106 protein-coding genes, 2 tRNA genes, 1 pseudogene and 1 riboswitch (2 of these 110 only partly in view) are annotated in these 111,189 nt (G+C 71.0%); of the genes and pseudogenes, 61 read left to right on the forward strand and 48 right to left on the reverse strand.

The features are described from left to right. Window positions 1–1,324: the 5' portion of an AarF/ABC1/UbiB kinase family protein gene (locus AB0I06_RS04070; protein ID WP_363117167.1), read on the reverse strand. It extends 47 nt beyond the left edge of the window; only the first 1,324 of its 1,371 coding nucleotides appear in the window; the start codon lies at window positions 1,322–1,324; its stop codon lies off the left edge, out of view. After that, entirely contained in the window at window positions 1,317–2,531 is a 1,215-nt protein-coding gene (locus AB0I06_RS04075; protein WP_363117168.1) for a ThiF family adenylyltransferase, read from the reverse strand. The genes AB0I06_RS04070 and AB0I06_RS04075 overlap by 8 nt, the downstream gene beginning before the upstream one ends. Before the next feature lie 315 nt (window positions 2,532–2,846). Here AB0I06_RS04075 and AB0I06_RS04080 point away from each other — a divergent pair, with 315 nt between their 5' ends. The 4 genes from AB0I06_RS04080 to AB0I06_RS04095 all read left to right on the forward strand — a co-directional run bounded on the left by AB0I06_RS04080 (window position 2,847) and on the right by AB0I06_RS04095 (window position 6,757). Then, entirely contained in the window at window positions 2,847–3,455 is a 609-nt protein-coding gene (locus tag AB0I06_RS04080) for a M48 family metallopeptidase (RefSeq protein ID WP_363117169.1), read from the forward strand. Between the two features lie 142 nt (window positions 3,456–3,597). Further along, window positions 3,598–5,292, forward strand: coding sequence for a TerD family protein (locus tag AB0I06_RS04085; RefSeq protein WP_363117170.1), 1,695 nt, complete (start codon window positions 3,598–3,600; stop codon window positions 5,290–5,292). An 11-nt stretch (window positions 5,293–5,303) separates the two neighbouring features. Next, complete coding sequence (locus tag AB0I06_RS04090) at window positions 5,304–5,984, forward strand: AIM24 family protein (RefSeq protein ID WP_363117171.1); 681 nt, start codon at window positions 5,304–5,306, stop codon at window positions 5,982–5,984. A gap of 17 nt (window positions 5,985–6,001) precedes the next feature. Then, the gene (locus AB0I06_RS04095) at window positions 6,002–6,757 is read left to right on the forward strand and encodes an AIM24 family protein (protein WP_363117172.1); all 756 of its coding nucleotides are present in this window, start codon (window positions 6,002–6,004) and stop codon (window positions 6,755–6,757) included. 166 nt (window positions 6,758–6,923) lie between these two features. Here the strand turns inward: AB0I06_RS04095 and AB0I06_RS04100 are convergent, their stop codons facing one another. Next, complete coding sequence (locus tag AB0I06_RS04100; protein WP_363117173.1) at window positions 6,924–7,451, reverse strand: NUDIX hydrolase; 528 nt, start codon at window positions 7,449–7,451, stop codon at window positions 6,924–6,926. Then, window positions 7,448–8,908, reverse strand: a complete 1,461-nt coding sequence (locus AB0I06_RS04105) for a zinc-dependent metalloprotease (protein ID WP_363117174.1) — start codon at window positions 8,906–8,908, stop codon at window positions 7,448–7,450. The genes AB0I06_RS04100 and AB0I06_RS04105 overlap by 4 nt, the downstream gene beginning before the upstream one ends. Before the next feature lie 192 nt (window positions 8,909–9,100). On the opposite strand from AB0I06_RS04105, the gene AB0I06_RS04110 reads away from it, so the two are divergent. The 4 genes from AB0I06_RS04110 to AB0I06_RS04125 all read left to right on the forward strand — a co-directional run bounded on the left by AB0I06_RS04110 (window position 9,101) and on the right by AB0I06_RS04125 (window position 12,331). Continuing rightward, a complete protein-coding gene (locus AB0I06_RS04110) occupies window positions 9,101–10,225 on the forward strand; it encodes an SDR family oxidoreductase (RefSeq protein WP_363117175.1) in 1,125 nt (374 codons plus the stop codon). A gap of 172 nt (window positions 10,226–10,397) precedes the next feature. After that, window positions 10,398–10,859, forward strand: coding sequence for a molybdenum cofactor biosynthesis protein MoaE (locus tag AB0I06_RS04115; protein ID WP_363117176.1), 462 nt, complete (start codon window positions 10,398–10,400; stop codon window positions 10,857–10,859). 115 nt (window positions 10,860–10,974) lie between these two features. Beyond that, window positions 10,975–11,139, forward strand: coding sequence for a hypothetical protein (locus AB0I06_RS04120; RefSeq protein WP_363117177.1), 165 nt, complete (start codon window positions 10,975–10,977; stop codon window positions 11,137–11,139). A 100-nt stretch (window positions 11,140–11,239) separates the two neighbouring features. Next, complete coding sequence (locus AB0I06_RS04125) at window positions 11,240–12,331, forward strand: PDZ domain-containing protein (RefSeq protein ID WP_363117178.1); 1,092 nt, start codon at window positions 11,240–11,242, stop codon at window positions 12,329–12,331. A 48-nt stretch (window positions 12,332–12,379) separates the two neighbouring features. Here the strand turns inward: AB0I06_RS04125 and AB0I06_RS04130 are convergent, their stop codons facing one another. Further along, window positions 12,380–12,922 carry a PPA1309 family protein gene (locus tag AB0I06_RS04130; protein WP_363117179.1) on the reverse strand — a complete coding sequence of 181 codons (543 nt, stop codon included), beginning with the start codon at window positions 12,920–12,922 and terminating at the stop codon, window positions 12,380–12,382. A 163-nt stretch (window positions 12,923–13,085) separates the two neighbouring features. Between AB0I06_RS04130 and AB0I06_RS04135 the strand changes: the two genes are divergently transcribed. The 4 genes from AB0I06_RS04135 (at window position 13,086) to AB0I06_RS04150 (ending at window position 18,540) form a co-directional block, all read left to right on the forward strand. Then, complete coding sequence (locus AB0I06_RS04135; RefSeq protein WP_363117677.1) at window positions 13,086–16,031, forward strand: UPF0182 family protein; 2,946 nt, start codon at window positions 13,086–13,088, stop codon at window positions 16,029–16,031. Window positions 16,032–16,088: 57 nt separating this feature from the next. Beyond that, a tRNA-Met gene (locus tag AB0I06_RS04140) sits at window positions 16,089–16,162 on the forward strand. Between the two features lie 235 nt (window positions 16,163–16,397). Next, window positions 16,398–18,221 carry a tetratricopeptide repeat protein gene (locus tag AB0I06_RS04145; RefSeq protein WP_363117180.1) on the forward strand — a complete coding sequence of 608 codons (1,824 nt, stop codon included), beginning with the start codon at window positions 16,398–16,400 and terminating at the stop codon, window positions 18,219–18,221. Window positions 18,222–18,466: 245 nt separating this feature from the next. After that, window positions 18,467–18,540 (forward strand) — tRNA-Met (locus AB0I06_RS04150). Between the two features lie 135 nt (window positions 18,541–18,675). On the opposite strand, the gene AB0I06_RS04155 is transcribed toward AB0I06_RS04150, so the two are convergent. After that, the gene (locus AB0I06_RS04155; RefSeq protein WP_031110441.1) at window positions 18,676–19,092 is read right to left on the reverse strand and encodes a Fur family transcriptional regulator; all 417 of its coding nucleotides are present in this window, start codon (window positions 19,090–19,092) and stop codon (window positions 18,676–18,678) included. 145 nt (window positions 19,093–19,237) lie between these two features. Between AB0I06_RS04155 and AB0I06_RS04160 the strand changes: the two genes are divergently transcribed. Then, window positions 19,238–20,689 (forward strand): catalase, encoded by a 1,452-nt coding sequence (locus tag AB0I06_RS04160; protein ID WP_363117181.1) that lies wholly within the window; start codon window positions 19,238–19,240, stop codon window positions 20,687–20,689. Between the two features lie 69 nt (window positions 20,690–20,758). On the opposite strand, the gene AB0I06_RS04165 is transcribed toward AB0I06_RS04160, so the two are convergent. The 3 genes from AB0I06_RS04165 to AB0I06_RS04175 all read right to left on the reverse strand — a co-directional run bounded on the left by AB0I06_RS04165 (window position 20,759) and on the right by AB0I06_RS04175 (window position 22,856). Next, window positions 20,759–21,148 carry a CBS domain-containing protein gene (locus AB0I06_RS04165; RefSeq protein ID WP_363117182.1) on the reverse strand — a complete coding sequence of 130 codons (390 nt, stop codon included), beginning with the start codon at window positions 21,146–21,148 and terminating at the stop codon, window positions 20,759–20,761. A gap of 130 nt (window positions 21,149–21,278) precedes the next feature. Then, window positions 21,279–22,079, reverse strand: coding sequence for a histidinol-phosphatase (hisN, locus tag AB0I06_RS04170; RefSeq protein ID WP_363117183.1), 801 nt, complete (start codon window positions 22,077–22,079; stop codon window positions 21,279–21,281). Between the two features lie 33 nt (window positions 22,080–22,112). Continuing rightward, window positions 22,113–22,856, reverse strand: a complete 744-nt coding sequence (locus tag AB0I06_RS04175) for a helix-turn-helix domain-containing protein (RefSeq protein WP_363117184.1) — start codon at window positions 22,854–22,856, stop codon at window positions 22,113–22,115. A 228-nt stretch (window positions 22,857–23,084) separates the two neighbouring features. Between AB0I06_RS04175 and AB0I06_RS04180 the strand changes: the two genes are divergently transcribed. Then, window positions 23,085–23,756 (forward strand): DUF4097 family beta strand repeat-containing protein, encoded by a 672-nt coding sequence (locus AB0I06_RS04180; protein ID WP_363117185.1) that lies wholly within the window; start codon window positions 23,085–23,087, stop codon window positions 23,754–23,756. Between the two features lie 234 nt (window positions 23,757–23,990). Further along, window positions 23,991–24,599 (forward strand): TetR/AcrR family transcriptional regulator, encoded by a 609-nt coding sequence (locus AB0I06_RS04185; protein WP_363117186.1) that lies wholly within the window; start codon window positions 23,991–23,993, stop codon window positions 24,597–24,599. Window positions 24,600–24,606: 7 nt separating this feature from the next. Here AB0I06_RS04185 and AB0I06_RS04190 read toward each other — a convergent pair whose 3' ends face one another. The 4 genes from AB0I06_RS04190 to AB0I06_RS04205 all read right to left on the reverse strand — a co-directional run bounded on the left by AB0I06_RS04190 (window position 24,607) and on the right by AB0I06_RS04205 (window position 28,252). Continuing rightward, window positions 24,607–24,930, reverse strand: a complete 324-nt coding sequence (locus AB0I06_RS04190; RefSeq protein ID WP_363117187.1) for a multidrug efflux SMR transporter — start codon at window positions 24,928–24,930, stop codon at window positions 24,607–24,609. A 146-nt stretch (window positions 24,931–25,076) separates the two neighbouring features. Further along, window positions 25,077–26,087 carry a ribosome small subunit-dependent GTPase A gene (rsgA, locus tag AB0I06_RS04195; protein WP_363117188.1) on the reverse strand — a complete coding sequence of 337 codons (1,011 nt, stop codon included), beginning with the start codon at window positions 26,085–26,087 and terminating at the stop codon, window positions 25,077–25,079. A 17-nt stretch (window positions 26,088–26,104) separates the two neighbouring features. After that, entirely contained in the window at window positions 26,105–27,421 is a 1,317-nt protein-coding gene (aroA, locus tag AB0I06_RS04200; RefSeq protein WP_363117189.1) for a 3-phosphoshikimate 1-carboxyvinyltransferase, read from the reverse strand. A gap of 108 nt (window positions 27,422–27,529) precedes the next feature. Beyond that, window positions 27,530–28,252, reverse strand: a complete 723-nt coding sequence (locus AB0I06_RS04205; RefSeq protein ID WP_363117190.1) for a M50 family metallopeptidase — start codon at window positions 28,250–28,252, stop codon at window positions 27,530–27,532. Window positions 28,253–28,302: 50 nt separating this feature from the next. Between AB0I06_RS04205 and AB0I06_RS04210 the strand changes: the two genes are divergently transcribed. The 10 genes from AB0I06_RS04210 (at window position 28,303) to AB0I06_RS04255 (ending at window position 38,388) form a co-directional block, all read left to right on the forward strand. Then, a complete protein-coding gene (locus tag AB0I06_RS04210) occupies window positions 28,303–29,118 on the forward strand; it encodes an SOS response-associated peptidase (protein ID WP_363117191.1) in 816 nt (271 codons plus the stop codon). A gap of 1 nt (window position 29,119) precedes the next feature. Next, window positions 29,120–29,773 (forward strand): alpha/beta family hydrolase, encoded by a 654-nt coding sequence (locus tag AB0I06_RS04215; protein ID WP_363117192.1) that lies wholly within the window; start codon window positions 29,120–29,122, stop codon window positions 29,771–29,773. A 256-nt stretch (window positions 29,774–30,029) separates the two neighbouring features. After that, the gene (gene sigR / locus AB0I06_RS04220) at window positions 30,030–30,716 is read left to right on the forward strand and encodes an RNA polymerase sigma factor SigR (RefSeq protein WP_363117193.1); all 687 of its coding nucleotides are present in this window, start codon (window positions 30,030–30,032) and stop codon (window positions 30,714–30,716) included. Beyond that, on the forward strand, window positions 30,713–31,024 hold the full coding sequence (rsrA, locus tag AB0I06_RS04225) for a mycothiol system anti-sigma-R factor (RefSeq protein ID WP_363117194.1): 312 nt from the start codon (window positions 30,713–30,715) through the stop codon (window positions 31,022–31,024). The genes sigR and rsrA overlap by 4 nt, the downstream gene beginning before the upstream one ends. 153 nt (window positions 31,025–31,177) lie before the next feature. Beyond that, window positions 31,178–32,515, forward strand: coding sequence for an HD-GYP domain-containing protein (locus AB0I06_RS04230; RefSeq protein ID WP_363117195.1), 1,338 nt, complete (start codon window positions 31,178–31,180; stop codon window positions 32,513–32,515). Next, window positions 32,512–33,759 (forward strand): HD domain-containing protein, encoded by a 1,248-nt coding sequence (locus AB0I06_RS04235; protein ID WP_363117196.1) that lies wholly within the window; start codon window positions 32,512–32,514, stop codon window positions 33,757–33,759. Before AB0I06_RS04230 ends, AB0I06_RS04235 begins: the two co-directional genes overlap by 4 nt. A gap of 117 nt (window positions 33,760–33,876) precedes the next feature. Then, window positions 33,877–34,857 carry a hypothetical protein gene (locus AB0I06_RS04240; RefSeq protein ID WP_363117678.1) on the forward strand — a complete coding sequence of 327 codons (981 nt, stop codon included), beginning with the start codon at window positions 33,877–33,879 and terminating at the stop codon, window positions 34,855–34,857. Window positions 34,858–34,989: 132 nt separating this feature from the next. Next, the gene (def, locus tag AB0I06_RS04245) at window positions 34,990–35,640 is read left to right on the forward strand and encodes a peptide deformylase (RefSeq protein WP_363117197.1); all 651 of its coding nucleotides are present in this window, start codon (window positions 34,990–34,992) and stop codon (window positions 35,638–35,640) included. Window positions 35,641–35,935: 295 nt separating this feature from the next. Beyond that, window positions 35,936–37,021, forward strand: coding sequence for an epi-isozizaene synthase (gene cyc1, locus AB0I06_RS04250; RefSeq protein WP_363117198.1), 1,086 nt, complete (start codon window positions 35,936–35,938; stop codon window positions 37,019–37,021). Continuing rightward, window positions 37,018–38,388, forward strand: coding sequence for a cytochrome P450 (locus AB0I06_RS04255; protein ID WP_363117199.1), 1,371 nt, complete (start codon window positions 37,018–37,020; stop codon window positions 38,386–38,388). Before cyc1 ends, AB0I06_RS04255 begins: the two co-directional genes overlap by 4 nt. A gap of 13 nt (window positions 38,389–38,401) precedes the next feature. Here the strand turns inward: AB0I06_RS04255 and AB0I06_RS04260 are convergent, their stop codons facing one another. Beyond that, window positions 38,402–39,364, reverse strand: coding sequence for a helix-turn-helix domain-containing protein (locus AB0I06_RS04260; protein WP_363117200.1), 963 nt, complete (start codon window positions 39,362–39,364; stop codon window positions 38,402–38,404). Window positions 39,365–39,457: 93 nt separating this feature from the next. On the opposite strand from AB0I06_RS04260, the gene AB0I06_RS04265 reads away from it, so the two are divergent. Next, window positions 39,458–39,700: a hypothetical protein gene (locus tag AB0I06_RS04265; protein WP_363117201.1), complete on the forward strand. Its 243-nt coding sequence runs from the start codon at window positions 39,458–39,460 to the stop codon at window positions 39,698–39,700. Here AB0I06_RS04265 and AB0I06_RS04270 read toward each other — a convergent pair. The 6 genes from AB0I06_RS04270 to AB0I06_RS04295 form a co-directional block, all read right to left on the reverse strand. Continuing rightward, window positions 39,613–40,620: a ribonucleotide-diphosphate reductase subunit beta gene (locus AB0I06_RS04270; RefSeq protein WP_363117202.1), complete on the reverse strand. Its 1,008-nt coding sequence runs from the start codon at window positions 40,618–40,620 to the stop codon at window positions 39,613–39,615. The genes AB0I06_RS04265 and AB0I06_RS04270 overlap by 88 nt on opposite strands. Then, the gene (locus AB0I06_RS04275) at window positions 40,620–42,983 is read right to left on the reverse strand and encodes a ribonucleoside-diphosphate reductase subunit alpha (protein WP_363117203.1); all 2,364 of its coding nucleotides are present in this window, start codon (window positions 42,981–42,983) and stop codon (window positions 40,620–40,622) included. The genes AB0I06_RS04270 and AB0I06_RS04275 overlap by 1 nt, the downstream gene beginning before the upstream one ends. A 121-nt stretch (window positions 42,984–43,104) precedes the next feature. Next, window positions 43,105–43,251, reverse strand: a riboswitch (cobalamin riboswitch). Window positions 43,252–43,287: 36 nt separating this feature from the next. Then, entirely contained in the window at window positions 43,288–43,791 is a 504-nt protein-coding gene (locus tag AB0I06_RS04280) for a GNAT family N-acetyltransferase (protein WP_363117204.1), read from the reverse strand. Between the two features lie 75 nt (window positions 43,792–43,866). Continuing rightward, window positions 43,867–45,495: a monocarboxylate uptake permease MctP gene (gene mctP, locus AB0I06_RS04285; protein ID WP_363117205.1), complete on the reverse strand. Its 1,629-nt coding sequence runs from the start codon at window positions 45,493–45,495 to the stop codon at window positions 43,867–43,869. After that, entirely contained in the window at window positions 45,492–45,758 is a 267-nt protein-coding gene (locus AB0I06_RS04290; protein ID WP_363117206.1) for a DUF3311 domain-containing protein, read from the reverse strand. The genes mctP and AB0I06_RS04290 overlap by 4 nt, the downstream gene beginning before the upstream one ends. A gap of 145 nt (window positions 45,759–45,903) precedes the next feature. Beyond that, window positions 45,904–46,668: a GntR family transcriptional regulator gene (locus tag AB0I06_RS04295; protein WP_363117207.1), complete on the reverse strand. Its 765-nt coding sequence runs from the start codon at window positions 46,666–46,668 to the stop codon at window positions 45,904–45,906. 316 nt (window positions 46,669–46,984) lie between these two features. Here AB0I06_RS04295 and AB0I06_RS04300 point away from each other — a divergent pair, with 316 nt between their 5' ends. The 7 genes from AB0I06_RS04300 (at window position 46,985) to AB0I06_RS04330 (ending at window position 53,712) form a co-directional block, all read left to right on the forward strand. After that, window positions 46,985–48,265, forward strand: a complete 1,281-nt coding sequence (locus AB0I06_RS04300) for an extracellular solute-binding protein (protein WP_363117208.1) — start codon at window positions 46,985–46,987, stop codon at window positions 48,263–48,265. Window positions 48,266–48,337: 72 nt separating this feature from the next. Next, window positions 48,338–49,327, forward strand: coding sequence for a sugar ABC transporter permease (locus tag AB0I06_RS04305; RefSeq protein WP_363117209.1), 990 nt, complete (start codon window positions 48,338–48,340; stop codon window positions 49,325–49,327). Next, entirely contained in the window at window positions 49,324–50,166 is an 843-nt protein-coding gene (locus AB0I06_RS04310) for a carbohydrate ABC transporter permease (RefSeq protein WP_363117210.1), read from the forward strand. The genes AB0I06_RS04305 and AB0I06_RS04310 overlap by 4 nt, the downstream gene beginning before the upstream one ends. 10 nt (window positions 50,167–50,176) lie before the next feature. Then, window positions 50,177–51,724 carry a glycoside hydrolase family 3 protein gene (locus AB0I06_RS04315; RefSeq protein ID WP_363117211.1) on the forward strand — a complete coding sequence of 516 codons (1,548 nt, stop codon included), beginning with the start codon at window positions 50,177–50,179 and terminating at the stop codon, window positions 51,722–51,724. A 341-nt stretch (window positions 51,725–52,065) separates the two neighbouring features. Next, on the forward strand, window positions 52,066–52,848 hold the full coding sequence (locus AB0I06_RS04320; protein WP_363117212.1) for a DUF899 family protein: 783 nt from the start codon (window positions 52,066–52,068) through the stop codon (window positions 52,846–52,848). A gap of 76 nt (window positions 52,849–52,924) precedes the next feature. Then, window positions 52,925–53,173: a helix-turn-helix transcriptional regulator gene (locus AB0I06_RS04325; RefSeq protein ID WP_030851643.1), complete on the forward strand. Its 249-nt coding sequence runs from the start codon at window positions 52,925–52,927 to the stop codon at window positions 53,171–53,173. Then, window positions 53,170–53,712 carry a hypothetical protein gene (locus AB0I06_RS04330; RefSeq protein WP_363117213.1) on the forward strand — a complete coding sequence of 181 codons (543 nt, stop codon included), beginning with the start codon at window positions 53,170–53,172 and terminating at the stop codon, window positions 53,710–53,712. Before AB0I06_RS04325 ends, AB0I06_RS04330 begins: the two co-directional genes overlap by 4 nt. A 247-nt stretch (window positions 53,713–53,959) precedes the next feature. Here the strand turns inward: AB0I06_RS04330 and nagB are convergent, their stop codons facing one another. Continuing rightward, window positions 53,960–54,745, reverse strand: coding sequence for a glucosamine-6-phosphate deaminase (gene nagB / locus AB0I06_RS04335; RefSeq protein ID WP_363117214.1), 786 nt, complete (start codon window positions 54,743–54,745; stop codon window positions 53,960–53,962). A gap of 277 nt (window positions 54,746–55,022) precedes the next feature. On the opposite strand from nagB, the gene AB0I06_RS04340 reads away from it, so the two are divergent. Continuing rightward, window positions 55,023–56,093: an SIS domain-containing protein gene (locus tag AB0I06_RS04340; RefSeq protein WP_363117215.1), complete on the forward strand. Its 1,071-nt coding sequence runs from the start codon at window positions 55,023–55,025 to the stop codon at window positions 56,091–56,093. Window positions 56,094–56,217: 124 nt separating this feature from the next. Here AB0I06_RS04340 and AB0I06_RS04345 read toward each other — a convergent pair whose 3' ends face one another. Continuing rightward, on the reverse strand, window positions 56,218–56,970 hold the full coding sequence (locus tag AB0I06_RS04345; protein WP_363117216.1) for an SDR family oxidoreductase: 753 nt from the start codon (window positions 56,968–56,970) through the stop codon (window positions 56,218–56,220). 95 nt (window positions 56,971–57,065) lie between these two features. On the opposite strand from AB0I06_RS04345, the gene AB0I06_RS04350 reads away from it, so the two are divergent. Both AB0I06_RS04350 and AB0I06_RS04355 read left to right on the forward strand, forming a co-directional pair. Continuing rightward, window positions 57,066–57,833 (forward strand): TetR/AcrR family transcriptional regulator, encoded by a 768-nt coding sequence (locus AB0I06_RS04350; protein WP_363117217.1) that lies wholly within the window; start codon window positions 57,066–57,068, stop codon window positions 57,831–57,833. Between the two features lie 352 nt (window positions 57,834–58,185). Then, a complete protein-coding gene (locus AB0I06_RS04355; RefSeq protein WP_363117679.1) occupies window positions 58,186–59,652 on the forward strand; it encodes a PAS domain-containing sensor histidine kinase in 1,467 nt (488 codons plus the stop codon). A 187-nt stretch (window positions 59,653–59,839) separates the two neighbouring features. On the opposite strand, the gene AB0I06_RS04360 is transcribed toward AB0I06_RS04355, so the two are convergent. Continuing rightward, window positions 59,840–60,097: a WhiB family transcriptional regulator gene (locus AB0I06_RS04360; RefSeq protein WP_003992873.1), complete on the reverse strand. Its 258-nt coding sequence runs from the start codon at window positions 60,095–60,097 to the stop codon at window positions 59,840–59,842. A 322-nt stretch (window positions 60,098–60,419) separates the two neighbouring features. Then, window positions 60,420–61,388: a diacylglycerol kinase family protein gene (locus AB0I06_RS04365; protein ID WP_363117218.1), complete on the reverse strand. Its 969-nt coding sequence runs from the start codon at window positions 61,386–61,388 to the stop codon at window positions 60,420–60,422. Between the two features lie 116 nt (window positions 61,389–61,504). On the opposite strand from AB0I06_RS04365, the gene AB0I06_RS04370 reads away from it, so the two are divergent. Further along, window positions 61,505–61,954 carry a hypothetical protein gene (locus AB0I06_RS04370; protein WP_363117219.1) on the forward strand — a complete coding sequence of 150 codons (450 nt, stop codon included), beginning with the start codon at window positions 61,505–61,507 and terminating at the stop codon, window positions 61,952–61,954. A gap of 3 nt (window positions 61,955–61,957) precedes the next feature. Here the strand turns inward: AB0I06_RS04370 and AB0I06_RS04375 are convergent, their stop codons facing one another. The 3 genes from AB0I06_RS04375 to AB0I06_RS04385 form a co-directional block, all read right to left on the reverse strand. Further along, window positions 61,958–63,091 (reverse strand): RNA polymerase sigma factor SigF, encoded by a 1,134-nt coding sequence (locus tag AB0I06_RS04375; protein ID WP_363117220.1) that lies wholly within the window; start codon window positions 63,089–63,091, stop codon window positions 61,958–61,960. A 17-nt stretch (window positions 63,092–63,108) separates the two neighbouring features. Then, window positions 63,109–63,522, reverse strand: coding sequence for a hypothetical protein (locus tag AB0I06_RS04380; RefSeq protein ID WP_003992877.1), 414 nt, complete (start codon window positions 63,520–63,522; stop codon window positions 63,109–63,111). A 260-nt stretch (window positions 63,523–63,782) separates the two neighbouring features. After that, window positions 63,783–64,043, reverse strand: coding sequence for a UBP-type zinc finger domain-containing protein (locus AB0I06_RS04385; protein ID WP_363117221.1), 261 nt, complete (start codon window positions 64,041–64,043; stop codon window positions 63,783–63,785). A gap of 61 nt (window positions 64,044–64,104) precedes the next feature. On the opposite strand from AB0I06_RS04385, the gene AB0I06_RS04390 reads away from it, so the two are divergent. Then, window positions 64,105–65,703 carry a Na+/H+ antiporter gene (locus AB0I06_RS04390; RefSeq protein ID WP_363117222.1) on the forward strand — a complete coding sequence of 533 codons (1,599 nt, stop codon included), beginning with the start codon at window positions 64,105–64,107 and terminating at the stop codon, window positions 65,701–65,703. A gap of 54 nt (window positions 65,704–65,757) precedes the next feature. Here the strand turns inward: AB0I06_RS04390 and AB0I06_RS04395 are convergent, their stop codons facing one another. Both AB0I06_RS04395 and AB0I06_RS04400 read right to left on the reverse strand, forming a co-directional pair. Beyond that, window positions 65,758–66,666 (reverse strand): pyridoxal-phosphate dependent enzyme, encoded by a 909-nt coding sequence (locus tag AB0I06_RS04395; protein ID WP_363117223.1) that lies wholly within the window; start codon window positions 66,664–66,666, stop codon window positions 65,758–65,760. A gap of 10 nt (window positions 66,667–66,676) precedes the next feature. Further along, on the reverse strand, window positions 66,677–67,168 hold the full coding sequence (locus tag AB0I06_RS04400) for a DUF6010 family protein (RefSeq protein WP_363117224.1): 492 nt from the start codon (window positions 67,166–67,168) through the stop codon (window positions 66,677–66,679). Window positions 67,169–67,459: 291 nt separating this feature from the next. Between AB0I06_RS04400 and AB0I06_RS04405 the strand changes: the two genes are divergently transcribed. The 6 genes from AB0I06_RS04405 (at window position 67,460) to AB0I06_RS04430 (ending at window position 73,141) form a co-directional block, all read left to right on the forward strand. Beyond that, window positions 67,460–68,866 carry a family 2B encapsulin nanocompartment shell protein gene (locus AB0I06_RS04405; protein ID WP_363117225.1) on the forward strand — a complete coding sequence of 469 codons (1,407 nt, stop codon included), beginning with the start codon at window positions 67,460–67,462 and terminating at the stop codon, window positions 68,864–68,866. A gap of 276 nt (window positions 68,867–69,142) precedes the next feature. Next, entirely contained in the window at window positions 69,143–70,147 is a 1,005-nt protein-coding gene (locus AB0I06_RS04410; RefSeq protein ID WP_363117680.1) for a family 2 encapsulin nanocompartment cargo protein polyprenyl transferase, read from the forward strand. A 312-nt stretch (window positions 70,148–70,459) separates the two neighbouring features. Next, complete coding sequence (locus AB0I06_RS04415) at window positions 70,460–71,074, forward strand: GNAT family N-acetyltransferase (protein ID WP_363117226.1); 615 nt, start codon at window positions 70,460–70,462, stop codon at window positions 71,072–71,074. A 66-nt stretch (window positions 71,075–71,140) separates the two neighbouring features. Then, window positions 71,141–71,392, forward strand: a complete 252-nt coding sequence (locus AB0I06_RS04420) for a hypothetical protein (RefSeq protein ID WP_363117227.1) — start codon at window positions 71,141–71,143, stop codon at window positions 71,390–71,392. An 85-nt stretch (window positions 71,393–71,477) separates the two neighbouring features. Then, on the forward strand, window positions 71,478–71,891 hold the full coding sequence (locus AB0I06_RS04425; RefSeq protein WP_363117228.1) for a YciI family protein: 414 nt from the start codon (window positions 71,478–71,480) through the stop codon (window positions 71,889–71,891). Window positions 71,892–71,923: 32 nt separating this feature from the next. Beyond that, the gene (locus tag AB0I06_RS04430) at window positions 71,924–73,141 is read left to right on the forward strand and encodes a sigma-70 family RNA polymerase sigma factor (protein WP_363117229.1); all 1,218 of its coding nucleotides are present in this window, start codon (window positions 71,924–71,926) and stop codon (window positions 73,139–73,141) included. Between the two features lie 162 nt (window positions 73,142–73,303). Here AB0I06_RS04430 and AB0I06_RS04435 read toward each other — a convergent pair whose 3' ends face one another. Continuing rightward, complete coding sequence (locus AB0I06_RS04435; RefSeq protein WP_363117230.1) at window positions 73,304–74,038, reverse strand: VOC family protein; 735 nt, start codon at window positions 74,036–74,038, stop codon at window positions 73,304–73,306. 104 nt (window positions 74,039–74,142) lie between these two features. On the opposite strand from AB0I06_RS04435, the gene AB0I06_RS04440 reads away from it, so the two are divergent. Next, window positions 74,143–75,294, forward strand: coding sequence for an inorganic phosphate transporter (locus AB0I06_RS04440; RefSeq protein WP_363117231.1), 1,152 nt, complete (start codon window positions 74,143–74,145; stop codon window positions 75,292–75,294). A gap of 70 nt (window positions 75,295–75,364) precedes the next feature. Here the strand turns inward: AB0I06_RS04440 and sodN are convergent, their stop codons facing one another. Continuing rightward, complete coding sequence (gene sodN / locus AB0I06_RS04445; protein WP_020136639.1) at window positions 75,365–75,760, reverse strand: superoxide dismutase, Ni; 396 nt, start codon at window positions 75,758–75,760, stop codon at window positions 75,365–75,367. A 145-nt stretch (window positions 75,761–75,905) separates the two neighbouring features. Here sodN and sodX point away from each other — a divergent pair. Beyond that, window positions 75,906–76,205: pseudogene (sodX, locus tag AB0I06_RS04450) on the forward strand (nickel-type superoxide dismutase maturation protease); the annotation flags it as partial. A gap of 17 nt (window positions 76,206–76,222) precedes the next feature. Here sodX and AB0I06_RS04455 read toward each other — a convergent pair. After that, window positions 76,223–76,882, reverse strand: coding sequence for a CGNR zinc finger domain-containing protein (locus AB0I06_RS04455; protein ID WP_363117232.1), 660 nt, complete (start codon window positions 76,880–76,882; stop codon window positions 76,223–76,225). A gap of 89 nt (window positions 76,883–76,971) precedes the next feature. On the opposite strand from AB0I06_RS04455, the gene AB0I06_RS04460 reads away from it, so the two are divergent. Then, window positions 76,972–77,742 carry a class I SAM-dependent methyltransferase gene (locus AB0I06_RS04460; RefSeq protein WP_363117233.1) on the forward strand — a complete coding sequence of 257 codons (771 nt, stop codon included), beginning with the start codon at window positions 76,972–76,974 and terminating at the stop codon, window positions 77,740–77,742. A gap of 56 nt (window positions 77,743–77,798) precedes the next feature. Here the strand turns inward: AB0I06_RS04460 and AB0I06_RS04465 are convergent, their stop codons facing one another. From AB0I06_RS04465 to AB0I06_RS04475, 3 genes are read right to left on the reverse strand one after another with little or no spacing between them, the layout of a single operon-like run. Further along, on the reverse strand, window positions 77,799–78,560 hold the full coding sequence (locus AB0I06_RS04465) for an amino acid ABC transporter ATP-binding protein (protein ID WP_363117234.1): 762 nt from the start codon (window positions 78,558–78,560) through the stop codon (window positions 77,799–77,801). Then, window positions 78,557–79,498, reverse strand: a complete 942-nt coding sequence (locus AB0I06_RS04470) for an amino acid ABC transporter permease (RefSeq protein ID WP_363117235.1) — start codon at window positions 79,496–79,498, stop codon at window positions 78,557–78,559. Before AB0I06_RS04470 ends, AB0I06_RS04465 begins: the two co-directional genes overlap by 4 nt. 32 nt (window positions 79,499–79,530) lie before the next feature. Further along, the gene (locus AB0I06_RS04475; protein WP_363117237.1) at window positions 79,531–80,484 is read right to left on the reverse strand and encodes an ABC transporter substrate-binding protein; all 954 of its coding nucleotides are present in this window, start codon (window positions 80,482–80,484) and stop codon (window positions 79,531–79,533) included. A gap of 625 nt (window positions 80,485–81,109) precedes the next feature. On the opposite strand from AB0I06_RS04475, the gene AB0I06_RS04480 reads away from it, so the two are divergent. The 4 genes from AB0I06_RS04480 (at window position 81,110) to AB0I06_RS04495 (ending at window position 84,589) form a co-directional block, all read left to right on the forward strand. Continuing rightward, window positions 81,110–82,342, forward strand: coding sequence for an NADP-dependent malic enzyme (locus tag AB0I06_RS04480; protein WP_363117238.1), 1,233 nt, complete (start codon window positions 81,110–81,112; stop codon window positions 82,340–82,342). A gap of 398 nt (window positions 82,343–82,740) precedes the next feature. Next, window positions 82,741–83,706 (forward strand): zinc-binding dehydrogenase, encoded by a 966-nt coding sequence (locus AB0I06_RS04485; protein WP_363117239.1) that lies wholly within the window; start codon window positions 82,741–82,743, stop codon window positions 83,704–83,706. 101 nt (window positions 83,707–83,807) lie between these two features. Beyond that, window positions 83,808–84,017 (forward strand): HTH domain-containing protein, encoded by a 210-nt coding sequence (locus AB0I06_RS04490; protein ID WP_030860301.1) that lies wholly within the window; start codon window positions 83,808–83,810, stop codon window positions 84,015–84,017. Then, window positions 84,017–84,589, forward strand: a complete 573-nt coding sequence (locus tag AB0I06_RS04495; RefSeq protein WP_363117240.1) for a Clp protease N-terminal domain-containing protein — start codon at window positions 84,017–84,019, stop codon at window positions 84,587–84,589. The genes AB0I06_RS04490 and AB0I06_RS04495 overlap by 1 nt, the downstream gene beginning before the upstream one ends. Before the next feature lie 18 nt (window positions 84,590–84,607). On the opposite strand, the gene AB0I06_RS04500 is transcribed toward AB0I06_RS04495, so the two are convergent. Continuing rightward, window positions 84,608–85,663: a PadR family transcriptional regulator gene (locus tag AB0I06_RS04500; protein ID WP_363117241.1), complete on the reverse strand. Its 1,056-nt coding sequence runs from the start codon at window positions 85,661–85,663 to the stop codon at window positions 84,608–84,610. A 1-nt stretch (window position 85,664) separates the two neighbouring features. After that, on the reverse strand, window positions 85,665–86,636 hold the full coding sequence (locus AB0I06_RS04505) for a hypothetical protein (RefSeq protein WP_363117242.1): 972 nt from the start codon (window positions 86,634–86,636) through the stop codon (window positions 85,665–85,667). A gap of 148 nt (window positions 86,637–86,784) precedes the next feature. On the opposite strand from AB0I06_RS04505, the gene AB0I06_RS04510 reads away from it, so the two are divergent. Continuing rightward, complete coding sequence (locus AB0I06_RS04510; RefSeq protein WP_363117244.1) at window positions 86,785–87,624, forward strand: hypothetical protein; 840 nt, start codon at window positions 86,785–86,787, stop codon at window positions 87,622–87,624. A 240-nt stretch (window positions 87,625–87,864) separates the two neighbouring features. Here the strand turns inward: AB0I06_RS04510 and AB0I06_RS04515 are convergent, their stop codons facing one another. The 5 genes from AB0I06_RS04515 to AB0I06_RS04535 form a co-directional block, all read right to left on the reverse strand. Then, complete coding sequence (locus AB0I06_RS04515; RefSeq protein ID WP_363117245.1) at window positions 87,865–88,044, reverse strand: DUF6104 family protein; 180 nt, start codon at window positions 88,042–88,044, stop codon at window positions 87,865–87,867. Between the two features lie 86 nt (window positions 88,045–88,130). Beyond that, window positions 88,131–92,015 carry a multifunctional oxoglutarate decarboxylase/oxoglutarate dehydrogenase thiamine pyrophosphate-binding subunit/dihydrolipoyllysine-residue succinyltransferase subunit gene (locus AB0I06_RS04520; protein WP_363117246.1) on the reverse strand — a complete coding sequence of 1,295 codons (3,885 nt, stop codon included), beginning with the start codon at window positions 92,013–92,015 and terminating at the stop codon, window positions 88,131–88,133. A 281-nt stretch (window positions 92,016–92,296) separates the two neighbouring features. Further along, window positions 92,297–93,409, reverse strand: a complete 1,113-nt coding sequence (locus tag AB0I06_RS04525; protein ID WP_363117247.1) for a HAMP domain-containing sensor histidine kinase — start codon at window positions 93,407–93,409, stop codon at window positions 92,297–92,299. Beyond that, window positions 93,406–94,146: a response regulator transcription factor gene (locus AB0I06_RS04530; protein ID WP_030851757.1), complete on the reverse strand. Its 741-nt coding sequence runs from the start codon at window positions 94,144–94,146 to the stop codon at window positions 93,406–93,408. The genes AB0I06_RS04525 and AB0I06_RS04530 overlap by 4 nt, the downstream gene beginning before the upstream one ends. A 135-nt stretch (window positions 94,147–94,281) precedes the next feature. After that, a complete protein-coding gene (locus AB0I06_RS04535) occupies window positions 94,282–94,959 on the reverse strand; it encodes a spermidine synthase (protein ID WP_363117248.1) in 678 nt (225 codons plus the stop codon). A gap of 289 nt (window positions 94,960–95,248) precedes the next feature. Here AB0I06_RS04535 and AB0I06_RS04540 point away from each other — a divergent pair, with 289 nt between their 5' ends. Further along, complete coding sequence (locus tag AB0I06_RS04540; protein ID WP_363117681.1) at window positions 95,249–95,932, forward strand: rhomboid-like protein; 684 nt, start codon at window positions 95,249–95,251, stop codon at window positions 95,930–95,932. Window positions 95,933–95,945: 13 nt separating this feature from the next. On the opposite strand, the gene AB0I06_RS04545 is transcribed toward AB0I06_RS04540, so the two are convergent. Then, the gene (locus tag AB0I06_RS04545) at window positions 95,946–96,605 is read right to left on the reverse strand and encodes a GNAT family N-acetyltransferase (protein WP_363117250.1); all 660 of its coding nucleotides are present in this window, start codon (window positions 96,603–96,605) and stop codon (window positions 95,946–95,948) included. Window positions 96,606–96,779: 174 nt separating this feature from the next. Here AB0I06_RS04545 and lon point away from each other — a divergent pair, with 174 nt between their 5' ends. Together lon and AB0I06_RS04555 are read left to right on the forward strand one after the other, a co-directional pair. Beyond that, window positions 96,780–99,203 carry an endopeptidase La gene (gene lon / locus AB0I06_RS04550; RefSeq protein ID WP_363117251.1) on the forward strand — a complete coding sequence of 808 codons (2,424 nt, stop codon included), beginning with the start codon at window positions 96,780–96,782 and terminating at the stop codon, window positions 99,201–99,203. 192 nt (window positions 99,204–99,395) lie between these two features. Continuing rightward, window positions 99,396–99,887, forward strand: coding sequence for a MarR family transcriptional regulator (locus tag AB0I06_RS04555; RefSeq protein ID WP_363117252.1), 492 nt, complete (start codon window positions 99,396–99,398; stop codon window positions 99,885–99,887). Window positions 99,888–99,919: 32 nt separating this feature from the next. On the opposite strand, the gene AB0I06_RS04560 is transcribed toward AB0I06_RS04555, so the two are convergent. Continuing rightward, window positions 99,920–100,705, reverse strand: coding sequence for a protein phosphatase 2C domain-containing protein (locus AB0I06_RS04560; protein ID WP_363117253.1), 786 nt, complete (start codon window positions 100,703–100,705; stop codon window positions 99,920–99,922). Window positions 100,706–101,073: 368 nt separating this feature from the next. Between AB0I06_RS04560 and AB0I06_RS04565 the strand changes: the two genes are divergently transcribed. From AB0I06_RS04565 to AB0I06_RS04585, 5 genes are read left to right on the forward strand one after another with little or no spacing between them, the layout of a single operon-like run. Then, on the forward strand, window positions 101,074–104,070 hold the full coding sequence (locus tag AB0I06_RS04565; protein WP_363117254.1) for a nitrate- and nitrite sensing domain-containing protein: 2,997 nt from the start codon (window positions 101,074–101,076) through the stop codon (window positions 104,068–104,070). After that, complete coding sequence (locus AB0I06_RS04570; RefSeq protein ID WP_363117255.1) at window positions 104,067–104,591, forward strand: roadblock/LC7 domain-containing protein; 525 nt, start codon at window positions 104,067–104,069, stop codon at window positions 104,589–104,591. The genes AB0I06_RS04565 and AB0I06_RS04570 overlap by 4 nt, the downstream gene beginning before the upstream one ends. Further along, window positions 104,588–105,010 (forward strand): DUF742 domain-containing protein, encoded by a 423-nt coding sequence (locus AB0I06_RS04575; RefSeq protein WP_363117256.1) that lies wholly within the window; start codon window positions 104,588–104,590, stop codon window positions 105,008–105,010. Before AB0I06_RS04570 ends, AB0I06_RS04575 begins: the two co-directional genes overlap by 4 nt. Beyond that, window positions 104,991–105,638: an ATP/GTP-binding protein gene (locus AB0I06_RS04580; RefSeq protein ID WP_363117257.1), complete on the forward strand. Its 648-nt coding sequence runs from the start codon at window positions 104,991–104,993 to the stop codon at window positions 105,636–105,638. The genes AB0I06_RS04575 and AB0I06_RS04580 overlap by 20 nt, the downstream gene beginning before the upstream one ends. Window positions 105,639–105,650: 12 nt before the next feature. Beyond that, window positions 105,651–106,913, forward strand: a complete 1,263-nt coding sequence (locus AB0I06_RS04585; protein ID WP_363117258.1) for a styrene monooxygenase/indole monooxygenase family protein — start codon at window positions 105,651–105,653, stop codon at window positions 106,911–106,913. Here AB0I06_RS04585 and AB0I06_RS04590 read toward each other — a convergent pair. The 4 genes from AB0I06_RS04590 to AB0I06_RS04605 all read right to left on the reverse strand — a co-directional run bounded on the left by AB0I06_RS04590 (window position 106,877) and on the right by AB0I06_RS04605 (window position 110,341). Next, window positions 106,877–108,205, reverse strand: coding sequence for an NlpC/P60 family protein (locus tag AB0I06_RS04590; RefSeq protein WP_363117259.1), 1,329 nt, complete (start codon window positions 108,203–108,205; stop codon window positions 106,877–106,879). The two genes, AB0I06_RS04585 and AB0I06_RS04590, sit on opposite strands and share 37 nt — an antisense overlap. A gap of 108 nt (window positions 108,206–108,313) precedes the next feature. Further along, window positions 108,314–108,646: a hypothetical protein gene (locus AB0I06_RS04595; RefSeq protein ID WP_363117260.1), complete on the reverse strand. Its 333-nt coding sequence runs from the start codon at window positions 108,644–108,646 to the stop codon at window positions 108,314–108,316. 10 nt (window positions 108,647–108,656) lie between these two features. Further along, window positions 108,657–109,310 carry a TetR/AcrR family transcriptional regulator gene (locus AB0I06_RS04600; RefSeq protein WP_363117261.1) on the reverse strand — a complete coding sequence of 218 codons (654 nt, stop codon included), beginning with the start codon at window positions 109,308–109,310 and terminating at the stop codon, window positions 108,657–108,659. A gap of 92 nt (window positions 109,311–109,402) precedes the next feature. Next, window positions 109,403–110,341 (reverse strand): diiron oxygenase, encoded by a 939-nt coding sequence (locus AB0I06_RS04605; RefSeq protein WP_363117262.1) that lies wholly within the window; start codon window positions 110,339–110,341, stop codon window positions 109,403–109,405. Window positions 110,342–110,461: 120 nt separating this feature from the next. On the opposite strand from AB0I06_RS04605, the gene AB0I06_RS04610 reads away from it, so the two are divergent. Continuing rightward, a protein-coding gene (locus AB0I06_RS04610; RefSeq protein WP_363117263.1) for a ferritin-like domain-containing protein crosses the window boundary here: on the forward strand, window positions 110,462–111,189 show its 5' portion. 385 nt of this gene lie beyond the right edge of the window; only the first 728 of its 1,113 coding nucleotides appear in the window; it begins with the start codon at window positions 110,462–110,464; the stop codon falls past the right edge of the window.

Here is a 111,189-nt window from a genome sequence, read left to right on the forward strand (position 1 = left end):
CGAACCCCGGCAGCCACTCCTCCAGCTCTTCGCGCAGCCGCACCGTGGCTCCCAGCTGACACAGCACACCGATGGTGCTCAACGTCACCCGGTGGATCAGCAGGTAGGACGGGGGCAGGTTGAGCTGCTTTCCGAGCTGGTAAGCGGGGGAGCGTGGGTCGGCGACCCGGGCCGCCTGGCTGCGCATCCAGCCCCGGGTGAAGGTGAACTCATCGACCTGGGCCGGCTCGATGATGGGCAGCAGGTAGTCCATGACGGCGTCCGGGTCCAGCTCTATGGTCTCCTTGACGAATCCCTCGGCGCACAGCAGCTCGTAGACCGCCTCGGCCTCCCCGTCGAGGGTCATCCGCAGGGACTCGCCGATGGTGGCGGGCAGGCCGCCCGGAAGCCGGTCGACCGTGCCGAAGTCCAGGACGCCGAGCCGCCAGTCGTCCTCACCCTCGGGTCCGCCGGGCAGAAGCCGGAAGTTGCCCGGGTGGGGGTCGGCGTGCAGCAGGCCCGTGCGGGCGGGGCCGGAGAACAGGAAGCGGGCCAGGAGCTGGCCGGCACGGTCGCGCTGCTCCTGGGTGCCGTCCGAGATGACCTCCGACAGCGGGATGCCGTCCATCCACTCGGTGACCAGGACCTGGTCGGACTGGTGCACCACCTGCGGCACGACCACGTCCGGGTCGTCCGTGAACTCCTCCGCGTGGGCCCGCTGGGCCTGAGCCTCCAGGCCGTAGTCCAGTTCCTCCGAGACACGGTCCTTCAGCTCCGTGATCAGCGGCTTGATGTCCATGCCGGGAATCAGCGGACCGAGCAGGCGTGAGAAACGGCTCAGCTGGTTCAGATCCGACAGCAGGGCCTCGCCGGCGCCCGGGTACTGCACCTTGACCGCCACCTCGCGGCCGTCGTGCCACACCCCTCGGTGGACCTGGCCGATCGAGGCCGCCGCGGCGGGCTTGTCCTCGAACTCCAGGAACAGCTCGTGCCAGCCCTCGCCCAGCCGCTCAGTGAGCACCGCGTGCACGGTGCGGGTCGGCATCGGCGGCGCCGCCTCCTGGAGCTTGGTCAGCGCGGCCCGGTAGGGGCCGGCCACCTCCTCGGGCAGCGCGGACTCGAAGACGGACAGGGCCTGCCCGAACTTCATCGCGCCGCCCTTGAGCTCGCCGAGCACCTTGAACAGCTGGTCGGCTGTGCGCTGTTGGAGTTCGCGGCCGACGAGCTCGGCGGATTCACCGACGATTCGCTTGCCGAATCCCCAGGTCGCCCGCCCGGCGATGCCGAGCGGGAGCGCGGCGAGCTTGGCGGTCCGGGTAACCGCCTTCCGGGGAAGATCAGACATGCGCCCTCCAAGTCCCAGCCGGCCGTTCCGCCCCTGCCTCACGGCACTGCTCCGACGGCCGTCGCACCGCCATTGTCTCGTGTGACCCCCCATCCTCCGAGAGGTGCTCCCCATTTCCCTTCTTCGCCGCCGCGCACGGGCATGCCGGATGGGCCCAGATCGGCCGCGCATGCCAGTGCAGACCAGGGACGGAGACCTCCCAGCGCGCCCCGGCGCTGGAGGGGACCCGGCCGTCGAGGAAGGCGAGCGCGTGGGCCGCCGCCAGCCCGGCCACGGTCGTGGCCAGCGTGAGGTCGCAGGGTCGTACCTGGCGCTGCCTGCCGGAGCGCCACTGGGCGACCAGCCGCGGCCAGACCGGGTCCCGCTGGACACGGCCTTCGTGCAGACATCCCGCGCAGCTCGTCTCCCCGGGAAGGACGAGCGGGCCGACCATGCCGGTGCCTTCCACCACACCGGCGTACAAGTGGGGTGTTCCGGAGGCCATCAGCGGCTCGGCCGTGGCCGGGTCGGGCGCGTGCACGGCGACATCGTCGCGCGGTGCGAGGACGACCAGCGAGAACCCCGGCTCGCCCGGCTCGGGGGACGTCTGGACCGCCGTGCGGCGTGGTGGCCGGTCCGGGGCCGCCCGGCGCGCGGCTCGGCGGGCCGATTCGTCCCTGCGGTCGCCGACGGCTTCCGCCGGGTGCCCGCCCGGTGCCACGTCCCACGGCTCCACTCGGCCACCGTCGAGCACGTCCACCTCGCCCACGCCGGCTCCCGCCAGGAGCGAGGCCAGCACGGCCCCCACCCGGCCGGCGCCGCGTACCTGCACACGCTGTGATCGCCGGGCGGCCAGCCGACCGATCGCGTCGCCCGGGGCCGAGGTGGTCAGGGAGAGGGAGGCCAGGTCCGGGCGCAGCCGGTCGAGGACCTCCTTCTTCTTGCGCAGGGCGTCGGCGCCCGGGCCGCCGCCCCGGGCGTCGTCCAGAAGTCCGGCTCGCTCGAGCCCGCTCACCAGCCCGTCGACATGACCGTCGGGCAGGTCCATGCGGCGTCCCTCCTCGCGCAGCAGCTCCAGCCCCCGCGTGCCGTTCAGCAGGTCGAGGAAGCTGCCCGTCGCCTGGTCCATCGGGCCGAGCGTCATCGCGTGCGCCGGTGTCATCCCGAACTGCACGGTCTTGAGGTCGCGCCAGCCGCGCCTGAGCGCCGGCTTCACCATCGGATGCATGACCGCCCCCGTTTTTCTCGGATCGTCCCCGTTTGCCGGCCAGGCGAGTCGCGGCCCGGGCAGATCATGCCGAGGCCGGTCGTGGGCACGGCCCCTGGACAGGCCGAACCCGAGCGCAGACAGCCCCCTGGTCCCGGGGCCGACTGAGCCGTCGCTTCGCCGACGGGATCCAGCATGCCCAACCCCGCCGTCGGCTGCCGAAAGTTGTCCACAGGCGCGGGGATTCGTCGTACAAATCCGGCGGCCGGTGGGAGCGGCGGGACCCAACCGTCCCGGAGCCGGGACTTCCCCGGGTGCAGCGGGTAACGTCGGGGCGTGCCCGCCGACCCACTGCACCGCGCCGGAAAGCCACCGCGCAGCACGACGAGCCAGCCGCCGAGCGGCTCGGGGGCGAGCGCGATCGAGGTCCGCAGGAGTACCCGCCGACGCCGGACGGTCTCCGCGTACCGCGAAGGCGATCGCACCGTGGTGCTCATCCCCGCCCGGATGTCCGAGGCGGAGGAGCAGCGCTGGGTGACTGTCATGCTCGACAAGCTGGCCGCCCAGGAGAGCAAGCGGGCCCTCGGCGACGCCGAGCTGGCCGAGCGGGCCCGGCGCCTGTCGGAGCAGTACTTCGGTGGACGGGCCCGGCCCGTGTCGGTGCGCTGGGTGACCAACCAGAACACCCGCTGGGGCTCCTGCACTCCCGCCGAAGGCAGCATCCGCCTGTCGCACCGGCTCCAGGGCATGCCGGAGTACGTCGTCGACTACGTCCTCGTCCACGAACTCGCCCATCTGCTCGTACCCGGTCACGGACCACGCTTCTGGGAACTCCTGGAGGCCTATCCGCGCACGGAACGGGCCCGCGGTTACCTCGAAGGGGTCGTCGCCGCCGAGAGGTTGCCCCATGTGCCCGGCGCGCGGGGAGACAGTCCCACCGGGTGACCGACCGCTTTCCGCGAGCGAACAGCCGATACGGCTGAGCGAGCGTTCTGTACCGGCTCTGTACCGACCTCGTCCGGTGTCCGAGTTTGCCGTTAGCCTGGCGCGACGCACTCACGTTCTGGATGGGGGACGGTCGTTACGCATGGCCAGGGAATTCCAACGCGGCCACAAGGCCAGGATCAGTGACCTCACAGCGGGCACGGATCTGTACGTAGGTGTACAGATCACCGGCCCCGGGCTGAGCTTCGACATCAGCTGCTTCGGCCTCGACGCCGACGAACGGCTCTCCGACGACCGGTACTTCATCTTCTTCAACCAGCCGAAGTCCCCCGAGGAGTCCATCCAGCTCCTGGGCGCCCAGGCGGGCGACACGGAGTCCTTCCGGGTGACGCTCGACCGGATCCCGCCGCAGATCCAGAAGCTCTCCTTCACGGCGACGATCGACGGCGCCGGACAGATGTCGCAGATCGCCTCCGGCTACATCCGCATCGTCGCGGGCGGCGAGGAAGTGGCGCGCTACTCCTTCAACGGCTCGGAGTTCTCCACCGAGCGGGCCGTGATGCTGGGCGACTTCTACCTCAAGGACGTCTGGCGGTTCGCCGCCGTGGGACAGGGCTTCGACGGAGGCCTGGACGCGCTGCTGAAGAACTTCGGCGGCGAGGTGGCCGAGGAGGAGACTCCCGCGCCCGCCCCGCAGCAGCCGCAGGCCGGCGCCGCTCCGGGGTTCGCGCCGCCCGCGTTCGGCGCCCCCGCCACCCCGGAACCGGCCCCCGCGCCGGCAGCTCCTCCGGCCCCCGTCCCGCAGCCCGCGCAGGGCTTCGCGCCCTCGCCCGGCTCCACCCCGCCTCCCGCGCCCCCGGTGCACGCCGCCCCGACCATCGTCGCGCCGTTGCACACCCCGCCCGGCGGCTCCCCGGTGCCGCCCCCGGTCCCGGCGCCTGCGCCGTACGGCCAGCCGGGCCAGCAGCCGCCGCCTTACGGCCAGGTCCCCGGGCAGACGGCCCCGCCGCCCCCCGGCTACGGCCAGCCCCATGCGCCGCAGGCACCCCAGGCCCCCGCCCCGCCGCCCGGTTACGGCCAGCACACCCCGCCCCCGGGCTACGGCCAGCAGCCGCCCTACGGCCAGGCCCCCTACGGCGCTCCGCAGGGCGCTCCCCAGGGCGGCGCCGCCCAGGGCCCCGGTGTGTCCGCCGCGCTCCAGCAGTTCAAGGAGACGCCCACCGGGCAGCGCTGGACACAGCAGAACAAGAAGCTCGTCCGCGTCGACCTCGGCGTCGGCGGGCAGCCCGTGCTGGCCCGGCAGGGCAGCATGGTGCTCTACCAGGGCAAGGTCGACTTCAGCTACAAGGGCGCCGGGTTCGCCGGCCGGATCGTGGGCAACGCGACCGGCCAGGAGATGCAGCTGATGCGGTGCACGGGCCAGGGACAGGTGTTCCTCGCCGAGAACTCGACCATGCTGCACCCGCTGGAGCTCCAGGGCGACGCCGTCTGCGTCTCCGCCGAGAACGTCCTCGCCTTCGACGAGAGCCTCACCTACGAGGTCCGCCGCATCGAGGGCCACGGCATCCCCGGCGGCGCGCTGTTCACCATGCAGTTCCAGGGCACCGGCACCATCGTCGTGAAGACGCACGGCACCCCCGTGGTGCTGCCCGTCACGCCGACCACGTTCGCCGACTGCAACGCCGTCGTCGCCTGGTCGGCCGCCGCCCAGGTCGTCGTCTCCAGCCAGGTGCGCATGCGCCGTAACTCCTACCCCGGCGACACGGGGGAGAGCGTCAACCTCCAGTTCCGGGGAGCGCCCGGGAACTTCATCGTCGTCCAGCCGTACGAGGTCTGAGGGAGCCCGTCATGACACAGCAACTCGCGGGCCACGCCCCCGCACCCGTCACCGCCCGCATGGAGAACCACGGCAACCACATGCTGAAGGTCGCCATGCAGACCGGCAACGACCTCCTCGCGCGCGTGGGATCGATGGTCGCCTACGAAGGGTTCGTGCAGTACGAGCCCAACCCGCCGGCCGTGCGCCAGATCGCCAAGGACTGGCTCACCGGCGAGGGCGCGCCCCTGATGAAGTGCTCCGGCGACGGTCTGCTCTACCTGGCCGACTACGGGGCGAACGTCGTCGTCATCAACCTCAACGGCGACGGCATCTCCGTCAACGCCACCAACCTGCTGGCCTTCGACGCCCACCTGACGTGGGGCGTGGAACGGGTCAAGGGCCTGGCGAAGTTCGCCGGGCAGGGCCTGTGGAACACCAAGATCTCCGGCCAGGGCTGGGTCGCGCTGACGTCCCGGGGCAAGCCCATCGTCGTGGACTGCGGGGGCGGCGAGGACGAGACCTACGTCGACCCCGACGCGCTCGTCGCCTGGTCCCCGAACCTCAAGGTGAAGGGCAAGCGCAGCTTCCGGGCGCAGTCGCTGATCGGCCGCGGCAGCGGTGAGGCCTACCAGATGGCCTTCTCCGGTCAGGGCATCGTCGTCGTCCAGCCCAGCGAGGACAACACCGACCGCCTCCGATTCCGGGGCTGAGGGGGAGCCAGAACGTCATGCAGAGCCCGATTTTCGGCTACAACGAGCAGCAGACCCAGGAACGCTGGAGCCTGCAGAACAAGCAGATGCTGCGCGTCGCCCTGGACGGCCACGACGACATCCTGGCCCGCAAGGGCACCATGGTCGCCTACCAGGGCCTCGTCGAGTTCGACGCCGAGTTCCAGAGCAACCAGCAGTCACGCGCGCGTGCGCAGACCGGCGAGGGCCTCGACCTGATGCGCTGCCACGGGCAGGGCACGGTCTACCTGGCCAACCTCAAGCAGCACGTCCACGTCCTGGAGGTGGACCAGGACGGCCTCACCGTCGACAGCAGCTATGTGCTGGCGATGGACTCCTCCCTGCACCACGAGGGCATCGCCGTGGACAGCCTCTACGGCATCTCCGGCTCCGGGAAGTACCAGCTCAACATCTCCGGCCGGGGCAAGGTCGCCCTGATGACCTCCGGCATGCCGCTGCTGATGCAGGTGACCCCCGACAAGTACGTCAACTGCGACGCGGACGCGATCGTGGCCTGGTCGACCGGCCTGCGGGTGCAGATGCAGGCGCAGACGCACTCCTCCGGGGTGTGGCGGCGGCGCGGCAGCACCGGTGAGGGCTGGGAGCTGAGCTTCATGGGCACCGGGTTCGCGCTCGTCCAGCCGAGTGAACTGCTGCCGCCGCAGAACGCCCAGATCGGCTCGGGCCTCGCCGCGCAGTACGGCATGGGCCAGCAGGGAGCGCGGGGGCAGAACCAGGGCAACGTCTGGAGCTGAGCGCTCCGCGGGTTCGGCTGTGAGGTGCGGGGGGTGTGCGGTCTCATCCGGGCCGCGCGCCGTGCGCGGCCGGTCGCGCAGTTCCCCGCGCCCCTGGAGGGGCGCCCGCCGTCAGGTCCCCAGCAGTAAGGGGCGGCCGCTGGAGCGGGCGCCCCTTACTCGTACCTCAGGCCGCGAGCCTCGCCCGCGTCGCCTCCAGCAGGCGGACGACCGAGGTGTCCGCCACCTTCGGCACCTCGTCGTAGCCGAACCAGCGCACGTCGAGCGACTCGTCGCTGATCGCGTGCGCGGCGTCCGGCGGTGCCACGACCGCGTACTGGACGTCGAAGTGCCAGTGGCACGGCGCGGGGATCGGGTGCCGGTCCAGGCGCACCGGGCCGCCGGGCAGCAAGGAGAGCCCCGAGACGCCGGACTCCTCCGTCGCCTCACGCAGGGCCGCGTCCGCCAGGGACACGTCGCCGGGCTCGCAGTGGCCGCCCATCTGGAGCCACATGCGGAGCTTCTTGTGCAGGGTGAGCAGCACCCGGCCGCCCTCGGGGTCGATCACCAGGGCGCTCGCCGTGATGTGCCCCGCGTGGCAGGACTTCCACAGGCCGTCCGGGTGCTCGTCCAGGTGGTCCAGGTAGGCCTGGCGCAGCTCTGCCTGGTCCTCGTACCCCTTCAGCACGAGGACCGTGTCGTCGTAGAGGCTCACCCGGCGTCGTCGTCCTTGCCGTCGTCCCCGCCCTCGTCCTTCTTCTTGAGGTCGGGCTTGTCCGCCGCCTCGCCGAGCATCTTGTCCAGCTCGGAGAAGTCGATCTGCTCGCGGTGCACGAAGCCGTCCGGGTCGTCCAAATCGGTCGCCGTCGGCAGCATGTCCGGGTGGTGCCACAGGGCGTCCCGGCCGTCGACCCCACGCGCGTCCGTGAGCGAGGCCCACAGACGGGAGGCATCCCGCAGCCGGCGCGGACGCAGCTCCAGACCGATCAGCGTGGCGAACGTCTGCTCGGCCGGGCCACCCGAGGCGCGGCGGCGGCGCAGCGTCTCACGCAGGGCGTCGGCGGCCCCGAGACGGGGCTTGGCGGCGGCGTGGACCACCGCGTCCACCCAGCCCTCGACAAGCGCCAGAGCCGTCTCCAGACGGGCCAGGGCCGCCTTCTGCTCGGGCGTGTCCTCCGGCTGGAACATGCCCTGCTGGAGGGCTTCCTGCAGCTGCTCCGGGTTCTGCGGGTCGAACTGGCCGACCACGTCCTCGAGCTTGGCCGTGTCGACCTTGATCCCGCGGGCGTAGCCGTCGACCGCGCCGAACAGGTGCGATCGCAGCCACGGCACGTGTGTGAAGAGGCGCTGGTGGGCGGCCTCGCGCAGGGCGAGGTACAGCCGCACCTCCTCCTGGGGGACGCTGAGGTCCTTGCCGAACGTCTCGATGTTCACCGGCAGCAGGGCGGCCTTGCCGGCCGGGCCCAGCGGAAGGCCGATGTCGGACGAGCCGACGACCTCACCGGCGAGCACGCCGACGGCCTGGCCGATCTGGGTGCCGAACATGGCGCCGCCCATCGAGCGCATCATGCCGATCAGCGGGCCGGCCATGGCCTGCATCTCCTCCGGCAGGACGTCGCCCATGGCGGTGCCGACGCGCTCGGCGACCGGGTCGACGAGCTCCTTCCAGGCGGGCAGTGTGGCCTCGACCCACTCCGCGCGGCTCCAGGCCACCGCCGAGGCGGCGCCCGACGGCAGCGAGGTGGCGTCGTCGAGCCACAGGTCGGCCAGGCGGACGGCTTCCTCGACGGCCCTGCGGTCGGCGGGCCCGACGCTGGCGTCCTTGGTGCCGTCAGGGCTGCCCTGGGAGACCGTCTGGCGGGCGATCTGCTTGGCCATGTCCCAGTTCACCGGGCCGCCCTCGTAGGAGAGCATCTGGCCCAGCTGCTGGAACGCGGCGCCCAGGTCGGTGGGGTTCAGCGACCCGAACATGGCTGCGAACGGATTGTCCGCACCGGGGCCGCCGGGGCCGCCAGGGCCTCCGCCGAAGCCTCCGGCTCCGGGCAGGCCGCCGAAACCGAACGGGTTGGCCGGTCCCTGACCACCACCGCTCTGCTGGTCCTTCTTCTTGCCCTCGTCGCCGTCGTCCGGCTCCTCCGGCGGAAGGCCGAATCCGAATGGGGTGTCACTCACGGGATTCCTCGGCTGGTAGGGCCGCCGGTTCTTTCCGGCGGCACGGCTGCCCGACAACACCACCCAGCGTAGACACCTGGGGCGGATCGGGCCTCGGTGCTTCGCCGACTGACGGCCTGCGGCAGGATGGATGCCACCTGGTACGCACGCGTCGGACGCGCTCGTACTGAAGACAACCGCTGGAGACGCCCGGTGAGTTCCCCAGATCCGCAGGTTCGCGCAGCGCGAAACCAGTCAACCAGTTCCGCGAGCCCGTCGGCGCGCGGACCCGTCGTCGCGGTCACCGGCGCCGCGTACGGCGTCGGCGCGCTGCTCACGGAGCAGCTTGCCGCATCCGACGAGATCAAGCAGGTCGTGGCCATCGACGAGCGGCGCGGCGAGTGCGCGGCGGCGCAGTGGCACATCCTGGACGTCCGGGACCCGGCCATCGCCGACAAGCTGCGCGGGGCCGACGTCGTGGTGCACCTGGCGCTGGATCTCGATCTGGAGACCGACGCCGCCGCCCGAACGGCCTACAACGTACGGGGGACGCAGACCGTCCTGACGGCGGCCGCGGCCGCCGGAGTGCACCGGGTCGTGCTGTGCACCTCGGCGATGGTCTACGGGGCGCTGCCCGACAACGAGCTGCCGCTGTCCGAGGACGCCGAGCTGCGGGCCACGGCCGAGGCGACGGGTGTCGGCGACCTGCTGGAGATCGAACGGCTGGCACGGCGCGCACCCCGGGCGCACCCGGGACTGAACGTCACCGTGGTCCGGCCGGCCGTCCTGGTGGGCGGTGGCACGGACACCGCGCTGACCAGGTACTTCGAGTCTCCGCGGCTCCTCGTCGTCGCCGGGTCGCGGCCCGCGTGGCAGTTCTGCCACGTCGAGGACCTGTGCAGCGCGCTGGAGTACGCCGTCCTGGAGAAGGTCGACGGGGAGCTGACCGTCGGGTGTGACGGCTGGCTGGAGCAGGAAGAGGTCGAGGAGCTCAGCGGCATCCGCCGGATGGAGCTGCCGTCGGCGGTCGCGCTCGGTGCGGCGGCGCGACTGCACCGGATCGGGCTCACGCCCTCCCCGGCCGGGGACCTGGCGTACACGATGTACCCCTGGGTGGTGAGCGGCAGCCGGTTGCACGACGCCGGGTGGCGGCCGCGGTACACCAATGAGGAGGTGCTGGCGGAACTCCTGGAGGAGGTCTCCGGCCGGCACACGGTCGCCGGGCGGCGGTTGGGCCGCAAGGACGCCACGGCCGCGGGCGCCGCGGGTGCGACGGTGGCGCTGCTGGGCGCGGCGGCGGTCGTACGACGGGCGCGCAAGGCCCGGCGGCGCATCTGAGGGTCGTCCCTGCGGGAACACCGGACCGGGGCACCCTTGCGGGAACCCGAACAGGGGCACCCTTGTGGAACACCGGACAGGGCGCCCCTGTAGGAGGCTCCAAACGCGCACGCGCGCGTGCCGGGCGATAGCTCTATTCCGCGCTGTCGGCCGTGTGCGGCACGATGGAGGCATGGCAACCACGAGCGATCATCCCGGTGAGCAGGCGGCGCAGGACCCGATCAAGCTGATCGCGATCCGGGACACGGCCCTCTCGCTGGACGAGGTGTTCCGGGCGGTCGGGGACGACTCGGCGGGGGGCACCGCGCTCTTCGTGGGAACCGTGCGCAACCACGACGGGGGCGCCGATGTCGACGAGCTGGGGTACTCCTGCCACCCCAGTGCCGAGGCGGAGATGCGGCGGATCGCCGAGAAGGTGACCGCCGAGTTCCCGGTGCGGGCCCTGGCGGCCGTGCACCGCGTGGGGGACCTGGGCATCGGGGATCTCGCCGTGGTCGTCGCCGTCTCCTGCCCGCATCGCGGAGAGGCCTTCGAAGCCTGCCGGAAGCTGATCGACGACCTCAAGCACGAAGTGCCCATCTGGAAGCACCAGAAATTCTCCGACGGCACCGAGGAGTGGGTCGGCGCCTGCTGATCCCGTAAGCCGTCTTCCGGTTGCGTAACCGCACCCCTGGCGTGAGCGTTGTCACTGCGGATGGTTAATCTGCTGATCAGTCAGTTGCGGACGCTCAAAGGGGTTGGAGGTCGGCATGGCGGCGCTCGCCTGGTTGCTGATTCCGCTTGTGGCTGCCATCGGCGCGGGGCTCTGGGGGAGTTGGGCGAACCGGACCCGCAAGGCCCGTAACGACGGGCCGGAGCTCATCGGCTACGCCCGCTTCCGAGAGGCCATGGAGAAGCCCCGCACGGGTGGCTGACGACCGAAGAACAGCAGGTCACAGTGGCTGGAAGCGCAGGGCCGCCCCGGACGGGCGGCCCTGACGGTGCGCTGACAGGACCGTCCCGTAATGTCGAGTCATGCCACGCCGCACCGCGACGATGCTCGCCTCCACCCTGATGCTGATCGCGCTCCTGTGCGCGGGAGTGTTCATCCCCGTGCCCTACGCGGAGATGTCCCCGGGGCCGACGGTGAACACGCTGGGCGATCACGACGGTGAGCCGGTGCTGCAGATCGCGGGGAAGAAGACCTACGCCACCAGTGGCCATCTGAACATGACCACGGTCCGGGTCACGAGCGCCGACTACCGGATGAACCTGGTGGAGGCCGTCTACGGCTGGCTCGCGCACGACAACAAGGTCGTGCCGCACGAGACGCTCTACCCGGACGGCAAGACCGAGGAGCAGTCCACCCAGGAGAACGCCGAGGAGTTCAGCCAGTCCCAGGAGAGCGCCAAGGTCGCCGCCCTGAAGGAGCTGGACGTCCCGGTGAAGTCCTGGGTGATCGTCTCCACGGTCGTCAAGGGCTCCCCGGCCGAGGGCAAACTCCATGCGGGGGACGTGATCAAGGCCGTCGACGGCACGACGGTGAAGGAACCGGCCGACGTCGCCAAGCTCGTCACCCGGCACAAGCCGGGCCAGGAGGTCCGCTTCACGATCGTGCCGGCCAAGGAGCAGGCCGCCGCGGAGAAGGAGAAGCGGACGCCGACGAAGACGCAGGACATCACCATGACCACGACGGCGTCCGCCGACGACGGCGAGAAACGCGCCATCGTGGGGATCCAGGCGGGGACCGACCACACGTTCCCGTTCACCATCGATATCAAGCTGGCCGACGTCGGCGGGCCGAGCGCCGGTCTGATGTTCGCGCTCGGCATCTACGACAAACTCACCCCGGGCAGCCTGACCGGCGGAAAGTTCGTGGCCGGCACCGGCACGATCGACGACGCGGGCAAGGTCGGCCCGATCGGCGGCATCGAGATGAAGACCGTCGGCGCGCGGGCCAAGGGAGCGCAGTACTTCCTGACCCCCGCCGACAACTGCGCGGCCGCCGCCAAGGACACCCCCGACGGCCTCACCCTCGTCAAGGTGGGCACCATCCGGGACGCCCTCGGGGCGCTCAAGGACATCCGCAGCGGCGACACCGCGGACCTGCCGAAATGCGGTAGGTAGCCCGGGGCGGTGGGGCCCGGCGAGCCGGACCCCACGGGCTCGCGAGGGTTACTCCTCGAACGTCGCCGCCAGTGCCTCCGCCAGCCCCGGGACCAGGTCCGAGCCGGTCAGGACCTCGGTGGGGGAGTCCTTCTCGCGCAGGCGCAGGGCCGACTCGCGGCTGCCGTCGCGCAGCACCGCGACCGTCATACGGACCTCCTGGCGGTCCGGGTGGTCCGCCACCCACTTCGTGAGCGCGGCCTCGCTCAGTCCGCTCGGCACCTGCGCCTCCGCCGACGGCGGCAGCATCAGGCGCTCCACGGCGAGGGCGCAGCCGACCACCGCGTCGGGCCAGGCGATGGTGGCGAGGAACTCGTCGAGCGGCTTGCCCGTGGGGACCTCGTCCTGCTCGATCGGGGTGAGGCCGGAGTTCTCCGCCTCTTCCCCCAGACCGAGCCGGTCCGCGAGCGAGGGCTGTTCGGCCCGTAGCCGGGCGGTGTCGACAAGGGCGAAAAGGCGGGCCGGCTGGTCCCAGCCGAGGCCGGAGACGTACTCGTCGATCTCGAGAACGGCCCGGGTGAGCGGGTTCGCAGCCATGGGAGTGTTGGACATGGTCACAATCCTGCCTCGTTCCCGGCCGGAATCGGGAACCGAGTAAACGGTGAGTAAGTTGCATAGGTGGGGGCCCACGATCACGGGGGCCACGCACGGTCCGTGAAGACGCGGGCGTGACGAATCAACAGCGAACTTCGAGGTGCGCACCTTGGCTTTCCAGATGCCGGACCGCGGCGGAGGCCCGACAGGGCCGCGGATGAGAGTGGGCCGCCCGTCCCGGCGTGTCCGGACCCTGCTCATGACACTGGGCGTCCTGGCCGTTCTCGGCATGGCGTTCACCATGTTCGCGGGCTTTTGGACGGACTGGCTCTGGTACCGGTCGGTGAACTACTCCTCGGTCTTCACCACCACCCTGTGGACCAAGATCGGGCTCTTCTTCGTCTTCGGCCTGCTCATGGCCCTCGCCGTCGGCTTCAACATCTGGCTGGCGCACCGGCTGCGGCCGCCGCTGAGCGCCATGTCGATGGAGCAGCAGAACCTCGACCGGTACCGGATGGGCATCGCGCCCTACAAGAAGTGGCTGCTGGCCGGGATCACCGCCCTGGTGGGCCTGATCGCCGGAGCCTCCGCCTCCGGCCAGTGGCGCACCTGGCTCATGTGGGTCAACGGCGTGCCCTTCGGCCAGAAGGACCCGCAGTTCAAGCTGGACGTCTCCTTCTACGCCTTCGACCTGCCCTGGTACCGGTTCCTGCTCGGCTTCGGCTTCGCCGCCGCGATCCTGTCCGTGATCGCCGCCGCGCTCACCCACTACCTGTACGGCGGTCTGCGCGTCACCAGCCCCGGCGCCCGCGCCACGGCCGCGGCCACCGGGCACCTGTCGGTGCTCATCGGTGTCTTCGTGGCCCTGAAGGCCGTCGCGTACTGGCTCGACCGGTACGGACTCGCGGTGAAGTCCAGCGACTTCAGGGCGACCGACAACTGGACGGGCCTGCGGTACGTCGACGCCAACGCCTACCTGCCGGCCAAGACGATCCTGTTCTGCATCGCCGTCATCTGCGCGCTGCTGTTCTTCGCCACCATCTGGCGGCGCACCTGGCAGCTGCCCGTCATCGGCTTCGGCCTGATGGTGCTCTCCGCGATCCTCATCGGCGGCCTGTACCCGGCGATCGTGCAGAAGTTCCAGGTCCAGCCGAACGAGCAGGCCAAGGAAGCGCCGTACGTCGAGAAGAACCTCGAGGCCACGCGCCAGGCGTACGGCATCGACGGCACCAAGGTCACGGACTACTCGGGGTCGAGCAAGACCGAGGACAAGACCACGCTGCGGGACGACGTCCCCTCCACGGCGAGCATCCGGATCATGGACCCGAACATCGTCTCGCCGACGTTCCAGCAGCTCCAGCAGATCAGGAACTACTACGCGTTCCCGAACAACCTGGACGTCGACCGCTACGCCAAGGACGGCAAGGATCAGGACACGGTGATCGGCCTGCGTGAGCTGAACCTCGCGGGCATCCCGAAGAAGAACTGGATCAACAACCACTTCCGTTACACCCACGGGTACGGAGTGGTCGCCGCCGAGGGCACCAGCGCCGACGCCCAGGGCCGGCCGAACTTCACGGAGTCCGACCTGCCCTCCGAGGGCGACCTCGGCACGTACGAGCAGCGGGTCTACTACGGCGAGAAGACCACCACGTACTCGATCGTCGGCGGCCCCCAGAAGGAGATCGACTACTCCGACGACAACGGCGAGAAGACCACCAGCTACAAGGGCGACAGCGGGGTCAACCTCTCCAACCCGGTCAACCGGGCCGCGTACGCGGTGGCGTTCGGCGAGCCGCAGATCCTCTACTCCGGCGCCATCGGCGAGGGCTCGCGGATCCTGTACAACCGCACGCCCAAGGAGCGCGTCGAGGCGGTAGCCCCCTGGCTGACCATCGACGGAGACGCCTACCCGGCGGTCGTGGACGGCCGGATCCAGTGGATCGTCGACGCCTACACGACGACGAACGGCTACCCGTACTCCTCGCGGACGACCCTCGGTGACACCACGGCCGACTCGCTGACCGCCACCAACGACAACCGCGCGGTGGTGGCCCAGCAGAACCAGGTCAACTACATCCGCAACTCGGTGAAGGCGACCGTCGACGCGTACACCGGCGAGGTCAAGCTCTTCCAGTGGGACACCAAGGACCCCGTCCTGAAGACCTGGATGAAGGCCTTCCCGGGCACGGTGGAGCCCAAGAGCGACATCTCCAAGTCGCTGATGGACCATCTGCGCTACCCCCAGGACCTGTTCAAGGTCCAGCGGGAGCTGCTCACGCGCTACCACGTGAAGGACGCCACGACGTTCCTCAGCGGCAGCGAGGTGTGGCAGGTGCCGGACGACCCGACGAACCGGTCGGGCAGCGCGGTGCCGCCGTACTACCTGAGCATGAAGATGCCCGACCAGAAGGCGCAGGCGTTCTCGCTGACGACGACCTTCACGCCCAACGGCCGGGACAACCTCAGCGCGTTCATGGCGGTCGACGCCGAGGCGGGCACGTCCGACTACGGCAAGATCAGAATTCTGAAGCTGCCGACCAACACCACGGTCAACGGACCCAAGCAGGTCCAGAGCCAGTTCAACTCGCAAGAGGACATCGCCGAGTCCATCAGGCTCCTGAGAGGCGGCGACTCCGAGGTCGAGTACGGCAACCTGCTGACGGTCCCGCTCGACGGCGGACTGCTGTACGTGGAGCCGGTCTACGTACGCGGTGGCGGACTGAAGTATCCGCTGCTGCGCAAGGTGCTGGTCACCTACGGAGGCCAGACCGCCTTCGAGAACACTCTCGACGAGGCCCTCAACAAGGTCTTCGGTGCGGACGGTCCGTCCACCGAGCCACCGGACGAGGGCGAGGGCGACACGACCAAGCCACCGCCGACGTCCGACAACCCGACGGTCCAACAGGCCCTGGAGGACGCCCAGAAGGCGTTCGACGCGGGCCAGGAGGCCCTGAAGAAGAACGACTGGGAGGCGTACGGCAAGGCGCAGAAGGACCTCGAGGACGCCCTGCGGCGGGCCGAGGACGCGCAGGACGAGGCGAGCCGGAAGGGCGGCGCCGGGGGCGGCGAGAGCAAGCCCAGCGGCAAGCCGAGCGGCAGCCCGAGCCCGAAGCCGAGCAGCTAGGGCCCTGGCCTGGTGAAATGCCCATCCCGCGCCGTGGTACGGTTGTGAACACAACGGCGCGGGGTGGAGCAGCTCGGTAGCTCGCTGGGCTCATAACCCAGAGGTCGCAGGTTCAAATCCTGTCCCCGCTACTGAAGTCGCGATGTCCGAGCGGCAGCGTGACACCGAAGGCCCGGATTCCACACAGGAATCCGGGCCTTCGTGATGTGCGTGAACGCATGTGCTGACGTGGGTTTGGTCGCGCCGCCGGGGCGAGTTGGTCCATGTGTGTTTGACTTGTCTCTCTGTGGGCATGTCGACAAAACGCTGAAGTGACCTCACTGGCTGCGGTATACGAGGTGTACCCAGGTTGCAGGTGGTGCGACGATGGACGTTATGGGGGACAAGGCAACTCTGTTCGAGACAGGGCGTTTTGTGCAGCCTTCCAGCCGGGAGGACACCGAGACCCCGGACGAGACCGGGGAGATCGCCGACGAGGCGGCCGAGGAGCTGCGGCAGAGACTCGCCGCGGAGGCCGGCGACGTCGAGGCGATGAGTGTCCTCGGGGCCATGCTGCTGCGCCGTGGTGATCTCGACGGTGCCGAGCCTCATCTGCGTGCCGCCACAGCCGCGGGCGACCGGGCGGCCGCGAACAATCTGGGAGTCCTCCTGCACCAGCGGGGGTACGCCGACGAGGCCGCCGGGTGGTGGCGGATCGCCGCGGTCGCCGGATCCACGGCCGCCGCGCACGCCCTCGGCCGGCACCACCGCGAGCGGGGTGACGAACCCGCCGCCGAGTACTGGCTGCGCCAGTCCGCCGAACAGGGCCACACCCTGGCCGCGTACGCGCTCGCCGATCTGCTGGAGCACCGCGGGGACGCCGGGGCCGAGCAGTGGATGCGGGTCGCGGCCGAACGCGGGCACCGGGAGGCCGCGTACCGGCTGGCCCGGGCGCTGGACCGGAGGGCCGCACGGGAGGCCGACGGTGACAACGGTGTCCAGGGCGCCGAGGAGGCCGAGCAGTGGTACCGCCAGGCTGCCGCGCGCGGCCATCGGCGGGCCGCGCTGCACCTCGGGACGATCCTGGAGCGGCGCGGCGAGCTCAAGGAGGCCGGGCGCTGGTACCTGACCTCCGCCAAGGACGGCGAGGCGCGGGCCGCATGTGCCCTCGGTTTCCTGCTGCGCGACGCCGGCGACACCGAGAACGCCGCCGTGTGGTGGCTGCGGGCCGCGCAGGACGGCGACGGCAACGCGGCGAACGCGCTGGGCGCGCTGCACGCCGAGCGGGGCGAGACCCAGACCGCCGAGCGGTGGTACCGGGCCGCGATGGACGCCGGTGACGTCAACGGCGCGTACAACCTCGGCCTGCTCTGCGCCGAGCAGGGGCGGACCCCGCAGGCCGAGCAGTGGTACCGGCGCGCGGCCTACGCGGGGCACCGGGAGGCCGCGAACGCGTTGGCGATCCTGCTGCTGCGGGCCGGCGACGAGACGGGTGCGGAGCCGTGGTTCTCCAAGGCCGCGGAGGCCGGGAGTGTGGACGCGGCCTTCAACCTCGGCATCCTGCATGCCGGGCGGGGTGAGGAGCAGGCCGCTCTGGGGTGGTACGAGCGGGCGGCCGCGGCCGGGCACACGGAGGCGGCGCTCCAGGTCGGCATGGCGAGGCTGCGCGAGGGCGACGAGCAGGAGGCCGAGCGGCACCTGCGGTGCGCGGCCGGGGGCGGTAGCGCCGAGGCGGCGTACCGGCTGGCGACGGTGCTCGACGCGCGCCGGCCGCCCGAGCCCGCGCACGAGCTCGGGGAGCCCGTGCACCGGCGCAGCGAGTGCGAGGAGTGGTACGAGCGGGCGGCGTCCCAGGGGCACCGGCGGGCGCAGGTGCGGGTCGGCATGCTGGCGGCGGCCCGGGGCGATGTCGTCGAGGCGGCTCGCTGGTACCGCGAGGCGGCCGAGGCCGGATCCCGCAACGGGGCGTTCAACCTCGGGCTGTTGCTGGCCCGGGAGGGGAGCGAGCCCGAGGCGGCGGTCTGGTGGACCCGGGCCGCTGACGCCGGGCACGGGCGGGCGGCGCTGCGGCTCGCCCTGGTCTACGCGCGTCGGGGTGAGCTGGCCGAGGGGCAGCGGTGGGCCGACCGGGCCGTGTCCCTGGGCCCGGCGTCGGTCACCGAGCGGGCGGAGCGGCTGCGGGACGCGCTGCGGCAGGAGCTGTCTGCGTGAGGCCGGCCCGGGGGCGCGGTTCGGTGCCCCGGGCCGGGTGGGGCCGTCGGGTGGTCGGCGTGGTGACTGGGCCGTGTGGATGTGCGGCTCGGCGGCCTGAGTCCGGTCCGGGCGGCGCCGCCTCGCTCATGCCGTCCGCGGTGGGCGTAGCCGCTGGGGCAGCCGTTGCGAGTCGCTCGGTGAACCGCTCCCCGTTAAGCGATTTGCATCTGCCCTCGTCATTGACGTAACGTTGCATTCAACGACGCGGGGTGGAGCAGCTCGGTAGCTCGCTGGGCTCATAACCCAGAGGTCGCAGGTTCAAATCCTGTCCCCGCTACTGAAGGCCTAGGGCCGGAATCCGAAAGGGTTCCGGCCCTAGGTGTTTTTCGGCCGGGCGGCTCGGCGCCCGCTCATGCGCACAGGCAGCACAAAACCCCGGCACTCATCGGTGCCGGGGCTCGCGCGGAAAGGGCTAGGCGGCCGCGCAGTTCGGGCAGACGCCGCGGTACGTCACCTCGACGTCCGAGACCGTGAACCCGAAGCGCTCGGTGTCGGGGAGGTCCGCCAGCGGGTTGCCGACCGGGTGGACGTCCCGGATCGCACCGCACTGGGCGCAGACCAGGTGGTGGTGCGGCTGGTGGGCGTTCGGGTCGTACCGCTTGGCGCGCTGATCTGTGGAGACCTCCAGCACCTCGCCGAGGGTCACGAGCTCACCCAGCGTGTTGTAGACGGTCGCCCGGGAGATCTCGGGGAGCTTGGCGACGGCCCGGGCATGGACCTCGTCGGCCGTCAGATGGACGTGTTCGCCGTCGAGGACCTCGGCCACGACGCGCCGCTGCGCGGTCATCCGCCATCCGCGTCCGCGCAGGCGTTCCAGAAGGTCACTCATGGCTACCAGCCTAACAGCTAAGGGGACCAGGTCACGAACAGGTGTGAGATTAGAGTCCTGCTTGCTTTAGACAATGTCTATTGTAGGATCAGGAATGACTTTGACCAAGGGACAGGTTTGGTCAGGAACGGTGCAGGAGGCGCGCGTGACGCAGGGACCGCTTACGACGGAGGCCGGAGCTCCGGTCGCCGACAACCAGAACAGCGAGACCGCGGGCGTCGGCGGCCCCGTGCTCGTCCAGGACCAGCTCCTGCTGGAGAAGCTGGCCCACTTCAACCGGGAGCGCATCCCGGAGCGGGTCGTGCACGCCCGGGGTGCGGGCGCCTACGGCACCTTCACGGTGACCGCGGATGTCACGCCGTACACCCGCGCGGCCTTCCTCTCCGAGGTCGGCAAGCGGACCGAGGTCTTCCTGCGTTTCTCGACCGTGGCCGGCAACCTGGGCGCGGCGGACGCGGTGCGCGACCCGCGCGGCTTCGCGCTGAAGTTCTACACCGAGGAGGGCAACTACGACCTCGTCGGCAACAACACCCCGGTGTTCTTCATCAAGGACGCCATCAAGTTCCCGGACTTCATCCACACCCAGAAGCGCGACCCGTACACCGGCTCGACCGAGGCGGACAACGTCTGGGACTTCTGGAGCCTGTCACCGGAGTCCACGCACCAGGTGACCTGGCTGTTCGGCGACCGGGGCATCCCCGCCTCGTACCGCCACATGGACGGCTTCGGCTCGCACACCTTCCAGTGGAGCAACGCGGCCGGTGAGGCGTTCTGGGTGAAGTACCACTTCAAGACGGACCAGGGCATCAAGAACCTGACCACCGAGGCGGCCGCCCGGCTCGCCGGTGAGGACCCCGACTCCCACCAGCGTGACCTGCGCCGGGCCATCGAGCGGGGCGAGTACCCGACCTGGACGGTCGGCGTGCAGATCATGCCGGTGGCCGAGGCGGCGACGTACCGCTTCAACCCGTTCGACCTGACCAAGGTCTGGCCGCACGCGGACTACCCGGTCGTCGAGATCGGCAAGCTGGAGCTCAACCGGAACCCGGAGAACATCTTCGCCGAGGTCGAGCAGTCGGTCTTCAGCCCCGCCCACTTCGTGCCGGGCATCGGCCCCTCCCCGGACAAGATGCTCCAGGGCCGCCTCTTCGCCTACGGCGACGCGCACCGCTACCGCGTCGGCATCAACGCCGACCACCTGCCGGTGAACCGCCCGCACGCCACCGTGGCGCGCACCCACTCCCGGGACGGCCACCTCTACGACGGCCGCCACGGGGGCGCGAAGAACTACGAGCCGAACAGCTTCGGTGGGCCGTTCCAGACGGACCGCCCGCTGTGGTCGGCCGTCGCCGTGGGCGGCACCACCGGCAACCACGAGGCGCCCGTGCACGCCGAGGACGACGACTTCGTGCAGGCGGGCAATCTCTACCGGCTGATGAGCGAGGAGGAGAAGGAGCGCCTGATCGCCAACCTGGCGGGCTTCATCGCCAAGGTCTCGCGCGACGACATCGTCGAGCGGGCGATCGACAACTTCCGTCGGGCCGACGGAGACTACGGCAAGCGGCTGGAGGTCGCGGTCCAGGCCCTGCGCGGCTGAACTCCAGCGCTGGACCGCTTGCGGTAGCGGACGGGCCGGGTCCCCTCGGGGGCCCGGCCCGTCCGTGTGTCACGCCGGAACGCGCTGACGGGCCGGTGCCCAGCAGCGGATGATGTCGCGGACCGAGACGATGCCGGTGGGCTCGCCGTCCTCCAGCACGATGAGGTGCCGGAAGCCTCCGTGCGCCATGGCGGCCGCCGCCTCCTCCAGCGTCCAGGCGGGAGCGGCGAACACGACGTTGTTGGTGGTGTGGGCGTGGGCGCGTTCGGTGTCCGGGTCCTGGCCGAGGCCCACGGAGTTGAGGATGTCGCGTTCGGTGAGAATGCCGATGCCGGCGTCGGGGTCGTGGACCACGGCCGCCCCGACCTTGCGCGCGGACATCAACGCGGCGGCCTGGCGCAGGGTGTGGGTCGGGCCGATGGTGAGGACGACAGTGCTCATGGCGTCACGGACGAGCATGGATGGAGCCACCTCCTGGGAGTCTCCCCCGCCGTTCGTTCGGAATTTCACAAATTCACAAGTGGGGGGACTCTCAGAGTGGCAGGCAAAGGGAGGGTCAACAAGGGGGCGCTCGGTAACAACGGGGGGCTCAGTAGCGCTGGTTGAGATACCCGAGCAACTCGTCGTGCAACAGCCCGTTCGACGCGGCCGCGTTGCCGCTGTGGGGGCCCGGGCGGGCGTCGAGGCCGGTGAAGGTGCCGCCGGCCTCGGTGACGACGATGGCCGTGGCGGCCATGTCCCACAGGGACAGCTCCGGCTCGGCGCACATGTCGACGGCGCCTTCCGCGACCATCATGTAGGGCCAGAAGTCGCCGTACGCGCGCGTGCGCCACACCTCGCGGGTCAGGTCGAGGAAGCCGTCCAGCCGGCCCTGCTCCTCCCAGCCGCTGAGCGAGGAGTACGCGAAGGAGGCGTCGGAGAGCTTGGAGACGCGGGAGACCTGGAGCCGCGAGGCCTTGCTGAGGCTGCGGCCGGAGAACGCGCCGTGGCCCTTCGCGGCCCACCAGCGGCGGCCGAGGGCGGGGGCGGAGACGACGCCGACGACGGGCTGGAAGCCACCCTCGCCGGCCTCCATGAGCGAGATGAGCGTGGCCCAGACGGGAACGCCCCGGACGTAGTTCTTGGTGCCGTCGATCGGGTCGATCACCCAGCGCCGGGGGCCGGTGCCCTCCACCCCGTACTCCTCGCCGAGGATCGCGTCCCGGGGGCGGGCGCGCTGGAGCTGGCCGCGGATGAGCTCCTCCGCGGCCTTGTCCGCCTCGCTCACCGGGGTCATGTCCGGTTTGGTCTCGACCTTGAGGTCGAGGGCCTTGAACCGGTCCGTCGTCGCGGCGTCGGCGGCGTCGGCGAGGACGTGGGCGAGACGCAGGTCGTCGAGGTAGTCGGGCATGCAACGAACCTATCTGCCGAGGTGGGGGTGGGGCTACACGGGGTTTGTGGGGGAGTCGGAAGTGGTTTCGGGCCGCGTGTGGAGGATCGCGCGTGCCTGTTCCGCCGCGCGGGCGGTGCTCTCGGAGACGAAGTCGAGGAAACGGGCGACGTTCTCCATGCGGGCGGACGCGAGCGTGCCCGGGCCGAGGACGCCCACGCCCTGCCGTGCGATGTCGACGACCTGGGCGATGGACCGGGCGCTGGCCATCATCGACCGGTACCAGACGTCGTCGTCGACCACGTAGCGCTCGCGGCGGCCTTCGTCCGCCTCCCGGCGGACGAAGCCCTGGCTGTCGAGGAACGCGATCGCCTTGGAGACGGAGGCGGGGCTGACCTGGAGGCGCTGGGCGAGTTCGGAGGCGGTGAGGCTGCCGGAGTCGGTCATGCAGAGACACGCCATCACCCTGGACATCATCTTGGGCATGCCCGAGCCCATGAGGACGGTGGTGAACGTCTCCTCGAACTCGCGTACGGCCTCGGCGTCCCGCCCGTCGGCCGACGAGGGGGCCTTCGGGTCCCGGGGTGCGGCCTGCCTGCGGCGGTGGGCGCGGCGTTCGGTGGCGCGGTGGGCCAGGTCGGCGCGGTAGGAGGTGGGGCCCCCGTTGCGCATGACCTCGCGGGTGACCGTCGAGGTGGGGCGGTCGAGGCGCCGGGCGATCTCCGCGTAGGCGAGGCCGTCGGCCAGACCCAGTGCGATCTGCTGGCGTTCCTGCTGGGTGAGTCTGCCTCCCGGCATCGCGGTCTCCTTCGGGTGCGGCGGTGATCGCACCATAGCGTTCATGCACATTCATTGCAACGAGCGGGAGGGGGGCTGTTGCATTACTCGGCAGGCTCATTGCACTGATTTCACCGCTGTTACCAGCGACGATGCCCGTCGTGCGCAACGAATGTGTTGCTGAGATCGTGAATGCAACGTAGCTTTTCAGGAGTCGGAAACAAAGAATCCGCGAACGAGGAGCTCACGATGCAGACCTTCGACACCGCCGCCCCCCTCACCGCCGTCGTCGACATCCCCGCCGGGCACCTGCGGTTCATCGCCGCCGACCGCACCGACACCACCGTCGAGGTCCTTCCCGCCGACCCCGCCAAGGGCCGCGACACCAAGGCCGCCGAGCAGATCGAGGTCACCTGCACCGACGGCGTCCTGCGCATCCAGGCCCCGGCGGCCGGGAACCGCCTCCTCGGCCACTCCGGCTCCGTCGAGGTCACCGTCCAGCTGCCGGCCGGCTCCCGCGTCGAGGCCAAGGCGGCCACCGCCGAACTGCGCGGCGTCGGACGCCTCGGCGACGTCACCTTCGAAGCCGCACAGGGCACGGTCAAGCTCGACGAGACCGACAGCGCCCACCTGAGCCTGCTCGACGGCGACATCACCGTCGGCCGCCTGGGCGGACCGGCCCGCGTCAGCACCCAGAAGGGCCAGCTCCGCATCGCCCAGGCCGTCCGCGGAGCCGTCACACTGCGCACCGAGCACGGCGACATCGAAGTCGGTGCCGCCCACGGCGTCTCCGCCTCACTGGACGCCGGCACCGGCCACGGCCGCATCCACAACTCCCTCAAGAACACCGACGGCGCCACCGCCGCCCTCACCCTCCACGCCACCACCACCTACGGCGACATCACCGCCCGCAGTCTCTGAACGGGCGCGGCCATCCCGAAAGAGCACCCCGAACACCCGGTGCCCGGGGCTCGCGGCGCTCGGCTCCTTGTGGTCGGTCTCGACGTTCGGCCAGGACCCGAGGTGAGGGGTCGCGCGGGCCAACACCCCGCGCGACAAGGCCGAAACGCGCCCCCGCGCGCGTTCGCGAACCCTTGACAGTGGGTCCACGCGCGTCAAACCTGGGCCCAGAGCCGCTCGCCCCAAGGGGAGGCGATGATGCCTGCAGCGCGGGAATCTCTTCTGGACGCCGCCTACACGGCGCTGGCGCGCCGGCCGTGGTCCGCCGTACGGATGGTGGACGTGGCCGCGGCGGCCGGAGTGTCCCGGCAGACGCTGTACAACGAGTTCGGCAGCAAGGACGGTCTCGCCCGGGCGCTCGTCAGACGCGAGGCCGACGAATATCTCGCCGGGGTGGACCGCGCTCTCGCCGGCTACAGCGACCCCCGCGACCGGCTCACGGCCACCGCCGAGTGGACCGCCTCCGCGGCCCGGGAGAACATCCTCGTGCGCGCCATGCTCACCGGCTGCTGGAGCGAGCGGCTGCCCGCCCCGGCCCTGGCGTCCGCGCCGTCGACCTCGGCCGTACCGTCCCAGCGTCGCGCCGACGGGCCGCTGCCCTCACCCGGCGACTTCGTCGCCCTCGTGCGCGACCGGGCCGTCACCGTCCTGGCGGGTGCGGGCGCGCCCAGGCCGGACACCGCCGACCTGGCCCGCTCCTGTGAACTCGCCGTCCGGCTGGCCCTGTCCTGCGTGGCCGCGCCACCCGGCGAGGGCGGCGTCGCCGACCTGGTCCGCAGCGCCCTGCAACGGCAGGTGGGTTGACAGGGCGTCAGTGCGCCGACCCCGACAACTGAAGCCCGATCACGCCGATGATGACGAGGGTGATCGACACGAGCTTCAGCGTCGACACCAGGTCACCCAGGAACACCATGCCGTAGATCGCCGTCCCCGCCGCCCCGATGCCGGTCCACACCGCGTACGCGGGACCCACGTCGAGTTTGCGCAGCGCGAGGGTCAGCAGGCCGAAGCTGCCGAGCGCGAAGATGCAGAAGGCGACCGTCGGCCAGAGCCGGGTGAAGCCGTGCGAGAGCTTCAGACACACCGCGAAGCCGGTCTCGAGCAACCCGGCCACGATGACCAGCAGCCACGCCATGAGTCGTCCTCCCGTATCCCACGTTCAGTGACCGCTTCGTCGACGCGTCGCGTCCATCGCGCCCGCCGGGCTCGGGCCTGACCCGCATCCGGCTTGGGTGCGATTATGCACTTACCGCCCGCGCCCCAGGACAAACAACGCGGAGGTCAGTCGCCTTCCGTCCGCTCCCGCGTGGCCAGCAGCCGCCGCAGCGAGTACAGCCGCGCGGGATCCGCGTGTCCCTCGGCCACCCAGGCGTCCAGCGCGCAGTCCTGCTCGTCGTGACTGCAGGCGCGCGGGCAGCCCTCGGTGCCCGGCTCCAGGTCGGGGAAGGCGTGAATCACCTGGGACGGATCCACGTGGTGGAGTCCGAAGGACCGCAGGCCCGGGGTGTCGATCACCCAGCCGTCACCGCCCGACAGCGGCAGCGCCAGTGCCGAGGTGGTGGTGTGCCGGCCCCGGCCCGTCACCGCGTTCACGTGTCCCGTCGTACGGCGCCGCTCCTCCGGGACGAGTGCGTTGACCAGAGTCGTCTTGCCGACACCGGAGTGACCGACGAACGCCGTGATCTTGCCGTCGAGCTGTTCGCGCACACGGGCCACGGCGCTGCCGTTCTGCAGTTCCTCGCGGCTGGTGACGACGTGCGGGAGGTCGAGGTGACCGTACAGCTCCAGGATTTTGTCGGGCGGGGCGAGGTCCGACTTCGTCAGGACCAGCAGCGGTTCCAGGCCGCCGGCGAAGGCAGCGACCAGGCAGCGGTCGATCAGCCGGGGGCGGGGCTCCGGGTCGGCCAGGGCGGTGACGATCGCCAGCTGGTCGGCGTTGGCGACGATCACGCGCTCGTACGGGTCGTCGTCGTCCGCGGTGCGGCGTAGGACCGAGGTCCGCTTCTCGATGCGCACGATCCTCGCGAGCGTGTCCTTCTTGCCCGACATGTCGCCCACCAGGGCCACCCGGTCGCCGACCACGGCCGCCTTGCGGCCCAGCTCGCGGGCCTTCATCGCCATGACCACGCGGTCCTCTACGAGGCAGGTCAGACGGCCCCGGTCGACGGTGAGGACGAGACCTTCGGCGGCGTCCTCGTGTTTGGGGCGGAGGTTCGTCCGGGGCCGGGTGTTGCGGCGGCCGGGACGGGTGCGGATGTCGTCCTCGTCGGTGTGCTTGCCGTAGCGGCGCATGACGTGATCCCTGCGTCCTACGCCCCGAGCATCCCGGTCCACAGATCGGGGAAATCGGGCAGGGTCTTGGCCGTCGTCGCCACGTTCTCGATCTGCACGCCCTCCACCGCCAGCCCGATGATCGCGCCGGCCGTGGCCATGCGGTGGTCGTCGTAGGTGTGGAAGATCCCGCCGTGCAGGCGGCGCGGGCGGATGTGCAGGCCGTCGGCGGTCTCCGTGACGTCGCCGCCGAGTTCGTTGATCTCCTTCGTGAGCGCGGCCAGCCGGTCCGTCTCGTGCAGCCGGAGGTGGGCCACTCCGCGCAGGGTCGAGGGGGAGTCCGCCAGGGCCGCGACCGCGGCGATGCCCGGCGTCAGCTCGCCGACCTCGCCCAGGTCGACGTCGATGCCGTGGATCGAGCCGGAACCGGTGAAGGCCAGCCCGTACTCGGTCAGTTCGCAGGAGCCGCCCATCTCGGTGAAGATCTCGCGCAGCCGGTCACCGGGCTGCGTGGTGCGCGAGGGCCAGTCCGGGACGACGACCTTGCCGCCGGTCACCAGCGCCGCCGCCAGGAACGGCTGGGCGTTCGACAGGTCCGGCTCGACGACCAGGTCCCGGCCGAGCAGGGCGCCCGGCGAGACCCGCCAGACGTTCGGCTCACCGCCCGACTCGGGCGTGTCCACCTGGGCGCCGACCGCGCGCAGCATGTCGACGGTCATGCGGATGTGCGGCATCGAGGGCAGCGTGGCGCCGGTGTGGCGGACCTCGACGCCCTGGTTGAAGCGCGGGCCGGACAGCAGCAGCGCGCTCACGAACTGCGACGACGAGGAGGCGTCGATGGCGACCGTGCCGCCGTCCAGGGCGCCGCTGCCGTGCACGGTCATCGGCAGCGCTCCGCGGCCGTCGTCGTCGATCCGGGCGCCGAGCTGACGCAGCGCGTCGATGACGCCGTTCAGCGGGCGCTCGTAGGAGCGGGGGTCACCGTCGAAGCGGACGGGGCCGTCCGCGAGGGCGGCGACCGGGGGCAGGAACCGCATCACCGTGCCGGCGTTGCCGACGTCGACCCGGGCCGGGCCGCGCAGGCCGGTGGGGAGCACCCGCCAGGCCTCGCCGGTCCCGTCGGGGCCAACGCCCTCCTCGATCTCGATGCCCATCGCGCGCAGCGCGCCGGCCATCAGCAGGGTGTCGCGCGAGCGCAGCGGGCGGCGCAGCCAGCCGGGCTCGGAAGCGAGGGCGGCGAGGACCAGGGCGCGGTTGGTGACGGACTTGGACCCGGGCACGTGGACCGTCGCGTCGACGGCTCCGCTCGCGTGCGGGGCGGGCCAGAGGGCGGTGTCTGCGGTGTTCGGGGCCATGCCTTTACTTTATAAGCAGCCCGAGCCCCGAGTACGGCGCCGTGGGACCGGTGGCGCCCTGGGGACGAGCCGTGGTCCGGAGCGGTCCCAAGCACTCCCGGCCGTGTGTCACAGGCCCAGGAGCCAGCGTCCTCCGCCGAGCAGCGAGCACAGCGAGACGGCGTGGAAGAGGAAGAACCACAGCGCCGCCGGTACGTGCGTCAGCCGCGACAACTGGTCCGCGTCCGAGTCGCCCGCCCCGCCCCGCGCCCGCTTCGCCTGGAGTTCGAAGGCCGGACGGACCCCGCCGAGCAGCAGGAACCACACCACCGCGTACGCGAACGCCGCCTGCACCTGAGGCCCGGCAAGCCAGGACACCGTCACGAACAGGCCGCCGGTGACGAGCATGGTCAGGGCCCCGTAGGCGTTGCGGATCATCACCAGCATGGCGAGCAGCAGGGCCGTCGCCAGCCACAGCAGGAGCGTGATGCGGCCGGCGCCGAGCAGGGCCGCACCGCCCAGGCCCAGCAGCGGCGGGGCGGTGTAGCCGGCGGCCGCGGTGAGGATCATGCCGATGCCGTGCGGTTTGCCGCGGCTGACGGTCAGGCCGCTGGTGTCCGAGTGCAGACGTATGCCGGTCAGGGTGCGGCCGGTCAGCAGGGCCACGAGCCCGTGGCCGCCCTCGTGGGCGATGGTGATGGCGTTGCGGGAGATGCGCCACAGGCCGTGCGGGACCACCACGGCGAGCGCGGCGCCCAGGGTCGCGATCACCACCCACAGATCCGGATCGGGCTGCGTGCCGGACACCTCGTCCCAGAGCGAGGCGAGCGAGGCGGTTGCGGTGCTGTCCATGTAAGGCGTCGGCTCCCTGTGGGCGGATGGAATCTGGCAGTGTGGCACGTATGTGCGGACGGTATGCAGCGAGTCGTAGGCCAGAGGATCTCGCGGGAATCTTCGAGGTCGAGAAGTGGGAGCCCGAGGAGACCCTCGCGCCGGACTACAACGTGGCGCCCACCAAAGAGGTCCACGCCGTCCTGGACCGCCCCCTGAAAGACGCGGACGACCCGCGGCCGGTTCGCCAGCTGCGCACCCTGAAGTGGGGGCTCGTCCCGTCCTGGTCCAAGACCCCGGAGGGCGGCGCCCGGATGATCAACGCCCGCGCGGAGACCGTCCACGAGAAGCCCTCCTACCGCCGGGCCTTCACCTCCCGGCGCTGCATCCTGCCCGCCGACGGCTACTACGAGTGGGTCACCGGCACCCAGGAGCGCGAGCTGGAGGTCGAGGGCAGGAAGAAGCGCCCCCGCAAGCAGCCGTACTTCGTGACCCCGGCGGACGGGTCGGTCTTCGCCATGGCCGGGCTGTACGAGTTCTGGCGCGACAAGACGCTGCCGGACGACCACCCGCAGGCCTGGTGGGTGACGTGCTCGGTCATCACCACCGAGGCCGAGACCAGCCCGCTCGGGGTGGCGCCGGCCGAGGGACCCCGGGCGCTTGCGGACATCCACCCCCGCATGCCGCTGATGCTGACGCCCGACCGCTGGGACGCCTGGCTGGACCCGTCCCGCACGGACGCCGGCGAACTGCGTGAGCTGCTCGCCCCACCGCCCGCCGGCCTGATGCGCGCCTACCCGGTCACCACGGCCGTCAGCAACGTCCGCAACAACGGGCCGGAGCTGCTGAAGGAGCTGGAAGGACCCGAAGAGGGCACACTCTTCTGACGTGACGAACGCGAACGCAGCCGGTGAGGCCACCGAGACCGTCGAGACCGAGGCCGGAACCGCCCGCATCACCTGGCACCCCGCCGACCGGGCCCGCCTGGTCCTCGCCGTCGGCCACGGCGCCGGCGGCGGTATCGAGGCCCGTGACCTGAAAGCCCTGGCCGAGGTCCTGCCCGCGCACGGGGTGACCGTGGCCCGGGTGGAGCAGCCCTGGCGCGTGGCCGGGAAGAAGCTGGCGCCCGCGCCCCGGACCCTGGACACCGGCTGGCGGGGCATCTGGTCCGCGCTGGCCGCTCCGGGACTGCCGGTGATCTCCGGCGGGCGCAGCGCGGGAGCCCGGGTCGCCTGTCGTACCGCCACCGAGCTGGGCGCCCGCGCGGTGCTCGCGCTCAGCTTCCCGCTCCACCCGCCGGGCAAGCCGGAGAAATCCCGCGCCGAGGAGCTGCTGGGCTCCGGGGTGCCCACGCTCGTGGTGCAGGGCGGCAACGACCCGTTCGGGAGGCCGGAGGAGTTTCCCGACGGACCGTACGAGTTCGTGGAGATCCCGTACGGGGATCACGGCTTCGCCGTGCCGAAGCGGGCGGGGATCTCGCAGGAGGAGGCCGTGGCGGTCATCACGGACGCCGTCGTCGCGTGGACCGGGTCACTCGGGTAAAGCTTCGGGAATGCCGGGGCGGCGGTCACTGTTGTGCGGGACGTACGTGCTGGAGACCAGCACCGACGTCGTAGGAAAGGGAGTCCGCCGCATGGGTTCGACCATCTGCCCGACCCGCAGCAGCCGCGCCGACCTGGACTGGACGGTGCTGCACGCGGCCAGGACCGCCCCTATTCGGGCGGCGGGCGGACCGGATCGTCGTCTATCCTCCGATTCGGGTGAGACCGGTCTCGGTCTCACGAGAGCATTCGAGGAGGTGGGTCCGGTCACTGGGACCGACGCAGGGACCGAAAACGGCCAGGCGGAGCAGCCCGAGGGCCAGGGCGGCACGGGCGCGGAGACGGCCACGGAGCGCAGTGCGCGCTTCGAGCGGGACGCGCTCGAGTTCCTCGACCAGATGTACTCGGCCGCGCTGCGCATGACGCGCAACCCGGCCGACGCCGAGGACCTGGTGCAGGAGACGTACGCCAAGGCGTACGCGTCCTTCCACCAGTTCCGCGAGGGCACCAACCTCAAGGCGTGGCTGTACCGGATCCTCACCAACACCTTCATCAACTCGTACCGCAAGAAGCAGCGCGAACCCCAGCGCTCCGCGGCCGAGGAGATCGAGGACTGGCAGCTCGCCCGCGCCGAGTCGCACATGTCGACCGGTCTGCGCTCCGCGGAGTCGCAGGCGCTCGACCACCTGCCCGACTCGGACGTGAAGGAAGCACTCCAGGCGATCCCCGAGGAGTTCCGCATCGCCGTGTATCTGGCGGATGTCGAGGGCTTTGCCTACAAGGAGATCGCCGACATCATGGGGACACCCATCGGTACGGTCATGTCCCGGCTGCACCGGGGCCGCCGTCAGCTGCGCGGCATGCTGGAGGACTACGCCCGTGACCGCGGGATGGTCCCGGCCGGCGCCGGAGAGTCGAACGAAGCGAAAGGCTCGGGGTCATGAGCTGCGGAGAGCCGCACGAGACGGATTGCAGCGAAATCCTCGATCATCTCTACGAGTTCCTCGACCGTGAGATGCCGGACTCGGACTGCGTGAAGTTCGAGCACCACTTCGAGGAGTGCTCGCCCTGCCTCGAGAAGTACGGGCTCGAGCAGGCCGTCAAGAAGCTGGTCAAGCGTTGCTGCGGGCATGACGACGTGCCGGGCGACCTGCGGGACAAGGTCATGGGGCGGATCGAGCTGATCCGCTCCGGCCAGGCCGTCCCCGAGCAGGACGTCACGGCCTCGCCCGCCGCGTCCCCGGAGTCCTGACACTCCTGCGCTTTTCAACTACCCCGTTCTGAGTGGGTAGTCGCCCTCGAACGTGTCACTCGACCGTGCTAATCCGCGCGTGATACGCCCGTGCACCCCCCTGCCGCCGCCCTAGGCTCCGAGCCTGACGGACATGGCCGGGGGAGGGGGCTCATGGAAGCGGTACCGGCACGGGCACGTGTCTACATCGCCTGTGTCACCACGGCCGCGCTGCTCTGCCTGCTGCCGCTGCCGGGCGTGCGCACCTCCTGGTGGGCGGTCGCGCTGCTCGCCGCGCTGTACGCCGGATGCGAGCGCGTCGCCCGGTCCCGGTTCGTGGGCATCTCCCATCCGGCCGGGACCTTCTATCCCGTGCTGCTCGCCGGGGCCTTCCTGCTGCCCGCGCCCGCCGCGGCGCTGGTGGTCGTACCCGGTGCGCTGCTCTCGCAGGTCGGGCGGCGGCCCGTGGCACCCCGGCGCGTGTGGCGGGCCGCCCAGCTCGTCCTCGGGGTGGGAGCCGCCGCCGAGACGCACCGGCTGCTCGGCGGGCGGGACGCGGTCGCGGCGGGCGACGTCCCGTACGCCCTCGGGCCCGCCGGGGCGGCCGTGCTGGTGTTCTGCCTGGTGCTGGCGCTGCTGGACGGCGGGATCCTGGCCACGGCGGAGCGGGTGCCGGTACGGCGGGCCTGGCGTGGCCTGGTGACGCGCTCCCTCGCGCCGATCGCCGTGCACGGCCTCGCCGGGCTGATGATGGCCGTCCTGTGGCGCAGCCCCTACGGTCCCGTCGCCGCGCTGCTCGTGCTGCTGCCCATGTGCCTCTCGTGGTGGGCGTTCGCGCAGTACCACCGGGAGCGCGCCGCACACCAGGCGACCATCCGGGCGCTGGTCCAGGCCGTCGACATCAAGGACGGGTACACCCGCGGGCACAGCGAGCGCGTCGGCCAGGCCTCCATGATGATCGCGCGCGAGCTGGGCATGGCCGACGAGCGCGTCGAGGTGCTCCGCTTCGCCGGCATCCTGCACGACGTGGGCAAGCTGGGCGTGCCCACCCGGCTGCTCAGGAAGGACGGGCCGCTGACGCCCGAGGAGCGGCGGGTCATCGAGCTGCACCCCGAGTACGGGCACGAGATGGTGCGCGGCATCGGCTTCCTCGGCGAGGCCCGCGCCGCCGTGCTGCACCACCACGAGCGGCTGGACGGCAGCGGCTACCCGTACGGCCTGGTGGGCCGTCAGATCCCCGAGTCGGCACGGGTCGTCGCGGTCGCCGACGCCTTCGACGCCATGACCTCCACCCGCAGCTACAGCAGGGCCCGGCCCGTTCCCGTGGCCCTGGCGGAGCTGGAGCGGTGCGCGGGCAGCCAGTTCGACCCGGTGATGGTGACGGCCCTCGTCGAAGCCGTCGGGCGCACGGGCTGGCACCCCGCGGTGACCGCCGACGACGAGGAACAGCGCCCGCCCCGGGTGCCCCCGCCCGGCGCGCCCCTGTCCAGCCGGCCGGGAGCGCACCGATGAGGGCGTACCGGCCGCCACCGCTCCTCACCCTCGTCCACGCCTGTGCCGCCCTGCTCGCCGCCGGCTCCCTCGCCGTCACCCTCCACGACGGGCTGGAGGAGCGCGGGGTCGCCCTCGCCTTCGGCGTCCTCGTCACCGTCGGCGAGCTCAGCCGCCACAACGGCGCACAGGTCCGGGAACCGGCACCGCTCGGCGCCGCCGGGGCCCTGTCGTACGGGCTGCTGGGGGAGGCCGGCGGGCAGGCCACGCACCACGGCCCGGCCCAGGTCGTCGCCGTCGTGCTGGCCGCCTCGCTGCTCGGCAGCGTGCCGCACATCGCGCGCGGGCAGGGGCCCACCCTCGACCACCTGGCACGCCGGGTGCTCACCGTCGGGTTCGTCGCCGTGTGCTTCCAGCCCCCCTACAACCGGGGGATGTTCGACGACTGGGGCGGACCCGCCTACGCGCTGCTGCTGCTCGCGCTGCTGTCGCTGACCGCGCTGTGCGACGCGGTGCTCGCCGCAGCCCTGGCCCACACCCGCACCGGCTGGCCCTTCGGGCCGGTGCTGCGGGACGAGCTGCGGGCGGTGTGCGGCATCGGGTCCGCCGTCATCGCCACGGGCGCGGTCATGGCGCTGGCGGTCGCCGTCGTGGGGCTGTGGGCGCTGCCCGTCTTCTCGGTGCCGCTGCTGCTCGCCCAGCTGTCGTTCCGCAGGTACGCCGCCGTCCGCGCCACCTACCGGCAGACCATCGCCTCCCTGGCCCGGGCCACCGAGGTCGCCGGCTACACCCCGGCCGGGCACGCCCGGCGCGTCGCCGCGCTCAGCCAGGCGGTGGGGCGCGACCTGGGGCTGACCGAGCCCGAGCTGGCCGTGCTGGAGTACGCCGCGCTCATGCACGACATCGGGCAGCTGAGCCTTGTCGACCCGGTGCCCGCGGGCGCCACCGCCGCGCTGCCCGCCGCCGAGCAGCGGCGGATCGCGCTGCTCGGCGGAGCCGTGGTCCGGCAGACGGGAGTCGACGAGGCGGTGGCCGTGGTCGTGGAGCGGCAGGCCGACCCCCACCCCGAGCAGCCCCTCGCCGCGCGAATCGTCCGGGCCGTGAACGCGTACGAGGAGAAGTCCAGGGAAGGAGGGCCCGGCGGGCCGCTGACGGCGCTGGAGGAACTCCGGCTCGCCACCGCCGGGACGTACGCCCCGGAGGTGGTGGAATCACTGGCCCGGGTACTGGCAAGGAGCAGTCTGACGCTGCCCGTGGCTGGGTAACCCATGGGTAATGAGCGCCCTCGAGGCCGTACGTGGTTGGATGCGAAGGAGAAGGTGTCCGGGGGCTCGAAACACAGCTACGGCCAGCCCACCGCACGGAACTGGCAGGCGGGAATCGTGAGGATCTTCGGCAAGGGACGGCACCGGCCCTCCGCCTCCTGGCGGCAGGCCACAGACCGGGCATTCACCCTCATCGGCGACGGCCGGTACGAGGACGCGGGCGCGCTGCTGACACGTGCCGCCGATCTGGAGCCCTGGCTTTCCGAGTCCTGGTTCAACCTCGCGCTGCTGCACAAGTTCCGGCACGACTGGGAGCAGGCGCGGGCGGCCGGGCTGAGGGCCGTGGCCCTGCTGGACCGGGACGCGGGCGCGCCCGACTGGTGGAACGTCGGCATCGCCGCCACCGCGCTCCAGGACTGGCCGCTGGCCCGGCGCGCCTGGCAGGCCTACGGGCTGCGGGTGCCGGGAGCGGCCAACGACTCCGGTGAGCCCCTCGGCATGGACCTCGGCAGTGCGGCCGTGCGGCTGTCCCCGGAGGGCGAGGCCGAGGTCGTGTGGGGACGACGGCTGGATCCCGCGCGGATCGAGGTGCTGTCCATCCCGCTGCCCTCCTCGGGGCGGCGCTGGGGCGAGGTCGTGCTGCACGACGGTGTGCCGCACGGCGAGCGGACCACGGCCGTCGGGCACACCTACCCGGTGTTCGACGAGATCGAGCTGTGGGCGCCCTCGCCGGTGCCGACGTGGGTGGTGCTGCTGGAGGCGGCGACCGAGGAGGACCGGGACGCGCTGGAGCAGCTCGCCGGGGACGCGGGGTTCGCCGCGGAGGACTGGTCTTCCTCGGTGCGGTTGCTGTGCCGGATGTGCTCGGAGTCCCGGATGCCGTCCGACGAGGGCGACGGGGAGCATCTCGATCCGCACGACCACAGTGAGCCGGGGCATCCCGGGCCGCTGGGGCATCGGACGGACGGGCAGTTGTGGGTGCCGGAGCGGGAGTGCGGGCTGGCCGCGCCGGCTTCGCTGGTTCGGGGGTTGCTGGACGGGTGGGTGGCCGACAGTCCGGATTCCCGGGATTGGCGGGATTTGGAAGAGGTGTGCTAGGTCCCATGCCGGGTGCGGCGCCGTCGTGGTTTCTCGCGCAGTTCCCCGCGCCCCTGAAAGCGGCGTCCAACACCCGCGTAACCTGTATCAGCATCTCAGCCCGGTCAGTTTCAGGAAGGCGTACACGACGTCATGGCTCAGCAGGACACCGATCAGCAGCACGCGGGCGTGCTCCCCGTCGATGACGAGGGGTACGTGATCGACACGGAGGACTGCGAGGAGCGCGAGGCGGCCTGGCGTGAGCGGGGGACCTCGCGGCCCATCACGGTGGTCGGGAACCCGGTGCTGCACAAGGAGTGCAAGGACGTCACCGACTTCGGCGACGAGTTCCAGCAGCTCGTCGCGGACATGTTCGCCAGCCAGCGCACCGCCGAGGGCGTGGGCCTGGCCGCCAACCAGATCGGCGTCGACGCGAAGGTCTTCGTCTACGACTGCCCCGACGACGAGGGCGTCCGGCACACCGGTGTCGTCTGCAACCCCAAGCTCGTCGAGCTGCCCGCCGAGAAGCGCCGCCTGGACGACAGCAACGAGGGCTGTCTGTCGGTGCCCACCGCGTACGCGCCGCTCGCCCGGCCCGACTACGCCGAGGTGACCGGGCAGGACGAGAAGGGCAACCCGATCAAGGTGCGCGGCACCGGATACTTCGCTCGGTGTTTGCAGCACGAGACGGATCACCTCTACGGCTATCTGTACATCGACCGGCTCTCCAAGCGTGAGCGCAAGGACGCGCTGCGGCAGATGGCCGAGAACGAGCCCCGCTACCCCGTGGTGGCCAACGACTGAGACCTCAGGCTCACCTGGCGCACGGCGTCTGTTCGGGTTCCCCACCCTGAACAGGCGCCGTTCGTCTGTGCCGTTCGCCTGTCCGTCGCACGTTCGATCGCTTCTGCTCTCCTGGTGATCCGCCGCCAGTCACACAACGGGAGATACCCGGCACTGTGGGGTAGTGAATGAAGCAAATACGTTCCCAGAACGGTCAGTTGTAGTGCTGAATGGGTTGAGCGGGGTATGCAACGGCGCACGCCCGGCACGAAGGGAGGGGCGCCCGCGCCAACTGGCGGCTGAGAGGGGTTAGTTCGTGCATGCTTTGTCACACGGCACCACACCGACACCGGCCACGATCGCAGTTCCACCGTCGCTCTCTCTCCCGGTGATCGAGGCGGCGTTTCCACGGCGACTCCACCCGTATTGGCCGAAGTGCCAGGAGAAGACCCGGGCCTGGCTGCTCGAAAAGCGGCTCATGCCCGCGGACAAGGTGGAGGAATATGCCGACGGCCTTTGCTACACCGACCTCATGGCGGGGTACTACATCGGAGCCCCCGACGAGGTCATGCAGGCGATCGCCGACTACAGCGCATGGTTCTTCGTCTGGGACGACCGGCACGACCGGGACATCGTGCACGGCCGTCCCGCCGCCTGGGCGCTGCTGCGGGACCGGCTGCACTCGGCGCTGGACTCACCCGGGGAGCATCTGCACCACGAGGACGCACTGGTCGCCGGGTTCGGGGACAGCGTGCTGCGGCTGTACGGGTTCCTGCCCCAGACGTGGAACCTCCGGTTCGCCCGGCACTTCCACGCGGTGATCGACGCGTACGACCAGGAGTTCCACAACCGCACGCAGGGAATCGTGCCGACGGTGGAGGAATACCTCCGGCTGCGCCGGCTCACCTTCGCGCACTGGATATGGACGGACCTGTTGGAGCCGACCGCCGGCTGCGAACTGCCGGATGCGGTGCGGCATCACCCGGCCTATCGGCGGGCGGCACTGCTCAGCCAGGAATTCGCCGCCTGGTACAACGATCTGTGCTCATTGCCGAAGGAGATAGCCGGCGACGAGGTACACAATCTCGGAATCAGCCTCATCACCCATGAGGGGCTGACGCTGGAACAGGCGGTCGCGGAAGTCAGGAACCGCGTCGAGAAATGCATCACCGAATTCATCGACGTTGAACTGGACGCCTTACGGTTCGCCGACGAACTCGCCGACGGCTCCGTGCGCGGAAAGGAACTGAGCGCCGCCGTGCGGGCCTGCCTCGGCAATATGCGGAACTGGTTCAGTTCCGTCTACTGGTTCCACCACGAGTCCGGCCGGTACATGGTCGACAGCTGGGACGACCGGTCCACGCCCCCGTACGTCAACAACGAAGCGGCAGGTGAGAAATGACCGTCGAGTCAGTGAAGCCCGAGATCCCGCCGGCCGTGGAACTGCGCGAGCCGCCCCGGGCGGGCGGTGGCGTGCCCCTGCTCGGGCACGGCTGGAGGCTGGCGCGCGACCCGCTGGCGTTCATGTCCCGGCTGCGCGACCACGGTGAGGTCGTCCGGCTGAAGATCGGGCCGAAGACGGTGTACGCGGTCACCACCCCGGCCCTGACCGGTGCCCTGGCGCTGAGCAACGACTTCATCATCGCCGGGCCGCTGTGGGAGTCCCTGGAGGGCCTGCTCGGCAAGGAGGGCGTGGCCACGGCGAACGGCCCCCGGCACCGGCGCCAGCGGCGCACCATCCAGCCCGCCTTCCGGCTCGACGCCATTCCCGCCTACGGCCCGATCATGGAGGAGGAGGCCCACGCCCTCACCGAGCGCTGGAAGCCCGGCGAGACGATCGACTGCACCTCCGAGTCCTTCCGGGTGGCCGTGCGCATCGCGGCCCGCTGTCTGCTGCGCGGCGACTTCATGGACGAGCGGGCGGAGCGGCTGTGCGTCGCCCTCGCCACCGTCTTCCGCGGGATGTACCGGCGCATGGTGGTCCCGCTCGGGCCGCTCTACCACCTGCCTCTCCCGGCCAACCGCGAATTCAACCGGGCATTGGCCGATTTGCACCTCCTGGTCGACGAGATCATCGCCGAGCGCCGCGCATCCGGTCAAAAGCCGGACGATTTGCTGACGGCATTGCTGGAGGCGAAGGACGAGAATGGCGACCCGATCGGGGAACAGGAGATCCACGATCAGGTCGTCGCCATCCTCACCCCCGGCAGCGAAACCATCGCCTCCACGATCATGTGGCTGTTGCATATGCTCGCGGAGCATCCCGAACAAGCGGACCGGGTGCGGGACGAAGTGCAGGCCGTCACCGGTGGGAGGCCGGTGGCATTCGCAGACGTCCGAGGACTCAGGCACACCAACAATGTCGTCGTCGAGTCCATGCGTTTGAGCCCGGCCGTCTGGATTCTGACGCGCCGGGCCGTGCGGGACACGGAACTCGGTGCATACCGTATTCCGTCCGGGGCGGACATCATCTACAGCCCGTACGCGATCCAGCGCGATCCGAAGTCGTACGAGCGAAATCTGGAGTTCGACCCCGACCGCTGGCTTCCGGACCGGGTCAAGGAGATCCCGAAGCACGCCATGAGCCCCTTCAGCGTGGGCAACCGCAAGTGCCCGAGCGACCACTTCTCGATGGCCCAGCTGACGCTGATCACGGCGGCGCTGGCGACCAGGTACCGCTTCGAGCAGGTGGCGGGGTCGCGGGACGACACACGGGTGGGGATCACGCTCCGGCCCCACGACCTGCGGGTGCGGCCGGTGGCGAGGTGAGGGCCTTGAGGCCTCAGGCCGCCTCGGGACCCCTGAACGTCCGCCGGTAGGCGTTCGGGGTGGTCCCGACCGCCCGCACGAAGTGGTGGCGCAGGGTGGCCGCGTTGCCGAACCCCGTGCGGCCGGCGATCGCGTCCATGGTCTCGTCCGTCGCCTCCAGCAGCCGCTGGGCCAGCAGTACCCGCTGGCGCAGGATCCAGCGGTAGGGAGTCGTACCCGTCTCCTGCTGGAAGCGGCGGGCGAACGTGCGCGGGGACATGTGGGCGTGGGTGGCGAGCTGCTCGACGGTGACCTCCTCGTCGAGATGGCGCTCCATCCAGGCCAGCACCTCGCCGATGGTGTCGCCCTCGGGCTGGGGGAGCGGGCGCTCGATGAACTGGGCCTGGCCCCCGTCGCGGTGGGGCGGCACCACCATCCGCCGGGCGATCTTGTTGGCGACCTCGCTGCCCTGCTCCTTGCGCACCAGATGGAGGCAGGCGTCGATGCCGGCGGCCGTGCCGGCGGAGGTGATCACCGGGTCCTCGTCGACGTAGAGCACGTCCGGCTCGACGACCACGCGCGGGTACTGCCGGGCGAGGTCCTTCGCGTGCTTCCAGTGCGTGGCACACCGGCGGTCGTCCAGCAGCCCGGCCGCGGCCAGCACGAAGACGCCGGAGCAGACGCTCAGTACGCGCGCCCCGCGGCCGACCGCGCGGCGCAGGGCGTCCAGCAGTTCCGGCGGAAAATCCCGGGACGCGTAGCTGTGCCCGGCCGGCACGGCGATCAGGTCGGCCGTCTCCAGCCGCTTCAGGCCGTGCTCCACCTGGAGCGAGAAGCCCGAGTTCATCCGCAGCACCGGGCCCTCGGCCGAGGCGACGGCGAAGTCGTACACCGGCAGGCCCTCGTCGCTGCGGTCGGTGCCGAAGACTTCGCACACCACACCGAGTTCGAAGGGATTCACGCCGTCGAGGAGGGCGACCGCCACGTTCTGAAGCATGCGTCCAGTGTGCCTCGCCATTGGCAGTAATTCGAGGGTCTACGGCAGTACTGCCACTGACGGTAAGGAGCAATCAGCGCGACAGTGGTGTCCATGAACACGAACCAGATCGAAGCACTGATCGGAATGACCGCCACCCTCGGGATCCTGGTCCTCCTGGTCCTCCCGTCCGTGATCGGCCTGGTGCGCGAGAGGCGCATCGACCGTCAGATCAGGGAGGCCCAGGAGGCCCGCGGAGAGGTGCCGGCTCAGAAGTCCTCGTCGAGGTCGACGGTGCCCTCCACCGCCACCTGGTACGCCGAGGGCCGCCGCTCGAAGAAGTTGGTCAACTCCTGAACGCCCTGGAGCTCCATGAAGGAGAAGGGGTTCTCCGAGCCGTGGACCGGAGCGAAGCCGAGGCGGGTGAGCCGCTGGTCGGCGACACACTCCAGGTACTGCCGCATCGACTCGGTGTTCATGCCCGGGAGGCCGTCCCCGCACAGGTCGCGCGCGAACTGCAGCTCGGCCTCGACGGCCTCCCGCAGCATGTCGACGACCTGCTCCTGAAGCTCGTCGTCGAAGAGCTCCGGCTCCTCCTTGCGGACGGTGTCGACCACGTCGAACGCGAAGGACATGTGCATCGTCTCGTCGCGGAACACCCAGTTGGTGCCGGTCGCGAGGCCGTGCAGCAGGCCCCGGCTGCGGAACCAGTAGACGTAGGCGAAGGCGCCGTAGAAGAACAGACCCTCGATGCACGCGGCGAAGCAGATCAGGTTGAGCAGGAAACGGCGGCGATCGGCCTGGGTCTCCAGCCGGTCCAGCTTCTCCACCGAGTCCATCCACCTGAAGCAGAACTCCGCCTTCTCGCGGATGGACGGGATGTTCTCCACCGCCGCGAAGGCCGCCGCGCGGTCCTCCGGGTCGGGCAGGTAGGTGTCGAGCAGCGTCAGATAGAACTGGACGTGCACGGCCTCCTCGAACAGCTGACGGCTCAGATACAGCCGCGCCTCGGGGGAGTTGATGTGCTTGTACAGCGTCAGCACCAGGTTGTTCGCGACGATCGAGTCACCCGTCGCGAAGAAGGCGACCAGCCGGCCGATCAGGTGTTGCTCCGCGGGGGAGAGCTTGGCGAGGTCGGCGACGTCGGAGTGGAGATCGACCTCCTCCACGGTCCAGGTGTTCTTGATGGCGTCCCGGTAGCGCTCGTAGAAGTCCGGGTAGCGCATGGGGCGCAGGGTGAGCTCGAAGCCGGGGTCGAGAAGGTTCTGGGTGCTCATTACTGGCAGGCCTCGCAGGACTCGGGGTTTTCCAGGGAGCAGGCGACCGCTTCGGGGTCCGGGGTGGCCTGCACGGGGACGGCGGCCCGGGCGGCACGGGCGATACGGGTCGCCGGGCGCGAGCGCAGGTAGTACGTGGTCTTCAGCCCGGACTTCCAGGCGTAGGCGTACATCGAGGAGAGCTTGCCGATCGTCGGCGTCTCCAGGAACAGGTTCAGGGACTGGGACTGGTCCAGGAACGGGGTCCTGGCCGCCGCCATGTCGATCAGACCGCGCTGCGGGATCTCCCAGGCCGTGCGGTAGAGGGCGCGGACGTCCTCGGGGATCCAGGCGAAGTCCTGCACCGAGCCGTTGGCCTCGCGCAGGGCCTCCCTGCTGCGGGCGTCCCACACGCCGAGCCGCTTGAGCTCGTCCACCAGGTAGGAGTTGACCTGGAGGAACTCGCCCGACAGCGTCTCGCGCTTGAACAGGTTGGACACCTGCGGCTCGATGCACTCGTAGACGCCCGCGATGGAGGCGATCGTGGCCGTGGGCGCGATGGCGAGGAGCAGGGAGTTGCGCAGGCCGGTCGTGGCGATCCGCTCGCGCAGGGCCGCCCAGCGCTCGGGCCAGGTCAGGTCCACGTCGTAGTGGTCGGGGTGCAGCACGCCCCGGGCCGTTCGCGTCTTCTCCCAGGCGGGCAGCGGGCCGTTGCGCTCGGCGAGGTCGGCCGAGGCCTCGTACGCGGCGAGCATGACGCGCTCGGCGATACGGGTGGACAGCGCCTTGGCCCCGGGCGAGTCGAAGGGCAGACGCAGCTTGAAGAAGACGTCCTGCAGACCCATCGCGCCGAGGCCGACCGGGCGCCAGCGGGCGTTGGAACGGCCCGCCTGCTCGGTCGGGTAGAAGTTGATGTCGACGACCCGGTCGAGGAACGTGACGGCCGTACGGACGGTCTCGTCCAGCCGCTCCCAGTCGATGTCGCCCCCGGTCACGAACGCGCCGAGGTTGACCGAGCCCAGGTTGCAGACCGCCGTCTCCCCGTCGTCGGTGACCTCCAGGATCTCCGTGCAGAGGTTGGAGGAGTGCACGACGTGACCCGGCTCGGCCGTCTGGTTGGCGGTGCGGTTGGCGGCGTCCTTGAAGGTCATCCAGCCGTTGCCGGTCTGCGCGAGGGTGCGCATCATCCGGCCGTACAGCTCACGGGCGGGCAGGGTCTTCCTCGCCAGTCCCTTCGCCTCGGCCGCCCGGTAGGCGGTGTCGAACTCCTCGCCCCACAGGTCGACCAGCTCGGGCACGTCCGAGGGGGAGAACAGCGACCACTGCCCGTCGGCGTTCACCCGCCGCATGAACTCGTCCGGCACCCAGTGCGCGAGGTTCAGGTTGTGCGTGCGGCGGGCGTCCTCACCGGTGTTGTCGCGCAGCTCCAGGAACTCCTCGATGTCGGCGTGCCAGGTCTCCAGGTAGACCGCGGCCGCGCCCTTGCGCCGGCCGCCCTGGTTCACCGCGGCGACCGAGGCGTCGAGGGTCTTCAGGAACGGGACGATGCCGTTGGAGTGCCCGTTGGTGCCCCGGATCAGCGAACCCCGGGCGCGGATGCGGGAGTACGCCAGTCCGATGCCGCCGGCGTGCTTCGAGAGCCGGGCCACCTGGTGGTACCGGTCGTAGATGGAGTCCAGCTCGTCCTTGGGGGAGTCGAGGAGGTAGCAGGACGACATCTGCGGGTGCCGGGTGCCCGAGTTGAAGAGGGTGGGGGAGGAGGGGAGGTAGTCGAGGCGGCTCATGAGCCGGTAGAGCGCCGCGACCTCGTCCACCGAGCGGCTGGTGTCGTCCTCGGCCAGACCGGCGGCCACGCGCAGCATGAAGTGCTGGGGCGTCTCGATCACCTTGCGGGTGATCGGGTGCCGCAGCAGGTAGCGGCTGTGCAGGGTGCGCAGGCCGAAGTAGCCGAAGCGGTCGTCGGCGCCGGTGTCGATCAACGCGTCGAGCCGGGCCGCGTGCAGCCGTACGAACGCGGCGGTGCGGTCGGCGATGAGCCCCTCGCGGTGACCGACCGCGACGGACTCGGTGAACGACGTGACGCCCTGGGAGGCGGCCTCCTCGCGGATGCCGATGGTCAGCAGCCGGGCGGCCAGCCGGGAGTAGGCGGGGTCCTCGGAGATCAGACCGGCCGCGGCCTCCGTCGCCAGCTCCCGCAACTCCGCGATCATCTCGGCGGAGGCCGCACGCGAGGACCGGCCGCGCAGCGCGGCGGCGGCGACCCGGCCGGGATCGGTGTCGGGGAGGTCGGCGGTCAGCTCGGTCAGGGTCCGCAGCAACGCGGCACCGGGAGCGTCCTGCTCCTCTTCGGCGGCTGAGACCGGTTCGGCTGGCGCGATGGTCACGTGGGGCTCTCCCTCGCTCGGCACGGGGCCTCGTCGAGGGCAGGGAGGAGCACACGAGCGCACGCGGCGTCGCGTCCACCGGCCCATTCCGCGAGGCCCGGACGTCAGGCACACCGGCCGGGTGGCCGGGTGCGCTGTCGGCAGGTCCTCGGACTGACACCCATACACATGTGAAAGGGCATGGGTACACCGTTGCGGGACAGTTCCGGATTCGCACCGGATTCCCCTGCGGCGACAGCGAGCACGAGCATACATCTTGTGTCGGGCGCCAAAGGCACCCCCAGATGTTGTGTCGCTGCCGCTCTCAGAGGGTCAGCGCGTAGGTGAGGAGCGTGATGTCGTCCGGCTCCGGGAGGGGATTCCAGTCGCGCTTGGGGGTGCGGACGAAACCCACGCGCTCGTAGAGGCGGTGGGCGGAGCGCATGGTGCGCTGGGTCGAGAGCACGATGCCGCGGCAGCCCGGGGTGGCGCGGGCCCGGTCGACGCAGGCGCGGACGAGGGCCTCGCCGATGCCGCGCCCCCGGGCCGCGCGGGCCACCGCGAGCATCCGCAGCTCGGCCTCGCCGGGCCGGGCGATGTCGGCCATGGGGCCGCCGGAGGGGACGAAGGTGACGCCACCGACGACGTCGTCGTCGGCCGTGGCGACCAGGACCTCGGCGGCGGCGCGCCTGGCGACGTCACGCAGCTCGGCGAGACAGGCGTCGCTCTCGCCGAAGTCGAGCAGGCCGTCGTCGAGGTAGGCCCGGGCGGTGATCTCGCCGAGGACGGCGTGGTGGGCGGGGCGTGCGGGGTCGATCCGGAAGTCCATGGCAGGAGTGTGTATACGCGGGCGGGCCGCCGACGCCATGCGTTTCGGCGGCCCGCGGGGGGTGTGGCGGGGACGTCAGTGGGCGGATCCCGCGGTGGCGGGCGGCAGTTCGACCTGGACGCCCGGGTCGCCGGCGTCGGCCGTGTAGTCCTCCGGCTTGGTCTCGTCGACGCCGTCGGGGGCCTTCAGGGCCTTGAGGACGAAGGTCAGGACCACCGTCACCACCACGTTCAGGACGAACGCCGTGAGGCCGATGTAGCCGATCTCCCCGATGCCGGGGATCTCCTTCGCCGAGCCGCCGAAGTGCTTCTGGGTCGGGGAGGCCACGCCGTACGCGGCGACCGTGCCGTAGACCATGCCGACGGCCCAGCCCGCGAGCAGCGCCCAGCGGTGGAACCAGCGGGTGAACAGGCCGCCGACCAGGGCCGGGAAGGTCTGCAGGATCCAGATGCCGCCCAGCAGCTGGAAGTTGATGGCGACCGTCTTGTCCATGGTGAGGACGAAGGCCAGGGCGCCCACCTTCACCAACAGGGACACCAGCTTGGAGACCTTGGTCTCCTGCGCCGGTGTGGCGTCCGGCTTGATGAAGTCCTTGTAGATGTTGCGGGTGAAGAGGTTCGCGGCCGCGATGGACATGATGGCCGCCGGCACCAGCGCGCCGATGCCGATCGCCGCGAACGCCACGCCCGCGAACCAGTCCGGGAACATCGTCTCGAACAGCTGCGGGATCGCCAGCTGCCCGTTCTGCACCTTGATCCCGGCCGCGATCGCCATGAACCCGAGCAGCGCCAGCAGACCCAGCATCAGCGAATACAGCGGCAGGATCGTGGTGTTGCGGCGGATCACCTCACGGCTCTTCGAGGACAGCGTCGCCGTGATGGAGTGCGGGTACATGAAGAGGGCCAGGGCGGAGCCCAGCGCCAGCGTGGCGTACGTCCACTGTCCCGCCTCGGCGGGCACCAGCGCACCGCGCGGCGCACCCGTGGCCGGGTTGGTCTGGCCGTACGCCTCGCCGGCCTTGGCGAAGATCTCGTCGAAGCCGCCGAGCTTGATCGGGATGTAGATGATCGCCACCGCGATGACGATGTAGATCAGCGTGTCCTTCACGAACGCGATGAGCGCGGGGGCCCGCAGACCCGACGAGTACGTGTACGCCGCCAGCACACCGAAGGCGATCAACAGCGGCAGGTCCTTGATGAACCAGTTGGTGTTCTCGCCGCCGCCGACGCCCATCACGTCCAGCACGGCCTGGATGCCGACCAGTTGGAGCGCGATGTACGGCATCGTCGCCAGGATGCCGGTCACGGCCACCGCGAGCGACAGGCCCTTCGAGCCGAACCGGCCGCGCACGAAGTCGGAGGTCGTGACGTACCCGTGCTTGTGGGAGACCGACCACAGGCGGGGCAGGAAGGTGAAGATCAGCGGGTACACCAGGATCGTGTACGGCACCGCGAAGAAACCGGCCGCTCCCGCCGCGTAGATGGCCGCCGGCACGGCGACGAAGGTGTACGCCGTGTACAGGTCGCCGCCGAGCAGGAACCAGGTGATCCAGGTCCCGAACGAGCGGCCGCCCAGGCCCCATTCGTCCAGGCTGTGCTCGTTCTCGGCCTTGCGCCAGCGCGCGGCCAGGAAGCCCATGACCGTCACGGCCAGGAAGAAGAAGATGAAGACGCCGAGCGCGACGCCGTTCACGCCGTCCTTCACTGCGACGCACCGCCCTTCGCGGCCGAGCGGGCGCGCTGGTCACGCTGCCACAGCTTGTAGGCGATCATCGTCAGGACGGTGGAGATGAGCACCCACGCCATCTGGTACCAGTAGAAGAACGGGATCCCGATGAAGGCCGGGTCGGTCTTCGCGTACGAGCCGACCCACAGCATGGCCACGAAGGGCGCGATGAGGCAGACGGCGATGACGACGCGCAGGGGCGTCACCACCGGCCCTCTGCTGACTTGCGGTGCTTGCGACATCAGGCGGCTCCGTCCCCTTGATGATCACCTGTTGTAATGCGCAGGCAATCTAGGTCAGGGTGTGGCCAGAGCGGAACCCCTCGTCCGCAATGCGGTACCCAACCGAAACCACGCCCCAGCAGCGACGGAAGCGCCGCGGACGCCGCTAGTCGGCCGGCCGCTTCAGCCGGGCCACGAACTTGTACCGGTCGCCCCGGTACACCGACCGCACCCACTCCACCGGCCGGCCGTCCCGGTCCAGCGAGTGCCGGGAGAGCATCAGCATCGGCAGGCCGACGTCCGTGCCGAGGAGGCCGGCCTCGCGCGGGGTGGCCAGGGACGTCTCGATGGTCTCCTCGGCCTCCGCGAGACGGACGTCGTAGACCTCGGCGAGCGCGGTGTACAGGGACGTGTACTTCACCAGGGAGCGGCGCAGGGCCGGGAAGCGCTTCGCGCTCAGGTGGGTGGTCTCGATGGCCATCGGCTCGCCGTTGGCCATGCGCAGCCGCTCGATGCGCAGCACGCGTCCGCCGGGCGTGATGTCGAGCAGCCCGGCCAGGCGGTCGTCGGCGGTGATGTAGCCGATGTCCAGCAGCTGCGAGGTGGGTTCGAGGCCCTGGGCGCGCATGTCCTCGGTGTACGAGGTCAGTTGAAGCGCCTGCGAGACCTTCGGCTTGGCGACGAAGGTGCCCTTGCCCTGGATGCGCTCCAGCCGGCCCTCGACGACCAGCTCCTGAAGCGCCTGGCGCACGGTGGTGCGCGAGGTGTCGAACTCCGCCGCCAGTGTGCGCTCGGGCGGGACCGGCGTGCCGGGCGCCTGCGTCTCCGTCATGTCGAGCAGGTGCTTCTTCAGGCGGTAGTACTTGGGCACGCGCGCGGTACGGACGGGCACCCCGTTCTCGTTCTCCGCGCTGCTGACGTCGGTGCTCATGCTCCGCCTTCCCGGCTCGGTCCGCCGACACGATCCCACTTGTATACCGTCGGCGCTTGTTTTGGTCTAGTCCATCATTCCCTGTGGTCTACCCGCAGTATGCCGTGCCCGCCCGGGTTTTCGCTGGCTTCTTACTTAAAGGTTCCTGCATATGTAGGTCGCATAACGGCTGGTCAGGGCCGTATCGCGACCCTTGACAGGCCTGCTGGTCTGGTCCAAGCTCCCCGTACTGGTCTACACCATTGGTCCAGGTCCTGGCGCCCCACGTCTCACCGCGGGGAGCAGGGGGGTTTGTGGCATCCCTGAGGAGGGTGGCGTGAAGCGCAAGCTGACAGCCGCGATCGGTATCGCGGGCATGATGGTCTCCATCGCGGCGTGCGGGGGCGAGGGTGACGGGGGCTCCGACAAGGGCGCGGACGCCAAGGAACTGACCGTCTGGCTCACCGTCGACGCCCAGAACAACTGGCCGGAGCTGGTGAAGGCCGCCGACGCCGCGGTGAAGAAGAAGCACCCCGGCGTCAAGATCAACCACGAGTACTACGGCTGGCCCGACAAGAACGCCAAGCTCGACGCCGTCCTCGCCACGGACAAGGCCCCCGACGTGGTCGAGATGGGCAACACCGAGATGCTCGGCTACATGGTCAAGGGCGCCTTCGCCCCCCTCGACCAGGGCGCGTTCGACAACTCCGACGCCTGGCTGGACGGCCTCAAGGCCTCCGTCACCTACGAGGGCAAGACCTACGGCGTCCCGTACTACGCGGGCGGCCGCGTCGCGAACTGGCGCAAGGACGTGGCGGCTTCCGTCGGTGTGAAGTCGGCCCCCAAGACGTACAAGGAGCTGACCGACGCCCTGGACAAGATCCAGAAGAAGCAGGGCGACAAGTTCAGCGCCTGGTACCAGCCCACCCGCGACTGGTACGCCGCCATGTCCTTCGTCTACGACGCCGGCGGCGCCATCGCCACCGAATCGGGCGGCCAGTGGAAGGCCTCCCTCTCCTCGCCCGAGTCGCTCAAGGGCCTCAAGGAGTTCAAGAACGTCGTCGACTCGTACATGCACGGCGACAAGACCAAGGACGAGTCCGACCGCTACATCGTGTACGGCCAGGGCAAGTCCGCCATGATCTTCGCCGCCGCCTGGGAGGGCGCGACCGCCGAGGACCCGAAGAACGACAAGAGCGGCAAGCTCAAGGGCAACCTCGAGAACTTCGTGATGCCCGGCCCCTCCGGCAAGAACATGCCCGTCTTCCTGGGCGGCTCCGACCTCGCCGTGCCGGTGAAGTCCGACGCCCAGGCCCTGGCCGCCGAGTGGATCAACGCCCTCACCGGCTCCTCCGGCCAGAAGGGCCTGATGGCCAAGGGCAACCTGCCCAACAACAAGACCGACCTCGCGACGCTCAAGAACGACCCGAAGACGGCGGTCCCCGCCACCGCGGCCGAGTCCAACTGGTTCGTCCCCATGGCCCCGGGCTGGGGCCAGGTCGAGAAGGCGCAGATCCTGCAGACCATGCTGCAGAGCATCGGCACCGGCAAGAAGTCCGTCGAGGCCGCCGCCAAGGACGCGGACGCCGCGATCGACAAGGTCATCAACACCAAGTGACGTGGCGGGCGGGGCCCCACCCGGTGGGGCCCCGCCCTCGTCAAGACCTGAGGGACCGCCGAGGAGCGCGCGATGAGTGCCGCAGACACCACCATCCCCACCAAGGTGCCGCCACCTAGGCAGGCACCACCGCCGCCCGCGAAGGACCGGCGGCCCCGCGGGCAGCGCACGCCGGGCGGCGCCTCCGTCCCTTGGCTGCTGCTCGCGCCCTGCCTGCTGATCCTCGCCCTGGTCATGGGCTATCCGCTGGTCCGCCTGGTCACGCTGTCCTTCCAGAAGTTCGGGCAGTCCCAGCTGTGGGGCTTCCAGCCCGCCGAGACGGTCGGCTTCGACAACTTCGCCAAGGTGCTGGGCGACGGCGAGTTCTGGGCCGTCGTCGTGCGCACGATCGTCTTCGCGACCGGCGCCGTCGTCTTCACCATGGTCATCGGAATGGCGCTCGCGCTGCTGCTCCAGCGGGTCTCCGGCTGGGTGAAGACGCTCATCAACATCGTGCTGGTGGCCAGCTGGGGCATGCCCGTCATCGTGGCCACCACGGTCTTCAAGTGGCTCTTCGACTCCGACTACGGCGTCCTCAACGCACTGCTCAGCAAACTCCCCGGCGTCGAGATGATCGGCCACAACTGGTTCGCCAGCGGCCCCGAGGGCCTGGCCGTGATCATGCTGCTGGTGATCTGGGGAGCGGTGCCCTTCGTGGTCATCACCCTCAGCGCCGGCCTCACCCAGGTCCCGAAGGAGCTGGAGGAGGCCGCCCGCCTGGACGGCGCCGGCTCCTGGGGTGTCTTCCGCTATGTCACCCTGCCCGTCCTCAAGCCGATCATCGTGATGCTCACGACCCTGTCGGTCATCTGGGACATGGGCGTCTTCCCCCAGGTGTTCGTCATGCGGGGCGGTCACCCCGAGCCGGAGTTCCAGGTCCTCAACACCTACTCCTACGACCGGGCGTTCGTGGTCAACGACTACGCCCAGGGCTCGGCCATCGCGCTGATCACCGTCCTGCTGCTGCTCGGTGTGGTCGCCGTCTACATGCGGCAGATGCTGAAGATCGGAGAGGTCGAATGAGCACGCTCGCCGGAGCCGGCCGGCGCAAGTCACGGCTGGGCTGGAACCTCCTCGGCCTCCTGGTCTTCGTCACCCTCGGCTTCCCGCTCTACTGGATGCTCAACACGGCGTTCAAACCCGCCAAGGACGCCATCGACCCGGACCCGAGCCTGCTGCCGACCGGCCTCACCCTCGACAACTTCAGCCGGGCGCTGAACATCTCCGACTTCTGGGGCCCGGTGGGCCGCAGCCTGATGGTGTCGCTGGCCGTGGTCGTCATCGGCATGGCCGTCGGACTGCTGGCCGCGCTCGCCATCTCCCGGTTCGCCTTCCGCGGCCGCAAGATAGTGATCGTGGGCATCCTCGCGGTCCAGATGGTCCCGCTCGTCGCCATGATCATCCCGGTGTTCCTGCTGCTCAACGACCTGGGCCAGTACGACCGGCTGACCGGCCTCATCATCACGTACCTGACCTTCGTCCTGCCCTTCACGGTGTGGACGCTGCGGGGCTTCATCGTCAACATCCCGAAGGAACTGGAGGAGGCCGCCATGGTCGACGGCTGCTCCCGCACCGGCGCCTTCCTGCGGGTCGTCTTCCCGCTCCTGGCCCCCGGCATGGTCGCCACCTCCGTCTACGGGTTCATCCAGGCCTGGAACGAGTACCTCTACGCCCTGATGCTGCTCAGCCAGAAGAACCAGACCGCGACCGTCTGGCTCGGCAACTTCACCACCAAACACGGCACCGAATACGCCCCGATGATGGCCGGCGCCACGATGATGGCCGTGCCGATCGTCGCCCTCTTCCTCCTCGTCCAGCGCAAGATGGCCGCGGGCCTGACCGCGGGCGCCGTGAAGGGATGACCTCACCCCGATGACGACACTCGCCAGCGGCACCGACACGCTCACCCGCGACGCCCTGACCGTTCTCCAGCCCGGCTTCACCGGTACCACCGCACCCGACTGGCTGCTGCGCCGGCTCGGTGAGGGGCTCGCCTCCGTCGGGCTCTTCGGCCGCAACATCGCCTCCCCCGGCCAACTGGCCGCCCTGACCGCCCAGCTGCGGGCCGAGCGCGACGACGTCCTCGTCGCGATCGACGAGGAGGGCGGCGACGTGACCCGCCTGGAGGTGCGGTCCGGTTCCTCCTTCCCGGGCAACCACGCCCTCGGCGCGGTCGACGACGTGGAGCTGACCCGGCAGGTCGCCCACGAACTGGGCCGCCGCCTCGCCGCCTGCGGCGTCAACCTCAACTGGGCCCCGTCCGCCGACGTCAACTCCGATCCCCGCAACCCGGTCATCGGTGTCCGCTCCTTCGGCGCCGACACCGAGCTGGCCGCCCGGCACACCGCCGCCTATGTGACGGGCCTGCAGTCCGCCGGGGTCGCCGCCTGCACCAAGCACTTCCCGGGCCACGGCGACACCGCCGTCGACTCCCACCACGCCCTGCCGCGCATCGACGTCTCCGCCGAGATCCTGGCCGAGCGCGAACTGACCCCGTTCCGCGCCGCCATCGCCGCCGGCAGCCGGGCCGTCATGAGCGCCCACATCCTCGTCCCGGCCCTGGACCCCGAGCACCCGGCGACCCTCTCCCGCCGCATCCTCACCGGCCTGCTCCGCGGCGAACTCGGCTACGACGGCCTCATCGTCACCGACGGCATGGAGATGCGGGCCATCGCCGGCACCTACGGCATCGAACGCGGCAGCGTCCTCGCCGTCGCGGCGGGCGCCGACGCCATCTGCGTGGGCGGCGGCCTGGCCGACGACGCGACCGTCCTGCGTCTGCGCGACGCCCTGGTGGGTGCCGTGCGGGCCGGCGAACTCCCCGAGGAACGGCTCGCCGAGGCCGCCGACCGGGTGCGCGCACTGGCCCGCTGGACCGGCACGGCGGGCCGCGGACCCGAGGACACCCGGGGCTCCCAGGGCACCGAGATCGGCCTGCACGCCGCACGCCGCGCCCTGACCGTGACGGCCGCGCCGGGCCTCGGCAGCCCCGACGCCTTCGAACCCCTCACCGAACCCCCCTACGTCGCCGCCCTCACCCCCGTCGCCAACATCGCGGTGGGCGACGAGACCCCGTGGGGCGTCGCCGCCGAGCTCATCCACCTCCTGCCGGGCACGGTGACGGGCAGCTTCCCCGCCGGGGACGGCCCCGGGCACGACGCCGGCCGGAGCGCGGGCCGGGCGGCCCTCCAGGCGGCCGGCCCCCGCCGCATCGTCGCCGTCGTCCGCGACGAACACCGCCATCCGTGGATGGCCTCCGCCCTCGACGTCCTGCTGGCGGCCCGCCCCGACACCGTCGTCATCGAGATGGGCGTCCCCCAGGCCGCCCCGCGCGGCGCCCTGCACATCGCCACCCACGGCGCGGCCCGCGTCTGCGGCCGGGCGGCGGCCGAGGTGCTCGCCGGGATCAAGGGGCCGTGACAGCGGGGGCGTGACCCGGCGGCGACGCGGGGCGTGGCCGGGGCGCTGTGTCGGGTTGCGTTCGCGGGGCGTGGCGGCCGGGGTGCTGTGTTGCGTTCGCGGGGCGTGGCGGCCGGGGTGCTGTGTCGGGTTGCCTTCGCGTTGGGCGTGGCTGGGGCGCTGTGCTGGATGGCGCTTCGCGTGGGGCGTGGCCGGGCCGCTGTGCTGGGTGGCGCTTCGGGTAAGTCGGCCCGGACATCCGCTCTCCGCCGATGAGTTCCGGTCCGGCCGTCGGTCTTCTCCGGTGACCCCCGCCGCGGCGTCGCGAGGCGCCGCCCGGCACGGACTCCACGGAGGACAGCATGACGACCACGCCGGACGACGCCGCCCCCGCTCTGCCCGGCCGCCCGCCGGTGGTGGACCTCGCCACCTGGCAGACCGCCCGTGACGAACTGCTGGGCCGCGAGAAGGCCCACACCCGCGAAGGCGACGCCATCGCGGCGGCCCGCCGCCGGCTGCCCATGGTGGAGATCGACGGGAGGGCCGAGGTCGTCGGCCCCGACGGGCCGGTCCCCTTCCTCGACCTGTTCCAGGGACGCGACGAACTCGTGGTCTACCAGCACATGTGGTACGACGGCGCACCGCACCAGGGGCAGTGCGAGGGCTGCACCACCACCGCCTGGCACCTCCAGGACGCCGTCTACCTCAACGCCCGCGGCGTCTCGTTCGCCGTCCTGACCACGGGCCCCTGGGACGAAGTGGCCGCCTATGTCGACTTCATGGGCTACACCCAGCCCTGGTACTCCGTGCGCGACGTGGCCGCACCGGTCGGCGGCGCCATGGGCTACCTGACCTGCTTCCTGCGCGACGGCGACCGGACCTTCCTCACCTACCGCACGACTGGCCGTGGCAACGAGCGCGTCAACGGCTCGCTCGGCCTCCTCGACATGACGCCCTACGGCCGAGGCGAGGCGTGGGAGGACAACCCCGCGGGGTGGCCCGAGGGGCGCGACTCCTGCTGGTCCTGGCGTTCGGACGACCACGGCAACCCCTCCTGGGGCCCGACCAGCCGCCCCGTTCCGCAGTGGACCCGCCCCGGTGCGACCCCTGTGGAGACCCTCGGCCGGCACGGCCACCACCACTGACCCGCCTCTCCCTTCCCCACCTCCCCCCTCACGCTCGTGGTTGTAAGACTGCCTCCGTATGTAGTACTTCTTATACATGAGCGAGCAGGTGCACAACAGGTTGGCCGTGGTGCGTGCCGAACACAAGGTGTCGCGCCAAAGCCTGGCCGAGGCAGTGGGAGCCCACTACCAGACCATCGGCTACATCGAGCGGGGGCAGTACAACCCGAGCCTCGACCTGGCGCTGAAGATCTCCAAGTTCTTCGGTCTGCCGGTCGAGGCCCTGTTCTCCCTCGAACCGTTCCGGCCGCTCACGGACGAGGTCTACGGGAGGAACCAGCCATGACGACGACACGCCTGACCCGCTACGACCGGAGCATGCTTCGGCTGATGAACGACCGCCGCGCGGCGACCTGGTACGCCACGGCGGCACGTCGCCGCCTGGTCGTCGTCGCCCATGTCACCCTCAGCCTGGCCCTCGGCGGGCTGATGGCCCACTTCTGCCTCGCCGAGGGCGAGCCGCTGTGGGCCGCGGCCGTGATGGCGGTGCTGCTCCTGCCCTGGATGGTCGCGACCGGCGTGATCAACAGCGCGACCCGAGGCCTGCTGGAACTGCGCGAGCGCGTGCTGGACGAACGCCAGTCGGCGGAACGCAACCGCGTCCTGGCCCGGGCCCACCGCGTGACCACACTGCTGCTGGTCGCGGCGGCGGCCACCCTGCTGATCACGGGCGGGATCGCCGGCGACGCCCCGAAGGCCTATGCCGCGCCCCTGCTCATCGCCGTCCTCGCCACCCACTGGCTGACACCCCTGTGGGTGGCCGGCTGGCACGCCCAGGACGAACCGGCCGACGACGTGGTGGGGGCGGAGGCCACCGGTCGTTGAGGCCCCGGGGCCTTCGGCCGCTGGGGCGTCCGGCCACCAGGACTTCCGGCCGCGAGGTCTCGTTGGGCTCGGGCCACCGGGAGGCGGCGTCCGACCCGGCAGGGGATGGGGCCCGACCGGGGCGGCGGGGGCGTCCCACCCGGCAGGCGGTGGCGTCCGACCAGGGCGACGGGGGTGTCCAGCCCGGGCGCCGGTGGTGTGTGGCCCAGGCGACGGCGACCGCAGTGTGCGGCCCCGCCGGGAAGCCCTAGATTCCCTGCCACTCCGGCTTGTTGACGTAGGTGTGCCGGAAGTAGTCCGCCAGCTTCAGCTTCGAGGCGGCGGCCTCGTCGACGACGACGGTCGCATGCGGGTGGAGCTGGAGCGCGGACGCCGGGCACACTGCCGCGACCGGCCCCTCCACCGTCGCCGCGACCGCGTCCGCCTTGCCCTCACCGGTGGCGAGCAGCACCAGGTGCCGGGCCTCCAGGATGGTGCCGATGCCCTGCGTGATCACGTGGTGCGGCACCTGGTCGATGTCGCCGTCGAAGAAACGGGCGTTGTCGATCCGGGTCTGCTCGGTCAGCGTCTTGATCCGTGTCCGCGACGCCAGCGACGAGCACGGCTCGTTGAACCCTATGTGCCCGTCGGTCCCGATCCCGAGCAGCTGAAGGTCCACACCCCCGGCGTCCGACAGAGCCTGGTCGTACGCCTCGCACGCCCCCTGCACGTCCTCCGCCGTGCCGTCCGGGCCCATGAACTGGTCCATCGCGATCCCCAGCGGCTCCAGCACCTCACGCCGCAGCACCGAGCGGTACGACTCCGGGTGATCGGCGGGCAGTCCCACGTACTCGTCGAGCTGCGCGATCCGGGCCCGCCCCGCGTCCACAGCGCCGGAGCGCACCTTCTCCGCCAGCGCCTCGTACACGGGCAGCGGCGTGGAGCCGGTGGCCACGCCGAGCAGGGCTCCGGGCTTGCGCCGCAGCAACCGGGCCATGGCCTCCGCGATGAGCTCGCCGCCCGCCTTGGCGTCCGGAACGATGACAACTTCCACGCTGGGCCTGCCGATCTGGAAGGAATGCTCAACTGGGACTGGACCCGGAAGGGGTCGGGTGGTTTAGACCAATCTAACAGAGCGGATCCGTCTCTCCCAGGGTGACCGCAGCCGCTCCCGGGCGGATGGCGCCGCCGTGCCGGCCGGGTCGGCAGGGGGTGAAGAGCGTCGCTCCGCACGGGTGAGGACGGTGAATCGAGGACCCGGGCGGGCGCTCGCCGGCCCGGGGGAGTGGAATGGGATCCGCAGCCGCTCCGTCTCCGGAAGGAACCCCGCCATGACCGCCGCCACACCGGATCCCCTCAGCGAGCTCCCGGGCCGGACCATGGCCCGGGAGATGTCGGAACAGCCCGCCGTCCTGCGCCGGATCCTGTCCGAAGGCGCCCCCGTCATCCAGGACGTGGCCCGGCAGATCGCCGCCCGCGCGCCCCGCTTCGTTCTGCTGACGGCCCGCGGCACCTCCGACAACGCCGCTCTGTACGCGAAGTACCTTCTTGAGATCCGGCTCGGTCTGCCCTGCGGACTCACCTCGATGTCCACCACGACGGCCTACGGCGCCCGGCCCGATCTCACCGACGTCCTCGTCGTCACCGTCAGCCAGTCCGGCGGTTCCCCGGACCTGGTCGCCTCGACCCGGGCCGCACGCGAGGCCGGCGCGATCACCCTGGCCGTCACCAACAACCCGGACTCCCCGCTCGCGGGCGTCTCCGAGTACCACATCGACATCATGGCCGGACCGGAGAAGGCTCTCCCCGCGACCAAGACGTACACAGCCTCCCTCCTGGCGCTCTATCTCTTCGTCGAGGGTCTGCGCGGTGGCGACGGCGCGCCCGCGCGGGTGTTGCCGGAGCTCGCCGAGCAACTGCTCGCCCGGCAGGACGAGGTGCGTTCCCTGGCCGCCCGCTACCGCTTCGCCGAGCGCATGGTGATCACCTCACGCGGCTACGGCTATCCCACGGCCAAGGAGGCCGCCCTCAAGCTGATGGAGACCAGCTACATCCCCGCCCTCTCCTACTCCGGCGCGGACCTCCTGCACGGACCGCTCGCCATGGTCGACAACGTCTCCCCGGTCATCGCCGTGGTCACCGACGGCAAGGGCGGCGAAGCGCTCCAGCCCGTGCTGGACCGGCTGCGTGGCCGCGGTGCCGACCTCGTCGTCATCGGCCCCCGGGACCAGGTCGAGCAGGCATCGGCCGGCTTCGTCCTGCCCACGGAGGACGTGGCCGAGGAGGTCCAGCCCATCCTGGAGATCATCCCCCTCCAACTCCTGGCCTACGAGGTCACGATCGCCCGGGGGCAGGACCCGGACGCTCCGCGGGCGCTGGCGAAGGTCACGGAGACCCGCTGAGAACGGGGGAGTCGCGGAGCGTCACCAGCGGGCCGACGGGCTGGCGGGCCGACGGGCCGACAGGTGAACAGGGCGGCGAGTGGCCCGTTGCGGCCGCCGTGCCGAGCCGCAGCCGCAGGAGCGGTCAGGTGAGCGAACCCCCCGTCACGTCCACCCAACTCCCCGTCGTCCAGCGCCCCGCGTCCGAGACCAGGAACGCCACCACGTCGGCGACCTCGGCGGGCCGGCCCACCCCGCCCAGTGCGGATATCGCGGCAGCCTTGGCCCAGCCGTCGGGGCTGCCGTGCAGCAGGTCGGCCGTGTTGTCCGTTTCGATGATGCCCGGGGCCACCGAGTTCACCGTGATGCCCCGGGGCCCCAGCACCTTGGACATGTCACGCGAGAAGACGTCCAGCGCGCCCTTCGTCATCGCGTACGCCATGTTGTCCGGCATCACCGCGGTCCGGGCCAGTCCGGACGAGATGTTGACGACCCGGCCGCCGTCCCGCAGGCGGGTCATGCCGTGCTTGAGGATGAAGAACGGCGCCTTCACGTTCACCGCGAAGACCTCGTCGTACTCGCGCTCCTCCAGTTGACCGATCGGCCGCGTGTTCCCGATCGCCGCGTTGTTCACCAGGATGTCCAGCCCGTCCGCGTGCCGGTCGAACTCCGCCCACAGGGCCTCGGCGTCCCCCGGTACGCCCAGCTCCACGCCCACCGCGAAGGCCGAGCCGCCGGCGCTCTCGATCGCCGCGACCGTCTCCTTCGCCGCCGTCTCGTTCCGGCCGTAGTGCACCGCGACCCGTGCGCCATCACGCCCCAGCCGCTCGGCGATACCCCGCCCGATGCCCCTGCTCGCCCCCGTGACGAGTGCCGTCCTGCCTGCGAGCACGCCCATGCCGGCGCCCCCTTCATTTCCGTAGTGGTCGCTACAAAAATGACCGTACAGCAGTCCGCCGACATTTCTCTAGCGTCCGCTATAAAATCCACCCCATGGTGAAGGACGACGTATCCGACGGAACCGCCGACAGCGCGAAGGGCGCTGACCCCGCGAGCGCGAAGGCGCCCCGCCCCCCGAGCGTGAAGGCGCCCGACGCGAAGGGGCAGGACGCCGCGAGCGCGAGGTCCGCCGGGGACGGAAAGGCCAAGGTCAAGGCCAAGCCCCGGGGCCGCCCGCGCTCCTTCGATCGCGAGTCCGCGCTGGAGAAGGCCCTCCTGGCCTTCTGGGAGCACGGCTACGAAGCCACGTCCGTCTCCGACCTCACCCGCGTCATGGACATCGGCGCCCCCAGTCTCTACGCGGCCTTCGGTGACAAGAGGTCCCTCTTCGAGGAGGTCGTCAGCGTCTACGGCGCGAGGCACGGATCCTTCACCGACCGTGCCCTGGCCGAGGAGCCCACCGCCCGGGCCGCCATCGAACGCATCCTGCGCGAAGCCGCCGTCGCCTACACCGAACCCGGCCACCCGCACGGCTGCCTCGTCGTCCACGCCGCCGCGAACTGCTCGAACCCCGAGGTGGAGCAGTCGCTGCGGGACCGCCGCAACGCCAACATCGCCGCGTTCGAGAGCCGGATCAGGGCCGATGTCGCCGCGGGCGTACTGCCGCCGGCCACCGACGCCGCCGCCCTGGCCCGGCACACCGGCGCGATGATCCAGGGCATGTCACAACAGGCGCGCGACGGGGCGAGCCGGGAGGAACTGGAGGCCGTCGCGGAAATTGCCCTGTCCATCTGGCCCCGCACAGGAACCCACACGGGTTAGGCTGCCTGCTGGACGCCGGCGCGTCCGACGTGTCGCGGAAACGACAACAACGAACAGCCTCCCACGCATGGACACCCGCAAGTGGTCTAGTCCACAATGCGTGACGAGAGCGCGTGAACCACGCGCACCGGACTCCGTCTTCCCCGCACAGGAAGGCGGACCGAGGAACCGAGGCTCTCTGCCCTGACTGCCCCGGCTCCTCATCCTTCGGCCGACCGGGACCGCACACCCCACGGCCGATGCTGCTCCGGGCTGCGGTGCCGGGAGGGTTGAGGGTCCCTCCCAGGCGCCGCGGCCCGCGGGTGTTTCAGGGCCGTACGAACCCCCGGGTACGCTCGCACACGTGCCCTCCATGAACGAACTCGTACGCCAGCACACCGCCCTCGACGACACCGATCTCGAGTGGCTGCACCTGCTGGTCTCGGAGTGGCAGCTGCTCTCCGACCTCTCCTTCGCCGACCTGGTGCTGTGGGTCCCCACCAGCGACGGCACCCGGTACGTCTCGGTCGCCCAGATGCGCCCCAACACCGGCCCGACCTCCTACCAGGACGACATGGTGGGCCACCTCGTCCCACGCGGTCGCCGCCCGATGCTGGACGCCGCCCTCGACGAGGGCCGCATCGTGCGCGAGGGCGACCCCGAGTGGCGGGAGGAGGTACCCGTCCGGGTCGAGTCGATCCCCGTGCGGCGGGAGGGCCGCGTCCTCGGTGTCATCGCCCGCAACACCAACCTCCTCACCGTGCGCACCCCGAGCCGCCTGGAACTCACCTATCTGCAGAGCGCTTCCGACCTCGCGCAGATGATCGCGGCCGGCTCCTTCCCGTTCGCCAATCAGCAACTCGACATGGACGCCTCGCCCCGCGTGGGCGACGGCCTGATCCGGCTCGACGCCGACGCCATCGTCCAGTACGCCTCCCCGAACGCCCTGTCCGCCTACCACCGGCTCGGTCTCGCCTCCGACCTCGTCGGCCAGCACCTGGGCAGGACCACCGCGGAACTCGCCCCGACCCGGGGCCCGGTGGACGAGGCACTCGCCAAGGTCGCCAGCGGCTGGGCCCCGCGCGAGTTCGAGATCGAGGCCACCGACGGGGTCATCCAGTTCCGCGCGATCCCGCTCAAGCCGAAGGGCACCCGCATCGGTTCCCTCGTCCTGCTCCGGGACGTCACCGAACTGCGTCGCCGCGAGCGCGAGTTGATCACCAAGGACGCGACGATCCGGGAGATCCACCACCGCGTCAAGAACAACCTCCAGACGGTGGCGGCGCTACTCCGTCTCCAGGCCCGGCGCATCGAGTCCGACCGAGGCCGCGAGGCCCTCGAAGAGGCGGTGCGGCGCGTCGGATCGATTGCGATCGTGCACGAGACGCTCTCCCAGAACCTGGACGAGCGGGTGGAGTTCGACGACATCGCCGACCGTGTGCTGGCCATGGTCGCGGAGATCTCGCCGGGCAAGGTCGCCGGCCGGCGCACCGGACGCTTCGGCATCCTGGACGCCGAGGTCGCCACACCGCTGTCGATGGTGCTGACCGAGGTGCTGCAGAACGCGCTGGAGCACGGATTCCGCGAGGGCGACACCGGCACGGTCGAGGTCTCCGCGGTCCGCGGCGGCACGACCAAGGAGGCCCGGCTTCTGGTCACGGTGCAGGACGACGGAGTCGGCCTGCCGGAGGGCTTCGATCCGCACACCGCCGGCAATCTCGGTCTCCAGATCGTGCGGACCCTGGTGGAGGGCGAGTTGGGCGGCACCTTCGACATGGTCCCGGCCCCGGAGCGCGGCACCCGCGTGATCCTGGACATTCCGGTGCGGTCCCAGAAGTAGCGGAAAGCCCGGCCCTGGTGAAGGGGCCGGGAAAGCATTGAGCCCCGGGCCACCAAGTGGCCCGGGGCTTAAGCTCGTTGCTGCTTAACTAAGCGCATCGGGGGAACTGCGCGCTGCGGCTCGGGGGCGGGAGATGCGTACGCGCTGTACGCGCCGCCAAGCTCAGGCTGTCAGCAGGGGTGGGTTGTCAGGCGGAGGCCTGACGGGCCCGGTTGCGGGCGGCGCGGCGCTTCATGGCACGGCGCTCGTCCTCGCTGAGACCACCCCAGACGCCGGAGTCCTGACCGGACTCGAGCGCCCACTGCAGACACTGCTCGATCACCGGGCAGCGACGGCAGACGGCCTTGGCTTCCTCGATCTGCAGCAGCGCAGGACCGGTGTTGCCGATGGGGAAGAAGAGCTCGGGGTCTTCCTCGCGGCAAACGGCGTTGTGACGCCAGTCCATGGCTGCTACCTCTCCTTGGTATTACGTGCAGGGCTTGCTTGTGAATGTGAACGCTTTCACGAATCCCTCAACAAGTGAAGGGCCGACTGCCAGGTTCCCCGGCGAAGGTCCTGTGAGTTGAAGAGGGGTTCTGGTGATCAGTGGAGGCCGGTGTTGCGGGCCGTCTCGATCGCCACGTAGAGACTCGCAAACCTCAGCGGCGGATACAACCCCTTCTGGAAAGTTTTTTTTGATTCTTCGGTGTCTACTAGGTCACAGCCGTACTTCCATGGGGTGGACCCTGGCCTAAACGTTCGAGTGAAAGGACTTTAGCCAGTTCTGCTCACACAATCACACGCAGTGCACGGCGTACGCCTGTGAACGTCACGCTTGTCCGGAGCCCCAGGTGGTCACCGTCCATCTGGAGGGGGAGCGGGACCTTCGAATGCAAGGTGAACTCCGTCAAGTCGTGCAGAGAGGTGGCGTGCTTGCCATGGGGTCCACGCTCGGGGGACGAAGTGAGCAACTGGGTGCCATACCGGGCAACCGCCGCGGTGGAGAGGCGGCTGAGACCGAAGAGATCAAGGCCGGTATCGAACGAGGCTTTAGGCGCCGCATAGATCGGGCGATTACCCAGAAACGTCCACGGGGAGGTGTTCGAGACTATGGACAGCACCAGATCGGTGACCGGGTCCTCGCCGGCCCGCTCCAGTGTGATCGTCCCGTGCCGGCGGTTCGGCTCGCCCAGCAGTTGACGCATCACCTGGCGCACGTAAAGAGCGTGTGTGGATTTCCTGCCCCGTTCGCGATGCTGCTCCACACGGCCCACCACACCGGCGTCGAAACCGAGGCCCGCGTTGAAGGTGAACCAGCGGGAGGGGACCGCCTCGTCCTCCGTGCCCGGCGTGCCCGAGGTCAGGCCCAGGCCGACGGTCCGTTCGCTGCCGTCGCGCAGGGCGTCCAGCAGGGCGCCGGTGGCTTCCACGGCGTCGTTGGGCAGGCCCAGGGCGCGGGCGAAGACATTCGTGGAGCCGCCGGGGACCACGGCCAGGCCGGGCAGATGCCCCGGGGCGGGGCCGGCGTGCAGAAGGCCGTTGACCACTTCGTTGACCGTGCCGTCGCCGCCGAGGGCCACCACCAGGTCGATGTCGTCGCTCTCGGCCGCGTGCCGGCCCAGGTCGCGCGCATGGCCGCGGTACTCGGTGGTGACGGCCTCCAGCTTCATCTCGCTGGCGAGCGCATGGATCAGTACGTCGCGTGTGCGCGCACTTGTGGTGGTAGCCGCCGGATTGACCACGAGAAGTGCACGCATGACTGGCAGCGTACCTACTGGGTGGTACCTGGCCCATACCGAGGTAGGGATCCGGTAAGAGAGCGGGGGTGAAGCGCCCCCCAGGGGGCGTGCGCGCCGGGGGCTACCCTTCAGGGGTGAGCAGTGAGCAGACCCCCGTCACCGAGGAAACCACCGGCCCCCGCCCCCGGCGTCTGACGTACGCCGCGCTGCTGGCCGCACTGGAGGGCCTCGCGCTGGTCGTCGGCGGCGTCTGGATCCTCGTCCTCGGCCTCACGGGGCACCCGGACGACCGGCAGCAGGCTGTGACCGGAGGGATCACGCTGGTCGTGCTCGCACTGCTGCCGCTGCTCGCGGCCCGCGGACTGCTCGCCCTGCGCAGCTGGAGCCGCGGCCCGGCCGTGATCACCCAGCTCATGGCCCTGCCGGTGGCCTACAACCTGCTGCAGGCCGACAGCATGGCCATTCCGGGCGGGATCGCCCTCGCGGCCGCCGCAGTCGCCTCGCTCGTGCTGCTGGTGAACCCGGAGGCGACCCGGGCCCTCGGGATCCGCGGGCCCGGCAACTCCGGCAACCCGGAGAAGTAGCCGTCACTCCTCGACGAGGAGCTTCTCCCGCAGCTGGGCCAGGGTGCGCGCCAGCAGCCGGGAGACGTGCATCTGCGAGATGCCGACCTCCTGCGCGATCTGCGACTGGGTCATGTTCCCGAAGAACCGCAGCAGCAGGATCCGCTTCTCACGCGGCGGGAGATCCTCCAGGAGCGGCTTGAGGGACTCGCGGTACTCCACGCCCTCCAGCGCCTCGTCCTCGGCGCCGAGGGTGTCGGCGACCGCCGGGGACTCGTCGTCGGTGTCGGGGACGTCCAGGGACAGCGTGGAGTACGCGTTGGCGGACTCCAGGCCCTCCAGGACCTCCTCCTCCGAGATCGCCAGCTTCTCGGCGAGCTCGTGGACGGTGGGGGAGCGGCCGTGCAGCTGGGAGAGCTCCGCGGTGGCCGTGGTGAGCGCCAGGCGCAGCTCCTGCAGCCGACGCGGGACGCGCACCGCCCAGCCCTTGTCACGGAAGTGCCGCTTGATCTCACCGACGACCGTGGGAGTGGCGTACGTGGAGAACTCCACGCCGCGGTCCGGGTCGAAACGGTCCACCGACTTGATCAGGCCGATCGTGGCGACCTGGGTGAGGTCGTCCAGCGGCTCGCCGCGGTTGCGGAAGCGGCGCGCCAGATGCTCCACGAGCGGCAGATGCATCCGGACCAGCTGGTTGCGCAGCTCCGCGTACTCCGGGCTGCCACTGCTCAGGGTGCGCAGCTTGAGGAACATCTCGCGCGCCCCGCTGCGGTCCGGGGAGCCGTGGTGGGCACTTTGCGCGCGGTGGGCGCGCGGCGCCTCGTCCTCGGAGTGTCGCTCGTGCTCGCTCATCGTCCCGCCCGTCGCCCTTCCCCGAGCCCTCGCCTCCTCCGCCACACTCGACTGCGTGTGAGTGGGGGAACCCCCCTGGGCCGGGGATGCGGTGATCTCCCCGCCCGGAGGCGCGCTCCGTACGGCACCGTCCCGGTCCCGCCCGCCGCCCGGGAGGACCGCCCCCGCGGAGTCGTCCTCAGGATGGGGGCGGGCCTGCTCGGGAATGCCGTTGATGCCGTCCGCCATGCGCCGGGCACCGCTCGGACCACTCGTGCCCGTGCCCTCGGCCGGCAGCTCTCGTGTGCTGCGCTCTTCGTCCCGCACCGGCCCGTCCTCGCTCCTCACGCCGGCCCGGGTCCCGCGCCGCGCTGTTTGTAGAGGCTGATCGAAACGGTTTTGTCCTTGTCCACGGCAGAGGAGACCTTGCCCGCGAGAGCGGACAGGACGGTCCAGGCGAAGGTGTCCCGCGAGGGGGCGTGACCATCCGTGGTCGGTGCCGAGACGGTGACCTCGAGTGAGTCGTCGACGAGGCGGAAGACACAGCTGAGCACCGAGCCGGGCACGGCCTGCTGCAGCAGGATCGCGCAGGCCTCGTCCACCGCGATGCGCAAATCCTCGATCTCGTCGAGGGTGAAGTCCAAACGGGCCGCGAGACCGGCCGTGGCCGTACGCAGCACCGACAGGTAGGCACCCGCGGCCGGCAGCCGGACTTCGACGAAGTCCTGGGTCGCGGGCTCGCCTGCGATCTGGGACACCCTCACCTCCATGGTGGTACAAGCGTTACAGGGCCGAGGGTCGCCCCTCGGAACAACGCGATACGTGGTTCAGCGGTGACGCTATCGCGCTCTCGACGGTCCTGTCCCCGGGACCCCAACCCCTTGTCGTCACTCACAGTAAACCTGTGGATACGCTCCGTGTCTAGGGGTTGGGCGGGCCCAAATGGGAAGAGCGCGCGCCGGGTTGACGTACCCAGACGTCAGGCGGTCGAACCGTCCGGCGCCGGGGCCTCGTGGCGTCACACCAGGACATGGTCGACGAAGCACCAGCGCCAGGTCTCCCCGGGCTCGTGCGTCCGCATGACGGGATGGCCCGACTCCTTATGATGCTCCGCCGCGTGCCGTCCCGGCGAGGAGTCGCAGCAGCCGACGTGACCGCAGCTGAGGCACAGCCGAAGCTGCACCGGGTCCAGGCCCTCCGCCAAGCACTCCGTACAGGTCTCGCTGAGCGGGCCGGGCTCGGGGTGCGGCAGCGCGTCGGCGTGCGTGCACTGTTTCATGATTGCCAGGTTACGACGGTCGGGCGGAAGACCGCGTCGAAAATGAGGGTGGGCGAGAACGATGGATGTGATGCCACTGCTGCTGCTCGTGGCGGGCAGTGCGGCGATCGCCGCGGCCTCGCGGCGCACCCCGGTGCCGGCTCCGCTGCTGCTGGTGGCCGTGGGACTCGTGGTCAGCTACGTCCCCGGCGTGCCCGAGTACACCCTCGACCCCCACATCGTCCTGCCGCTCCTCCTGCCCCCGCTGCTGCACACGGCTGCCACCGACAGCTCCTACCTCGACCTGCGGGCGCAGATGCGGCCGGTCGCGATGCTGTCCGTCGGATACGTGCTGTTCGCGACGTTCGCCGTCGGCTGGGCCCTGTACCTGATCGTGCCGGACCTGCCGCTGACCGCGGCCCTGGTCTTCGGCGCGGTGGTGGCGCCCCCGGACGCGGTCGCGGCGACGGCCGTGGCCCGCCGGGTAGGGCTGCCCTCGCGGATCACCACGATTCTCCAGGGCGAGTCCCTGCTGAACGACGCGACGGCGATCACCGCCTACCGGGTGGCCCTGGCCGCCGCCGTCGGCGAGGGCGCGACCTGGGCCGAGGGCATCGGGGAGTTCCTGCTCGCGGCGGTCGGCGGAGTCGTGGTGGGACTGCTGCTGATGGCGCCGATCCACTGGCTGCGCACGCACGTGAAGGAAGTGCTGCTCCAGAACACGCTGTCCCTGCTGATCCCGTTCGTCGCGTACGCCGTGGCCGAGCAGGTGCACGCCTCCGGGGTGCTCGCCGTCGTGGTCGTCGCGCTCTACCTGGGGCACCGCGCGTGGGAGGTCGACTTCGCCACGCGGCTCCAGGAGGAGGCGGTCTGGAAGATGGTCGCCTTCGTCCTGGAGTCGGCGGTGTTCGCGCTGATCGGGCTCCAGCTGCCGGTGGTCCTCAGGGGCCTCGGGGAGTTCGAGGGCGTCCAGGCCGCCTGGTACGCGGTTGCCGTCTTCCTGGTCGTCGTCGCGGCCCGGTTCGTCTGGGTGTATCCGGCGACCTTCCTGCCGCGGCTGCTGTCGGCCCGGGTGCGGGAGCGGGAGGAGAGCCCGACCTGGAAGGGGCCGTTCGTCATCGCGTGGGCCGGGATGCGGGGCGTGGTCTCGCTGGCCATCGCCTTCTCGATCCCGCTCACCCTGCACGACGGCGAGGAACCGTTCCCGCAGCGCAACCTCATCCTCTTCCTCACCTTCACCACGGTCATCGGGACCCTGGTCGTGCAGGGCCTGACCCTGCCCCCGCTGATCCGGCTGCTGAAGTTCCCCGGGCGGGACGCGCAGTCGGAGACGCTGGCCGAGGCCAACGCCCAGGCCCAGGCGTCCCGGGCCGCCGAACGGCGCCTGGACGAACTCCTCGCCGACGAGCGCAACGCCCTGCCCGCCCCGCTCGCCGACCGTCTGCGCATCGTCCTGGAGCGCCGCCGCAACGCCGTCTGGGAACGGCTCGGGCAGGCCAACCCGGTCACCGGGGAGTCCGTCGACGACACCTACCGGCGGCTGTCGAGGGAGATGATCAGCGCCGAACGCGAGGTGTTCGTCCGACTCCGGGACGGCCGCTACATCGACGACGAGATGCTGCGCACCCTGCTGCGCAGGCTGGACCTGGAGGAGGCCGCGGCCTTCCGGGAGGCGGCGTGACGGCGGGACGAGGCCTCGGGAAGTGAGGCCAGGGTGGCACCTCACGGAAGGTGACTAGGAGAAGGGCCGCCCGGTGACCACCGCCGCGACCGCCGTCCCGCGCGGGAAGGCGCCTTCGCCGGCCAGGGTGACGAGCCCGTACAGCAGCTTGGCGACATACAGGCGCTCGACCGGCAGGCCGTGCCGGTCCTCGAAGTCCGCGGCGAAGGCCTCCAGCTCGTCGGGCACGCGCGCGTAGCCGCCGAAATGGAAGCGGTCGTCCAGGCTCCAGGTGCCTCGTCGGCCGCCGAAGGCCCGCCGTTGCAGGGTCTCGGTCTCGGCGGTCAGGAAGCCGCCTTTGAGGACCGGCACGCCCAACGCGCGCTGCTCGGGAGCGAGGCCCGCCGCCAGCCCTGCCAGGGTGCCGCCCGTCCCACAGGCCACGGCGACGACGTCGGCCCGGCCGCGCAGCTCGGCGCCGAGCTCCTGGCAGCCGCGTACGGCTTCGGCGTTGCTGCCGCCCTCCGGGACGACGTACGCGTCCTCGGCGCCCGCCGCACGCAGGATCGCGGTCAGGGTGTGCGGTTCGGACTTGCGGCGGTACGTCGAGCGGTCGACGAAGAGCAGCCGCATGCCGTCGGCCGCACAGCGCGCCAGTGACGCGTTGAGGGGCCGGTCCGCCAGCTCGTCGCCGCGTACGACACCGACCGTGGCGATCCCGAGCAGCCGGCCGGCCGCGGCGGTGGCGCGCAGGTGGTTCGACCAGGCGCCGCCGAAGGTGGCGATGGCGCGGCCGTCAGCGGCCGCGAGGTTCGGTGCCAGCTTGCGCCACTTGTTGCCGATCAGCTCGGGGTGGATGAGATCGTCCCGCTTCAGCAGCAGCCGCACGCCCCGGCGCTCGAACCGGCCGTCGACGATCTCCTGCACCGGCGAGGGAAGCCGGGGCCGGAGCGCGTCGAGGCCGGGAGAGTCGGGGCTGGTCACCGGGCCATTGTCACCCGGGCGTGGCAGAGGCGGGCGTGACGGCCCGGTCCGGGCCGGCTGTCTCGGAGCCGCTGTCGACGTCCGTCGTCGCGTCGGGGTGCCGCTGTCCGGGCCACCGCCGGTTCCGCGCCCACGCGATGAGCGACGGCCCGCCCCGCAGGCACCACACCGCGATGACCGGGTCACAGATCGCGCAGCCCATCGAAGAGGTGTGGGCGAACGGGATGATCGGGTTGCCCTTGATGTGGTGGACGACGTCCCACACCGTGTGCAGCAGCCAGCCGGCGCCGATCCACGTCCAGGACTCCAGGCCGCGGAAGGCGACGTACGTGAGGAGCGCCGTGAAGGCGAACTCCCAGCCGCCGAGGCCACCGCCGCTGAGATAGGCGGCTCCGGCACCGCCGACCATGAGCGCGTTCAGGCGCCGTCTGTGCGGTTCGCGTACCAGGGACATCAACAGGGCGTAGAGGACGCCGACGCCGATCGGCGCGATGTACTGCATGGACGAGGCCGTTTCCGTGAGGAGTCGGGGGAGCGGCTCATCACGCTAGGCCCGGACCCGCCCGCTTCCCAGAGGCATTGGCGACAGGTTCCGACGGGTTGTCGCCAGCCGCGCCGGAGCCGCCGAACGAGGCTTTCGAACGTCGAAACGGGCCCCTCTGCCCAGCCGAGCGAAGATCCATTCCCGCTCTTTCGGGTAATAGCACCACGACGCGGAGTGAGGAAGGCTTGCCCGTGCACATCGATGCCCGAGGCATATGGGCGTCGGTCACAACCGGGAGGGCAGTTCTCTATGTCGGTAGGCGAAGAGGTCCGCACGGAGCAGACCAAGCCGCAGCAGAGTCTCGGCACGGCGGCCGCGCGGAACCTGGCCACCACGACCAAGTCCGTGCCACAGATGCAGGAGATCAGCTCCCGCTGGCTGCTGCGGATGCTGCCGTGGGTCGACATCCAGGGTGGTACGTACCGGGTGAACCGGCGGCTGACGTACGCCGTGGGCGACGGCCGGCTCACGTTCGTGAAGACCGGCGACCGCGTCGAGATCATCCCCGCCGAGCTCGGTGAACTGCCGGCGCTGCGGTCCTACGAGGACGAGGAGGTGCTCTTCGAGATCGCCCGCCGCTGCGAGCAGCGGGAGATCCCGGCGGGCGAGGTGATCGCCTCGTTCGGCAGCGCGTCCGACGAGGTCTACCTCCTGGCGCACGGCCGGGTGGAGAAGGTCGGCACGGGCCCGTACGGGGACGACGAGTCCCTCGGCATCCTCGCCGACGGCGCCTACTTCGGCGACGACGCGCTGCTCGACGACGACGCGATCTGGGAGTACACGGTCCGCGCGCTCACCGCGTGCACCGTGCTCGTGCTGTCCCGCCAGGACTTCGCGCAGATCGCCGAGCGCTCGGACACCCTGCGCGAGCACCTTCAGCAGCGCCGCTCGATCCCCTCGCAGCGTTCCAACAAGTACGGCGAGAAGGAGATCGACCTCTCCTCGGGCCACTCCGGCGAGCCGGACATCCCGCACACCTTCGTCGACTACGACGCCCGGCCCCGCGAGTACGAACTGAGCGTCGCCCAGACCGTGCTGCGGATCCACACGCGTGTGGCCGACCTCTACAACCAGCCCATGAACCAGACCGAGCAGCAGATCCGGCTGACGGTCGAGGCGCTGAAGGAGCGCCAGGAGCACGAGCTCATCAACAACCGCGACTTCGGGCTCCTGCACAACTGCGAGTACGACCAAAGGCTCCAGCCGCACGACGGCGTGCCCAGCCCGGACGACCTGGACGAGCTGCTCAGCAGGCGCCGCGGCACCAAGATGCTGCTGGCGCACCCCCGCGCCATCTCCGCGTTCGGCCGTGAGCTCAACAAGCGCGGGCTGGTCCCCGAGACCATCGACATGGCGGGCAACCGCATTCCCACCTGGCGCGGCGTGCCGATCTTCCCGTGCAACAAGATCCCGGTGTCGGACGCCCGTACGACGTCGATCATCGCCCTGCGTACCGGGGAGGCCGACCAGGGAGTCATCGGCCTTCGCGCCTCCGGCATCCCGGACGAGATCGAGCCGAGCCTGTCGGTGCGCTTCATGGGCATCAATGAACAGGCCATCATCAAGTACCTGGTCACGGCCTACTATTCGGCGGCGGTGCTGGTACCGGACGCGCTCGGCGTCCTGGAGAACGTCGAGATCGGCCGCTGGCGGTGACGATCCCGGTACGCCGGCCGTGTTCCCGCCCGGCAAGACGGGTACATCCCGGGAGTGCGAGCCCAGCGGCAGCGGAAGCGCCACCGTCCGCTCATTCTCCGAGGCGGTCCCATGGGTGAGTCCCTCACGGAGTCCAGGGGGGAGACGACGCTGCCCGCCCCCGGGCGGCAGCGCGACGCCGAGTCCCGGCGTGCCGCCGGGGCCGCGGGAGGGCCGGGGGTCATCGGGACACGGCGGGACGGCGGACCGGGACGGGCCGAAGGGCATGAGGCGTTCATGCTGCTGGAGCGGGCCCGAGCGGAGGTCGACCCGGTGCTGCGGGCCGCGCTCGGCTCGCTGCCCGCGTCGATGCGCCGGATCGCCCAGTACCACTTCGGCTGGGAGCAGGCCGACGGCACCCCGGGGGACGGGGGCTCGGGCAAGGCGATCCGGCCCGCGCTGGTGCTGGCCGCGGCGGCTGCCCTCGGGGGGCCCGAGGCGCGGGCGGGGGCGACTCGGGCCGCCGCGGCGGTGGAGCTGGTGCACAACTTCACGCTGCTGCACGACGATGTGATGGACCGCGACACCACTCGCCGTCACCGGCCCACGGCCTGGACGGTGTTCGGCGACGCCGACGCCATCCTCGCCGGCGACACCCTTCAGGCGCTCGCCTTGCGGCTGCTGGCACAGGACCCGCATCCGGCGGCCCCGGCCGCCGCCGCCCGGCTCGCGGACTGCGTGGTCGAACTGTGCGCGGGACAGCACGCGGACACGGCGATGGAGCGGTGCGACCCGGCCGACGTCACGCTCGACGAGGTGCTCGCCATGGCGGAGGCCAAGACGGGCGCCCTGATCGGGAGTGCCTGCGCGATCGGCGGGCTGTACGCCGGCGCCTCGGACGAGGAAGTCGGGGCGCTGGACGCGTTCGGCCGGGAGGCCGGGCTCGCCTTCCAGCTCATCGACGACGTCATCGGCATATGGGGCGACCCGGACCGCACCGGCAAGCCCGTCAGGGCCGACCTCGCAGCCCGCAAGAAGTCCTTGCCGGTGGTCGCGGCCTTCGCCTCCGGCACACCGGCGGCGGCCGAACTCGCCGAGCTGTACGCCCGGCCCGCCGAGAAGGAAGACCTCGGGTATCTCGCCCTGACCGTGGAGCGGGCGGGCGGCCGGGACTGGGCACAGGGCCAGGCGGCCGACCGGATGGCCCGGGCGATGCAGCAGCTGGCCCGCGCGGTGCCGGACCCGGAGGCGGCGGGCGGCCTGCTGGCACTCGCCGAGTTCGTGACCAGGCGCACCAGTTGACGACCGGCGCCCGTCGGTGACCGGTGGTCGACGGCAGCACGTGCAGTACCTGTGACGACCTTCGGGCGACCGAAGGGCAGAGCCCCGGAAGGCCGGGGGGCGTGCGGCTCCTGACCCCGCACGCCCCCCGGTCTCCGGCCGGCGGGTCCCGCACTGCCCCACGGTGTGCGGGGCCCGCCCCCTTCCCGCACGCCGCGCGGGTCGGATTTGAGCAACCGTTCGATCGAATCCCGCCAAGATCCCGCGCGTATCCCTCCGCGCGGCCCGGCCGCCCTACGATCACGCCCGTCGGGGCGAACGAAGGGGCGGGGCATGGGTGTGGTCATCCGGGCGGCGGGCGCGGGGGACAGGGAGCTGATCGTCCGGCTCCTGGACGAGGCGTTCCAGGACGACCCCGTCAGCGGCTGGGTCTTTCCCGACGCGCGCGATCGCCGAGCCAAGCACCCCGGTCTCATGGCCGCCTTCACCGACATCGTGCTCGCGGCCGGTCGTGTCGACGTCACCGAGGACGGCTCGGCCTGCGCGTTGTGGCTCTCGATGCCCGCGGACGAGGACCACGACGGTGACGCGGAGGACGAAGGCCCGGCCCAGGTGCGTCAGGCCGTCGACCCGGACAACGAACGCATCGAGATGATCGGCCGGCTGACGGCCGCCGTCCATCCCGCCGGGCGGGCCCACGAGTACCTGTGGATGATCGGCGTCGCCCCGGGCCGCCAGGGCGAGGGACTCGGCACCGCGCTCATCGAGGACGTCCTCGACCGCTGCGACCGCGAGGGTCTGCCCGCCTACCTGGAGGCCAGCAGCGACCGCAGCCGCAAGCTGTACGAGCGCCTCGGCTTCGAGCCCGCCGGTCCGGTCCTCGTCCTGCCGGACGGCCCGCAGATGTGGCCCATGTGGCGCGAGCCCCGGCCGCAGCGGCCCGCCTAGATCCCTCTTGTCGCAGGTCACGCACGGCGGGAAGCGCTGAGCTCCCAACCGGCCTACCCTGAGGACATGGGCAGCGAAGAACACGTCTGTCCCAGCTGTGGACAGCCGGTGGAAACGGTCGTCCGGCGTCACAAGACGCTGGGCACCTGGGTCCCGCGCTGGGTGGCGGGCCCGTGCCGCAACCCCGAATGCGGGGCCCACGAGGTAGAGGGTGCCGACACGGACGCCTCCGGCACCCCAGCCGAACCCGCCCCGACACCACCCGAGACGGCTCCGGGGGACACGGCCCCCGAAGAGACCGTCGCGAAAAACTCCTGAGTCCGTGTCGAGATGCGCGGCCCGGCTCCGACGTCCCTGGTGAAGAGCCACCCGCCAGGGTGGTGAGAGCCGAAGGAGCGGACCGATGAAGTACCTGGTCATGGTGCAGGGCACCCAGGCGGACTACGACGCCATGCGCGGCAAGGCCTCGGCGACCTCCCCGGCCTGGAGCCAGGAGGAGATCCGGACCATGTTCGCCTACATGGGCGCCATCAACGACGACTTGGCCGAGACGGGAGAGTTCGTCGACGGCCAGGGCCTGGCCGAGCCGGCCCAGACCCGCCACGTCACCCTCGGTGACGACGGCAAGGCCGTGATCACCGACGGGCCGTACGGCGAGACCAAGGAGCTGCTGGCCGGCTACTGGGTCCTGGAATGCGAGAGCCTGGAGCGGGTCACGGAGATCGCCGAGCGGGTCGCCCGCTGCCCCCAGCCGGCCGGCGCCCCGGACTACCCGGTCGTGATCCGGCCGATCATGGACGGCTCCGGGGACATCTGACGCACGGGACGGCACCGACGGACACGCTGGTGATGACCACACCCGAGATCGAGGACCTGCTGCGCCGGCACGCACCGCAGGTCCTCGGCGCGCTGGTCAGGCGGTACGGGCACTTCGACGCGGCCGAGGACGCCGTCCAGGAGGCGCTGCTGGCGGCAGCCATGCGCTGGCCCTCGGTCGGCGTGCCCGGCAACCCGCGCGGCTGGCTGATCAGGGTCGCCTCCCGGCGGCTCACCGACGCCCTGCGCAGCGCCGAGGCCCGGCGGCAGCGCGAGGAGCGGGCGGCGGCGCTCACGCCCCGCGACGCCTTCACGGCACCGGCGCCGCAGGAGCGGGCGCCCCGCGAGGACGACGCCCTGTCGCTGCTGTTCCTCTGCTGCCATCCGGACCTGGCACCGCCGGCGCAGATCGCGCTCACCCTGCGGGCCGTCGGCGGTCTCACCACGGCGGAGATCGCCCGGGCGTATCTGGTCCCGGAGGCGACCATGGCGCAGCGCATCAACCGGGCCAAGCAGAAGGTGCGGGGCGTGCGGTTCGGCCGCCCGGAGCGCTGGGAACAGCGGCTGCCGTCCGTCCTGCAAACCCTGTATCTGATCTTCAACGAGGGCTACACGGCCACCTCCGGTGCCGCGCTCCAGCGCCGTGACCTCGCGGGTGAGGCGCTGCGGCTGACCCGCACGGTCCACCGCCTGCTGCCCGACGACGGCGAGGTGACCGGACTGCTCGCGCTGATGCTGCTCACCGATGCCCGGCGCGAGGCGCGCACCGGGCCGGACGGCGAGCTCGTCCCCCTCGACGAGCAGGACCGGGCCCGCTGGGACAGGGCCGCGATCGAGGAGGGCGTCGCACTGGTCACCCGGGCCCTGTCGCGCGGCCGGCCCGGGCCTTACCAGCTGCGGGCCGCGATCGCCGCCGTCCACGACGAGGCGCCCACCCCCGAGGCGACCGACTGGGCCGAGATCCTGGGCCTGTACGACGTCCTGGTGGGGCTGGTTCCCGGCCCGGTCGAACGCCTCAATCGCGCGGTCGCCGTCGCCATGGTCCACGGCCCGCGCGCGGGGCTGTCCGAACTGGACGCCCTGGCCGACGAGTTGCGAGACCACCGCCCGGACGCCGTACGAGGGCACCTCCTGGAGCGCGCGGGCGAGCCCGAAGCCGCGCGGGCCGCCTACGAGTCGGCGGCCGACCGGACCCTCAGCCTGCCCGAGCAGCGCTATCTGCGGTCCAGGGCGGCCCGGTTGAGCGACTAGATGTGCTGACCGGGCAGGTCGGTGACGCGGGCCCGTACGTCTGGCAGAACGCCGAGCCCAGCGAGACGCCCGACCTTCCGCCCTGCCCCAGCCGTCCTCAGCTCAGCACAAGCCGTTAGGGCCTGTCGTTCGGATCATGCAGGCGTCGCGGGGCGACAGGCCCTAACCGCGCACCGCACCCGTCTCCGGGTCCCGGGACGTCAGGCAGTACGTGCCGCCCGCCGGGTCGCGCATGACGGTCCAGCCGGAGAAGCCGGAGACGAAGGCGGCTCCGAGTTCCTCGTGCCGGGCCCGGGTCGTCGCGATGTCCGCGCAGGCGAGGTCGAGGTGGGCGGAGGCCGGGCGTTCCTCGCCGAGGCGTTGCAGGAGCAGACGGACCGGAAGGCCGGGCGGCGGCTTGACCACGTGGAACTCGGGGAGGGAGCCCGGCAGCGACTCCCAGCCGGCGAGCAGCGCGCCCCAGAAGGCGACTTCGGCGTCGAAGGCCGAGGCCGCGACGTCCACGCACACCTGGTCGAGCCGGCTGCCCCGCACCACACCCGGGCGTGACGACTGCCCGCGCCACGGATCGGCGCAGAACAACTGCCCGGCGGGCGAGCGCAGCACGACGAGCGAACCGAGGTCGGCCACCACGCTCGCGCCGAGCCGCACCGCCGAGGCGGCGAACTCCGGTACGTCGTCCACACAGAAGTCGAGGTGCGCGCCGCCGGAACCCGGCCCGACCGCCTGCACCTTCACGCAGGCGTCGGCACCGTCGGGCAGCAGGGTGACGAACTCGTCGTGGTCTCCGCGCGGTTCGGACAGCCGGGTGTCCGTGACCGCCGTCCAGAAGTCGCAGGCGGCGCCGAAGGCCTCACGCGGGCGGTCGATGAAGGCGTACGTCCAGCTGATCGTCATGGGCGCGATCGTAGAGGGCGTGCGCCCCCGCCACCCGCGTGAACCTGGACCGGCCGTCGCCGCACCGTCCCCCTCCCTCGGCCCGCGCTTGTTTGCATTCAGGAATGGACCACATCACGTTCCTCGTGGCAGTCGTCATCGTCACGGCACTCGCCTTCGACTTCACCAACGGATTCCACGACACGGCGAACGCGATGGCCACGTCCATCGCCACCGGCGCGCTCGCTCCCCGTACGGCGGTCCTGATCAGCGGTGTCCTCAACGTCGTCGGTGCCTTCCTGTCCACGGAGGTCGCCAGGACCGTCTCGGACGGCATCGTGGACGACGCCCTCGTCTCGCCGGGCATGATCTTCGCGGGACTCGTCGGCGCGATCCTGTGGAACCTGCTGACCTGGCTCGTCGGTCTGCCGTCGAGCTCCTCACACGCCCTGTTCGGCGGGCTGATCGGGGCCGTGTGGGTGGGGGCGGGCAGTCACGGCGTCAACGCCGACAAGGTCGTCGAGAAGGTGCTGATGCCGGCCGTGGCCTCACCGGTCGTGGCCGGTGTCGCAGCGTTGCTCGCCACCCACCTCGCCTACCGGCTCACCGATCGCGCCCACGAGGACTCCGTCACCAAGGGCTTCCGCATCGGCCAGATCGCCTCCGCCTCGCTGGTCTCCCTCGCCCACGGCACCAACGACGCGCAGAAGACCATGGGCGTCATCACCCTCACCCTGATCTCGGCCGGGGCGCTCGGGCACGACGCCGGGCCTCCGCTGTGGGTCGTCGCCTCCGCGGGTCTCGCCATCGGGCTGGGCACCTACCTCGGTGGCTGGCGGATCATCCGCACCATGGGCAAGGGGCTCACCGAGATCCGGTCGCCGCAGGGCTTCGCGGCCGAGACCGCTTCCACGACCGTCATCCTGGCCTCCGCCCACCTCGGCTTCGCCCTGTCCACCACCCAGGTGGCAACGGGCAGCATCCTCGGCGCCGGGCTCGGCCGCAGGCTCGCGGAGGTCCGCTGGGGTGTCGCGGGCCGGATGGCGGTCGCCTGGACGGTCACCCTGCCCGCCGCCGCCCTGATCGGGGGCCTGGCCGCGGCGGTCGTGCAGAGTGGCGGGGACACCGGAACGGCGGTCGTCGCCCTGGTCGGCGCGGCCCTCGCGGCGGGCATCGTGCTTGTCTCCCGACGCAACCCGGTGCACGCGCGCAACGTCAACGACGCACGCGAGGCCGGCATCCGCGCCGAGCCGTCGAAGGTGGGCACCGCCGCCTGACCGACGGGTGCGCACACGGCGAAGGGGCCCGGCCGGTTCTCGGCCGGGCCCCTTCACCGCACGAAGGCGGTCAGGCCTTCTTGGTCTCCCAGAAGATCTTGTCGATCTGGGCGATGTAGTCCAGCGCCTTCTGGCCGGTGGCCGGGTCGGTCGACGCCTTGGCGGCCGAGAGGGCCTTCAGGGTGTCGTTGACCAGCTGGTGCAGCTCCGGGTACTTCTCGAAGTGCGGGGGCTTGAAGTAGTCGCTCCAGAGCACCGAGACGTGGTGCTTGGCGAGCTCGGCGCGCTGCTCCTTGATGACGGTGGCGCGCGCCTGGAAGTGCGGGTCGTCGTTGGCGGCCATCTTCTCCTGCACGGCCTTAACCGACTCCGCCTCGATGCGGGCCTGGGCGGGGTCGTACACACCGCAGGGAAGGTCGCAGTGCGCACTGACCTTGACCTTGGGGGCAAACAGGCGGGAAAGCATGGAGCATTCCTTCCTCGTGATCGTCTTCTCACAGGGGACATTACTCCGTGAGGGACGGCTTTTGGCGGGTGCCCCCATGGGCTTAGGACAAAAGTCCGGGGTGAGACTGAGACTGGTGGACGAAGAACCGGGGAGGTGCCGGGTGATGCCGGAGCTGTCGCAGGAGTCCGAGCGGGGGAGGCCCGCGCCGCCCTTCGGGGTGGCCGAGGTCACCGGGCCGTCCATGGTGCCCACGCTGTACCACGGGGACCGGCTCCTGGTGCATTACGGGGCCCGGGTCAGGCCCGGGGACGTGGTCGTGCTGCGCCACCCCTTCCAGCAGGACCTGCTGGTCGTCAAGCGGATCGCCCAGCGCCGCGAGGGCGGCTGGTGGGTGCTCGGGGACAACGCGTACGCCGGTGGCGACAGCACCGACTACGGGGTCGTGCCCGACGAACTGGTGCTGGGCAGGGTCCGGTTCCGCTACCGGCCGCGCAGGCCGGACCGGCGGTCGCCCTGGGCGCTGCTGGGCTGGGCGCTGTCGGCGGCCAGGCCCGTGCTGTCGGGCACGTCGGGCCGGGTGGCCTCCAGGCGCTTGCGGGCGCGGTAGGCCGCCACGTTGGCGCGGGTCGCGCAGCGGTCGGAGCAGTAGCGCCGCGAGCGGTTGGTGGAGGTGTCGAGGTAGGCGTTGCGGCAGGGCGCGGCCTCGCACAGGCCGAGGCGGTCCACGCCGTACTCGGTCAGATGGAACGCCAGCCCCATCGCCGCGATCGCCGCGTAGCCGGCGGTGGCGTTCGACGGGTGGTCCGCCAGGTGCATGTGCCACAGGGGGCGGCCGTCGTCGTCGCGGACGTCGTGCCCGGAGATCTGCGGGCTCACCGGGAACTCCAGCAGCAGCGAGTTCAGCAGGTCGACGGCGAGCCTCTCGTCGCCGGAGTCGGCCGCCTCGAAGACCGCGCGCAGCCGGCCCCGGACCGAGCGGAAGCGCGTGACGTCCGCGTCGGTGGCGCGGCGGGCCGCCGACTGCTGGCCGCCGAACAGATCACGGACCGCCTCGACCGACGTCAGGTTGTCCTTGCCCCGGGCCGGCTCCTCGGTGTTGACGAGGCGCACGGCGTAGTCCGAGTAATAGGCCAGTTCCACTTGTAGTCCTTACCGGAGGGCTCTAGGGTCGTGATTGTGCGCGGGTAACAGCTGACGGTGCATCCAGGGTATTACGAGGGAGGGGCTCGATGACGGACGCGGACACCGGTACCGCCGCCACCGACTGGCAGGTCTGGCAGGAGAGCTGGGACCGGCAGCAGGAGTGGTACATGCCCGACCGCGAGGAGCGGTTCCGGATCATGCTTGACATGGTGGAGGCCGTCGTGGGCACCGCCCCGCGCGTCCTGGACCTCGCCTGCGGCACCGGCAGCATCACCGCCCGGCTGCTCGCCCGGTTCCCGGACGCCACCAGCACGGGCGTCGACCTCGACCCGGCGCTCCTCGCCATCGCCGAGGGCACCTTCGCCGGCGACGACCGGGTCACCCTGGTCACCGCCGACCTCAAGGACCCCGACTGGCCGACGCGGCTGCCGCACGACTCCTACGACGCCGTCCTGACCGCGACGGCCCTGCACTGGCTGCACCGGGAACCTCTCGCGGAGCTCTACGGCCGCCTGGCCGGACTCGTCCGCGACGGCGGGGTGTTCATGAACGCGGACCACATGATCGACGAGACGACGCCCCGGATCAACGCCGCCGAGCGCGCGCAGCGCCACGTCCGCATGGAACAGGCCAGACGATCCGGCGTCCTCGGCTGGACCGAGTGGTGGCAGCTCGCCGCCCAGGACCCGGTCCTCGCCGGACCGGCGGCCCGGCGCCACGCGATCTACGGCGACCACGCAGACGGTGACATGCCGTCGGTGCGGTGGCACGCGCGCGTGCTGCGCGAGAAGGGATTCGGCGAGGCCAGGCCGGTGTGGTGCTCGCCCTCGGATACCCTGCTGCTCGCCATGAAGTAGACCGCGCGAAGGGGGCGGCACGGGAATCCCGTACCGCCCCCTCGCCGTGCGTACCGTCAGAGCACCTTGGAAAGGAACGACTTCGTCCGCTCGTGCTGCGGGTTCGTCAGGACCTCGCGCGGGTGACCGGATTCGACCACCACACCGCCGTCCATGAACACCAGGCTGTCGCCCACCTCGCGGGCGAAGCCCATCTCGTGGGTCACGACGATCATCGTCATGCCGGACTCGGCCAGGTCGCGCATGACGTCCAGGACGTCACCCACCAGCTCCGGGTCCAGCGCCGAGGTCGGCTCGTCGAACAGCATCAGCTTGGGGTCCATGGCCAGGGCCCGGGCGATGGCCACCCGCTGCTGCTGGCCGCCGGAGAGCTGGGAGGGGTAGCTGCCCGCCTTGTCGGCCAGGCCCACCCGGTCCAGCAGTTCCAGGGCGCGCTGCCGGGCCTGGCCCTTGTTCACGCCCTTGACCTGGATCGGCGCTTCCATGACGTTCTCGACGGCCGTCATGTGCGGGAACAGGTTGAAGCGCTGGAAGACCATGCCGATGTCGCGGCGCTTGACGGCGACCTCGCTGTCCTTCAGCTCGTAGAGCTTGTCGCCCTTCTGGCGGTAGCCGACCAGCTCGCCGTCGACGTACAGACGACCGGCGTTGATCTTCTCCAGGTGGTTGATGCACCTCAGGAAGGTCGACTTGCCGGAGCCGGAGGGGCCGATGAGGCAGAACACCTCGCCGGACTTCACCTCCAGGTCGATTCCCTTGAGCACCTCGACGGGCCCGAAGGACTTGTGGACGCCCTCGGCCTTGACCATGGCGGTCATGCGGTGCCTCCCGTCGACGCCGAGCGGTTGGACAGGGACAGCACGTTGGCCTTGATCTTCTGGAACGGCGTGGCCGGGAGCGACCGGCTCGAACCACGCGCGTAGTAGCGCTCAAGGTAGTACTGGCCGACGCTGAAGACCGAGGTCAGCAGCAGGTACCAGGCCGCGGCCAGGAACAGCATCTCGGCGGGCGCCCCGGAGGTCTGGCCGATGTCCTGAGCGGCTCGCAGCAGCTCCGGATACTGGACGACCGAGACCAGCGAGGTCGTCTTCAGCATGTTGATGACCTCGTTGCCCGTCGGCGGCACGATCACGCGCATGGCCTGCGGGATGACGATCCGGCGCAGCGTCTTGGTGTGGCTCATGCCGAGCGCGTGCGACGCCTCGGTCTGGCCCTCGTCGACGGAGAGCAGACCGGCACGGCAGATCTCCGCCATGTAGGCCGCCTCGTTCAGGCCGAGGCCCAGCAGCGCCGTCAGGAACGGGGTCATGAAGTCCGACCACTCGTCCTTGTAGAACGGCCCGAGGTTGATGTACTCGAAGACCAGTCCCAGGTTGAACCAGACGATCAGCTGGACCAGGACCGGGGTACCGCGGAAGAACCAGATGTAGAACCACGCGATCGACGAGGTCACCGGGTTCTTCGACAGGCGCATCACGGCGAGCAGGACACCGCCGATGATGCCGATCGCCATGGACAGGACGGTCAGCAGGAGCGTCTTGCCGACGCCGTCCAGGATGCGGTCGTCGAAGAAGTAGTCCGGGATCGCATCCCAGTTGATCTTGCCCTGGGAGAACGCGTAGACGATGCCGCCCAGCAGGGCGAGGGCGACGACGGCGGAGACGTACCGGCCGTAGTGCCGGACCGGGATGGCCTTGATGGCCTCCGGTCCGGCCGGGGGTGTGTCTCCCGCCGTCTTCTCGATGTCAACAGTCACGGGTAGTGCCTTTCAGTGCCGCTGCGCTGCGGTCACTTGCCGCCGTTGATGGTGGCCGCGTCGATGGTGCCGTCCGTGACGCCCCACTTCTTCATGATCTTCTCGTACTCGCCGTTCTTGATGACGGCGTCGAGAGCGGCCTTGAGGGCGTCCCGCAGCTGCGTCTGGTTCTTGGCGACCGCGATGCCGTACGGAGCGGCCTCGACCTGCTCGCCGACCAGCTGGAAGTCCTTGCCGCCGCCCGAGGTCTTCACCGCGTACGCGGCGACCGGGAAGTCGGACGAGCCGGCGTCGGCACCGCCCGCGCGCAGCCGGGTCTGGGCCTGCTGGTCGTTGTCGAAGGGCTCGATGGCGATCTTCTTGCCGGACGGGCACTTCTTCGACTCCGCCTTGGCGAGGTCCTCGGAGACCGTGCCGCGCTGCAGCACGATCTTCTTCCCGCACAGGTCGGACCAGGTCTTGATGCCCTGGTCGTCACCCTTCTTGGTGTAGATCGACACACCGGCGGTGAAGTAGTCCACGAAGTCGACGCCCTCGCCGACCTTCTTGCCGGTGTCGGAGTCGATGCCCTCCTGGCGGTCCTTGGTGTCGGTCATCGCGGACATGGCGATGTCGTACCGCTTGGAGCGCAGACCCGTGATCAGCGTGTCGAACGTGCCGTTCTCGAACTGGAAGTCGACCCCGAGCTGCTTGCCCATGGCGGCGGCGAGGTCCGGGTCGATACCGACCGTCTTGCCCGAGCCGTCCTTGAACTCGACCGGGGCATAGGCGATGTCGGAGCCGACCTTGATGACGCCCTTGTCGCGGATGGCCTGCGGCAGCTTGTCGGCGAGCGGGGCGGAGGCGGCGGTGTCGCTCTCCTTGCCGGTGTCCTTGGTCTGGTCACCGCACCCGGTGAGCATCAGCGCGCCTGCGACCGCGATCGCACCGACCGCTGCTAGCCGGGAGTGCGCGGCGGTCGTACGACGGGTGGAGCTTGCGGTCATGGTGGGTTCCTCCGGCGGATGGGTGGAGTTGCCGATGGGGCGGGCCGTCGCCGATGGGTTCGGCACGGCCGTGGCCTGCCGAAGGGTTCGGCAGTGCCGTGGGTCGACGAGAGCACACCTCTTCGAGTGTCGCGACCTCGTGTGATTACGGCATCTTGCCATTCGGACTGCGCCATTCTGGGGGCCAGCCATGTCAAAATCGGATAACGGGCGACCCCCGAACCGCACCACTCCGGTACATCACGGCCGGACCTTCTATGGGAATCGACCCTTCCGGCCGGAAGAACTTCGGTAAATCCCGGGATTTCGATACGGGGCCGGCGAGCTTCGCCAGTGGTTGAGTGGTTGTCGCCGGTTTGTCCAGGCCTTGTCCCGATTTTGGACGAAGCGTCAGTGCCCTGTCATGTGACCTTCGCGTTATGGACTCGTCGTCGACGCCGTCCGTCCGGTAAGAAGGGTTTTTACACCCCTCATCCGGGGCTCAGGGCGCGTGTGCGGCGCGCCCGTCGCGTACGCACCCGTACGTATCACGTACAGAGCACGACCACGGCCGTACGCGGTCCCGCCCACCCCTCACCAGGAGTGGCCACCCTCAAAACAATGAAGATTTAAGGGGTAAAACGAAGTGGCAGCGGAGATTGTCAATCCTCGCAGCGAGAGCAAGACCGGCGATACGGATCACGAGGGCGGTGCGGAGCCCCTCGACTCCTTCGACCCGGCGTTCGCGTTGCACCGCGGCGGCAAGATGGCTGTGCAGGCCACCGTGCCGGTCCGCGACAAGGACGACCTGTCCCTGGCGTACACGCCCGGCGTCGCGAAGGTGTGCAGCGCGATCGCGGAGCAGCCGGAGCTCGTGCACGACTACACGTGGAAGTCGTCGGTCGTGGCCGTCGTGACGGACGGTACGGCCGTGCTGGGGCTCGGTGACATCGGGCCCGAGGCCTCCCTCCCGGTGATGGAGGGCAAGGCGATCCTGTTCAAGCAGTTCGGTGGCGTGGACGCGGTTCCGATCGCCCTGGCCTGCACGGACGTCGACGAGATCGTCGAGACCGTGGTGCGGCTCGCGCCGTCGTTCGGCGGCGTCAACCTGGAGGACATCTCGGCGCCCCGGTGCTTCGAGGTGGAGCGCAAGCTCCAGGAGCGGCTGGACATCCCGGTCTTCCACGACGACCAGCACGGCACGGCCGTGGTGACGCTGGCCGCCCTGCGGAACGCCGCGCGGCTGAGCGGGCGGGCGCTGGGCGAGCTGCGGGCCGTCATCTCCGGCGCCGGCGCGGCGGGTGTCGCCATCGCCAAGATGCTGGTCGAGGCCGGGATCGGGGATGTCGCGGTGGCCGACCGCAAGGGTGTCGTGTCGGCGGACCGGGACGATCTCACGCCGGTGAAGCAGGAGCTGGCCGCCTTCACGAACAAGGCCGGGATCACCGGGTCCCTGGAGTCGGCGCTGGACGGGGCCGATGTGTTCATCGGCGTGTCCGGCGGGACGGTCGCGGAGTCCGCGGTGGCGACGATGGCCAAGGGCGCGTTCGTCTTCGCCATGGCGAACCCCAACCCCGAGGTGCACCCCGAGGTCGCGCACAAGTACGCGGCGGTCGTCGCGACCGGGCGGTCGGACTTCCCGAACCAGATCAACAACGTGCTGGCGTTCCCCGGGATCTTCGCGGGCGCGCTTCAGGTGCGGGCCTCCCGGATCACCGAGGGGATGAAGCTGGCTGCCGCGGAGGCGCTGGCCGCTGTGGTCGGGGACGACCTCGCCGCCGACTACGTCATCCCGTCGCCCTTCGACGAGCGGGTCGCCCCGGCGGTCACGGCCGCGGTGGCGGCCGCGGCTCGGGCCGAGGGCGTGGCCCGGCGCTGACGCCGACGCAGGTGTGAGTGGCCCCGCCCGGGACCGGGCGGGGCCACTTCTTTGCTTCCGGGTGGGGCTGTTCGGGTGGTGTGCTGTGCGGTGGCTGTGCGGGGCGCCGGGGGTGAGCATCCTCGTTCGATGCCGGGGGGTGAGCCCTCGTTCGATGCCAGGTGAGGGTGAGCGCCCTCGCTCGACGCCGGGCGGGGTGCGGGCCGGGTGCCTTCGCGCCTCGTGCCGGGCGGGGCGCCTGCGCGCTTTCGTCTGACGACGGGTGGCGGGTCGCGGCTCGGGGGCCGCGCCGGGGATGCACCTGCTCGCACACAACACTGCCGCCCACCTGGCAAGAGGGTGTGTCTCACAGGGGCGGATGGTTCCTTCGGGTTCTCGCGGAACCTATCGTCATGGTCATGTTCGCTGTCTACGCCGCCCGAATCGACCGCGACCAGCCGCTGTCCGGCCTGGAGCTGGGAGAGCGCCCGGCTCCCGAGGCCCGTCCCGGCTGGAGTACCGTCACGGTCAAGGCCGCCTCCCTCAACCACCACGACCTCTGGTCCCTGCGGGGTGTGGGCCTCGCAGAGGACAAGCTGCCGATGATCCTCGGCTGTGACGCCGCCGGCGTCGACGAGGACGGCAACGAGGTCGTCCTGCACTCCGTGATCGGACAGAGCGGGCACGGGGTCGGCCCGAAGGAACCCCGTTCCATCCTCACCGAGCGCTACCAGGGCACCTTCGCCGAGCAGGTCGCCGTGCCCACCTGGAACATCCTGCCCAAGCCCAGGGAACTCTCCTTCGCGGAGGCCGCCTGTCTGCCCACGGCATGGCTGACCGCGTACCGGATGCTGTTCACCAACGCGGGTGTCCGCCCCGGTGACTCCGTGCTGGTACAGGGCGCCGGCGGCGGTGTCGCCACGGCGGCCATCGTGCTCGGCAAGGCCGCCGGGCTCCGGGTCTTCGCCACCAGCCGGGACGAGGCCAAGCGCAAGCGGGCCGTGGAGCTCGGGGCCGTGGAGGCCCTGGAGTCCGGGGCACGGCTGCCGCAGCGGGTCGACGCGGTGATCGAGACCGTCGGGGCCGCCACCTGGTCGCATTCCGTGAAGTCGCTGAAGCCCGGCGGCACGCTGGTCATCTCCGGCGCCACCAGCGGCGACCGGCCCTCCCACGCCGAGCTGACCCGGATCTTCTTCCTGGAGCTCAAGGTCGTCGGGTCCACGATGGGCACGAAGGACGAGCTGGAGGACCTGCTGTCCTTCTGCGCCGCCACCGGTGTGCGGCCCGTCATCGACGAGGTCATGCCGATGGACCGTGCGCGCGAGGGCTTCGAACGGCTGGCCTCGGGCGAGCTGTTCGGGAAGGTCGTGCTGACGAACCCCTGAGTCCTTCCGAAGGCGCGAAGACGGTCGGTCCGATGTGGACCGGCCGTTTTCGTTTGTCAACTGCGGTTGACGCATGACGGTTGTCAACGTAAGTTGACGTCATGACCGAAGCAACCGATCTGGCCGAGCGTGCGGGGGATCGTGACCCACGGGTCGGCCTGCGGGCCGTCGCCGCGCTGCGCCGGCTGCTGGAGCAGTTGGAGACCGTGCAGGTGCGCAATGCGCGCAACCAGGGCTGGTCCTGGCAGGAGATCGCCACCGAACTCGGTGTGAGCAGGCAGGCCGTGCACAAGAAGTACGGGAGGCATTGATGTTCGAGCGGTTCACGAAGGACGCCCGGGACGTGGTGAAGGGCGCGTACGGGCATGTGGAGGGCAGCGGTGGGGGTGGGCAGTGCGTGGAGCCGGAGCATCTGCTGCTGGCCCTGCTCGACCGGGAGGGCAGCCGTGGGTCCTTCGCACTCGCCGCGCTCGGGCTCGGTGAGCGGCGGGAGTCCGTGCGGGAGGCGCTGCGTGAGGCGAGGCGGCGGGCCGGGCTGACACAGGCCGAGACCGATGCGCTCGCCGGGCTGGGGATCGACGTGGAGGAGATCGTCGCCCGGGTGGAGGAGACCCACGGGGTCGGCGCCCTGGCCGGCGACCGGAAGGACAAGCGGTGGTGGTCGGGGCGTACCTCCTTCGGCCGGGGCGCCAAGGACGTGCTGGAGCGCTCCTTGCGGGTCGCCCTCGCCCGGCGGGACCGGCACATCGGGGACGAGCACATCCTGCTGGCCCTTACCCAGCGCCCCGGTGTGCCGGCCGAGGTCCTCGCCGACCACGGGGTGACCTTCGAGTCCCTGGTGCGGGTGCTGTACGGCAGCGGTGGCGAGGCCAAGGCCGGCTGAGGACCGTGCCCGGGGTGGCTACTTCTTCTGCGTGCGCAGGAGCGCTCCTATGTGGGCCGCCGCCGTCGACAGATGGCGGCGGGCGTCGCGAAGCTGGTCCGGGGTGACGCCGTGGTCGCGGGCCGCGTCACGGATGTCGTCCCGGAAGCGGTCGAGCAGACGGTCCAGGTCGCGGGCCGGGTCGCCGGTGGAGTCCGTGGCGTCCTCGTGGGCCCAGGCGGGCTCGTAGGCGGCGGGGAAGTCTTCCATGGGCGGTGAGGACGCCGGTTCGGCGGCCGGCCGGCCCGCGCCGGACCAGTCGAAGCCGAAGTCCTTGCCGTAGTCCTTGCCGAACTCGCCGACTTCCTTGACCAGTTCACTCAGGCCCTCGCGCAGACCCGTGGGCCAGTCGCCGCGGGCGAAGTGGTCCTGCACCTGCTCCTGGACGCGGCGGGTGATGCGCTGCACCTGTTCCTGGGCCTGGGCTCGCGCCTGCTCCTGGGCCTCCTTGGCCTGGCGGCGGGCGCGCTGGGCGTCCTCGCGGGCGCGGCGGCTCTCGTCCTTGGCGCGCCGGGCCTGCTCCTTCCACTCCTGCCGGGCACGGCGCATCTCCTCCTTGGCGATGCGCCAGGCCTCCTTGTCGCCGTACTGCGAGAAGTCGCCGTAGGGGGCGCCCGACGGGCCGTCGGCTCTGGTGCCGGTGTCGCGGCGGGCCTCGCTCGCCGCGGCGCGCATCTCGCGGCGCAGGTCGCCGGCGGCTCCGCGGACGTCGTCGCGGATCTCCGCGGCCAGTTCGGCGACGGACTCCCGGATCTCCAGCTCCAGGTCGGCCAGCTCGCCGCTGCGGTCGGCCAGTTCGGCGCGGCCCGCGTCGGTGATCGAGTAGACCTTGCGCCCGCCCTCGGTGGTGTGGGTGACCAGGCCCTCGGTCTCCAGCTTGGCCAGGCGGGGGTAGACCGTGCCCGCCGACGGTGCGTACAGCCCCTGGAAGCGCTCCTCGAGGAGGCGGATCACCTCGTAGCCGTGGCGCGGGGCCTCGTCGAGCAGCTTCAGCAGGTAGAGGCGGAGGCGGCCGTGGGCGAAGACGGGGGGCATGTCAGAGCACCTTCTTGTCGGTCGTGCCGTCGGCCGGGGTGGACGCTGGGCCGTCGCCCGGGCCGGAGACGGAATTGTCTCCCGAGCCGTCCCGGGGGCCGCGCGGCGGGGCCGCCGCCGCGTCATCGGTGCCGGGGCGCGTGTCCCACGGCTCCTCGGGCTCGTCCTCCCGGGCCGGGCGGCGCAGCAAGGCGATCGAGCCGGAGACGGTGGTGGCCCGGAGCTTGCCGGTGCCCGCGCCGAGACGGCCCGTGATCTTGTGGGCGCCCCACTGGCCGTGCACGCGCAGCCCGTCGAAGGCGTTGGAAACGGAGCCGCTCGCGGTGTTCGCCTCGACGTCCGCGTCGGCCGGGTACGGCAGCCGGATGGCGATCTCGCCCGAGACGCTGGTCAGCCGGACGTCCGTCGGGCCGTTCGGGTCGAGATCGACGATCATCGAACCGCTGACCGACTCCGCCCGCACGGACGGGCCGGAGCCCTCGACCACCGTGAGGTCACCGGAGACCGAGTTGAAACGCAGGTCGCCCGTCACGTCCTGGGCCTCCAGGTTGCCGGAGACCGTTTCGGCGCGGACCGGGCCGGAGAGGCCCACGAGGGTGGTGTCGCCGGTGACGCCCTTGACCACCGTCGGGCCGTGGATCCCGGAGACGACGGCGGCCGCACCCACCACACCGACCTCCACCCGGGTGCCGGCCGGGACGGCCAGGGAGACCACCGCGCTGCGACGCCAGCCCTTGCGGTCCAGCCACTTGAGGAAGCCCTTCCAGGGCAGGTCCTCGTAGGCCACCGTGAGGGTGCCGTCCTGCTGGGTCACCACCAGGGGTGGCCCCTCGAGCTCGGAGATCTCCAGGCGGGCGGAACCTTCGTCGGTGCCCACCACGTTCACCGTTCCGTTGACCAGGCGTACGTGCAGATCACTGACAGGCTCGTCGAAGGTGAGCTTCCTCGGCTCCGTGACGGACCACTCGGACATGGTGCAGACCTCCCCGACTCGACGCGCCATATCGCGTCCTCTCGTATTCACGATATATCGCGGTCCGGGAAAGTCAAGACACCCGTCCCGGGGGCGGATGGGCTGACATAAGTGCACAAAGGGGAGTGAATCGTCCTAGCGTGTGACCATGTCGACGGACGCCGCCCGCACCCGTCCCGCAGCCGGGGCGCTGCTGTTGTGCCGTGCCGCGCCCGGGTCCGTCGCCCCCGTCGCGCATCTGCTGCGCGAGCCGATGCAGCTCACGTCCGCGGGCGACGGGTGGAGCGTCCTGGTGCCCGAGGGCCGGCCCTGGCGGGAGGGCGCCGAGCCCGTCGACCGTGTGGTGACCGGCTGGGCCGCGGCCCTCGCCGTCGGTGCGCCCTGGCCGGTCCTCGCCCTGTGGTGGGACACCGGGCACGCGGGTTTCGCGTTCGCCTCCGGCTTCCGCCGACCGGTCGGCTTCGAATGGCTCGCGAGCGGCGTCCCGGTGGGGGAGGACGAGGCGATGCGCACCTTCGCCGCCCGCATGGGGCTCGACCCCGTCCTGGACGTCCAGGCCCTGGACCGGCTGACCGAACCCGACTCCGGGGGCGACGCCCGCACCCGTCTGCGCGGTCTGCTCGCGGTCCTCGCGCGCGAGGGCGTCCGCCTGCCCGCCGGACTCGCTCCCGGCGAACCCGCCGACCGGCTCAGGGAGGCCGCCGCCCTCCAGCCGGACAGCGTGCCCGTCGAGTGGCCGGGCCGGCGCGAGGCGGTCGCGGGACGTGACGCCGTCGACCACAGCCGCCTCGGTCCCTGGATGCCCTGGATGCCCTGGACCGGCGGCCCGAGGGCCGGTGCCCTCGCCTTCGCCCAGGTGGTGGCCGGCCTCCCGCTCATCGCCTGGGGCCTGCGACGGCACAGCGGCGGCTGGAGCACGGCGGGAGCGCTGCTCCTGGCGCACGGCGCGCTGGGCCTGACGTACGCCCTCACGCACCCTGGTGACTGACGCCCTGACGGATGCCCCTCACGCACCCTGGTGACTGACGCCCTGACGGATGCCCCTCACGCACCCTGGTGACTGACGCCCTGACGGATACCCTTCACGGCCCCTCGTGACTGAGGCCATGACCGATACCCCGGTATGACCGCCGGACCGACCGGCGTGACGGATGCCCTCACGCGACCAGCGCACCGGCAGTGAGGGACGACGACCGGGAGCCGCCAGGAGACCGGCAGCCGGTGCCTGCTAGTCGTCGTCCTCGTCGTCCAACCGTGCCAGCCATGTCGCCAGCCGCTCCACCGGCACCTCGAAGTCGGGGTTGAGATCGACGAACGTCCGCAGCTGCTCGGCGAGCCACTCGAAGGTGACTTCCTCCTTGCCGCGCCGCTTCTCCAGTTCCTCGATGCCACGGTCCGTGAAGTACATGCCCTCAAGGATAGGTGCGGGAAAACGGCCGGGCCGCACCCCCGGAGTGGGGATGCGGCCCGGCCGCACAGGACGCGTGAGGGCGATTACGCCTCGAACACCTCACGCACCAGCTGCTCCTGCTCGGCCTGGTGCCGCTTCGCGGAACCCACCGCCGGGGACGAGCCGTGCGGGCGCGAGATGCGCCGCAGCCGCTCGCCGTGCGGGACGTCCGCGCCGACCGCCAGGTCCAGGTGGTCGATCAGGTTGAGCGCGATGAACGGCCAGGCACCCTGGTTCGCCGGCTCCTCCTGGGCCCACAGGTACTTCTCGGCGTTCGGGTACTTCTTGATCTCCGCCTGGAGCTCCGAACCCGGCAGCGGGTACAGGCGCTCGATGCGGATGATCGCCGTGTCCGTCACACCGCGCTTCTGACGCTCGGCCTCCAGGTCGTAGTAGACCTTGCCCGCGCAGAAGACGACCTTCTTGACCGCGGCCGGGTCCACCGACGCGTCGCCGATGACCGGCTGGAACTGCCCGGTCGTGAACTCCTCCGCCTTCGACGCCGCGGCCTTCAGGCGCAGCATCGACTTCGGCGTGAAGACCACCAGCGGCTTGTGGTGCGGGTTGTGCACCTGCCACCGCAGGAGGTGGAAGTAGTTCGACGGCGAGGTCGGCATCGCGACCGTCATGTTGTTCTGCGCGCACATCTGGAGGAAGCGCTCCGGGCGGGCGGACGAGTGGTCCGGGCCCTGGCCCTCGTAACCGTGCGGCAGCAGCAGGACGACGCCGGAGGTCTGGGCCCACTTCTGCTCGGCCGACGAGATGAACTCGTCCACGACCGTCTGGGCGCCGTTGACGAAGTCGCCGAACTGCGCCTCCCACATCACGAGCGCCTCGGGACGGGCCAGCGAGTAGCCGTACTCGAAGCCCATCGCCGCGTACTCGGAGAGGAGGGAGTTGTAGACGTTGAGCCGCGCCTGGTCCTCGGAGAGGTACTGGAGCGGCGTGTACTCCTCGCCCGTGGTGCGGTCGATGATGACCGCGTGGCGCTGGCCGAACGTACCGCGCTGCGAGTCCTGGCCCGCCAGGCGGACCGGGACGCCCTCCAGCAGGAGGGAGCCGATGGCGAGGGTCTCGCCCATGCCCCAGTCGATGGTGCCGTCCTCGACCATCGTGGCCCGGCGCTGGAGCTGCGGCAGCAGACGCGGGTGGACGGTGATGGTGTCGGGGATGTTGACCTGGGACTCGGCGATCCGCTTGACGACCTCCGTGGTCACCGCGGTGTTCACGGCGACCGGGAACTCGGCCTGCGGGTCGGTGGACTCGACCGTGCCCGGCTGGGACGTGGCCTCACGGACCTCCGTGAAGACCTTCTCCAGCTGGCCCTGGTAGTCCTGGAGCGCCTGCTCGGCCTCTTCCAGGGTGATGTCGCCGCGACCGATGAGGGACTCGGTGTAGAGCTTGCGCACCGAGCGCTTCTTGTCGATCAGGTCGTACATCAGCGGCTGGGTGAAGGCCGGGTTGTCCGACTCGTTGTGACCGCGGCGGCGGTAGCAGATGAGGTCGATCACCACGTCCTTGTTGAACGCCTGGCGGAACTCGAAGGCGAGCCGCGCGACGCGGACCACGGCCTCCGGGTCGTCGCCGTTCACGTGGAAGATCGGGGCCTCGATCATGCGGGCCACGTCCGTCGCGTACATGGAGGAACGCGAGGACTCCGGCGCGGCCGTGAAGCCGACCTGGTTGTTGATGACGATGTGGACCGTGCCGCCGGTGCGGTAGCCCCGCAGCTGCGACATGTTCAGGGTCTCGGCCACCACGCCCTGGCCCGCGAAGGCCGCGTCGCCGTGGATCGCCACCGGCAGGACCGTGAAGTCCGTGCCGCCCTTGTTGATGATGTCCTGCTTGGCGCGCGAGACGCCCTCCAGGACCGGGTCCACCGCCTCCAGGTGCGAGGGGTTCGCGACCAGGGAGACCTTGATCTGCTCGCCGTCGAGACCGGTGAAGGTGCCCTCGGCGCCCAGGTGGTACTTCACGTCACCGGAGCCGTGCATCGACTTCGGGTCGAGGTTGCCCTCGAACTCGCGGAAGATCTGGGCGTAGGACTTGCCGACGATGTTCGCCAGGACGTTCAGGCGGCCGCGGTGGGCCATGCCGATGACGACCTCGTCCAGGCGCGACTCGGCGGCCGAGTCCAGCACCGCGTCCAGCAGCGGGATGACGGACTCGCCGCCCTCCAGGGAGAAGCGCTTCTGGCCGACGTACTTCGTCTGGAGGAACGTCTCGAAGGCCTCGGCCGCGTTCAGCCGGCGCAGGATGCGCAGCTGCTCCTCGCGCTCCGGCTTGGAGTGCGGGCGCTCCACGCGGTCCTGGATCCACTTGCGCTGCTTCGGGTCCTGGATGTGCATGAACTCGATGCCGGTGGTGCGGCAGTACGAGTCGCGCAGGACACCGAGGATGTCGCGCAGCTTCATCATCGACTTGCCGGAGAAGCCGCCGACGGCGAACTCGCGCTCCAGGTCCCACAGGGTGAGCCCGTGCTCGGTGATGTCCAGGTCGGGGTGCTTGCGCTGCTGGTACTCCAGCGGGTCGGTGTCGGCCATGACGTGGCCGCGGACCCGGTAGGAGTGGATCAGCTCGAAGACGCGGGCGGCCTTGGTGACGTCGTCGTCGTGGCTGGCGTCGATGTCCTTGAGCCAGCGGACCGGCTCGTAGGGGATGCGCAGCGCCTCGAAGACGTCGTCGTAGAAGCCGTTCTCACCGAGGAGGAGGTTCGCGACGATCCGCAGGAACTCGCCGGAGGCGGCGCCCTGGATCACCCGGTGGTCGTAGGTCGACGTGAGCGTCATGACCTTCGAGATGCCGAGCTTGTTCAGGGTGTCCTGGGAGGTGCCCTGGAACTCCGCCGGGTAGTCCATGGAGCCGACGCCCATGATCACCGACTGGCCGGGCATCAGGCGCGGCACGGAGTGGACGGTGCCGAGGCCGCCGGGGTTGGTCAGGGAGACCGTGACACCCGTGAAGTCGTCCATGCCCAGCTTGCCGTCACGGGCCCGGCGGACGATGTCCTCGTAAGCCTGCCAGAACTCGAAGAAGTTCAGGGTCTCGGCCTTCTTGATGCCCGCGACCACGAGCTGGCGGTCGCCGTTGGGCTTGACCAGGTCGATGGCGAGGCCGAAGTTGATGTGCTCCGGCTTGACCAGGGTCGGCTTGCCGTCCTTCTCCGCGTAGGAGTAGTTCATCGACGGCATGGCCTTGATGGCCTGCACCATGGCGTAACCGATCAGGTGCGTGAAGGAGATCTTCCCGCCCCGGGCGCGCTTCAGGTGGTTGTTGATGACGATGCGGTTGTCGAAGAGCAGCTTCACCGGGACCGCGCGCACGGACGTGGCCGTGGGCACTTCCAGGGAGGCGTTCATGTTCTTCGCGACCGCGGCGGCGGGGCCGCGCAGCACGACCTGCTCGGGGCCCGAGGGGGCCTCGGCGGGCTCGGCCTTCTTCGCGGCGGCCGGCTTGGCGGCGGCTGGCTTGGCGGCGGCCGGCTTCGCGGCCGGGGCGGCCTGGGCCGGAGCGGCAGCCTGGGCCGGGGCCTGCGCGGCGGGCTTCGCCTGGGCCGGAGCGGGAGCCTGGGCGGGAGCCGGAGCCGGAGCCGGAGCCGGAGCCGGAGCCGCGGCCTGGGCGGGAGCCTGCGGGGCGGCGGGCTTCTCGGCCGCCGGGGCGGGAGCGGCCGGGGCGGCCGCCTGAGCGGTGGTGGTCCCCGCGGCCCCCGCGGCCGCGGTACCCGCCGGAGCCGAGGCGGCGGCCGCCCCTGGCTTGTAGTCGGCGAAGAAGTCCCACCAGGCTCGGTCTACCGAATTCGGGTCCTGGAGGTACTGCTGATAGATCTCGTCGACGAGCCACTCGTTGGCACCGAACGACGCGGCAGGGTTCTTCCCCGCTTGGTCGGTGTCGGTCGAGATGCTCGAGTTACTGGGGGACTGTGGCGACACGGCGGCAACCGCCCTCTTCCGCTTCACAAGATGATGGACAGCGGGAATCAAGGCTACGCCCCCTGGAGGGGGAAGGTCAGGCCGGGCCCGTTCAACGTCGTGCAAGTCACATCTTTGAGCGTGTTTCGGGGCTTGAAATGGCGGGAAACAAGCGTGGTTCCGCTTCAGGAGGGAAGGGCGGGGCGGGGCCCCGGGCGCCGATGGCGCGGGCCTGTGCCTGATCACACGTGTCCGTCAGCCCGGACGCTCGTGGATCTTGTGACTCCGCTTCGAACTTTACGTCAACTTGGCAGAGATGACAGTCCTGGAAGAGTGACAAGAATCCGGCAACCCCGCTCGGATTCGGCCACTCCGATCCGGCCTCCGTGCAGGTCCACCGCCCAGCGGGCGATGGCCAGGCCGAGACCCGTGCCGCCGTCGCTGCCCGGCCCCTGCGGCCGCTTGGCGCTGCCGCGGTTGAACCGCTCGAAGACGCGGTGCCACTCGGACTTGGGAATGCCGGGTCCCTCGTCCAGGACCTCCAGCTCCAACGACTCCGGCAGGGCTCCGCGCCGCGCCTTGACCGTCACCCGGCCGTGCGGCGGGCTGTGCTTGACGGCGTTGTCGATGAGATTGGCGACGACCTGGTGGATGCGCTCCGGGTCGGCGTGCGCGGTCAGCTCCGGCGGGTGGACGTCGAGGTGCAGATGGACGTCGGTGCGGGTGTGACTGCCCGAACCGGTGGCGATGCCGGCGCGCACGGAGGCGACCATGTTGGCCTCCTTCAGCACGCCCGACAGATACGGCCACACCTCGAACCGGCGCTGTTTCAGCGGTACGACGCCGTTGTCCAGGCGGGACAGGTCCAGCAGCGTCTCCACCAGCCGCCCGAGCCGCTCGGTCTGCTTCAGCGCCGTGCGCATGGTCTCCGGGTCGGCCTGCGTGACGCCGTCGACGATGTTCTCCAGCACCGCGCGCAGACCCGCGATGGGCGTGCGCAGCTCGTGCGAGACGTTCGCCACGAGTTCCTTGCGCTGGCTGTCCTGGGCCTCCAGCTCGTCGGCCATGGCGTTGATCGTCACGGCCAGTTCGCCCAGCTCGTCACGGCGGTTCTCCCGCGTGCGGCGGGTGTAGTCGCCCTGCGAGATGGAGCGGGCCACCGCCGTCATCTCGTCCAGGGGCGCGGTGAGCGAATGGGCCACGAACTGCGTGATGAGGAGTGTGGCGATCATCGAGAACACCGTGATGAAGCGCAGCTCCGTCTTCGTGTGCACCGCGATCACCGAAAGACCCGTGGTGATCAGCACCGAGATGACGACGAGCGCGCCCAGCTTGGTCTTGATCGAGAACGGGCTCACCCCGCCCCAGGGATCCGGCTCCCCGGGGTTTCTCCGTCCGGCCGGCCCGCCGCTCATGGCGTCGGGGTCTCCAGGGCGTAGCCGACGCCGTGCACCGTGCGGATCCGCTCGGCACCGATCTTCCGCCGCAGCGCCTTGATGTGGCTGTCGACCGTGCGGGTGCCGGAGGCGTCCGCCCAGTCCCACACCTCGGCGAGCAACTGCTCACGGGAGAGCACCGCACGCGGGGTGTTCGCCAGGCACACCAGCAGGTCGAACTCGGTGGGGGTGAGGTGGACGTCCTCGCTGCGCACCCGGACCCGGCGCTGCGCGTGGTCGATCTCCAGCTCGCCCAGGCGCAGGATGCCGGAGCGCGGGGTGGCCGCCGCGATGGCGGCCCGCTCCACGCGGCGCAGCAGGACGTGCACGCGCGCCGCCAGCTCCCGCATCGAGAACGGCTTGGTCATGTAGTCGTCGGCACCGACGCCCAGCCCGACCAGCATGTCGGTCTCGTCGTCACGCGCGGTGAGCATCATCACCGGCACCGGACGGGCGGCCTGCACGCGCCGGCATACCTCCAGGCCGTCGAAGCCGGGCAGCATGATGTCGAGGATCAGCAGGTCGGGCTGCCACGCCTCGGCCGTGTCGACCGCGGCGGGACCGTCACCCGCCGTTTGCACGAGGAATCCCTCGGCGCGCAGGCGGGTCGCGATGGCGTCCACGATCGTCGCGTCGTCCTCGACCACCAGGACCCGGCGCTGTGCGCCCGGAGTAGCCGTCGCTGAACCGTTGTGGGAGGTCTGTGTCTGCTCCATCGCCCGCCCCTGGGGTGTGCTTTCCGGAATCAGTGGGGTGATTCCTTCTGACTGGCTATGCCTGCGCATGGTTGCGATTGACGCTTGAATGATCGGCGTCAGGGGAGCAGCGTACGGGGAGTCAGTACGCCTTTGCTATCCAGGGCTGATGGCGAGGTGCACGACGTCGGGAACGCCCCGGGCAACCGGGATCTCTTCGGTACGCACCTGCTGGAACCCGGCATTCCGCAAGGTTCCCTCGAATTCCGGAGACGGCTGGGCGGACCAGACGGCCAGCACCCCGCCGGGCCTCAACACCCTTGCGCAGCTTGCCAGTCCGGCTGTCCCGTAGAGATGTCCGTTGCCCTCGGTGACGGTCCAGTCGGGGCCGTTGTCGATGTCGAGGCACAGGGCGTCATACGTGTCGGATGTCTCATTGACGTGTGCGACGAGATCGGCTTCGACGATTTTCGTACGGGGATCCGCCAGCGCCGGGGCCGAGATCGCGGAGAGCGGGCCGTCGAGGTGCCAGGCGACGATCGCGTGCTCACGCTCCACCACGGTGATCCCGCCCCAGCGGGGTTCCGCGGCGGCGTGCGCGAGGGAGAAGCCCACGCCGAGCCCGCCGATCAGCACGTCGGGGTGGTCCCGCCCGGTCAGGGCCTCGAGCGCCGCGTCGACCAGCCGCCGCTCCGAGCGGCCGTCGGAGGTGTCCATCAGGAAACAGCCGTTGGCGATGATCTCCAGCCGGTCACCGTGCCGCCGCAGCACGACCTCGCCGTGCGGGCCCTCGCGACGGTCCAGCACCTCGGGAATGTCGTAAGGGGTAGCCATGGGGGCATCCTTGCAGGGGAGAGGGGTGTGACGCCTCGCGATTCACCGGGCCTCGAGAGGGACGCGGGGCGGGGCTGTCGGGTTGCTGTGAATCGGCTCTCGCGTGGCGCGGATCACAGACAGCACGGGCATCGGAGCGAAGGCTGGGGTCCGAGGGAAGGGAGCGCCTGGAGTGGAACGCACCGCACCGCCTCATGAGACGGCCGTGTCGGCGTCGCAGGGCCCGCCAAGCCACGACGTGACGGGGCTGCTGGACGGAGTGCCGCGGCAGCGGAGCCCGCACGAGACGGTGACTCCGGGAGCGCGGGAGCCTGTCCGGGCGCCGGCACCCCGGCCGCGCACGCTCCGCCCCTGGCGGCTGCTGCCCACTCCCACCGGGACGCCGTTCACCTTCGGCTACGCGGTCGTCCTCTGCCTCACCTCGCTGATCACCGCGTACGCGGACCCGGCCCTGGTGCACGCCCTGCTCCAGGGCTCCAGCACGGATGTGGCGCACCTGGTGCGCACGCCGGAGCTGGTGCTGATCGGCAGCGCGCTGTGGGTGGCGGGCGGAGTGACCTCGCCCTTCGCCATCGCCTTCGTGCTGGCGCTGACCGCGCTCGAACGGCGGATCGGGGCCCTATGCGCGGCCGGTGTCTTCCTCCTGGGGCATGTGCTGGCCACCCTCGCGACCGAGGTCCCGGTGGGCGTCGCCGTCCTGGCCGGGCACCTGCCCGACAGCTCCCTGCACCGCCTCGACTACGGCGTCAGCTTCGGCGTCGCCGCCGGCATCGGTGCCCTGGCCGGCCTGCTGCCGCTGTGGCTGCGCCTGCCGCTGCTGGCCGGCTTCGGCTGGATGCTGCTCGAGGACCTGCTCGCCTTCGCCGACCCGATGACGAACTGGGGGCACCTCATCGCCCTGGCCGTCGGCATCGCGACCTGGCCGGTGGCCCGGCGGTGGTACGCCGCGCGCCTCGCCCGGGCCGGGGTCTGACCCGCGAGGCCCCTCAGCCCCGGGGGGCGGCCGGCGGCTCGTACCTGGCGCTGGTCAGGGGAGCCACCACCTGCCAGCCCAGCGCCTCGTAGAGCCCTCGCCCCGCGGGCGTCCCGGCCAGGACGCCGGTCCGGGCCCCCTGCCGGACGGCGGCGTTCTGCAATGTCCGCACGACGAGGCTGCCCAGGCCCTTGCGGCGGTGTTCCGGGGCCGTCTCGATCCGGTCGACGACGGCGGTCCGGCCCGTGGGGGCGACCTGGCCGCGGGCCGCCAGGGACCCGTCCGGCGCGGCCACCATCAGACGGGTCACTCCGCCGCGCGACCACTCGCGCAGCCGGTAGCCGTCGGGCACGGCCGGAGTGCCGGCCGCCGCCAGCGGGACCGTCATCAGGAAGCCGGGCTCGGGGTCGATCCACCAGTCGTCGTCCAGCCAGCCGGAGACCACCGAGGGGTCGCGGAACGCCTTCAGCCACACGCCCCGTCCGGTCACCGCGCCGGCCACCTTGCGGACGGTCGCCTCGTCGAGGTCCTCGCCCGTCGCGCCGAACACGTGCCGAGTGACGTGGCCGTACATCCCCATGTCGATCGTCCGGCCCCACGGCTCGGCGACGGGCGGGGCCGCCCCGCGCGACACGACCCACCCGTCCACCCATGCCTGCACGGTGCTGTCCACGCCATCCCCCGTAATGAGTGAAGTGCTAGATCATCTATTACCCAGGTGACCTTACGCGCCCTCCCCGCCTCGGCGGCATCGGTGATCGCTGACAGCGAACAGCCGGTGGGGAACATCCGAGCCCTCCCGAGCATTGAGTCGGCATAGCTCAACTTGACTGCCGAAGGGGAGATCATGGCTGCTGAGTCCACGGCGTTCACACCGCTCACCCTGCCCGTGCTGCCGCTCGACGGGGAGGTCGTGCTGCCCGGGATGGTGGTCCCGCTGGACCTGAGCGATTCCGAGGTCCGTGCCGCGGTGGAGGCCGCACAGGCCGCTGCCCGGTCAACGCCCGGAAAGCCCCGGGTACTCCTGGTGCCACGCATCGACGGGACGTACGCGAACACCGGTGTGCTCGGCACCGTCGAGCAGGTCGGCCGACTGGCCGACGGCGACCCGGGCGCGCTGATCCGCGGCCGGGGGCGGGTGAGGATCGGTGCGGGGACGACCGGCCCCGGCGCGGCCCTGTGGGTCGAGGGCACCAGCGTCGACGAGACCGTCCCGGAGCCGCTGCCCGGGCAGGTCGCCGAACTGGTCAAGGAGTACAAGGCCCTCGCCACCGCCTGGCTGCGCAAGCGCGGCGCCTGGCAGGTCGTCGACCGGGTCCAGGCCATCGACGGCGTCTCGGCGCTGGCCGACAACTCCGGCTACTCGCCGTTCCTGACCACCGACCAGAAGGTCGAACTGCTGGAGACCACCGACCCGGTGACCCGGCTCAAGCTCGCCACCCAGCAGCTGCGGGACCACCTCGCCGAACAGGACGTGGCCGAGACCATCGCCAAGGACGTCCAGGAGGGCGTCGACAAGCAGCAGCGCGAGTTCCTGCTGCGGCGCCAGCTCGAAGCCGTCCGCAAGGAGCTGCGCGAACTCAACGGCGAGCAGGAGGGCGAGGAGTCCGACGACTACCGCGCCCGGGTGGAGGCCGCCGACCTGCCCGAGAAGGTCCGCGAGGCCGCCCTGAAGGAGGTCGACAAGCTGGAGCGCTCCTCCGACCAGTCGCCCGAGGGCTCGTGGATCCGCACCTGGCTCGACACGGTCCTGGAGATGCCGTGGAACGAGCGCACCGAGGACGCCTACGACATCCAGGGCGCCAAGGCCGTACTGGATGCCGAACACTCCGGCCTGGAGGACGTCAAGGAGCGCATCACCGAGTACCTGGCGGTGCGCAAGCGGCGCAACGACCGGGGCCTGGGCGTCATCGGCGGGCGGCGCGGAGGTGCCGTGCTCGCGCTCGTCGGGCCGCCCGGCGTCGGCAAGACCAGCCTCGGCGAGTCCGTCGCCCACGCGATGGGCCGCAAGTTCGTCCGCGTCGCCCTCGGCGGTGTGCGCGACGAGGCCGAGATCCGCGGCCACCGGCGCACCTACGTCGGCGCGCTGCCGGGCCGTGTCGTGCGGGCCATCAAGGAGGCCGGGTCGATGAACCCGGTCGTGCTGCTCGACGAGATCGACAAGGTCGGCTCGGACTTCCGGGGCGACCCGGCCGCCGCCCTGCTCGAAGTGCTCGACCCGGCGCAGAACCACACCTTCCGGGACCACTACCTGGAGGTCGAACTGGACCTGTCGGACGTGGTCTTCCTCGCCACCGCCAACGTCCTGGAGGCGATCCCGGAGGCCCTGGCCGACCGCATGGAGATCGTCCGTCTCGACGGCTACACCGAGGACGAGAAGGTCGTCATCGCCCGCGACCACCTGCTCCCGCGCCAGCTGGAGCGGGCCGGGCTCGGCACGGACGAGGTGACCATCGACGAGAGCGCCCTGCGCAAGCTGGCCGGCGAGTACACCCGCGAGGCCGGCGTGCGCACCCTGGAGCGGTCCGTCGCGCGTCTGCTGCGCAAGATCGCCGCCCAGCACGAACTGGGCGAGCGCGAGCTGCCGTTCACCGTCCGCGACGAGGACCTGCGCGACCTGATCGGCCGGCCGCACCACGTGCCCGAGTCCGCCCAGGACCCGGCCGAGCGGCGGACGTCCGTGCCGGGCGTGGCTACGGGGCTGGCGGTGACCGGAGCGGGCGGTGACGTGCTCTACGTCGAGGCGTCCCTGGCCGACCCGGAGACGGGCGCGGCCGGGCTGACCCTGACCGGTCAGCTGGGCGACGTGATGAAGGAGTCGGCGCAGATCGCGCTGAGCTTCCTGCGCTCCCACGGCGCCGAGCTGGAACTGCCGGTGGCCGACCTGAAGGACCGGGGCGTGCACATCCACTTCCCGGCGGGCGCGGTCCCCAAGGACGGCCCGAGCGCCGGCATCACGATGACCACGGCCCTGGCGTCCCTGCTGTCCGGCCGACTGGTCCGCACGGACGTGGCGATGACCGGCGAGGTCTCGCTGACCGGGCGGGTGCTGCCGATCGGCGGTGTGAAGCAGAAGCTGCTCGCCGCGCACCGGGCGGGGGTCACCACGGTGATCATCCCCAAGCGCAACGAGCCCGACCTGGACGACGTCCCGGCGGAGGTGCTGGACACGCTCGACGTCCACGCCGTCAGCGACGTCCGCCAGGTCCTGGAACTGGCGCTCGCGCCCGCGACGAACGGTGCGGCGCCCGAGGTTCCGGTGGCCGCGTGACGGAGGTCGTCGGATGAGGGAAGGCCCGGGGTTCCCGCGAGGGAGGCCCGGGCCTTCACCGTGTGACGGCTCTGTGGACACGGACGCCCTGACCTGCGGAATACTTGCCGGACTGCGCTGACGGGGGCAGGTGGCGGAAAATCCCAGTACCGGCATTCTCACGACCGGGCGACGACCGAGGCAGGGGCTGACGTGCACGAGGGCGGCAACGACGACGGACACCGCGACGCCGGTGGGGCCGCGAGCGGTGTGAACCAGCCCGCGTTCCTGGCCCTGGAGCGCGAGCTGACCGTGTTGCTGCGCCGTGCCCGGGCCAGCCAGGGCGAGATGGCCCGCGAGGTCCACCCCGACCTGGAGTCTTCCGCCTACGGCCTGCTCGTCCGGCTCGACGAATGCGGCAAGCAGCGGGCCACCGAGCTCGCCGCCTACATCGGGGTCGGCAAGGCGACGATGTCCCGCCAGCTGCGCGCCCTGGAGGAACTCGGGCTGGTGGCCCGCGAGCCCGACCCCGCCGACGGACGCGCCTGGCTCGTCGCCCTCACCCAGGAGGGCCACGACCGGGTCCGCCGCGTCCGGGACGCCCGCCGTGCCCGGTACGCCGGCCGCCTGGCCGACTGGGACTCCCGCGAGGTCACGGAACTGGCCCGGCTGCTGCACCAGCTCAACCGCGGCATGGAGAAGTAGGCCGGGCCCGGGCTCCTGACTGGGCGCCTGCCCTAGAACTCGACGTACACGACCGTCGCGTCGTCGTGCCTCTTGCCGCGGCCCAGGAACGTCGCGGCGGCGTCCGACCGCTCCAGCGTCCGGACGCGGTCCACCAGGGCCTGCGGGCCTTCCTTGCGGATGACGCGCAGGCAGTCCGTCCAGTCGCCCTCCTCGAACCGCTCCACCCAGCGGGCCGCGCCGTCCGTCAGCGCGGCCACGGCACGGACCCGGTCGCGGGGCACGGTCCCGGTCACCGCACGGGACGTCACCGAGGGGTCGGCCGCCGCCGTGAAGAAGCCGCCTTCCCTGTTGCGCAGCGCGGCGTCCACCAGCGCGTCCGTCGCCAGCGCCGCGCGGGGGAGCAGGGCAAGCCGGTCGTCGAGGACGGGTGTCACCACACCGTCCGGCGACTCCAGGAGGAGGGCCGAGTCCGACAGGACCAGATACTCCACCGTGTCCGGAGTCCACCGGGCTGCGACCACCGTCGCCTGAGGCGTCCGGGGGTGAGAAAGGTCACAGGTTGTGGCGTGCGCCTCGGAGGTACGCGCGATGGCGTGGGACAAGGCGTCGACCAGGGGAACATCCGGGAGTGAAACGGTCAGTTCGGTCAGTGCTCCGCCGAGGCGTGCGGTGAACCAGGGGACGGAATGCAGACAGCCCGTCCCGGTCTTCGGCGGCGTGACCCCGTCGAGGACGACGACGCAACCGCCCTGTCCCGAGGCCGGTAGTCCGACACTGGCGAAGTCCTCGTTGGGGCGGCCGGCGTCTCCCGGCTCCGAGGCGAGTTCGGTGCGCATCCGGCCAGTCTGCACGAGCCCTTCACAAGGCTTGCAAAAGGTCGGCAATGATCCCGGGACCGGCGCAGGCACCCAGGTCAGACGTCAGGTTTGGGCTGGAATGATTTGTTCCGGGAAGGCGTGGTGGCGAATACTGCCACCGGCCGTCCCCGTCGTCCAACCGGCGTGCCGCGCAAGGCCGCTGTGAAGACCTGCGGAACTTGCCCCTCAACTCCCGTCCGAGGTTCACTCCTTCGGGTGGCGGGTCAGGTGATGCGCGTGCGCTGCCCACCGGCGCTGGGAGGGTCGGGAAGTGTACCGGGAGTACGCACCAGTTGACGGAGCGTCATCCGGGCCCAAGGGTTCACGAGTCAGGAATGCGAGCACCGGTGCAGAAGACGCGGCCTCGTCGCACAGGCAAGCAGACGGCCCCCGTTCAGGGCGCTGAGCCGACGCCCCCCACCGGCAAGGGACGCCCCACGCACGTACGCAACCGGCTGATCGTGGCCGTGGCCGTGGTCGCCGCCGCCATCGCCGGTGCCGGCACCCCGTCCGTCCTGGCCGCCTCCGGGCAACTCCACGATTCCCAGAACCTGGTGACGCTCGCCGAGCAGACCCAGGACGCGCTCACCCTCGCGCACTCCCTCGCCGACGAGCGCGACGACGTCACCTCCTACATCGCGGCCGGACGCCCCAAGTCCAAAGCCCCCTCCGAGCAGCGCAGCGCCCGGGTGGACCGGCAGGTCGAGGAGCTGCGGTCCGACACCGACACGCCCGCCCCGCTCCGCTCGGTCCTCGACGACATAGCGACCGTGCGCAGGGCCGCGCTCACCGGCCAGAGCAGCGCCCTCGAAGCGCACCAGTCCTACTCCGCCGCCATCACCGAACTCCACCGGCTCGCCGAGCAGCTGGCGCAGCAGACACCGCCGCGCGCGGGAGCCGGGGGTTACGCCCTGGCCGAGCTCGACTCCGCCGTCCAGCAGGCCGCCGCGGCCCGCGGGCTGCTGCTCGCCGCGCTCAGCGTGCCGAGCAGCACCCGGACGGTCATCGACCCCGTCACCGGCCTGCCTACCGAGACCACCACCTCCTCGGACGCCGACACCCAGCAGCGCGACGCCCTGAGCGCCGCCGCCCAGCAGGCCCGGCTGCGCTCCGACGCGGCCCTGGCCGACTTCCGCGCCACCGCGCCCAAGCCGGCCCGCGCCTCCTTCGACTCCACGGTCACCGGCACCGAGGTCAACTCCGCCGACAAGTACCTCGCGGCCCTGACCGACCAGCCGACGCTCTCCGGCACCGATCTCGCCACCGGCGCCAAGAAGCTGGACGCGGCCCTCTCCGCCCGCGTCGACCTGATGCGCGGCGTCGAGTCCGCCCTCTACGACCGGCGCACGAAGGACCTCGAGGCGCTGCGCGACGACGACGTCACCGCGCTGGAGATCCGCATCGCGATCCTCGGCGCCCTGATGCTCCTCGCCGTCGGTGTCGCCACGGGCATGGCCCGCAGCCTCACCCGCCCGCTCGCGGTCCTGCGCCTGGGGTCCAAGCGCCTCGCGGAGGCCGAGGATCCGGCGGCCGAGGAGCCGGTGAAGTTCACCGGCCGCAACGACGAGTTCGCCCAGGTCGTCCGCTCCGTCAACGCCCTGCACGCCCACGCGGCCGCCCTCACCGAGCGCGTCACCACGCTGGAGGCCGACCGCAAGCACCTGGTCGGGCAGCGCCAGAAGATGGCCGACGCGCGCGAGGAACTGCGCGGCGAACTCGCCGAGACCGCCGCGCAGATGGAGCGGCTGCGCACGGCCATCGGCGGGACGTTCGTCAATCTCGCCCTGCGCACCCTCGGCCTGGTCGAGCGGCAGCTGGCCGTCATCGAGAACCTGGAGGAGCGCGAGCAGGACCCGGACCGGCTCGCCACGCTGTTCAAGCTCGACCACTTCGCCACGGTCATGCGCCGGCACAGCGAGAACCTGCTGGTTCTCGCCGGCACCGAGCACGTTCAGCACGCCGCCGGGCCCGTGCCGCTGGTGGATGTCGTCCGTGCCGCGGTGAGCGAGATCGAGCGCTACGAGCGGGTCCGGATCGCCGCGCTGCCGCCGCACGCGCACATCGCCGGGTTCGCCGCGGACGACCTGTCCCACCTGCTGGCCGAACTCATGGAGAACGCCACCTCGTTCTCCCCGCCCGACCTGCCCGTCGAGATCTCCGGCTGGCTGCTGGAGAACGGCGAGGTCATGCTCTCCGTCCAGGACGAGGGCATCGGCATGACCGAGGAGCGGCTGGAGCGCCTCAACTCCCGCCTCGCCGACTTCGACCCCGAGGCGCCCTACGACCAGGAGGGCGAGGACGGTCTCGGCCTCGGCCTGTACGTCGTGGCCCGGCTCGCGCACCGCCACGGTGTGCGCGTGCAGCTGCGCGAGCAGAAGCAGGGCGGTGTCGCCGCGGTCGTCGTCCTGCCCCGCACGCTCCTGGCCCCCGCCCCGGCCGTGGCCGTCCCGGCCTCCGGCCCCCTGGCCGGCGCGACCCACTCCTTCTCCTTCCCGGGCGCCGACGCCGAGGCCAACTCCAACGTCCTGCACGGCCGCACGGCCGGTGACGACCCACTGGTGGCCCTGGCGGAGAAGGCGGTTCAAAAGGGCGAGGCCGCCGAGATCACCACCGCCGCCCGGCACCCGGAACCGGCAGGGGAGCCGGAACGGGCCGAGGCGACGGCACCGGCCGAAACGACGGCACCGGAAACGACGGCACCGGCCGAGGCGACGGCACCGGCTGATGCGCCGGAGACGACCGAGGCGCGGGAGACGACCGAGGCCCGGGAGGCGACCGAGGCCCCGGAGACGACCGAGGCGACCGAGACGGCCACCTCGTCGGCCCGCAGCGAACCGTCGGCCCCCGCCGAACCGGCCATGCCCGCGGCCCCCGTGGAGTCCCCCGCGGAAACCACGATGGAGCTGCTCATCCCGGCCCAGCAGGGGGCGCCCGGTCCGGCCGGGCGCGAGACCCCGGCCGCCGAGGGCACGACCGGCCCCGGGAGCCCGCTCGCACCCGAGGACGCACCCCGCACGGGCGCCCCGGACGAGGACGCGAGCCCGGAGCACGAGCGCGCGCCCGACGAGGAGGAGGACCGCGTCACCGACAAGGGCCTCCCCAAGCGCACGCCGAAGATCACCGCACCGACCACCGCCCCGCGCCAGCGCAGCGGCTCCGTCGACGCCGATGCCCTGCGCCGCCGCCTCGGCGGCTTCCGCCAGGGGGCGCAGGCCGGCTACCGCGACGTGGAGGCGGAGATCGCCGACAGGACGGCCTCGCACCAGCGGCCGGCCACCGGCACAGCAGGACCAGCTGAATCCGAAGAAGCCACGGGGGGCACAGTCGAGGAGGCAAGCAGTTGACCGCTCCCAGTACCTTCGGACTGATCGGACTGAGCAGTGAGGCCCGCAACCTGCACTGGCTGCTGACCAACCTCGTCGAGGAGGTACCCGGCATCCTCTCGGTCGCGGTCGTCTCGTCCGACGGACTGCTCCTCCTCTCCTCCGACGACACCCGCAACACGGAGGCGAGGCAGGCCCTTCAGTCCGCCGGGACCCGGCGCACCGGCCCGCGCGGCTCCGCCGCCGACCTGGCCACCATCGTCTCCGGCATCGGCAGCCTCACCATCGGCGCCGCCCGGCTGATGGACTTCGGCGGGGTCCGGCACACGATGATCGCCATGGACGAGGGCAGCCTGTTCGTGATGTCGATCAGCGACGGCTCGCTGCTCGGCGTGCACGGCTCCGCGGACTGCGACATGAGTGTCGTGGCGTACCACATGGCGCTGTTCGTCGGCCGGGCCGGCCATGTGCTGACGCCCGAACTGCGCAGCGAGCTGCGTAAATCCCTGGAGGATTCCCAGACGACGGGGAGTGCCCGATGAGCAGTACGCCCAAGCACCAGCTCCCGGTCCGCGGCGGCGACCGCAAACCCGCCCGGGTGCGCCCCTACTCGCTCACCGGCGGCCGCACCCGCTTCGGTCACGTCCTGCTCGTGGAGACGTTCGTGGCGAGCACGGCCGCGCTGGACGCCCCTCAGGAGCGCAAGGAGCTGACGAACGGCCACCTCTCCACCCGCGTGATGCCGGAGCTGAGGGCCATCGTCGAGCTGTGCCGCCGGATGCGTACGGTGGCCGAGATCGCCGCGCTGCTGAAGATGCCGCTCGGCGTGGTCCGCGTGCTCCTGAGCGACCTCGCGGACCAGGGAAAGATCCGTGTGTACGGAACGGGCACCGGCCATGGCACGGGCCGCCCGGACCGGGCTCTGCTGGAAAGGGTGCTGAGTGGACTCCGTCGTCTCTGACGCCGCTCACGGCGTTACTGGTTCCTCCCCGTTCGTCCAGCCCGGCGAGAGCATGCACGCCTGGGAGACGGACCGCACCCGTGCCCCGATCGCCACCAAGATCGTGGTGGCGGGCGGCTTCGGCGTGGGCAAGACCACGCTGGTCACCTCCGTCTCGGAGATCACGCCCCTGCAGACCGAGGCGCTGATGACCGAGGCGAGCGAGGCCACCGACGACCTCACCGCCACACCGGGCAAGACCACCACCACCGTCGCCATGGACTTCGGACGCATCACGCTCGACGACGACCTGGTGCTCTACCTGTTCGGCACACCGGGCCAGCAGCGGTTCTGGTTCATGTGGGACGACATCGTGCGCGGCGCGATCGGCGCGGTCGTCCTGGCCGACACCCGCCGCCTGAAGGACTGCTTCCCGGTCCTGGACTACTTCGAGAGCTCCGGGCTGCCGTACGTCGTCGCGGTCAACCACTTCGACGGCAGCGAGCTGTTCGAGCCGGAGGACGTGCGGGAGGCCCTGACCATCCCGCGCCACATACCTGTCATGATCATGGACGCGCGTCGCCGGATCTCCGTGATCGAGACCCTCCTGGCCCTCGTGGGCCACGCGCTCGACGAAACCCCCGAGTAGAGGACAGCCCGCATGCGGAAGATACTCGTCGTCGGAGCCGGTCAGTCCGGGCTCCAGATCGCTCTCGGCCTCCAGTCACAGGGGTACGAGGTCACCCTGATGTCCAACCGGACCGCGGACGAGATCCGCACCGGCCGGGTCATGTCCACGCAGTGCATGTTCCACACCGCCCTCCAGCACGAGCGTGACCTCCAGCTGAACTTCTGGGAGTCCCAGGCCCCGAAGATCGAAGGACTCGGCGTCTCGGTCGCCGCCCCCGGTTCCTGGGCCGAGGGCCCCTCCGCCCGGGCCATCGACTGGCTGGGCAGGCTCGACGGTTACGCCCAGTCCGTCGACCAGCGCGTGAAGATGGCCGGCTGGATGGAGACGTTCGCCCAGCGCGGCGGGCAGCTCGTCATCCACGGCGCGGCCGTCGGCGACCTCGACTACTTCTCCCGCACCTACGACCTGGTGCTCGTCGCGGCCGGCAAGGGCGAGCTGGTCCAGATGTTCGGCCGCGACGCCGAGCGCTCCCCGTACAGCGAGCCGCAGCGCGCGCTGGCCGTGGCGTACGTCCACGGGCTCGGCCCGCGCCCCGAGCACCCCGGCACGGAAGCGGTCCGCTGCAACCTCGTGCCCGGCGTCGGCGAACTGTTCGTCATGCCGACCCTGACCACCTCCGGCCGCGCCGACATCCTGTTCTGGGAAGGCATACCCGGCGGCCCGCTCGACGTCTTCAACGGCGTCAAGGACCCCGCGGAGCACCTCTCCCTGACCCTGGAACTCATGGAGCGGTACGTCCCCTGGGAGTACGCGCGGGCCACCAAGGTCGAACTGACCGACGCCGGCGGCACGCTGGCCGGACGCTACGCCCCGACCGTCCGCAACCCCGTCGGGCGTCTGCCCGGCGGCGGACTCGTGCTGGGCGTGGCGGACGTGGTCGTCGCCAACGACCCGATCACCGGGCAGGGCTCCAACTCGGCGTCCAAGTGCGCCGCGGCGTACCTCGCCTCGATCGTCGAGCACGGCGACAAGCCGTTCGACGAGGAGTGGATGCGGGCCACCTTCGACCGCTACTGGAACACCGCGCAGCACGTCACCAAGTGGACCAACGCGATGCTCGCGCCGCCGCCGGAGCACATCCTGAACCTCATCGGCGCCGCCGGGGAGATCCAGCCGGTCGCCGACCGCTTCGCCAACGGCTTCAACGACCCGGCCGACTTCGAGAAGTACTTCTACGACCCGGCCAGGACGCAGGCCTATCTGGCCGACGTGTCCGGCGCGGGCGCCGCGTAGCCCCCGTCGCCCTCATAGCCCTCGTCGGACCCGTCCCCGGCGCCCTCGGGGAGCTCCGGCGGCTCGTAACGCCGCAGGGGCTTCCCGCCCGGGTCCGGCCGTACGGCACCCAGGACCGGGTTGGCCGCGATCGGTGACACCTTCACCCGCGCGCCGGGGCGGGGGGCCTGGACGACCATGCCGTCGCCCAGGTACACCGCCACGTGTGTGGCCTCGGGGAAGTACACGACCAGGTCACCGGGGCGCAGCCGGTTCAGCGGGATCCGCTTCAGCCGCTTCCACTGCTCCTGGCTGGTCCGGGGCACGGCCTTCCCGGCGGCGGCCCAGGCCCGCGAGGTCAGCCCCGAGCAGTCGTACGACCTCGGGCCCTCCGCGCCCCACTCGTACGGCTTGCCCAGCTGCCGTACGGCGTAGCGGACGGCCCGGGCACCCGCCGCGGTCGGCTGGCGCACGCCCTCCCGGCCGCCGGCCTTCCGGCCGTCGCGGTTCTTGCCGTCGCCGTCCCCGGTGTCCTCGTCGTCCTCGGTGGCCTCGCTGGCCTCGGTGTCCTCGGCGTCTTCCCGGTCCTCGGTCTCTTCGGTGGCGGTCCCGTCACCGGTGTGCTCGTCCTCGGTGGTCTCGCCGAGGGCGCCGGAGGCCAGCAACTCCTTCTGCGCCTTCGTGACGCCGTCGGCCTCCAGCTCGGCCAGGGCGGTGAGCTGCTCCCGGCTGAGCGAGGTGAGCATCTCCTCGACGTCCTCGAGTCGTTCGCGCACCTCGTCCCGGGCCTTCCTGCGCCGCTCGGTGAGGGCGAGCTGCCGGTCCAGCGCCGTGCGGGAGGTACGGGCCAGCTCACGGGCCGTGCGCTCGGCACCGGTCAAGCGGCCCACGGCACCGGCACGCTCCCGTGCGAGCCGGCCGATCACCTGCCCCTGCTCGATCGCGTGCTGCGGGTCGCGGGCCAGGAGCAGGCGCATGTAGGGGGAGATGTCGGTGCTGCTCTGGTACTGCTGGCGGGCCAGCCGGCCGGCCGCGCTCCGGCTGTCGTACAGGGAGAGCCGGGCGCGGACCAGGGCGCGGTCCAGGCGGTCGGTCTCGGCACGCTGCTTCTTCAGCTTCTCCTCGGTGGCGTTGTACGCCTCGGTGGCCTTCTCCGTCTTCCGGTACAGCTCCTGAAGATCCGTCAGCAGCTCGGCGACGGAGACGTCCCCGGCCGGTTCCGGCTTCGGGGCCGCGGTGGCGGGGACGGGCGCGAGGGCCGTCGTCGCCGCCGTCGCCGCGACACAGACCAGACGCACGAGCCTTGCTGACATGCCATCACCTCCGGTGCGTGGGCGGCCGTTCGGCCACCGGACACTCGTGAGGATCAGGCGTGCGCGCGGAGAGCGCGCGCGGGGTGTGCGCGGTTCGGCGCAACGGGGTCACCCGTCGGCGTCGTCCGGCTTGCCGGGCGGCGTGGCGTCTGGCCCGCCGGGTGGCGTGGCGTCCGGCCTGTGCGGCTTCGACCACGGCCAGTTCAGCCGGCGGGGCGGCACGCCCTCCGGGGCGTACTCGTACTTCCAGCGGTTGGTCAGGCCGACCTTGCCCGGCCCCCGGGGAACGCGCCGGTAGAACAGCACGGTGTCCGGCCCGCCGTCGGGGTCGGGGACGGGGATGCGGTACGTCTTGGGCGGGTGGCCGGTGATGCCGAGGAGGACGGGCAGGACCCTGCCGTCCATGGGGCCGCCCTCGAAGGGGGTCTCTTCGCTTCTCACGGGATCAGTGTCAGACATCCTCGGCGAGCGCCCGGACCAGGGCGTCGGTCTGCGGGTCGCGGCGGGCGGTCACCGTCAGCGTCGCCACGAACTGCTCGACCAGCCAGTCGCGCAGTTCCCCGGCGGGGGGCTGCTTGTCCTCGTCGAGCCAGATGAGCGACGACGCCTCCACGGCGGTGATCCACATACGGACGGTCATGCGCAGGCCCGGACCGGGGTCGGTGGCGCCCAGGTGACTGAGGATGTGCTCGGCGGCGACGCGGCGGACCCCGTCGACGATGGCGGTGGTCCGTGAGGTCTCCACGACGCTGCCGCCCTGGAGCAGGGCGCTGAAGCCGGTGCCGTGCTCGTCGACGAAGGCGAGGTAGCGGTCGAGGGCACGGGACAGGCGGGCGAGGAGGGGGCCCTCGCGGGGTTCGTCGAAGCAGTGCTGGAGCTCGTCGGCGGCGGAGCGCAGCGCGGCCTCGTAGAGCTGCTGCTTGCCACCCGGGAAGTACCGGTACACCAGGGGCCGCGAGACCCCGGCCGCCTCCGCCACGTCGTCGAGGGACACCTCCTCGGGGGCGCGGTGGGCGAAGAGGTCCAGCGCGGAGGCGAGCAGCTGGCTGCGGCGTTCCTCGACGCTGAGTCGCCGGTAGGCGGGGGTGGGGGCGGCTGGTGTCATGCCTCGCAGCGTAATCGGGGTGCCGGGGGCCGCGCAGCGGTGGCCGGGGCGTGCGTGAGGGGGCCGGGTCCCGCCGGGTGGGGCCCGCCCCGTCAGGCCAGCAGTCCCGACGACTTCCACAGGCGCCGGCCCACGCCCCGCAGCACCCCGATGTCGTCGAGGAAGTCGGTCAGGCGCTTGGAGCCGTTCTGCATGACCTCCCGGCGGTGGCCGCTCGCGCGGACCTGGGCGAGGGCCTCGCGCTTGTCCAGGCCCACGTTCGTGTAGACGTCCGGGTTCACGAAGGCCACCGAGAAGACGCGGGCGAACTCGCCGGAGGTGACGCGGGTGAACTCCTGGGACCACTTGGGGGCCGTCACCATCTGGCGGCGCAGTTCCTCACGGGCGTAGCGGACGTGACGGGCCTCCTCCACCACGTGGATGCGGGTGACGCCGCGGACGAGGGTCTGGACCCGCTCGTCGGGGAACGTCAGGCGCTGCATCCAGTCGAGGACCTCCTCGCCGAGCAGCGTGGCCGTGAAGGAACCCGGGGTGGTGGAGATCGTCTTGAACAGGCGGCCGAGTTGCTGATGGACGCGGCCGACCGGGTACCAGGGTGTGTCGCCGCGGGAGATCAGGCGGGCGAACATCTTGGAGTGGCGGCACTCGTCCTCGATCTCGGTGAGGGCGTAGCGGACGTGCGCGCTCGTCGCCGCCTTGTCGTAGATGTGGCGGACCAGGAGCTGCATCAGGATGATCTCGAACCAGATGCCGAGGGAGGCCAGCGCCGCCGCCTCGTGCTGGGAGAGCAGGATGCGCTGCTCCTCGCCCATCCGCTTCCACAGCGGCGTGTCGTAGAGCGACACCAGCTCCGGCGGCCAGAACCACTTGCCCTCCTCGAAGGGCGCGTCCCAGTCCAGCTCCTTGTCCGGGTCGAAGGAGTGCTTGGCGGAGGAGTCGAGCAGCCGCTGGGCCACCTGCTCCCGGTCCTTCAGCAGGCCGAGGGCATCGCGCAGTCCGTCGAGCGCGTCGGCTTCCGTCAGGGTCGTCATCGCTGCCACCTCGTTGTGCACACGTCACTGTTGCTCTTATGAGACTGCTTGTCAGCAAGCTCGTCAATCCCTTGCGCGCTACTTGTTGACCCGGTGTCTACCTCGTGTGAGCCTGCGGGCATGCCGACCTTCGACCTGTACGCCATGGAACCGGAAGAACCCGTCCGGCAGGTGCCGGCCAGCGGCGCGGCCCGCTTCAACTGGGAGTACGACGACGGCCGCGACCGTCTCCTCGCCCTCTACCAGAAGGGCAAGGACAAGCAGTGGGACGGCCAGAAGCGGATCGACTGGGAGCTGGAGGTCGATCCGTACGATCCGCTCGGCACCCCCGACGAGGCGATGTCCCTCTACGGGACCCGGCACTGGGCGAAGATGACGGAGAAGGACAAGGGCGACCTGCGCCGGCACTACGCCTCCTGGCAGTTCAGCCAGTTCCTGCACGGCGAGCAGGGCGCGATGATCTGCGCCGCGCGCATCGTGGAGTCGGTCCCCGACCTGGACGCGAAGTTCTACTCCGCGACCCAGACCATGGACGAGGCCCGGCACGCCGAGATCTACGGCCGGTTCCTGCACGAGAAGATCGGGATGCTCTACCCGATCAACGACAACCTCCAGGCCCTGCTCGACGACACCCTGCGCGACGCCCGCTGGGACATGCCGTACCTGGGCATGCAGGTGCTGATCGAAGGTCTCGCGCTGGCCGCCTTCGGCATGATCAGGGACACGACCGACAAGCCGCTGCCGAAGCAGATCCTCGCCTACGTCATGCAGGACGAGGCCCGGCACGTGGCCTTCGGACGGATGGCCCTGCGCGACTACTACCGGCAGCTCACGGACGCCGAGTTGAG

It is taken from the genome of Streptomyces sp. NPDC050674, assembly GCF_040654575.1.
GTDB lineage: Bacteria > Actinomycetota > Actinomycetes > Streptomycetales > Streptomycetaceae > Streptomyces.

Bases quoted from the DNA above. Each gene is read 5' to 3' on its own strand.
- AB0I06_RS04090 (WP_363117171.1), top strand. From the start codon at position 5,304: ATGACACAGCAACTCGCGGGCCACGCCCCCGCACCCGTCACCGCCCGC.
- AB0I06_RS04425 (WP_363117228.1), top strand. From the start codon at position 71,478: ATGAAGTACCTGGTCATGGTGCAGGGCACCCAGGCGGACTACGACGCC.
- lon (WP_363117251.1), top strand. From the start codon at position 96,780: ATGGCTGCTGAGTCCACGGCGTTCACACCGCTCACCCTGCCCGTGCTG.
- AB0I06_RS04590 (WP_363117259.1), bottom strand. From the start codon at position 108,205: ATGTCAGCAAGGCTCGTGCGTCTGGTCTGTGTCGCGGCGACGGCGGCG.
- rsgA (WP_363117188.1), bottom strand. From the start codon at position 26,087: ATGCGCCGCTACGGCAAGCACACCGACGAGGACGACATCCGCACCCGT.
- AB0I06_RS04145 (WP_363117180.1), top strand. From the start codon at position 16,398: ATGGACGTTATGGGGGACAAGGCAACTCTGTTCGAGACAGGGCGTTTT.
- AB0I06_RS04345 (WP_363117216.1), bottom strand. From the start codon at position 56,970: ATGGGCGTGCTCGCAGGCAGGACGGCACTCGTCACGGGGGCGAGCAGG.
- AB0I06_RS04180 (WP_363117185.1), top strand. From the start codon at position 23,085: ATGCAGACCTTCGACACCGCCGCCCCCCTCACCGCCGTCGTCGACATC.
- AB0I06_RS04465 (WP_363117234.1), bottom strand. From the start codon at position 78,560: ATGACCGCCATGGTCAAGGCCGAGGGCGTCCACAAGTCCTTCGGGCCC.
- AB0I06_RS04295 (WP_363117207.1), bottom strand. From the start codon at position 46,668: ATGAGCACCGACGTCAGCAGCGCGGAGAACGAGAACGGGGTGCCCGTC.
- AB0I06_RS04365 (WP_363117218.1), bottom strand. From the start codon at position 61,388: ATGCGTGCACTTCTCGTGGTCAATCCGGCGGCTACCACCACAAGTGCG.
- AB0I06_RS04485 (WP_363117239.1), top strand. From the start codon at position 82,741: ATGTTCGCTGTCTACGCCGCCCGAATCGACCGCGACCAGCCGCTGTCC.
- AB0I06_RS04125 (WP_363117178.1), top strand. From the start codon at position 11,240: ATGCCACGCCGCACCGCGACGATGCTCGCCTCCACCCTGATGCTGATC.
- AB0I06_RS04440 (WP_363117231.1), top strand. From the start codon at position 74,143: ATGGACCACATCACGTTCCTCGTGGCAGTCGTCATCGTCACGGCACTC.
- AB0I06_RS04330 (WP_363117213.1), top strand. From the start codon at position 53,170: ATGACGACGACACGCCTGACCCGCTACGACCGGAGCATGCTTCGGCTG.
- AB0I06_RS04305 (WP_363117209.1), top strand. From the start codon at position 48,338: ATGAGTGCCGCAGACACCACCATCCCCACCAAGGTGCCGCCACCTAGG.
- AB0I06_RS04210 (WP_363117191.1), top strand. From the start codon at position 28,303: ATGTGCGGACGGTATGCAGCGAGTCGTAGGCCAGAGGATCTCGCGGGA.
- AB0I06_RS04415 (WP_363117226.1), top strand. From the start codon at position 70,460: ATGGGTGTGGTCATCCGGGCGGCGGGCGCGGGGGACAGGGAGCTGATC.
- AB0I06_RS04155 (WP_031110441.1), bottom strand. From the start codon at position 19,092: ATGAGTGACCTTCTGGAACGCCTGCGCGGACGCGGATGGCGGATGACC.
- AB0I06_RS04095 (WP_363117172.1), top strand. From the start codon at position 6,002: ATGCAGAGCCCGATTTTCGGCTACAACGAGCAGCAGACCCAGGAACGC.
- AB0I06_RS04475 (WP_363117237.1), bottom strand. From the start codon at position 80,484: ATGACCGCAAGCTCCACCCGTCGTACGACCGCCGCGCACTCCCGGCTA.
- AB0I06_RS04255 (WP_363117199.1), top strand. From the start codon at position 37,018: ATGACCGTCGAGTCAGTGAAGCCCGAGATCCCGCCGGCCGTGGAACTG.
- AB0I06_RS04325 (WP_030851643.1), top strand. From the start codon at position 52,925: ATGAGCGAGCAGGTGCACAACAGGTTGGCCGTGGTGCGTGCCGAACAC.
- AB0I06_RS04510 (WP_363117244.1), top strand. From the start codon at position 86,785: ATGTCGACGGACGCCGCCCGCACCCGTCCCGCAGCCGGGGCGCTGCTG.
- AB0I06_RS04360 (WP_003992873.1), bottom strand. From the start codon at position 60,097: ATGGACTGGCGTCACAACGCCGTTTGCCGCGAGGAAGACCCCGAGCTC.
- AB0I06_RS04350 (WP_363117217.1), top strand. From the start codon at position 57,066: ATGGTGAAGGACGACGTATCCGACGGAACCGCCGACAGCGCGAAGGGC.
- AB0I06_RS04400 (WP_363117224.1), bottom strand. From the start codon at position 67,168: ATGCAGTACATCGCGCCGATCGGCGTCGGCGTCCTCTACGCCCTGTTG.
- AB0I06_RS04175 (WP_363117184.1), bottom strand. From the start codon at position 22,856: ATGCCGGGAGGCAGACTCACCCAGCAGGAACGCCAGCAGATCGCACTG.
- AB0I06_RS04230 (WP_363117195.1), top strand. From the start codon at position 31,178: ATGGAAGCGGTACCGGCACGGGCACGTGTCTACATCGCCTGTGTCACC.
- AB0I06_RS04205 (WP_363117190.1), bottom strand. From the start codon at position 28,252: ATGGACAGCACCGCAACCGCCTCGCTCGCCTCGCTCTGGGACGAGGTG.
- AB0I06_RS04310 (WP_363117210.1), top strand. From the start codon at position 49,324: ATGAGCACGCTCGCCGGAGCCGGCCGGCGCAAGTCACGGCTGGGCTGG.
- AB0I06_RS04495 (WP_363117240.1), top strand. From the start codon at position 84,017: ATGTTCGAGCGGTTCACGAAGGACGCCCGGGACGTGGTGAAGGGCGCG.
- AB0I06_RS04185 (WP_363117186.1), top strand. From the start codon at position 23,991: ATGATGCCTGCAGCGCGGGAATCTCTTCTGGACGCCGCCTACACGGCG.
- AB0I06_RS04280 (WP_363117204.1), bottom strand. From the start codon at position 43,791: ATGGACTTCCGGATCGACCCCGCACGCCCCGCCCACCACGCCGTCCTC.
- AB0I06_RS04515 (WP_363117245.1), bottom strand. From the start codon at position 88,044: ATGTACTTCACGGACCGTGGCATCGAGGAACTGGAGAAGCGGCGCGGC.
- AB0I06_RS04135 (WP_363117677.1), top strand. From the start codon at position 13,086: ATGCCGGACCGCGGCGGAGGCCCGACAGGGCCGCGGATGAGAGTGGGC.
- rsrA (WP_363117194.1), top strand. From the start codon at position 30,713: ATGAGCTGCGGAGAGCCGCACGAGACGGATTGCAGCGAAATCCTCGAT.
- AB0I06_RS04420 (WP_363117227.1), top strand. From the start codon at position 71,141: ATGGGCAGCGAAGAACACGTCTGTCCCAGCTGTGGACAGCCGGTGGAA.
- AB0I06_RS04190 (WP_363117187.1), bottom strand. From the start codon at position 24,930: ATGGCGTGGCTGCTGGTCATCGTGGCCGGGTTGCTCGAGACCGGCTTC.
- AB0I06_RS04355 (WP_363117679.1), top strand. From the start codon at position 58,186: ATGAACGAACTCGTACGCCAGCACACCGCCCTCGACGACACCGATCTC.
- AB0I06_RS04075 (WP_363117168.1), bottom strand. From the start codon at position 2,531: ATGCATCCGATGGTGAAGCCGGCGCTCAGGCGCGGCTGGCGCGACCTC.
- AB0I06_RS04490 (WP_030860301.1), top strand. From the start codon at position 83,808: ATGACCGAAGCAACCGATCTGGCCGAGCGTGCGGGGGATCGTGACCCA.
- AB0I06_RS04535 (WP_363117248.1), bottom strand. From the start codon at position 94,959: ATGGCTACCCCTTACGACATTCCCGAGGTGCTGGACCGTCGCGAGGGC.
- AB0I06_RS04405 (WP_363117225.1), top strand. From the start codon at position 67,460: ATGTCGGTAGGCGAAGAGGTCCGCACGGAGCAGACCAAGCCGCAGCAG.
- AB0I06_RS04585 (WP_363117258.1), top strand. From the start codon at position 105,651: ATGCGGAAGATACTCGTCGTCGGAGCCGGTCAGTCCGGGCTCCAGATC.
- AB0I06_RS04265 (WP_363117201.1), top strand. From the start codon at position 39,458: ATGAACACGAACCAGATCGAAGCACTGATCGGAATGACCGCCACCCTC.
- AB0I06_RS04340 (WP_363117215.1), top strand. From the start codon at position 55,023: ATGACCGCCGCCACACCGGATCCCCTCAGCGAGCTCCCGGGCCGGACC.
- AB0I06_RS04270 (WP_363117202.1), bottom strand. From the start codon at position 40,620: ATGAGCACCCAGAACCTTCTCGACCCCGGCTTCGAGCTCACCCTGCGC.
- AB0I06_RS04530 (WP_030851757.1), bottom strand. From the start codon at position 94,146: ATGGAGCAGACACAGACCTCCCACAACGGTTCAGCGACGGCTACTCCG.
- AB0I06_RS04235 (WP_363117196.1), top strand. From the start codon at position 32,512: ATGAGGGCGTACCGGCCGCCACCGCTCCTCACCCTCGTCCACGCCTGT.
- AB0I06_RS04115 (WP_363117176.1), top strand. From the start codon at position 10,398: ATGGCAACCACGAGCGATCATCCCGGTGAGCAGGCGGCGCAGGACCCG.
- AB0I06_RS04120 (WP_363117177.1), top strand. From the start codon at position 10,975: ATGGCGGCGCTCGCCTGGTTGCTGATTCCGCTTGTGGCTGCCATCGGC.
- AB0I06_RS04560 (WP_363117253.1), bottom strand. From the start codon at position 100,705: ATGCGCACCGAACTCGCCTCGGAGCCGGGAGACGCCGGCCGCCCCAAC.
- aroA (WP_363117189.1), bottom strand. From the start codon at position 27,421: ATGGCCCCGAACACCGCAGACACCGCCCTCTGGCCCGCCCCGCACGCG.
- AB0I06_RS04410 (WP_363117680.1), top strand. From the start codon at position 69,143: ATGCTGCTGGAGCGGGCCCGAGCGGAGGTCGACCCGGTGCTGCGGGCC.
- AB0I06_RS04315 (WP_363117211.1), top strand. From the start codon at position 50,177: ATGACGACACTCGCCAGCGGCACCGACACGCTCACCCGCGACGCCCTG.
- AB0I06_RS04320 (WP_363117212.1), top strand. From the start codon at position 52,066: ATGACGACCACGCCGGACGACGCCGCCCCCGCTCTGCCCGGCCGCCCG.
- AB0I06_RS04085 (WP_363117170.1), top strand. From the start codon at position 3,598: ATGGCCAGGGAATTCCAACGCGGCCACAAGGCCAGGATCAGTGACCTC.
- AB0I06_RS04435 (WP_363117230.1), bottom strand. From the start codon at position 74,038: ATGACGATCAGCTGGACGTACGCCTTCATCGACCGCCCGCGTGAGGCC.
- AB0I06_RS04605 (WP_363117262.1), bottom strand. From the start codon at position 110,341: ATGACGACCCTGACGGAAGCCGACGCGCTCGACGGACTGCGCGATGCC.
- AB0I06_RS04390 (WP_363117222.1), top strand. From the start codon at position 64,105: ATGGATGTGATGCCACTGCTGCTGCTCGTGGCGGGCAGTGCGGCGATC.
- sodN (WP_020136639.1), bottom strand. From the start codon at position 75,760: ATGCTTTCCCGCCTGTTTGCCCCCAAGGTCAAGGTCAGTGCGCACTGC.
- AB0I06_RS04260 (WP_363117200.1), bottom strand. From the start codon at position 39,364: ATGCTTCAGAACGTGGCGGTCGCCCTCCTCGACGGCGTGAATCCCTTC.
- AB0I06_RS04600 (WP_363117261.1), bottom strand. From the start codon at position 109,310: ATGACACCAGCCGCCCCCACCCCCGCCTACCGGCGACTCAGCGTCGAG.
- AB0I06_RS04500 (WP_363117241.1), bottom strand. From the start codon at position 85,663: ATGCCCCCCGTCTTCGCCCACGGCCGCCTCCGCCTCTACCTGCTGAAG.
- AB0I06_RS04130 (WP_363117179.1), bottom strand. From the start codon at position 12,922: ATGTCCAACACTCCCATGGCTGCGAACCCGCTCACCCGGGCCGTTCTC.
- AB0I06_RS04525 (WP_363117247.1), bottom strand. From the start codon at position 93,409: ATGAGCGGCGGGCCGGCCGGACGGAGAAACCCCGGGGAGCCGGATCCC.
- AB0I06_RS04575 (WP_363117256.1), top strand. From the start codon at position 104,588: ATGAGCAGTACGCCCAAGCACCAGCTCCCGGTCCGCGGCGGCGACCGC.
- AB0I06_RS04460 (WP_363117233.1), top strand. From the start codon at position 76,972: ATGACGGACGCGGACACCGGTACCGCCGCCACCGACTGGCAGGTCTGG.
- AB0I06_RS04290 (WP_363117206.1), bottom strand. From the start codon at position 45,758: ATGTCGCAAGCACCGCAAGTCAGCAGAGGGCCGGTGGTGACGCCCCTG.
- AB0I06_RS04430 (WP_363117229.1), top strand. From the start codon at position 71,924: ATGACCACACCCGAGATCGAGGACCTGCTGCGCCGGCACGCACCGCAG.
- def (WP_363117197.1), top strand. From the start codon at position 34,990: ATGGCTCAGCAGGACACCGATCAGCAGCACGCGGGCGTGCTCCCCGTC.
- hisN (WP_363117183.1), bottom strand. From the start codon at position 22,079: ATGCCCGACTACCTCGACGACCTGCGTCTCGCCCACGTCCTCGCCGAC.
- AB0I06_RS04505 (WP_363117242.1), bottom strand. From the start codon at position 86,636: ATGTCCGAGTGGTCCGTCACGGAGCCGAGGAAGCTCACCTTCGACGAG.
- AB0I06_RS04165 (WP_363117182.1), bottom strand. From the start codon at position 21,148: ATGCTCGTCCGTGACGCCATGAGCACTGTCGTCCTCACCATCGGCCCG.
- AB0I06_RS04385 (WP_363117221.1), bottom strand. From the start codon at position 64,043: ATGAAACAGTGCACGCACGCCGACGCGCTGCCGCACCCCGAGCCCGGC.